Genomic DNA, 84,837 nt, shown 5'->3' with positions numbered 1-84,837 from the left:
CCCACATGCCGGCCCCCGCCGACCCCACTCCCCACCGCCGCTCCCTGACGATCGCGGCCGTGGGCCTGGCCACGGTCCTCCTCCTGGCAGCCCTGGCCGCGGTCGTCCCCCGAGGCCGCACCAGGAACTGGCGCCCCCCGAGAGCCTCCTGAGGAGACCGTCACCGCGCCCACCCGGGCCGGCCCCCGCGCGCCCGGTGCGGGGTGTGCCGCGTCGGGGTGGGCCGGGGGGCGGTTGCGCAGCCCGGCGCCTTCGGGGTGCCGTCGCGCCCACCCGTGCCGCCCCGCGGCACGACTGCCCGCGGATCGCGGCGGTGGTGCGGGAACCCCGGCCGGACATGGGCACCTCACGACCCGTCCTCCACAAGCCCCGTCTGCACCTGCAAGGTCTTGCGCCGGGCGATCCGCACCGCCCGCCCCGGAATCAGCTCCCGCCCCTTCACGCTGCCGAACAGATACCCCTCGCTCGGCGGACACGACATCAGCAACCCCGGCGTGTTCACCTCCTGCAGCCTCCGCAGCAACGACTCGTTGAGCCCGCGCCCGGCGCCCGCCGACGACCGCGCCACGATCAGGTGCAGCCCCACCTCGTGCCCCAGCGCCAGATGATCCAGCAGCGGGGCGAACGGCTGCGTCATCGGCCCGCCGCCCACCATGTCGTAGTCGTCGATCAGGATGAACAGCCGCGGCCCCTGCCACCAGTCGCACAACCGCATCCGCGACGGAGCGATGTCCTCCCCGGGAACCCGCTGCTTGACCGCCCGCGCCGCCCCGTCCACCAGGTCCCGCAGCATGTCCAGGGACACCGCGTGCCCGAGCCGGTACGCCTCGGGAACGCTCTCCACCAGCTCCCGCCGGTAGTCCACCGTCATGATCCGCGCCTCGGCCGGCGTGTACCGCTCGGTGATGCCGCGCGCGACCAGCTTCAGCAGGTTCGTCTTGCCGCTCTCCGTGTCGCCCACCACGATCAGGTGCGGGTTCTCGGTGAAGTCGTGCCACACCGGTGCCAGTTCGTTCTCGTCCAGGCCGATGGCGATCCGCAGGCCGTTCTCGCCCTCCGCCTCCGGCAGCTCCTCGACCGGCAGCTTCGCCGGCAGCATCCGCACCCGCGGCGCGGTGGGCCCCGTCCAGTTCTCGGCGATCGCGGCGACCAGCCCCGCGACCCCGTCCGCGAGGTCGTCGGCGTCCTCGACCCCGTCGACGCGTGGCAGCGCCGACAGGTAGTGCAGCTTGTCGGAGGTCAGCCCCCGCCCCGCGCTGCGCGGGATCGTCGCCGCCTTCCGGGAGTCGATCTGCGAGTCCATCGGATCGCCCATCCGCAGCTCCAGCCGGGTGCCGGTCTGGTCGCGCACCGAGGACGACAGCTCCACCCAGCGGGCGGTGGTGACGATCAGGTGGACGCCGTAGTTGAGCCCGCGGGCGGCCAGCGCGTTGAAGGTGGGGATGTGCCGGTCGAAGTCCTGGCGCACGGTAGCCCAGCCGTCGATGGCCAGGAAGACGTCCCCGTGCGGCTCGTCGGGGAACTCGCCCGCCGCGCGCCGCTTGCGGTACGTCGCCATGGAGTCGATGCCGTGCTCCAGGAAGAACCGCTCCCGCCGGGCGAGCAGGGTGGTGACCTCCGCGATCGTACGGCCCACCCGTTCGGTGTCCACCCGTGCCGCGACCCCGCTCATATGGGGCAGCTCGTCCAGCGAGGCCAGCGTGCCGCCGCCGAAGTCGAGGCAGTAGAACTGCACTTCGCGCGGGGTGTGGGTGAGGGCCAGCGCGGTGATGAGGGTCCGCAGCAGGGTGCTCTTGCCGCTCTGCGGGCCCCCGGCGATGGCCACGTGGCCGCCGGCCGCCGACAGGTCCACGGTCAGCAGGTCGCGCAGTTGGTCGAAGGGCCGGTCCACGACGCCCACCGGCACCGTGAGCCGTCCCCGCAGCGGCCAGTCCGCCGTGGTCAGGCCGTACCGCGGATCGGGTGCCAGCGGCGGCAGGATCTGGTCCAGGGTGGCCGGCCGGCCCAGCGGCGGCAGCCACACCTGGTGGGCGGGCGGTCCCGCCCCGCGCAGCCGGTCGAGCGCCACCGACAGCAGCGTCTCCCCGCCGCCGTCCCCCTCGCCCCGCGCCTCCGGCTCGTCGGGCTCGCCCGCCGGGTCCAGGTCCGGGTCCGCGGGCGCGCGCGGCACCACCCACTCCGCCGTCCACGGCACCACCTGCCGCGCCACCTGTGCCTGCACCACGGCCCGGCGCCGCTGGTACGGCCCCGAGACGTACGCGGCCCGGAACCGGGTGAGCGCGTCGACGCCGCTCTTGAGGAAGCCGGCACCCGGCTGCGCGGGCAGCTCGTAGGCGTCCGGCACACCGAGCACGCCCCGGCTCTCCATCGCGGAGAACGTCCGCAGGCCGATCCGGTACGACAGATGGCTCTCCAGCTGGTGCATGCGGCCCTCGTCCAGCCGCTGCGAGGCGAGCAGCAGGTGGACCCCGAGGCTGCGCCCGAGCCGGCCGATCATCACGAACAGCTCCATGAAGTCGCGGTGCGAGGCCAGCAGTTCGCTGAACTCGTCGACCACCACGAACAGGCTGGGCAGCGGCTGCAGCGGCGTCCCGGACTGCCGCGCCTTCTCGTACTCCAGCGCGGAGGTGTAGTTGCCGGCGGCGCGCAGCAGCTCCTGCCGCCGGATCAGCTCCCCGTGCAGGGCGTCCTGCATACGGGCGACCAGCGCCACCTCGTCGGCGAGGTTGGTGATGACCGCCGAGGTGTGCGGGAGTTCGTCGAGGCCGAGGAAGGTGGCGCCGCCCTTGAAGTCGACGAGGACGAAGTTCAGCGTCTCGGAGGAGTTCGTCAGTGCCAGCCCCAGCACCAGTGTGCGCAGCAGCTCGCTCTTGCCGGAGCCGGTGGCGCCGATGAGCATGCCGTGCGGTCCCGTACCGCCCTGCGCGGACTCCTTGATGTCCAGCTCCACGGGCCTGCCCTCACCGCTCACCGCGATCGGCACCCGCAGCCGGGCACTGCCCGTCGCCTTCTCCCACAGCGTGGCCGGGTCGTGCCGGTGCAGGTCGGGGATGTTCAGCAGCGAGGTCAGCTCGACGTCGTTGGCGAGCGGCTTGGAGTCGTCGCCGCCCACGCTCATCCGGTACGGCGCGAGCAGCCGGGCGAGCGCCAGCGCCCCCACCGTGCCCAGCCGGTCGGGCCGGCCGAGCACCGTCGACTGCTCCTTGCGGTCGCGGTCGGTGCGCACCAGCGCGACACCGCCCTCGTCCACCTCCAGGCGCAGCGTGGTCCGCCCGGGCTTCCAGGCGAGCGCCCCGGTGAGGTCGAGCACCACCGCGTTGCGGAAGCCGTGGCCGTCGAAGCGGTGCCCCGCCGGCACCGTGCAGCCGTCGATCACGACGACCGTGTACGGCTCCTCACGTCCCGGGACCGCGTCGGGGTCGGCGCCCGGCCGCTCCAGGAACTCGGCACCGAGCAGGTTCTCCAGCTCGGTGAAGGCCGAGGCGATCATGCGGGCCGGTCCGGCGCCGTCCTCCTCGTGCCGGTGCAGACTGTGCGGCAGCCACTTCGCCCACTCCCACTCCGAGCGCCGCTCGTCCGAGACGCACAGCGCGATCCACAGGTCGTCGGGGGAGTGGAACACCGCCAACTGTGCGAGCAGGGCCCGGGCCTGGGCGCGTATCCGCTCCTCGTCCCCGCGGAACAGCACCTTCGACCAGGCCCGCAGATAGATCGCGATGGGCTGGTCCCGGACGGTGGAGTAGGCCCGGGTGAAGCTGCGCAGCGCGTGTGCGCTCAGCGGCTCCAGGTCCTCGACGGGCTTGGTCGACAGCGGCGTCAGCTTCATCGCAAGACGCTGGTCGCCCACGCCCATCCGCACCTCGGCGAAGTCCTCGTCCGACGCCCGCCGCTCCCACAGCCGGGTGCTGCGCACCAGCGACGACAGCGCGTCGGGTTCCGGATGGCGCCAGGCGAGGGCGCGCTGCTGCTCGACGATGGACGTCCGCACGATGCGCCGGGTCTGCCGCAGGTACCGCAGGTAGTCGCGGCGCTCGCCCTTCATCCGCTGCTTGCGCTCGCCGTTGCGGCGCATGACCTGACCGAGCATCATGCCCGCCGACGCGATCACCATCACACCGAGCGCGATGTAGATGAATCCGCCGCTGTCCCGGCTCATCCCCGGACGCATGAACATCAGCATCATGGAGACCGACATCAGCGCCATCGGCAGATACGTCCACACCGCGGAACTGTCCGGCACGACTTCCGGAAGCGTCGGCGGCTCCTGAAGACTCAGTTCCCCCGACGGCATTTCCGGCCCTTTGCGGCGGGCCGGCCGGCGGAACAGGATCACGCTCAACGAACGTCCTCCTCAACGATTTCGGAAGGAATTCCGGAGGAACCTCGCGGGAACGTCGCGGGTTTTTCCGTAAAGAGTCAGAGTCCCGCGCGACGGCGGCGGGAGAATTTCCTGGGGGTTCCGTAACGCTGAACTCCCGGAGTGGTGTTGCGAAAAGCCCGGCGTACGGTCAAACTCGTCGGCGCATGCCCCGTCCGACTTTTCCGTCGCGTTCGGCGACCGGCCGGTGTGCCGCTGCCACCTTCCAGCCACCGCGTATCGCGTGGTCCGCCAGAAAGTGTGAACCCCGAGCCCATGACTGAGATCCAGACGGCAAGCCTGTGCCGCGTCACCGTACGTGCTCCGGCCAGGACCGTCGACCTGGCCGTGCCCTCCGACGTCCCCGTCGCCGATCTGCTGCCCACAGTGATCGGCTACGGAGGGGACGACCTGGAGGAATCCGGCCTGGAGCACGGAGGTTGGGTGCTCCAACGCCTCGGCGGTCCACCGCTCGACCCCGAGAGTACCTTGGACTCCCTCGGTCTGCGGGACGGAGAGGACCTTTACCTGCGGCCGCGCACCGAGGCGCTGCCCGAGGTGCACATCGACGACCTGGTCGACGGCATCGCCGACGGCATGGGCCGCAGGCCGCACGGCTGGAGCCCGGAGGCCGGCCGGCGCCTGCTGCGCGGACTGGCCGCGGCCACCCTCGCGCTGGGCATCGTGCTGCTGGCCATGCCGGGGACGGCGGGCTGGGTGCGGGCCGTCGCCGCCTCGGCCGCCGGACTGCTGCTGATCGCAGGGGCGGGCTCCGCCTCCCGCGCCGTCGGGGACGCCGGAGCCGGCTCGGTGCTCGGCCTGATGGCGGCCCCCTACTTCGCCCTGGCGGGCTGGCTGCTGCCCGGCGGCGACCTGGGCGGCGCCGACGGCGAAGCCGTCCTCGGCGCACGGCTGCTGGCGGCGTCCGCGGCCGGCGGCGCGGGCGCGGTGCTCGCCCTGGCGGCGGTCGGCGTGTACCCGGCGCTGTTCATCGGCGCGGCCTGCGTCGCCGCGGCGGGCGCGCTCGGCGCCGCCCTGATCACCCTGGACCTGGCACCGGAACAGGCGGCCGGCGTGGTGGCCGTCGTGGTGGTGCTCTTCGGCGGGTTCGTCCCGTCGCTGTCGTTCCGGCTGGCCGGCATGCGGATGCCGCCCCTGCCGACCAACGTCCAGCAGTTGCAGCAGGGCATCGACCCGTACTCCTCCTCGGACGTCGACGCCCGGTCGGCGCTGGCGGACGGCTGGATGACCGCCCTCTACGGCGCCATCGGCCTGGTCTGCCTGCCCTGCCTGGTGGCGCTCATGGCTTCGCCGGGCCTCGCCGAGATCCTCACCGTCGTGGCCCTCTCCCTCCTCCTGCTGCTGCACAGCCGGGGGCTGGGCAACGTCTGGCAGCGGCTGGCGCTGACCTGCGCCGGGGCCTGGGGCGTGGTCCTGCTGCTGTTCGTCTCCGCACGCTCCCTCGCCCCGGCGGACCGGCTGACCCTGACGGCCGGACTGATGGGGCTGGCCGCCGCGATCGCCATCGCCTCGTGGACCGTGCCCGGACGGCGGCTCGTCCCGTACTGGGGGCGCGCGGCCGAGCTGCTGCACTCACTCGCCGCCCTCAGCATCCTGCCGCTGACGCTCTGGTCGATGGGCGTCTACGGCTGGCTCCGCGGCATCAACGGCTGACCCGGGAGAACGGCGACATGCACAGCAAGCGCGACCAAGTACAGGCGCACCTCTTCATCATGGGCCGGCTGGCCTCGGCCATGCTGCGCTCGGAACCCGACGCCCCGGAGAGCCCGCTGGGCAGGACCAACCGCGGCGCCGCGATCGGCGTGATCATCGCCTTGCTGGTGTGCGCCGGCGCCTTCGTCTTCGGACTCCTGCGGCCCGGCGGCAACGACTCGTGGCGTTCGGGGGAGAACCTGATCGTCGACAAGCAGACCGGCGCGCGCTACCTGTACCTGGACGGACGGCTGCGCCCGGTGCGCAACTACGCGTCGGCCCGGCTGGTCACCGGCGGCGAGATCGGCGTCACCACGGTGGGCACGTCCTCGCTGGCCGGCACCCCGCACGGAACACCCGTCGGCATCCCCGACGGGCCCGAGGCGCTCCCGGGCACCGGTGACCTGGACCGCACCCCGTGGCTGGTGTGTTCCGGCATCCTGCCCCGGACGACGGGCGTCGTCACGGTGACCACGACGCTCGCCCTCGGCACCGACGCCCCGCAGGACGTGCCCGGCGGCAGGCGACTGGGCGAGGACGAGGGCATGCTGGTCACCGGCCCGGACGACGCCACGTACCTGCTGTGGCAGGGCAGCCGGCTGCGGCTGGACGAGCGGGCGAAGGCGGCCGAGGCCCTCGGGTACGGCGACGTCACCCCGCGTCCCGTCTCCGCGGCGTTCCTCGACTCCTTCCCGCTGGGACCCGACCTGGCCCCCGCCGAGGTGCCCGGGCGGGGCGAGAAGGGCCCCGAACTGGCCGGGCTGAGCACCAGGATCGGGCAGCTCTTCAAGGTCGACGTACCCGGCTCGGCCGCCCGCCACCACCTGCTCACGAAGGACGGGCTCGTGCCCCTGACGGACACGGAGGCGACCCTCCTGCTGGGCGATCCGCAGACGCGTGAGAAGGCGTACGGCGGGGGCGCCGCGACCGTGGCGACGCTCGGCGCGGACACCCTGGCCGGGCATCTCGCCCCCGACGCGCGGAGCCCGGAGCCGGCGAGGCTGCCCGCGCAGCCGCCGAAGGCGGTCACCGTCGCCACCGGCTCCGTGTCCTGCGCGGAGGTCGACTCCACGGACTCCGGTGTGCGGGTGGGCACCTCGGTGCTGCCCGAGGGCGCCCTGCCCCGGGCCGTGCAGGCGCCGGCGCCCGAGGTCGAACCGGGCTGCCTGAAGGTCGACTCCATCGCCGTACGGGCCGGAAAGGGCGCGCTGGTCAGGGCGTTGAGCGCGAGCGGCAGCGCGCTGGGCGACACCACGTACCTGGTGACGGACGAGGGCGTGAAGTACCGGCTGCTGTCCCAGGAGGCGGTGAAGGCGCTGGGCTACGAGGGAGCCGAGGCGCGGACGATGCCGTCCCCGATGCTGGCCATGCTGCCCAGCGGCCCGGACCTGACCCCCGAGGCGGCGTCCGAGGGCGAGGCACGGGTGACGCTGCGGTGCCCCGGGCGATAGCGGGCGGAAGGGGGCGACCGGGCCCCGACGGAAAGCGTCAGGAAGGGAAATTCTTGGCGTCCGCGCGGCCACTCCACGTTAAGCCGGGCACCCGGCGGCGCCCACCGGACGCCGCCGGGTGCCCGATCTGTCCGGCCGGATTCCCGCGCCGCTCACTTGAGCGGCGTGAATTCGAGAGCGTTGCTCAACTGAGCCCGTGAATACGAGGAGTTCGGGGTTCCGCGGGCAATTGCCAAACAAGTTGCGGCCTGCATAGCATCTGGCCACCCCATTGCCCCGGCGAGCCGTCCGTGATCGCAGGGACACTCTGTCTGCCCACGGAGTGACGTGGGGCCGCAGCCCGGTGAGTGTCACCGAAAAGGGAGTTCTCTCATGGCCATGCAGCAGTCCGAAGAACGCGCGACCCGCAACGGGATCATGGCGCTGGAACAGGCCTTCACCGGTGTCCAGCGCTGTCAGCAGGACGTCCAGTCCACGTCGCACACGCTCGCCTCGAATTACGGGGGCGTGGACGGCGGAAAGTACAAGAAGCTGCTGGAGCAGTGGGACGAGCACGTCGACACCATTCTGATCAACCTGGACCGGATGGTCGACGAGCTCAACGGCACCCTCACGGAGCACGGGCTGGTGCAGGGATCCACCAGCGACGCGATCGACACGGAGTACTCACGCTCCACGCAGGTGTTCGACGAGCTCAACGGCACCAACACGTCGTCGAACTGACCCCGGCGCACCCAGCAGACCTCCAAGCCCTTCCCCTCACGTCGTTCTCCCGGTGAATAGAGGACTCCGATGGACTTCTCCGACGGCTACATCTACGTCGACTACAACCATGCCGAAGGCGCGGCGGACGACATGGTCGGCCAGTCCCAGGCGATCATGAGCATTCTGGCCAACCTGGAAATGGAACTGGCCGAACTCCGCAACAGCTGGATCGGTGACGACCGGGACGTCTACAGCGAGGTCCAGGCGAAATGGGACAACGCCGTCGAGAACATCAAGAACCTGCTCGCCAACCACTCCGGTCTGCTCACCGAGATCTCCTCCAACTACCGGTACACGGAGCAGAACCTGTCGCAGCGGTGGGGCGACATCAGGATCGGCAGCCGCTGACGCCGGCCGGTGACGGAAGGATGATCACGTGGCCGTCACGGTCCTCGACAGCACGTTCCTGAAGAATTTCATCAACAACCAGATCGACGGTTTCCGTACGACGCTGGAGAACATCCTCAAGGACAGCCCGACCGCCGGACCGGCGATCTCGTTCATCGCGGACAGCATCTCGACCACGACGATCGACTCCGCGAAGCCGCTCGTCATCGGCCTCATGGCCGGCGAGAACAGCGCGGTGGGCGGGGGCGCCCTGAACAAGGTCGTCCAGCAGGGCGCGGGCGAGGTCCTGCGCATCCTGGAGGACCAGACGGTCCTCTTCGAGGACCTCGAACAGGCGTTGTGGGACACCATCGACGAGCTGGCCAAGAGCCAGGGTAAGAATCTCGAGAACATCACCGCGGACGATTTCATGGACATCTTCGAAGATGTCGACAGTGATCTCGACAATCCGGGTGGTACCGAAGAGGAAGAGTAGCGGAGTTCGGCGATGGCCAACCCCGGGGACAACAACAACGACAACTGGAAAAAAGCAGTTGACCTGCTCACCGGCTACATCCTGCCGGAGCGGAAAACGTTGTTCGACACCCTCAAGGGTAACGACGACATCCCGCTGATACACGTCCGGGTGGAAGACGAAGGCGGTCCGGAGTATTCATCGGGTTTCCTGTCCTCGGGTGGCTGGAAGACGCACAACACCGACTACACGATCCCGTACTACAGGCCGGCCGGCGACGGTACGGACGTCTCCGAGGGAAGCTACCTCTACCGGTACCGCGTGTACATCACCTTCCTCGCCTCGGGCCAGGCCCTGCCGCCGAGCGGGGACGACGTGATCCCGGGCTACACGAAGACCAGCCAGGTCCTGAAGGACAAGGGCGGCACGAACAGCGAGGGCGAGAAACTCGACTGGGACACCAACCCCCTGGTCCAGTACATCTACGGCTCCAAGGCCGCCCTCTCGCAACTGACGATGTGGCCCTACTCCACCCACGGGTTCGAGAACCGCGGGCTCCCGGTGAACGACGCCGACTACGTCGATCTGCGCACCTTCACGAACGCGGCCCAGGCGTTCGACCGGGTCGTCAAGTTCTTCGAGGACAGCGCGGTCACCGTCGGCAAGTGGGACACCGAGAACATCGGAGAGGGCAGCGACTCCTGGGACGGCACGTCGGCCGCCATCTTCAAGGAGCTCATCCACAAACTGGCCCGGAACTACGAGGGGTACGCCGACCAGCTCAACGGCAAGGGCGGCGGAGACGCCGCGGTCACCATCGACGGTGTGACGGTGACCTCCGAGCCGGCCCGCGCACTGGCCGAGGCCCAGCACGTCGTCCTCACCCAGGCACAGAACCTCTACAACGCCTGGGAGGCGTGGAAGGCCGAGAGCAACCCGCAGCGCTGGCTCTACGACATGCTGCAGGACGCCCGGCTGAAGCTCTTCGACACCCAGTTCGACAAGACGGACATCGACACGGTGTCCAGCGGCTCCGGACCGTACACCACCTGGCACAACTACGTGGTGTCGACCGCCAACTTCCGGAACGAGATCGTCATCGGGGAGAAGTCGTACGGCAAGCCGAGTGACATGACCACGTGGAAGGCGATCGCCGACGAGGCGGTGCGCCGGTGGGAGCAGTCCGTGCAGGACTGGCTCGGCACGAAGGGCGCCGAGGCCATCGTGGCGATCAACAAGGCGTTCAAAGCGGCCGAGAAGGCGTTCGACACCAGCATCACCGACAAGGACGACCGCCCCCTCTCCGAGATCTCCGCCGAGGCGGAGGCCGACGCCGAGAAGAAGAAGGCGGAGGCCGAAGCGGCGGCCGCCAAGGCGGAGGCGGAGCGGGAGAAGGCCGAGGCGAAGGCCGAGCGGGACCGCGAGAAGGCCGAAGCCGAGAAGGAGAAGGCGGAGGCCAAGGCCGAGGCGGAGCGGGAGAAGGCCGAAGCGAAGGCCGAGCGGGACCGCGAGAAGGCCGAAGCCGAAGCGGAGCAGGCCGCGGCCAAGGCGGAAGCGGACAAGGAGAAGGCGGAGGCCAAGGCCGAGCAGGAGCGCGAGAAGGCCGAGGCCAAGGCAGAGCAGGAAGCGGCCAAGGCGGAGGCCGAGAAGGAGAAGGCGGAGGCCAAGGCCGAGCAGGAGCGCGAGAAGGCCGAGGCCAAGGCCGAACAGGCTGCCGCCAAGGAAGAGGCCGCCAAGCAGCAGGCGTTGATCCTCGCGCAGAACCAGAAGGCGCAGGACGAGGCGAAGAAGGAACGGGAACGCGCCGCGGCCCAGGCCGAAGCCGACCGCGCCGAGGCCAAGGCCGAGCAGGAGGCCGCGAAGGCGGAGGCGGAGAAGGAGAAGGCCGAGGCGAAGGCGGAGCAGGAGGCCGAGAAGGCCGAGGCGAAGCGCGAGCAGGAAGCGGCCAAGGCGGAGGCGGAGAAGGAGAAGGCCGAGGCCAAGGCCGAGCAGGAGAAGGAGAAGGCGGAGGCGAAGGCCGAGCAGGAGGCCGCGAAGGCGGAGGCCGAGAAGGAGAAGGCCGCAGCCAAGGCCGAGCAGGAAGCCGCGAAGGCTGAGGCCGCCGCCGAGAAGGAAGCCGCCAAGCAGGAACAGGCCCAGGCGAGGGCCGAGGCGGAGCGCGAGCAGGAGGCGGCCAAGGCGGAGGCCGACGCCGAGAGGGAAGCCGCCAAGCGGGAACAGACTGACGCGCAGGCCAGGGCGGAGGCCCAGCAGGAGGAGGCCCGCCGCGAGGCCCTGCAGGAGAAGCAGCAGGCCAGGCTGGACGCCCAGAACGCCAAGGCCGAGGCGCAGGCCGACTACGAGCAGCAGAAGGCCGAGGCCCGCGCCGAGCGCGACGCCGCCCTCCGGGACGCCGACCGCCAGGAGGCGGCGGCCCGGCAGGAGTACGAGCAGGAGAAGGCCGAAGCCCAGGAACAGCGGGACCAGGCGCGGCAGGACGCCGAGCAGGAACGCGCCGAGGCACGCCGGGAGTACGAGCGGGAGATCGCCGCCGGCACCGACGAGGACGTGGCCCGCGAGGAGTACGACCGGCGGATCGCGGAGATCGACGCCGCCGAACGGGAGGCCGTCGAACGGGCGGACGCCGCCGAGGCCGAGGCCAGGAGCGAGTACGACCAGGCGAAGGCCGACGCCCAGGCGGAACGCGAGGAGGCGCGCACCGAGGCCGAGCAGGCGCGCAAGGACGCCAAGGCCGAGTACGACCAGCGGATGGGAGACATCCAGGCCGAGTACGACCGGATCAGCGCCGAGCAGAAGGACATCGACGAGCTGATCCGGCAGCGCATCGCCGACCTCCCCGAGCCCCCCGACCTCTCCGCCTACAACCCGGGCGGCTCCACGGGCTCCGCGGGCTCGGCGTATTCCTCCGCATTCAGCGACAACCTCTACAACCAGGACGACCTCGCCTCGGCGCTCGGGCGCCCGCAGAGCGGCGACGCCCTGGCGGGCGCCTCCGCCGGCGGCACCGGCACGGGAGCGGGCTCGCCGGGGATGTACCCGCCGATGATGCGCGGCGCGGGCGGCGAGGCCGGCGGCAACTCCGGCGAGCGCGCCAGGACCGTCATCGAGCCCGTGGTCGGCCGCTCCGGCCGGACGGCCGCCACCACGCCGACCGTCGACGACGAGGAACACCGCGTCGTCCCCAGGTCCACGCAGACCAGCAGCAGTACGCCCTTCATGCCGCCGATGGGACCCATGGGCGGGGCGGGGGCGGGGGACAGGCCGCAGACGGAGAGCGGGGACAGGGAACGGACCACGTGGCTGGCCGAGGACGAGGACGTCTGGGGCACCGACGAGGGCGGCGCGCCGCAGGCCCTGGGACGCTGAGAGGAAGGGGACCGGTATGAGCCGGCCGATGGAGGACCGGGTGGCCCAGGCGATGGCCCACCTCAAGGCGGCGGAGCAGGCCGCGGCCTCGGCACGCGCCGAACTGGACGCGGCCTCGGTCACCGCGCGTTCGACGGACCGGTCGGTCCGGGTCTCCGTCGGCGCGAAGGGCGAACTGACCAGCCTGGAGTTCCTCGACGGCAAGTACCGGACCATGGCCGCCCCCCAGCTCTCCGCGGCGGTGCTGGAGGCCGCGAACAAGGCACGGGCCGAGATGGCCCGCCGGGTCGTCGCCACGCTCGACCCGCTCACCAGGATGACCGCGCGCGGCGCCGCCCCGGAACGGATGGGCGTCGACTGGGAGTCCGTCTTCGGATCGCTGCTCCGCGAGACCTCCGTGGCGGAGGGACCCACGGCGATGAGCAGACTCCGCGACGAGATCGTCGAGGACGACGAGGAACCCGCGACCCCGCCCGGGGCGGCCCGCGGCACGGACGACGGACGACGGGAACGGCAGGAGGGCGCGTAACCATGGCCGGCAACTACTCCGCCGACATCCAGGCGATCCTGCAGGGTTCCAGGCACCTCGCCGACGCCGTGCGCTACGGCGACGAGATGCTGCCCCGGTTCGAGACCGGCAACGCCCAGTACGCGGGCTGGTGGGGCGAGGAGGGCGGCGACGACGAGTTCGCCAACGCGGTCGGCGAGCAGGTCCGGCGCGAACAGCAGCAGGTGACGGACACGGTCCTCGCCATCACCAGTGGGTTCATGGCGCTGGTCGACGCGGTCGCCGCGGAGGCCGACCACGTGCAGCGGCCGCAGACCCAGGCGGTGGAGGACATCGAGGCGCACGGCTCGGAGAGCGAGACCAGGCGCTGAATGGCCATCATGTTCCCGCCCGCCCTGCGGGAGTTCATCGAGGTCTGGGTGGGCGCGAACGTCGCCACCGGCAACGAGGACCTGGGCTTCGACAGCCGTAACCCCTACAAGCGGCTGGCCGACGACGTCAGGGACCTGTCCGACGCGATGAAGGGAGCGATCTCCACCGCCGGGAACTCGCTCCCGCCGCGGATCGCCGACGAGTTCGTCGCCGCGATGAAGCTCTTCGTCGACGACAACGGCCAGAACCACCTGCAGAAGTTCTCCGACGAACTCCGGGAGCTCGGCTCCCGGCAGATCGACCGCTCCATCAAGCTGTCCGAGGCGAAGTACCAGATCCTCCTCGAGTTCATCCTGATGAACATCGAGCTGGCCCTGATCGCCGCGCTGGCCGTCTTCACCGGCGGTACGTCCCTCACCGAGATCGCCATCCAGAAGGCGCGCACCGCGCTCACCATCCTGCTGCTCCTCCAGCGGCTGGGACACGCCATCCCCACCCCGCTGTCGGTGCTGCTGGAGGCGATCCAGGAGGCGTTCGTCTCCTTCGCCTCGCAGCTGATCTCCATGACCGCGCCGGACGACCCGGAGCGCCGACGCGACAAGTTCGACTGGACGGACATCGGCCAGTCGGCGGTCGCCGGCGCGTTCGCGGGACTCTTCGGGGGCATCTTCGGTGAGGTCGGCGGAAAGTTCATCAACAAGTACTTCAAGAACAACAACTTCTGGAAGGAAACCTCCGAGCTCCCGTTCAGCTTCATCAACGAGGGGCAGGCGGAAACCTTTGCGGAGGCGTTCACCAGCCTCATCTTCCTGGGCACGTTCACGCTCAACCCCGCCACGTTCGTCAGCGCGGGCCTCAGCGGCCTCCTCTTCGAAGCGGCCTCCAGCGGCGCGGAGTACGGCGGGAAGTGGCTGAACAACAAGTTCTTCCAGAACCTCGACTTCGGCCCCGACGACATCAACGACCTGCCGGGCGGCGGAAATCGGTACGAGAACGAAAGCACCGGCCGGTACGAGTACGAGAACCGGTACGACACCACGTACGACGACGGAAGCACGTACCAGGACCTCTACGACGACACCTACAGCGACACCTACAGCGACACCTACAGCGACACCTACAGCGCCCCGTACACGAACAGCGGCACGTACCGGAACACCTACGACGACACGTACAGCGACGACTCCGACTCCTACGTCAGCGACACCAGCGACAGCGCGTCGGTCTTCAGCGACACCAGTGACATCAGCGACATCAGCGACAACGCGTCGATCTTCAGCGACACCAGCGACGTCTCGTCCGTCTCGTCCGTCTCCTCCCTCTCGTCCCTCCCGGACCACGACACGGTTCACGGCGTCGGCACCGACGTCAACGCGTACGGACTCCCGGGGACGACGGGCGCGGCCAAGCCGTCGTCCTACACCCCTCCGTCGCACGCGTACGACGACGCCTACCGGGACTCCCTCGTGGACGACCCGGACACCGACACCGTCTTCTCCACCCTCAACCCGTCGGTGACGAGGACCCCGGGGACCGACTGGTCCGCCGACACGGACAACACCCTGCCGGTCGACAGGCCCGCCACCGTCGGCTCCGCCGCCCCGGAACCGCTCCCGACCCGGACGGGCGGCGGCAGCAGCGGCTTCACACCGGACGAGACCGAGCGACAGCGGTCGACGGACGACGGCACGACCCGGTTCACCCCCGAGGAGCGGCAACAGCAACAGCAGGACCCACAGGCGCCCCTCGCGACCCCCACCGCACCCACCCCGTCGGCCACCACGCCCCCGGGCCAGGCCTCGCCGAACGCCACCCCGGCCACCCCGCAGCCACGGCCCCAGACCGCACCGCCCGGCGACCCGGCGGTCACCGCCGAACCGCCGGCCTCGGACGCGGACGCGGACACGGCCGCCCCGGACGACGTCCGTACCCCCGCGCCCGAGGAGTCCGAGCGGTCCCAGCCGTCCTCCCCGGTGCCGAAGGCAGCCGAGACCCGGACCACGTCCGACGTCCCGCAGCCCTACCGGCCCGTGCGGACCGAGTCCGAGGAGCTGCCGGTCACCACCGGCTCCACGGCGGAGCCCGCCCCGGTCGTCTCCCGCGAGGTGCCGCCCGCCCAACCCGTCACCGTCGACGAGACGCCGCTCAGCTCCCGGGCGCCGGCCGAGGTCCCGACCGGGGAATCCTCCGATCCGGGTTCCCCGGACTCGGTCGACATGATCCTGGACTGGGAGGACGACCAGGACGCGTCCGAGGACGAGTTCGCGTCCGAGCCCGAACCGGACCCGGCCACCGAGGCGCTGTACGACCGGCTGCTGACGGACGTGTTCGGCCCCGGCATCGCGGCGAACCCCGTCCACCCCGCCCTCCGCGACACCCTCGCGCACCTCGACCAGCTCCGGCAGTCCGTTCCCGCGCTCCGCGACGGCCCGCTCGACCTGGACGCCCTGACCCGCCAGGTGCTGCTCCTGGACACCGCCCATCCGGTGACCCACGCGCAGCGCAGCGAGCTGTTCCGGGTGGCGATGGACCCGGCGGTGGAGTCGGCGGGCAGCCTGGCCGCCCTGGCCGCCTTCCACCTGGAACTCCGCGGCGTACTGTCCCCCACCCAGGCGCTGACCGCCGACGACGGCGGCGTCTGGGGCCGCAACTGGACGAACGCCACGATCCCCGACCTCGACCTCACCGAGGTGGGGAAGGTGGTCCGGCAGCCCGACGGCACCCTGGGCCGCGGCGATGTGGAGCCCGCGCCCTGGCACCGGCCCGGCGAGCCGAAGCCGTACGTCGTCATGGCGGAGGGCGACCACCGGCGGATCGTCGTACGCGGCTACGACGGCGCCCCGCGCCAGGTGCCGATCGACGTGTTCGCCGAACTGCTGGCCCGCGACCCCCGGCTGGCCGGGCTGCCCCCGGACACCACCGTGGTGCTGCTCGTCCCCGACGCCGGGGCCCGCGGCCTGGACCTGCCGCGCCAGGCGGCGGACCGGGTCGGCCGGGAGGTCTGGTCGGCCAACGGCACCGTGAAGGTGTCCCCGCAGCGCGACCCGTCGCAGCCGCACGTCGTCTCCCTGCTGTTCGGGGAGGGGCTGCCGCGCGCCGACTGGATCCGCAGCACCCCCGGCCAGGTGCTCGACCCGGCGGAGCGCGAGAACGCGCCGGAGTGGGAGCGCGAGGTGCTGTCGCACAGCGTCGTCGGCGACGGGGGCGTGACCATCGGCAGAGGCGTGTTCGAGGGTTCCGAGGCCCCGCGCCGGATCGCGGCGCTGAAGCTCGCGACGGAGTCGTCGGAGCTGTGGCACTACAACCCGGTCACCAAGGACGCGGTCAAGGACGACGAGCCGGTCCCGTTCGCCGGCAAGCCGGTGTACGTCTTCAGCGCCCACGCCCGGCCGGGCGCGACCCGGGTGCCGACCACGACGGACCCGAGGCACCACACCCACCAGCGGGAGACCGGCGGGATGCTCAGGCGGCGTCCGAGCCTGGCGCGGCTCCCCCAGGACCACGCCGTGCTGATGGAGGCGTGCTCGAGCGCCAAGCCGCCGGGTGTGGTCCGCACCCGCAGGGGCATCGACGACACCTTCGTCCCCGACCCGCTGGCGGTCGTCAGCGAGAGCCAGCACGTCGCCAACGAGACCGGCCGCACGGCGTACGGCGGCACCCACATGGTCAGCTTCGCGACGCTGCCGGACGGGACGTTCGTCCACCGCCTCTACACGGACTCGCGGGGGCGGCGCGGCCAGTGGGTGGAGCACCGGCCGGAACCCACCGGCGCCCTGCTCGACGACCGCGCCCGCGCCGCGGGCCTGCACACGGACCCCGAGCGGCCGGTCACGGACGCCACCCGCGAACGGACCCTGCGGCTGGTCCGTGCGCTGCGGCTGGCCTTCGGCGCGGCGATCGAGGACGACAGCCGGTACGGCGAACTCCTCGCCGGGATCGGTGCGCTGGAGACCATGCGGGCGGCCGACCCGGCCCTGCGCGACCTCGGCCCGTTCTCCATGGACCTGTTCGAACGCGCGGCCCACGCGAGCCGGCCGGGCGACCAGGGCCCCGACGCCTACCGCGACCTGCTCGTCCGGGCCACCGACACCCTGCGCGGGCAGCCGGGCACCGTACTCTCTGACGTCGTCGCCCTGCCCCACGTCACCGCCGCCGCACGGCGTCTCGGCGGTCTCCCGGACCAGGACCTGGACACCGAGGCCGCCCGCGTCCTGCGGCTCCCCGACGGCCCGGCGGCCGTCGGGGACGCCGAGCGGGCCCGGCTGTTCTGGGCGACGGTGAAGGCCCTGGAGTGGGAGAGCCGGGTCCCCGACCCGGACGCCCTCACCGGCAGGATCCTGCACCTGGACCGGCCCGACCCGGCCCGGCGGCCCGAGCTGCTCGACCTGGTCGCCCAGGCGGCGGCCGTCGGCGTCGACGTGGACAACCCGACCGAACTGGGCGCGTTCCACCTGGAGACCCTGGGTGCCCTCGCGCCGCAGACCCAGCTGCTCGACCTCAACGGCGTGCCGACCGGGCGACGCTGGTCCCCGTCCCCGCCGAACGCGGCCACGACCACGCTCACCGACCGTGTCGTCGTCGCCGCCCCGCAGCAGGGCGGCGGCTACCGGGCCGTGGGCCAGGAACGCCCGCCGTGGAGCGCCCCCGGCGGATCACCGGCCTACCTGGTGTGGGCGGGCGGCGGCCGGGACCACCTCCTCATGACCCTGCCCGGCGGCTTCCGCGCCCGGGTCCCCTACGACGAGGTCGCCGAGCTGCTGGCCCGCGACCCGGTGCTCAACACCCGCCCGCAGGACACCACGGACGTCGTCCTGGCCGTCCCGAAGGCGGCCCCGGCGGCCGCCACCGGACCGGCCGGCGGCGGCACCCCGGACACCGATCCGCGGGCCGTCGTCAGCGCCGGGACCGGCCGTACCGTATGGGCCTCGCAGGGCAGCGTGAGCCTGGCCCCGACCGGGCCGTCACGGCCGTACGTCCCCTCCCTGCTGCCCAGCGCGCCGGGGCGTCCCGCGGCGGCCGACTGGGCGGCCGTCCGGCCCGGCGACCTCGCCGCGCCCGGCACCGGCGACACCGGAGTGGACGACGTCACCTTCGCGGACCGCCACGGGACCGAAACCCCGCCCGAGCCGCCCGCCGCTCTCGCCGACCTCCTCGATCCCGGACCGGTCGGGGGCCTCGACACGCCGTTGCCGAACCTGGACGGCGTGCTGGACGGCTTCGACACCCCGTTGTCGGACCGCCGGGACGACGGCGTGGACGGGGACCGGGCGGAGGAGCCGACCCCGGAGGAAGCCCGGTACCGGGAACTGCTGGCGGACATCTACGGTCCCGCCGTCACGTCGAACCCCCTGTACCCGGACTTCCGCGAAGGGCTCGCGCGCCTCGACCGGCTCCGCCGGAACGACCCCCTGCTGGAGTCCGGCCCGCTCGACCTGGACGCCGTGGCCCGCCGGGTCCTGCTCCTGGACTACGCCGATCCGGTGACCGACGTGCAGCGCAGCCGGCTGCTGGGGCTGGCCACGGCACAGACGGCGCAGCCGGTGGGCAGCCTGGCCGCCCTCGCCGCGCTCCACCTCCACCGCCAGGGCGTGCTGTCACCCACCCACGCCATGACCACCGGCCTCGACGGGCGCCCCCGCGGCCGCGACTGGACCCGGGGCAGGGGCGGCACCGACGACCTGGACCTCACCCGTACGGGAAGGACCGGACCCCGCACCGACGGCACCCTGCCACGGGACGAGGTGGAGCCCGCGCCCTGGCACCGGCCCGGCGGCCCGGAACCCTACGTCGTGCGGGCGGACGGCAACCGTGACCATGTCGTCGTGCGCGGCCACGACGGCGCCCCGCGCGAGGTGCCGTACGAGGTGTTCGCCGAACTGCTCACCCTCGACGCCGAGTTGAGCGGACTCCCGGCGGACGTGCCGGTGCTGCTGCTCGTCTCCGACGCCGGCGGAGGAGGCCTGGAACTGCCGCGCCGGGCGGCGGACCGGACCGGCAGGGACGTCTGGTCGGCCAACGGGGACGTGGACGTCGCCGAAGGCCCGGACAAGAACGCCTCCCACCCGTACGTCGTGCCGCTGCGGAGCGGCCGGGGCAGTGACCGCACCGACTGGATCCGCAGCTCTCCCGGCCTGCTGCCCGACCCCGCGGAGCCCGCCCACGCCCCCTTCTGGGAACAGGACCTGCAGTCCCACACCATCGTCACCGACCAGGGGCCGATCGGCAGGGCCGTGTTCGAGGACGGCGAACGCGTGCGACTGCTGCCTGGGATCCGGCACTCGGCGACGGCGACCGAGCTCTACCACGTCAACCGGCAGGACGGGACGTGGGCCAAGGACGACCGGCCCGTCCCGTTCGCCGGCAAGCCGGTGTACGTCTTCGCCGCGCACGGCTCTCCCGGCGAGACGGCGCTGCCGACCCGGTCCAACCCCCGCCACCGGAAGCGGGAGCGGGCGACGGGCGGCATGCTCAGGCGCCGCCCGAGCCTGGCGCGGCTCCCCAAGGACCACGCCGTCGTGCTGCAGGAGTGCTTCTCCGCGACACCGCCGGGCCTCACCCGCAGGCGCAAGCTGGTCACGGACACGTTCGTCCCCGACCCGCTGTCCGACGTCAGCCAGAGCCAGCACGCGGCCAACGAGACCGGCCGGACCGTCTACGGCGCGACCCAGGAGGTCGGCTTCAGATACGGGAAGGACGGCCGGGTCGCCCACTACATCCTCACGGATTCGCGGGGCCGGCGCGGCCAGTGGGTGGAGCACCGGCCGGAACCCGCCGACGCCGCGCTCGACGACCGCGCCCGCGCGGCGGGCCTGCACACCGACCCGGTGGGGCCGGCTTCGGAGGAGGTCCGCGAGCGGACGCTGCGGCTGGTGCGCGCGCTGCGGCTGACGTTCGGGGTGGCGATCGAGGACGACGGCCACTACGGCGAACTCCTCGCGGGGATCGGTGCGCTGGAGTCCCTGCGTGCCGCCGACCCGGTGCTGCGCGACACCGTGCCGTTCTCCATGGACCTGTTCGAGCGCGCGGCCCGCGAGATCCGCGCGACGGAACACGGCGAGGTGGACGGCGAGCCGGGACCCGACGCCTACCGGGACCTGCTGGCCAGGGCCGCCGACGCCGTGCGCCTGAACCCCGGCGCCGTGCTCACCGACTTCGTGACCCTGCCGCACGTGACCACCGTGGCCGAGGGGCTGGACGGTCTCACGGACGAGGACGTGAACGCCGAGGTCGCCCACGTCCTGGGGCTGGACCCGGACCGGGCGGTCATCGGGGCGCCCGAGCGGGCCCGGTTCTTCTGGGCGACCGTGAGGACCCTGGAGTGGGAGAGCAGGACCCCCGACTCGGGCGCCCTCACCGGCAGGGTGCTGCACCTGGACCGGCCGGACCCGTCCCGGCTGTCCGACCTCCTGGACCTGGTGGCGCGCGCGGCGGCCGTCGGCGTCGACGTGGACGACCCGGTCGCGTTGGGCGCGTTCCACCTGGAGACCCTGGGCGCCCTCGCGCCGGACACCCTGCTGCTCGACGACTCGGACGCCCCGGCCGGCCGGAGCTGGGCGCAGGGTCCACCGAGTGCGGCGGTGGACGTCGGCACCGCCCTCGTCATGGCGGCGACACCGGACGGCGGCCACCGTCCGCTGCGCCGGGCGAAGATGCCGTGGACCACCGACACCACCAAGCCCGCCCCGTTCCTGGTGCGGGGCGAGGCCGGGCCGGACCACCTCACCATGGAGCTGCCCGGCGGATTCCGCGCCAAGGTCCCCTACGAGGAGATCGCCGAACTGCTCGCGGTGGACCCGGCGCTGAACGAGTTTCCGCGCACGGCCGACATCGTCCTCGCCTCCACGACCCCCACCCCGACCCCGACGGATCCGCAGGTCACCGACCGGCGAGCCCTCGTCGGCGCCGGGACCGGCCGTGGTGTGTGGACCTCACCGGGGCCCGTGGACCTGCTCGCACAGAGCGACCCGTCGCTGCCGCACGTCCTCTCCCTGCTGCCCATGGCGGACGGCCGTCGTCAGCAGGCCGACGACTGGTCGGCCGCCCGGCCGGCCTCCGCGTCCCCGGCGGACGCCCACCTGTCACCCACCACGGCCACGGCCACGACCGGGAACGAAACCGTCACTCCTCCCGGCCCGCCCCCGCCCCCGGCACCGGACCCGACGACGGCCCTCGTCACGCCGACCACCGAGCCGGACCCGACGACGGCCCTCGTCACCCTGACCACCCAGCCGAACCCGACGTCGGCCCTCGTCACCCTGATCACCGAGCCGGACCCGACGTCTCCGGACGCCCCGCGCCTCGACCCCGCCATGGCGGCCCCGCCGAGGCGCCGCACCCCGGCCCGGTTCCAGGACGGCCGGCGGATGCCCGCGTACGTCGACGACCTCCGGTCGCTGCTGCCGTCCGACCTGACCGCCGCAGAGATCGAACAACTCCTCGCCAATCCGAGCACGTTCGGTCAGAGCACGGTCCTTCTGCGCGGCACCGAACAGGCCCTGGACGCCATCGACCGCGAACTGGAGCGCAGGCCGGACGCCCGGCCCGCGGACCACACACAGCTGCTGGACGACATCCGGCAGACGCTCCGGGACAAGCCGAAGACGCTGGCGGACGGCGAGGGGCGCCCCTTCCCGTACGTCAACGCGGACGGGAAGGCGCGCGTCCTGTGGGTCAGAGCGCGTCACCACGGCAACTGGGCCCCGTTCGACGACGGCATCGGTGACTCGACGAAGATCGACAGCATGCACCGGGCGGCCGCGACCTTCGGGCTGACCAAGAACATGCAGGCCAACTCCCAGTACGGCCTCGGCGGGCCGATCGGCCCGGCGGGCGCCGCGGCGTTCGGCGGCTTCGGCCGGCTCGCCCTGCGGTTCGGCTTCATCAACAAGGTCGGCTACACCCTGACCGACCAGCGCATGAACCAGATGGAGACCCGGACACTGGACAAGTCGGGGGCGTTCCTGGACGACATCCACTACGAGATCCGCGTCACCGACCCCGCCGGACGGGTCGTCACGGGCATCGACCCCGAGCCCGGCACCGCCCCCGATCCCAAGACCGACCGGGCCGTGCCCGCCCGGTTCTCCTTCGGCGTCCGCAAGGGCCTCCTGGTCCGCCTGCCCGACAGCGTCACCAGGATCCCGGAGCCGGGCCGGATCCCCCGCTCCATCGACCTGGACCGCAACTCCCAGTACCGCTTCGTCCGTATCGAGGGGTTCGGCCCCGTCGCGGCGATCCGCGACTGGGCGGCCCGGCAGATCGGAGCCCTCCCCGGCAGCTCCGCCTACACCGAGCTGGACATCTTCTTCTCCGGCGACAGCTTCCAGCGGCACGGCGGCACGATGGCGCGCGGCCGCATCACCACCCCGCCGCTGTTCGCCGACGACAAGAAGAAGTCACCGCTGGGCGTCTTCGTCGTGGAGGAGCTGATCCCGCGGACGGCGATCCTCGTCGGCGAGACCGACCAGGCCGAGATGCGGGACATCAACACCACGACGGTCCGCAGCGAGCGCAGCCGGGCCCAGGGCAGGAGCCTGCTGCTGCAGGCCGTCGCCGGACCCGCCTTCAACTTCTACGACCCCGGCACGGCCCCCTTCGACCTGCGGCTCCAGTTCGGGCCGACCGCCCAGTACTCGTACGCGAACACCTGGTCGGTCGGACTCGGCGCGGCCGGCACCCTCAAGTCGGCCGGACAGGTGAAGGGCCCCAAGACCGCCCTCTACCTGGTCGTGAAGTCGGTGCGGGTGCGGCGGGCCGGTGACAACGCGCCGCCGACGCGCTTCCTCACCTGGAGCCTGGACCGGATGACCAGCTCCGAGGCACGGCGGCTGGCCGGATGGGACGACGGGACCACACTCGCCCTGCGCAACGGCGCCGCACCGCCGTTCGTCCCGGCCTATCTGACCGTGGACCGCCCGCGCACCCTGGGCATGCACCGGGTGAAGGAGTTCACCTTCGACGACGGTCTGCGCACCCGGGTCACCCCGGACGCGGCGGACGGCGTCGGCCGCACCCTGCTGGACGCGTTCGCCGACGGCGTCGTCGACGCCGTCTCGCATCTGAACCAGGACCTGGTGGTGCCCCTCGACCAGCTGCTGCCGCCGAACCTGCCGAAGGGCTGGCGCACCCGCTTCAACGACCTGCTCAAGCGCAAGCCCGACCAGGTGCTCCAGGCGGCCCAGAGCCTGCCCATGCCGCCCCGGTGGACCGATCCCGTCAAGTACCGGATCGCGCTCCAGAACACCCTGCAGATCCTCGGTGTGCTGTCCCAGCAGAACGTCACCGCGAACCTGGAGGCGCTCACCACGGTCGGCCTGCCGGTCAGGCTCACGGACCCCGACTCCGTCGGGACGATCTACTACACCCTCCGCGTGCACGGGTCCCTGACCGGGCGCCGCTACGAGGGCAAGGACGTCGACGAGGGAATGCGCTTCAGCGCCCAGGGCGTCGACCGGATCGACGGCCAGACGAGCGTGAAACGAGGCGTGGACCTGGGCTTCGAGGGCACGTTCTCGGGCCGTGACAACAACGTCGACGAGATGGCGGGCCTGCCCCGGAACACGCTCGGGCTGACCCTCGGCGCCCGCCAGGGCTGGCAGCGGGAGTCGGAGACCGCCTTCGGCTCGACGGTCACCAACGAGCCGATGTCGGTGACCAACCAGCCCACCCACCTGTACCGCTACGACCTCGCCCTCATCGCGAGCCTGAGCGGCTACTGGCGGCCCCGCGGCCTGATCCGCGGTCTCGGCCTCGGGCTGCCGGGACTGCTGGTGCTGGACGAGCCGGTCAACGTGCTCTTCGGCCGGACGCCGCGGGGCCACCTGCGGGGCGGTGGCCCGATGACCGGACAGGTGCTCATCGGTATCCCCGTACAGCACACGCCCGACGCGGACCCGTACGCGGACGGGGCGCTCAACCCGTACCTGTCCGACGAGCCCGCACCCACGTCCATGACCACCGAGCGGGCCCTCGCACTGGCGAAGGGCGACCTCGTCCTGCCCGCGGGACCCGGCCCGCAGCAGCCCGCCGGACGGCTCGCCGACCGCGGGACACCGCAGTTCAAGGAGTTCCGGCAGCACCCGTTCGTCATCGTGAACGTGGTGCTGTCACCCACGCTGACCGCGGAGGTGGACCGGGTCCTGCGGACGGCGTCGGGCAGCGCCTGGCAGCTGGTGAAGGAGGGCGCCCCCACCCGGGACGCCATCGTCCGCACCTTCACCCCCCAGTACCTGACGTCGAGCTTCGACCAGAGTTCGGGGCCGCTGGGCCTGGTGGGCAGCGGCCTGCTGGGCAAGGGGCCGTACGGCGAGCTGTGGGGAACCTTCCGGTACACCACGACGGTCGGGAACCTGCGCGCCCTCACCCCGCCGATGTCCATGGACACCGAGATGACGCTCGGCGGCACCCGCCAGGCGGCCGGAAAGATCAGCAACAGCACCAGCTTCGTCTTCGGCGGCCAGCTGATCTACTCCGTCGCACAGAATCCGGGACACGGGCTCATGGGCGCGTACGGAATCGTCGCCAATCCCGTGTCGAGGACCGGCACGCACAGTCTCAGCGTCGTCCGCACCGTCGTCGCGGACATGAACCGCAAGGGCTTCACCCACCAGGTGCTCGTGGCCGGCGATGTGCAGCACTGGTTCGCGCTGCTCTCCAGCCGGCTGGGCACCGGCCGCGTCGGAACGGCCGCGGCGGGCAGCGCCCTCGTGCCGCGTTCCCTCGCCGGGGCCGCGGGGACCGCGCTGACCAGCCCGGGCGGTCTGCTGGGACATCTGCCGGAGAAGAGCGCCCACCGGATGGGGCTGATCGACGACGGGCTGGGCGACGTCCCCCGCTACACCGGCCAGGTCTGGACACCGCAGCCCTGGATGCGCGGCGCCGCCTTCGGCACGTACGCGGTGAACGCGCTGGACCCCACGGACGTGCTGCTCGCGTTCGACAAGCGGATCGGGAAACTGGGACTCGACGACGAGAGCCGGGAGCGGATCCGGCAGCTGGTGACGGGCCGTGCCACCCGGGCGCTCAAGGGGGAGATGACGACCACCGGCCCGTCGACCCTGGTCAAGGCCGGCGGCTGGGGCTGGGACAGCGTCCGGATCGGCAGCCGGCGGGTGCGGGCACGCGTCGAACTGATCCCCGGGACGCCCGTGTTCGACGGACTCGACCACAGCGCCGAACTGGAGGAGAACCGGCGGGCGATCGAGACCGCCCAGCAGAGCTCCGAGTTCTCGGCCGGCGCGGACCTGGGCTTCCTGACCAGCCAGCTGGTGTACACCGGCAACCCCCAGGTCGCGGCCGCCGGACCCACGTACACCGAGGGCGGCTCGAACCGGAAGACGGTCGCGTCGAGTCACACGGTCACCACCGTCACCATCTACCGGGCGGCGTCCACCGAACCGCACGCGGAGGTCGTCACCCCGTACCGGATGCGTATCACCCTGGAGGCCGATGACACCCCCCACACCGGCGCGCCGGCCGACCCGGACCTGGAGGAGGCGGAGTCCACGGCCCTCGACCGCTTCCGGGGCCGGCTGAGCATCGTCGAGGAGGACGACGTCGGCGAGCTGCGCGAGCACGTGCCGCTCAGCCTGATGGAGCCGACGCCGTCACCGACGGGGGCGGACGGGACCGGTACCTCCGGGACCGGCCGGCTGCTGCCCGCGCCCGACCCGGCGGCCGACCCCGCCCTGGCCGGTCCGCCCCGCCCGGTGCCGCTCTCCGGGGTGGAGGAGAGACTGACGGTCCGGGACGGGGACGGTGTCACGCGGCCGTTCACCTTCCCCGAGAACGGCATGCACCCCCGCGGGATCATCGGCATCGAGAACATCCGCATGGCCGGCGACCTCCTCCTCACCAAGGCGTACGACGTCGGCTTCTCCCTCCGGGCCCTGGAGGCCGAGAACGGTCCCGACGCCTCCGCCCTCACCGACCTCCTGCGCCGGACCAGGGAGACCGGACTGACCCGCCTCGGCACCGGCTCGGCGCAGGCGTTGGAGGACGGCACCAGCTCCACGGCGGTCACGGCGTTCTTCCCGCGCACCACCGAACCGGACGGCTACCAGGTGGCGGGGCTGACCGAGAAGTCCCTCGTGGGCACCGACACCGGACGGCTGACGCTGCGCTCGGCGCCCGACTTCAGCCGCGCGCTGCTGCTGACGGTCGCCGACGGCAAGAAGCTGGAGGTGCTCAGACGGTACGGGGACAACGCCGGCACGTCGTCGTCCGTCGAGCACAGCCAGTCCTCGAGCTTCGGCGGCGCCTTCCTGTACGACTCGCCCAACAACGCGGGCCTCAACCAGATCGGCGCCTTCGGCCCCGGCCCCAACGACCTCGACGGTGACGTCATGCCGGTCGGGGACGACCACCTGACCTCCCGCAACCTCAAGCCCAAGACGGGCCGGTCCTTCCTGTTCGCCGTCCCGGCCACCTGGATCGGCGTCGGCGACGTGCACCGCAGCATCGTGGACTCCAGGCTCGCGAACCGGATCCGGGGCGGGACCTTCGCCAAGGCCCGGTCGGGTCCACAGGCGATGGAGTCCGAGGCGTACGTCGTCACCTGGATCCGGGAGGACGTCGCCCGCGAGCTGCGGATCATCACCGACGCGAACTTCCCCGAGCGCGTCGCGAAGGCGTGGGACGCGGTCGAGAGCGCGAGCAAGGCGTGGGTCGACGCGGACAAGGCCTACTGGAAGAAGCGGCGGGCCTCCGGCGGGCTGCGCGCGGACCTCGACGCCGCGCAGGCCTCCCTCGACGAGGCCGCCGGGGTCGCCCGCGCGGCGGCACGCCCGGTCGACCTCGCCCGGACGGGCGTCGAGGACGCGGACAGGGCCCTGGCCCAGGCCGAGGCCGACGCCCGCCGGGACCACGGCATCGCGGACGCGAACGTGGCCGCCGCGCGGGCCGAGGTCGACGCCTTCGCCGACGACGAGTACGGCGCCGCACCCGAGCACGACGGCTGGGCGGAGCTCCTGCGGGACGAACAGGACGCCGCTCTGGCCCGCCTGGCCGACGCGGAAGAGGCCGCCGGGAAACTGCGGAAGGCGGCCGATCTGCGGCTGGAGACCGCGCGCACCGAGAAGGCGTTGGCCGACGGGCGGCTCGACGCGGCCCTGCTGTCCGCGCGAGCTCCCGGCCGGGCCCTCGACGAGGCCACCGCCCGCCGGGACACGGCACGCGACGCCTTCGACACCCGGCGCGCCGAGCTGGACGCACTCAGGGACACGGCGGAGAAGGCCGCGGCGGAATACCACCGGGTACGGGCCGGGGCGGACCAGCTCACCCGCTGGCACCGGCTCGCGGCCACCGCGGAGGGCCGGGAGGAGCTGGACGGTCTCGCCGAGCCGCCCGCGGTGACCTATCAGGCTCCGCCCAGGGAACCCGTGGCCAAGCCCCCGGCCCCGCCCCGCTACACCAGGACCGGTACGGCACCGGACACCGTCCTCACGTCACCCACGAACGAGACGTACACGCTCCAGGACGTGCCGAGGGACGGTGACGCCTTCTTCCGCGCGCTCGCCCTCGGCCTCGAACGCGCCGCCCCGGGACTGCTGGCCGCGCAGGGCATCGACCCCGCCGATCCACGGGCGATGTCCGACCTGCGCAGGAGGATGGCCTCCTGGCTCACCGACCACGCCGACGAGGACCTGCTGGCCGCCGTCGCCCCCGACCACACCGACGCCTTCAGCGCGGAGGAGATCGCCGCGGCGGGCCTGGACCTCGGAACGGACACCCCCGCACGCCGGGAGTTCGACGGCCTCGGCGGTCTGATGCCGCACTCCGTCGACCTGACGCCCGAGGTACGGGCCGAACTGGCGATCACCCAGCTCCTCCGCCGGGGCGACGCCCCGTCCGAGGCCGGCTGGAACCACGCCGCGTCCGACCTGCTCCCCCTGCTCGCCGCACGGACCTTCGGCGTGCGCGTCACGGTGGTCGGGAGCGACGGCGCCTTCCAGGACTTCACCCCCGAGGACCCGGCGGGCGCCGGCAACCTCCAGGCACTCGTCGGCACCTCCGCCCACTCCGGCGCACACGTGGTCCTGAGCCTCGACGACCGCCACTACCAACTGGCCCTGCCGACCGCCCCGACCCTGCCGATGGGCACGCAACTCCCGGCGCCGAAGGGGACGGAGCCGCTGCCGAAGGGCGCGGAGTCGCAGCCGAAGGGCACGCAACTCCCGGCGCCGAAGGGCACGGAGCCCCAGCCGAAGGGCGCGGAGTCGCAGTCGTCGAAGGGCGCGCAACCGCAGCCGAAGGGCACGCAACTCCCGGCGCCGAAGGCGAAGACCGGGCAGCCTGAGTCCCAGCTGCCGAACGTTCCGCCCCAGGGGGGCGAGAAGAAGGGATCCGAGCCGGAGAGCGACAGCGGCCGGGCGAGGGGCCGCCGGGTGCCGGTGCCCGGCACGGGCGAGTGCCTCCTGTACTCCTTCATGGCCGGCGACCCCGTGCACATCCGCAGCCGTCTGGGCGGCCTCGCCGCCACCGACCGCGCCGCGTACGACTGGCTGGGGAACCCCGACGCGGTACGCGGCGAACTGCGCCGGCAGGCCGGGTCCGGCACCGGGGCCGGCCCTTCCCGGACCGCGCTCCGCGCCATGCGGTCCCACGTGGAGGACTACGTGGGCCGCAGCGGGGGGCGGCTGCACCCGCAGATCGTCGGCCAGTTCCGGCAGACGGTCGCCGACGAGTTCGCGACACGCGTCCGGGGAATGAACCGGGCCGGGATGCTGGCCCTCCTCGCCCACCACGGCGTCCGGCACGTCCCCGTACCCGAGGCCCTCGACCCCGCCGACCTGCTGACCCGGTACGTCGATGCCCGCATGGCGTCGCGCCCCGCCGACCCGGAGATCTCCCCGGAGAGCGCCAGGGCCGTACTGGAGGCGGAGGCCGAGGACCTGAGCCCGCGCCAGATGTTCGAGCACCTCGAGCGGCACGGCCTGCTGCCGGCGCCCGACGACCTCGACGACCGCGCACTGGCCCGCCTGCTCGGTACCGCCTACACGCAGAGCACCGCGCCGCTGGACGACACGGAACTGCTCAGGCTCATGGACGCCGTCGTCAACTGGGAACACCGCTGGGGGACACCCGAGGGAGAGATCTTCCTGCCCCTTCTCGCGCACGCGTTCGACCTGAGGGTCGACGTGGTGCAGTCGCTCCCGTCGGGTCCCCGGCGGGTCAGCGGCGCCGGGCCCGACAACGCCACGCGGCAGACGGAGGTCTACTACAACGGCGTCAACCACTACGACGGCAGCGACGCCGCGGCCCGCGACCGGTTCGGCGACTCGGTCCTCCCGAAGCGCGTCAAGGACGAGGAACGCGACCAGGACGGCGACGTACGGCTCAACCCCCTGTGGGTGCCGTTGGACGAGGTCGACCCGGACCTGCTGATCACCGGCAACCGCGACACCGTATGGCTGTACACGGTCACCGATGACGGGCGGGTGATCCTGGGCACGGAGGACCTGAGCGGGATCATCACGCCGGAGCAGTTCGACGCGCTGCTGGCGGGAATGCGGGAGAAGGACCCCGACCTGACGGCGGATTCACTGCGCAAGGCGCTGGACGGGCTGGGCCACACCGGCATCGCCGCCGGTCACGTCGCCGCCGGCGAGGAGAACGCCGGCCGGACGCTGCCGGGGCGCAGCCGGGTGTCCGGCGAGTTCCGCTGGAGCGCGGAGCTGCGTTCCTGGGTGGTGAACGACAAGTCGGGCCGCTACATGAGCGAGACGGTCCGCCCGGGTCTGGACGCGGCGGAGGCCGCCGACTGGCTGACCAACGTGGCGGCCCTGTTCAGCGCCCGGCTGGGCGTCGTGGTCCGGACCGACCAGGTGAAGACCGCCGCGACCGTCCCCCCGCCTCCGCCTCCACCGGCGCCCGCGCCCCCGCCTCCGCCGTCGGCGCCCACCGCCACCGCGGCCGACCGCGGTGCTCCGGCCCCCTCGGCCACGCCGGCCACGCCGTCCGGTGACGACACCGGCAAGCTGGACGTCGCCCGCCGGGTCGGTGCCGTGCTGCACGGCCTCGGCCACCCGGTGGTGCTGTCCGGAGCCGCCCGCGGCCGGGTGCAGTTCGGCGGGCCCCGGCCCCTGGGCACCGTGGAGTTCCAGCTGCCCGCGGCCGCCCTGCCCGCCGTCGCCGGGACACGCGCGGCGCTGGAGCGGGAGCTGCCCGGGGCGTCGGTGCGGGTCCGGTCCGGCACGGGCGGCGGCCGGGTGCTCGACCTGTCGGTGAACGGCGTCGACATCACGGTCACGGCGGTGGACCGGCCGGCCTCCGGCACGGTCACGGCCGACGGTTTCACCGTGCCCACGCCCGCGGACTCCCTGGCCGACGCCGCCCTCGCCCTGGCCACCGGGACCGACCCGGAGCTGCGCGGACGCGACCTCCTCGACCTGCTGTGGGCGCTGCACCGCACCCCCGCCGACGGCCCCCGTACGGTCACGCCGGCCCTCGCGCGCGAGGACGCCTACCGTTCCACGCGGCCCGCCGGCGCCGCCCCCTCCCTCGCCGTACGGCTCAGCGAACTGCTCGACTCCGCCGCCCGGGACCCCGACGCCCTCGCCCGCCACGAGGAGACCTGGAGCGCCCTCGGCGTCACCGACGCCGACCTGCCCGCGCTGCGCGCCGAGCTGACCGCGCTCGCCGACGGGCTGCGGATCCGCCCGGAGGTGACCGCGGACCCGGTCCGGGCGCTCGCCGCACGGCTGCCCGGCCTGTCCGCCGCCGACCGTGACGCGGCGCTGGCGGCGCTGCCGCCCGCGGACCGCGAGCGGCTCGCCGCCGATCCCGCGCTGGTGGACGCCCTGCGCGCCGGACTCGATCCGGCCGAGTTCGCCTCGGTCGCGGCGCGCCTCATGACGCAGGTGCCCGACGGGGTCGAGCAGCCCGTCTCCGCCGGTGACCGGGCCCGTGCCCAGATCGCCCGGATGCTGCGGGACCCCGACGTCGCGGCCCGGTTGCTCAAGGGCGGCTCACGGGTCGTGGTGATGCCCAGGGGCGAGGCCCTGACCTCCCTGGACGCCTTCCGCTTCCTGCGGGGCGCCGTCACCGGCGACGGCCGCCCCTGGGACGACGTCCGCGGCGTCGGCACACGCACCGCGGCCGTCACCGAGGAGAACCTGCTCGGCGAACGCACCACCGTCGGCACCGGCAAGTCCGCCTATCCCGACGGCTACTCGACCACCCTGCACGAATTCGCCCACACCATCCACCTGCACGGTCTGAACCCCATCGACCGGCAGCGCATCACCAACACCTTCCGCACCACCACCCGGGCCGGCGAGGCGGGCAACTGGCCCGACGGCCCCCTTTACAGCCACGACGCCGACGGCCGCCGCAGCGCCCCCAACTACAGCAGCCGCAACGAGCTCGAGTTCTTCGCCCAGCTCACCAACGTCTACCTCATGGCCAACGGCGGCGACGACCCCTACACCGGGCTGCCCCGCAACAACGCGGGACCGGAGTGGGTGCGCACCCGCCAGCCCGCCCTGTACCCCCTGCTGCGCCGCTTGTACGGCGAGGGCCCCCGGCCGGAGCCCCGCCACCCGCGCAGCGTCGAACCGGCCCGCCCCCGCGGGTCGCGTCCCGCGGACGTCAACCCCGTCGAGGCCACCGACATCGAGAACGAGGCGCTGGCCCGCGCCCGTGCGCTGTGGGACGTCGCCGAGGGCGCCCCGGGTGACGGCGGCGACTCCTACGTGGCCGTCCGCGCCCTGTGGGACGGCACCACCGGCGCACACACGCCGCAGCCGCACACGCCCGCGCCGTTGCCGCCGCCGCACCCCACCCCGGTGCCGGCGGTGGGGTCCGCCGCCGCACCGCCGCCCACCGACGGCGCGGTCCAGCAGCGGCTCCAGGAACTGTGGGCGCTCGTCGACGCCACCTTCGGCTCCCAGCCGCTCCCGCAGGAGCTGCGCACCGGGCTGTTCAACTCCCTGCGTGTGATCGAAGCGGCGCGCGCCGGGCACCCCCGCTTCGGCGCCGCCCTGGACCTGGACGGCATCACCCGGACGCTGTTGCACCTGGCACCGGACGAACCGGTGGACGCGGCCCGGCACTACGACGCTTTCACCCTCGCGAGCAGCGCCCACCGCCGGGGCCGTGGCGGCAGCCTGGACGCCATCGCCGCCTACGGGCTGACCCGGCAGGGCTACCCGCAGCAGTCCGTGCTCAGCGGGGACGACAACGTGCCGTACGGCAGGAACTGGGCCGGACGTCCCGGCATCCGCCTGCACATGGACGTGGTCGCCGATCCCCGGGGCGTCCACCCCTCCCCCTGGGGGCCCGCCGCCTACGCGGTGCTGGCCGAACGGAACGCCGGGGGAATGCTGCTGGCGGACGGAAGACCGGTGTCGGACGAGGAGTTCGCCGAACTGGTGCTGCACGACCCGGGGCGGCGGCCGGACGTGCCCGTGGTGGTCCTGATCGCGGACGAGGACGGCCGCAACGAGGCCCTCGCACGGGTGATCGCCGACCGCACCGGCACCCGTGCCTGGTTCACCTACGGCGACCTGCGGCTGGAAACGGCTCCGTCCGGCCGCCGGGTGCCGGTCCTGGCCGTGCCCGCCTCCGGGAGCGATCCGGCGGGGGCCTGGATCCCCGCCGATCCGGGACTGGTCCCGGACGACCCGGCGGCCACCGTCAGGGCCGCGAACGGCACCGTCTTCCCGGACGCCGACATCCACTCGTATCCGCTGGTCACGGTCGACGGGCAGACACTGACCGGGCGGGCGTTCCTCGACGCGCACGACATGGCGATGCGGGAGGAGGCCCTGCGGGTGGTGTCCGCCATCCAGCACTACACCAACGTCATGGAAGGGCTGCCCGGTGTGTACGCCGGGAAGCAGAGCGGCGCCCTGCCCCTGCCGCGCGGCCTGGCCGACTCCTACGTCGCCGTCGGCCACGGCGACAGCGGACGCACCACCGTGCCCCGCCGCAGCACCGGCGCCAACCAGGCGGTCCACCCCCGGCAGCTGGGCCGGATGCTGGCGCGGCGCAAGAGCATGCAGGCGCTGTCCCCCGACAAACCGGTGTGGCTGCTGATCTGCGAGCTGTCCATGACGCGCGCCGACCAGGACCTGCTCGCCCATCCCTCCTCCGCCCAGTACGTCGCCAACGAGACCCGCCGCACCGTCTTCACCGTGGACCGGCAGATCTCGCCGAGCGAGGCCGAGGGCGGCCTGCCGCCGCACCTGGTCGTGTACGACGACCCCGACAACCCCGTGGGCCACATCGAGGAGTTCCGTCCCGAGCCCGGAGCCGACGCCCTCGACGCGCTCGCCGACCTGGGCGGACTGCCCGACGGGCTGCCGGGGCGCACCGACCGCGCCCTGCACTGGGTACGGGCCCTGCGGCAGACCCACGGCGTGCACATCGACTCCGACCCGGCCCGCGAGGCGGAGTTCCACGAGCTGATCGAGGGCTTCGGCGCCCTCGAGAGGCTGCGGTTCCAGGCGGCCGGCAACACCGACCCCGGTCTGCTCACCTGGGGCGGGCTCCGGCACGTCGTCGGCCAGTACGCCACCCGGCAGGGCTGGGACCGGTCGCTGACCGCCGGCTCCCTGGCACACCTGCTGCACGCCGCGCACACCGGCCGGCTGCGGCCCTCCGACGCCGCGGACCCCACCGCCCCCGCCGCGCCGCCGGCCGCCACCGTCCCCCCGGCCCCGACGGACACGGTGTCACTGTCGGGCACCGACCCCGACAACGACCCCGACCCCGACCTCGATGTCGACCTCGACGACGACGAGGCCGAGAGCATGGCGGTGCCGGACGACGCCGGACCCGCCGAGCCCGCCCCGGCGCCGCCCTCCTCCCGGTCCCGGGTCGCCTTCGAGTACCGCCACCGGGACATCACCGATCCGGACCAGCGCCGCCGACTCGCCGACCTGGCCGAGCAGATCGTGCTGTCCGGCCTGCGGGACCTCAGGGCAGGTCTCCGGCTCCCCACGATCACGGTCACCGGTTACAGCAACGGCCCGCGCTTCGCGCTGTCCGGTGACGCCGTCGAGCACGCCGGGACGGTCGGCCGGCAACGGGCGGACGCCGTGCGCGACCTCCTCCTCGAAGAGATCCGGCGTCAGCTGGAGCTCAACGAACAGGCCGTGCGCGACGTCGCGGAAGTACGCGGCGGCACGGTCCGGGCCGAGGACTTCACGGTCATCACGGAGAGCGGCGGCCGGGACATCAGCGCCGTCGGCCCGATCGACGGCGCCACCGGGCGGGCGGCACGGCGACAGGCGGTCGTCACGGTCGACCGTTCCCCCCTGTCGGAGGCCGCCGACCGGCTGGCGGAACTGAGCCCGGAGGACTTCGGCCGGCCGGACTACTTCACCGGCCCGGACCGGCTCGCCGGGAACCTCCTGCACCTCGACGACAACCCCGGGGACGACCCCGACTCGGACGACGACTCGGACAGCGACTCGGACAGTGATGCGGACGGCGAGTCCACGGACTCCGCTCCCGCCCCGGTGCGCTTCGACGTCGACGACCTGTCGCACCGCGTACGCCGGCTGTACGAGCTGACGGCCGAGGCGATGGCCGCCGGCCGGGCGACCAGCACGGTGTCGCTGACCGCGTACCACCTCGGCCGGCAGGGCCTGCTGTCCGACGCCACCCGCCTGACCGCACCCGACGGCACCCCGCTGGGCCGGAACTGGACGGGCCGGCCCGCCCGGGACGTGGACGTCTCCTCGTACGACGTGGTGGACGGCGACGACCGGAGGCCCCAGCCGTCGCCGTGGACACGCCGGCCCGGCGCTCCCCTCCCGTACGTGATCGGGACGAAGGACGGCGACCACACCAAGGTCCGGCTGGTCCTGCCGGACGGCAGCAAGCGGTGGCGGCTGTCGCCGGAGGAGTTCGCCGAACTGCTGGCGCAGGACGAGGAACTGGCGGGCCGTGAGGACACCGCCGAGGTGGTGCTCGTCTCGCCGAACGCCGGCTCCATGGGACTGGACCTGCCGCGCAGGGCCGCGGCCCGGACCCGCAGGACGCTGTGGTCGCACAGCGGCGAGGCCGCCCTGAAGCCGCACCCCGACACCGGCCGGCACCGCGTCGAGGTGACCGACGACCGGTCCCTCGGCGACGAGTCGATGGGCGAGTCGGCGGGTGAGTCGATGGGTGAGCCGATGGGCGAGTGGATCGCCAGCGACCCCGACGACCTGGGTCCGGACGAGGGACGGCCGGAACCCGGGGAAGGCGTCCTGCACACGATCGACGGGAGGACCCTCCGGGACGCGGACGTCAAGTCGGTCACCCTCACCGACGAGGGCCGGCCCGTCGGCCGCGCGGTGGTCAACGACGCCGACCTGCTCCGGCGCGAGCCGTGGCTCCAGGATCTGGTCCGGTCGACGGAGTGGTCCGTCTACGACCCGGTCACCGGTGAGCCGATCGGGAATCCCCGGCCGGTGCCGTGGAAGGGCCGCAAGCCCTACTTCTTCCTGGTCCACGGCCTGCCGGGGCAGACCCTCATGGTCGAGCGCATGTTCCAGAACAACGTTCCGGTCCGGGGCACGGAAACCGGCGGCTACCTCCGGCGGCGCCCCAGCGTGAGCCGGCTGGACCAGGACACCCCCATCGTGTTCCTGTCCTGCTGGGGGAGCGGACCGGAGGGGCACACCGCCGCCGCCCTGAAGCGGAGCCGCCCGTTCGTCCCCGACCCGCTCGCCGTCTCGTCGGCGGCCCAGGACGTCTCCAACGCGACACGGCGCGACGTCTACGCCCCGGACAGGGAGCACTTGAGCCGTTACGCGAAGGGAAAGCTGTACGACCACGGCATCGGCACCACCCCGGCGAACGACCCGGTGGACATGGTGAGGCTGCGCCCCGAACCGACCCCGGACGAACTCGACGCCCTGGCCGCGCAGGCCGGTCTGGAGACCTCCCCGGACTTCACCCCGGCCATGGCCCGGGACACGGCACTGCGACTGGTCCGCGCCCTGCGGGCCACGTTCGGCGTCGACGTGGAGAAGGACAAGGACGACCCGGCCGGCACATACCGTCACCTGCTGCGCGGCATCGGCGCCCTGGAGGTCATGCGCCGCGGGGACGGGAACCTGCGGGAGTACGGGGAACTGACGCTCGACCTGCTCGACCGGGTCACCCGCGCGCACCACGGCCTGACGACCGCCCCCGGCACCCGGCCCGTGCCGCCGGACCCCGACGCCGTACGGACGATGCTCGACGCCGCGTCGGCGCGCCTGTCCACCGACCCGGAGTCCGCACTGCCCGACTTCGTCCCCCTGCCCTCCGTGGACCGGGCCCGCGAACTGATCGGCCGCCACGATCCGGACCGGTGGACCCGCCAGGTGCTGGGACTGCGCCCGTCGGCGCACGTCACCGCGACCGACCGGCAGAACGCGCTGTGGGCCACGGTCCAGGCCGTGGAGAGCGTGGAGAACCATCCCGACCCCGACGCCCTGACGACGAAGGCACTCCACCTGCCCACCGGCGCGGACCCGCGGGACGAGGCCCTGCGGACGGACCTCCTCCGGACGGCGGCCACGGCGGCGGCCCTCGGCCGCGACGCCTACGACCCCGTCGCGCTCGCCGCGTACGACCTCGAACGCAACGGCGCGCTGGACGACCGCACCCTCATCACCTCCGTGAACGGGACGAAGGCCGGCCGCAGTTGGACGGGGAGGCCCGCCCCGAGCCGCATGTGGGCGGACCGCTACGTGATCTCACCCGACGGCGGCCTGGGCAACAGCCGCGGCGCCCTGGCGCCCTGGTACCGGAAGGGCGCCCGAAAGAGCGACCACCCCGGCGGATACGTACTGGACATGAGCGGCACCACCCCGGGACAGGTCGACATGCCCTGGCCGGACGGCACCACCCGCCCGGTGCCCTACGAGGAGATCGCCGAACTGCTCTCCCACGACCCCGTCCTGGCGCAGCTGGACCGGGACGTCACGGTCGTCCCCGTCGGAGCGGGGACGGGGGACGCCGGCCTGGCCGAGGCGATCGCCGCCCGGACGGGGGCCGCCCGGACGGTGTGGCTGCCGACGCGGCCCCTCCGGCTCCTCGACCGGCGGCCGGCGGTGAACGAGAGCCTCCTCGTGCTGACCTCACCCCAGGACGACACGGGAGCCCACTGGTCGGAGACCCGTCCACCCGAACCCGAGCCCGAGCCCGCGCCCGAACCCGCGGCCCAGCCCTCCGGCCCCACCCCAGACGTCATCACGGCCGGCGACGACACCCCGCTCCAGGCGCCGCCGCCCGAGGAGGCCCGGCGCCAGTGGATCGCCGGCCGGGTGAGCGCGGAGGACCTGCCCGGCACCCCGCCGGGGTTCACCGGCGCCGAGCTCGTCACCCTGGCCGAACTGAGGGACGCGGGCATCGAGATCACCCCCGGAATGGACGTCGAGGCGCAACTCGGCGGAGGCGTACGGGGCAGCGGACTGGCACCGCTCGACCAGGTGCGGCTGCTGCTGGCCCGCCCCGGCCCGTGGCCGGACGCCCTCGACGCCGTCGCGGCCGCGGTGTCGCGCCGGATCTGGCGCTCGGCGTTCACGGCCTTCGAGACCGCGAACCCGGCCCCGAACGCCGTCCAGGCGTGGGACACCGCCCTCGGGCTGCTCCTGCCGGGCGACGCGGACTCCGTGCTCGCGGACTGGCGGTACGCCGCGGAGGCGTACCGCGACGCGGTGCGCCGGCTCGCCGAGCTGCTGGCGGCGGAAGGGACGGACCCCCGGACGGTCGCGCGCCTCGCCGCCCGGTTCCGGGAGATCCTCGGACCGGTGGACGAGTGGAGCGACGAATGACCGTCATGGGTGTCGAGGAGAGTGCGTGGGGATGAACGGGACGACCGAGCGCGGCGGGACGGCGATGCCCACGCCCCCCGACGACATCGTCGAGGCCGCACGGCTCGCGCCGGACCACTGGATCAGCATGATCGACCCCGGCTGGGACGGCGAGGGCGTGCCGCCCGACCGGGTCGTGGTCGGCCGCTGGCGCACGGGAGCGACCGGCGAGATCGAGGAGTGGGAGGACAACGAGGCGTACCGCCCCTCCCCGGAATCGCTCGGCTGGCCCGAGCCCACCGACGACGTCGACAAAGCCCTCCAGCTCGCCGTCACCGGTTACGGACCGGCCGAGGACGTCCTGCGCGCACTGGCCACCGCCGAGGTGGCGGTGCTGACCCTGCCGGACGGATCCCTGGTGACCGCCGCGGTGGAGGACGGCGGGCTCGTGGTCCCGGTCTTCACCGCCCCGCCCCACCTCGACAGCGTCGGCGGCTTCGCCTTCGAACGCGTCACCGTCCCGGCCCTCCTGGACCGCCTGCCCCCCGGCCACGCGCTCTACGTCAACCCGGCCAGCCCGGTGGGCAGCGTGCTGGAGTCCGACCAGCTCGCGGAGACGATCGCGGACGGAACACGACCGGACGGCACCCGGTCCCCTGACACCACCGGGTGACGGCCCCCAGGGCTCGGGGAACTCCGTGATCCGGCGTGGATCAAAGCCGCCGCGCTGACTTACCGGAGATGGCCCGCGTGGTGCCCGAGGGCGTCCGCGTCCCGGACCCGGACCACGTCCGTGTCCCGCGGGACGACCTCGGCTTCGTCCAGGACATCGACCCCGCCGGGGGCCGTCGAGGCGGCGTCACGGCATCTGCCGCGACTCGTGGACGAGCGCGGTGAGGAGCTGCGGAGCCCCCGCCCGCCGGCGACCGCGTGCGGACGTGCCGGTCGGAGCCCGGCCCCTCAGCACTCGATGATGTTCACCGCGAGCCCGCCCCGCGCCGTCTCCTTGTACTTGACCGACATGTCCGCGCCGGTGTCCTTCATCGTCTTGATGACCTTGTCCAGGGACACCTTGTGCGAGCCGTCGCCGCGCATCGCCATCCGGGCCGCCGTGACCGCCTTCACCGCGGCCATGCCGTTGCGCTCGATGCACGGGATCTGCACCAGGCCGCCGACGGGGTCGCAGGTCAGACCGAGGTTGTGCTCCATGCCGATCTCGGCGGCGTTCTCCACCTGCTCAGGGGAGCCGCCCAGCACCTCCGCGAGGGCGCCCGCCGCCATCGAGCAGGCGGAGCCGACCTCGCCCTGGCAGCCGACCTCGGCGCCGGAGATCGAGGCGTTCTCCTTGAAGAGCATGCCGATCGCGCCGGCGGCGAGCAGGAAGCGGACCACGCCCTCCTCGTCGGCGCCGGGCACGAAGTTCATGTAGTAGTGCAGGACGGCCGGGATGATCCCCGCCGCGCCGTTCGTCGGCGCCGTGACGACCCGGCCGCCGGCCGCGTTCTCCTCGTTCACGGCCATGGCGTAGAGGGTGATCCACTCCATGGCCAGGGCCTGCGGGTCGCCCTCGGAGCGGAGCTTGCGCGCGGTGTGCGCGGCCCGGCGGCGCACCTTCAGACCACCCGGCAGGATGCCCTCGCGGGACATGCCGCGGTCGACGCACGCCCGCATCACCCGCCAGATCTCCAGCAGGCCCGCGCGGATCTCCTCCTCGCTCCGCCAGGCGCGCTCGTTCTCCAGCATCAGGGCGGAGATGGACAGGCCGGTCTCCCGCGTCAGGCGCAGCAGCTCGTCACCCGTGCGGAAGGGGTACTTCAGGACCGTGTCGTCCAGCACGATGCGGTCCGCGCCCACCGCCTCCTCGTCGACGACGAAGCCGCCGCCGACCGAGTAGTACGTCTTGGTCAGCAGCTCCGCGCCGGAGGCGTCGTACGCCCACAGGGTCATGCCGTTGGCGTGGTACGGGAGCGCCTTGCGGCGGTGCAGCACCATGTCGTCGTCGAAGGAGAACGCGATCTCGTGCTCGCCGAGCAGCCGGATCCGACCGCCGTCCTTGATCTTCTCCACCCGCTCGTCGGCCGACTCCACGTCCACCGTGCGCGGCGAGTCGCCCTCCAGGCCGAGCAGTACCGCCTTGGGCGTGCCGTGGCCGTGGCCGGTGGCGCCCAGGGAGCCGTACAGCTCGGCCCGCACCGAGACGACGGAGTCCAGCAGGTCCTCGTTGCGCAGCCGCCGGGCGAACATCCGGGCCGCCCGCATCGGGCCGACCGTGTGCGAGCTGGACGGGCCGATGCCGATCGAGAAGAGATCGAAGACCGAGATGGCCACGGGAGGACTCCTAAGGGTTCGGCGGACGACGCTGTCCACCGGGGAAGGGTGGTTCGGGGAATCTGCGGATCGGAAGAGGAGGATCGTTTGTGCGGAGCATGGTGCGGGGCACCGCGCCCACTGACCCAGTGTGCGCGGTGCCCCTGATGTCCGTATGTATGAAAGCGTACGAAATTACTTCAGACCGGGGTACAGCGGGTGCTTCGCGGCGAGTGCCGTCACCCGGGCCCGGAGCGCCTCCACGTCGAAGGACGGCTTCAGCGCCTCGGCGATCACGTCCGCGACCTCGGCGAAGTCCTCGGCGGTGAAGCCGCGGGTGGCCAGGGCGGGCGTGCCGATGCGCAGACCCGAGGTGACCATCGGCGGACGCGGGTCGTTCGGGATCGCGTTGCGGTTGACGGTGATGCCGACCTCGTGGAGGCGGTCCTCGGCCTGCTGTCCGTCCAGCTCGGAGTCGCGCAGGTCGACCAGGACCAGGTGCACGTCCGTGCCGCCGGACAGCACGTCCACGCCCACGGCCCTGACGTCGTCCTTGACCAGGCGCTCGGCCAGGATGCGGGCGCCCTCCAGGGTACGGCACTGGCGCTCCTTGAAGTCCTCGGAGGCACACACCTTGAAGGCGACCGCCTTGGCGGCGATCACATGCTCCAGCGGGCCGCCCTGCTGACCCGGGAAGACCGCGGAGTTGATCTTCTTGGCCAGCTCGGCCGTGGAGAGGATCACACCGCCGCGCGGGCCGCCGAGAGTCTTGTGCGTGGTCGTCGTCACGACGTGGGCGTGCGGCACCGGGTTCGGGTGCAGGCCCGCGGCCACCAGACCGGCGAAGTGCGCCATGTCGACCATGAGGTACGCGCCGACCTCGTCCGCGATCCGGCGGAACGCGGCGAAGTCCAGCTGACGCGGGTACGCCGACCAGCCGGCGACGATCAGCTTCGGCTTCTTCTCCTTGGCGAGGCGCTCGACCTCGGCCATGTCGACCTGGCCGTCGTCGCCGACGTGGTAGGCGACGACGTCGTAGAGCTTGCCGGAGAAGTTGATCTTCATGCCGTGGGTCAGGTGCCCGCCGTGCGCGAGGTTCAGGCCCATGATCGTGTCGCCGGGCTTGAGCAGCGCGAACATCGCGGCGGCGTTGGCCTGCGCGCCCGAGTGCGGCTGCACGTTGGCGTGCTCGGCGCCGAAGAGCTCCTTGACCCGGTCGATGGCGATCTGCTCGATCACGTCGACGTGCTCGCAGCCGCCGTAGTAGCGGCGGCCGGGGTAGCCCTCGGCGTACTTGTTGGTGAGGACCGAGCCCTGGGCCTCCATGACCGCGACCGGGGCGAAGTTCTCCGAGGCGATCATCTCGAGGGTGGACTGCTGGCGGTGCAGCTCGGCGTCGACCGCGGCGGCCACGGCGGGGTCGAGCTCGTGCAGGGGCGTGTTCAGAACGGACATGCGGCTACGGACTCCTCAGCCGGCGATTTCGGCGTCGTACTCGGCGGCGGAGAGCAGGTCGGCCGGCTCGTCGGTGACCCGCACCTTGAACAGCCAGCCGCCCTCGAAGGGGGCGGAGTTCACCAGCGAGGGGTCGTTCACGACGTCCTCGTTCACCTCGGTGATCTCACCGCTGACCGGGGAGTACAGGTCGCTGACCGACTTGGTGGACTCCAGCTCGCCGCAGGTCTCGCCCGCGGTCACGCTGTCACCGACCTCGGGGAGCTGGACGAAGACCACGTCGCCGAGCGCGTTGGCCGCGTGCTCCGTGATGCCGACCGTCGACACGCCGTCCTCGGCGGCCGACAGCCACTCGTGCTCCTTGCTGTAACGCAGCTGCGTGGGGTTGCTCATGGCCTGGATTCTCCTGTACGGGGGGACTGCGGATGACTGAGGGGATTGCGTACGGCGCGCCGGTGAGCAGGCACGACGTGCTCACCGGTGCGCGTGGAAGCCGTCTGTGACGGTGTCACTTCCGCCGCTTGTAGAACGGCAGCGCCACGACCTCGTACGGCTCGTGGCTGCCGCGGACGTCCACGCCGACGCCCTCGGTGCCGGGCGCCGCGTACGCCGCGTCGACGTACGCCATCGCGATCGGCTTGCCCAGCGTGGGGGAGGGCGCGCCGGAGGTGACCTCGCCGATCACCTCGCCGCCGGCCACGACCGCGTACCCGGCGCGCGGGACCCGGCGGCCCTCGGCGACCAGGCCGACCAGGACGCGCGGCGGGTTCTGCTCGGCGCGGGCGGCGGCCTCGGTCAGCGCGGCGCGGCCCACGAAGTCGCCCTCCTTCTCGAACTTCACCACCCGGCCGAGACCGGCGTCGAAGGGCGTGAGGCCGGTGGTCAGCTCGTGCCCGTACAGCGGCATGCCGGCCTCCAGACGGAGCGTGTCCCGGCAGGACAGCCCGCAGGGGACCAGGCCGGCACCCTCGCCCGCCTTGGTCAGCGCCTGCCACAGCTCGACCGCGTGCTCGGGCTTCACGAACAGCTCGAAGCCGTCCTCGCCGGTGTAGCCGGTACGGGCGATGAGCGCGGGCACACCGGCGACCGTGCCGGGCAGACCGGCGTAGTACTTCAGACCGTCCAGGTCGGCGTCGGTGAGCGACGCGAGGATCCCCGGGGACTCGGGACCCTGCACGGCCAGCAGCGCGTACGCGTCGCGGTCGTCGCGGACCTCGGCGTCGAAGCCGGCCGAGCGCTCGACGAGCGCGTCGAGCACCGTCTGCGCGTTGGAGGCGTTGGCGACCACCATGTAGTGAGAAGAGCCGGCCTCGGTGTCGTCCAGCCGGTAGACGATCAGGTCGTCCAGGATGCCGCCGTCCTCGCGGCAGATCATGGTGTAGCGGGCGCGGCCGGGCTTGACGCCCCCGATGTTGCCGACCAGGGCGTGGTCGAGGAGCGCGGCGGCTCCCGGGCCGGTGACGGTGATCTCGCCCATGTGCGAGAGGTCGAACAGGCCGGCCCTCGTGCGCACGGCGTTGTGCTCGTCGCGCTCGGAGCCGTAGCGCAGGGGCATGTCCCAGCCGGCGAAGTCGGTCATCGTCGCGCCGAGCGAACGATGCAGGGCATCGAGCGCGGTCCGGCGGGGTTCGGTACTGCTCATCGGTCGGTCTCCCAAGGCATGACGGGCGAGGGCGTTTCCTCCCCATCTGTCATCGGAACCTGAGAGGTTCGCCATGACCGCCCACGCAGGGGCGTCCTGGCTTGCACCTTGGGTGGAGCCGCCGGAGCACTACTGGATGCCCTTCGGCGGCCCGCTTTTCAGATGTGCCTCGCCCGCGCGGTAACGGGGCCTGAGAGATTCAAGGGAGGGACTTGCTCCTTCGGCGCCCCGGCGGCAAACGGTGCCGGGGACTCTCCCGCGCGGATTCAAACGGCCGGTATGCAGTTGGCGCGCACATCATTGCACGCATCGTGGGGCCGCGGCAGGGGGACCCTTCACAGGGGGTGCACAGGGTGTGCGGGAACCGTCACGGAGGGCTGTGACACGCCTGTTTCGAGAAACGGACGGAAACGGCAGACTCCGGCATTACCTTCTCTTTACACTCGGCGGGGATCGGTACTCGTACCCGGCCCCAGGGGAGGACGATCACGGTGAACAGGACCACGGCGTGCGCCACCACCACGGGCGTCACGCTGCCCCAGCAGCCGGCCGCCCGGGCCCGGGGGGCCCGCGGCGCGCTGCCGGCGCCCGTCGTCCGCGATCTGCGCGCGCGGGCCGGCCGCAGCCCGCGCGCCCTGCTCTTCGGGCCCCGGGACCTCGTCGTGGTCACCGGGATGCCCGGCAGCGGCAAGTCCACGCTGATGCGGCGCACGGTGCGCGGCACCCGCGTCGACTCCCAGGACACCCGGGACCGCTGGGACCGCCGCATGCCGCGCCTGCTGCCGTACGCGGTGTACCGCCCGCTGGTCCGCCTCGCCCACTACGCCGGGCTGCGCCGCGTGCTGCGGACCGGAGGGCCGGTCGTCGTGCACGACTGCGGTACGCAGGCCTGGGTGCGCCGCTGGCTGGCCCGCGAGGCCCGCCGCCGGGGCGCGAGCCTGCACCTGCTGCTGCTCGACGTCACCCCGCAGCAGGCCCTGGCCGGCCAGCGCGAACGCGGGCGCGGCGTCTCGCGCTACGCGTTCCTGCGGCACCGCGCGGCGAGCGAGCGGCTGCTGCGCGCGGTGGAGCGGGGCGCACTGCCGGCGGGCTGCGGTTCGGCGGTCCTGATCGACCGGGACGCGGCGGACGCGCTGCACCGGGTCGGCTTCACGGGCTGACCGGATAGCCTTTCCAGCCACAGCAGTGGCTTCAGGCTTCAGGCGGTAGGCAGATGGACTTCCCGGCGGACTTCCCGGCACAGACACCCCCCCACCCGCACGGCGGATGGCCCGGCAACGAGCTGGAGGAGGTGCTCTCCGCCTCCCTGGGCGTCCCCTCGGCGGGCGGCAGGATCGTCGAGGTGCTGGGCCGCAGCTTCGTCTGGGTCCCGCTGCCGAACGGCGGCGGCCCGGACAGCGGCCCGCTGGACCTGCCCACCCTGGAGATCGACGGTCAGGCCTACGTCCCCGTCTTCAGCTCCGAGGAACAGTTCCGCCAGGTCGTCGGCCCCCACCTGTCGTACACGGTCGCGCCCGCCGTGGAGTTCGCCCGCGGCCTGCCGCCGCAGGCCGGGATCGCGGTGAACCCCGGAGGCGTGGTCGGCATCCCGCTGCCGCCGCCGGCCGTCGCCGAACTGTGCCGGGCCGGACGCACCCTGCTGGACGGCCCGGCCGCCGGCGGCCGGGTCCGGCTGTTCCAGCCCGACTGGCAGGACGACCCGCTGGACTTCCTCGCCGCCGCCTCGGCGGAGTTCGACTCTATCGGCGTGGTGACCACCGCCCGCCGCTGCCTCGCCGCGATCGAGACGGCCGACCCGGTCCTCTTCATCGGCGTGGAGCTCTCCCAGTGGGAGGGCGACGCCCGCACCCTCCCCCTGAACGCCCTGGGCCGGGCCCTCGGCCGGACCCCCGCCCCCTGGCCGGTCAACCTCATCGTCCTGGACATCGCCCAGGACCCGGTCGGTGACTGGCTCCGTACCAAGGTCCGCCCCTTCTACGAACGCCGGCAGTGACACCCAGGGGCGCGGGGCCGTGTCGCTGTGCGGCTCCGCCGCGTGGGCGCGAACGACCACGACGGACCCGCCCGCGGTGCCGCGGTCCCGGGCCCTTCCGCGCTCGCCGCGCAGCAGCCCGCCGCACGGCGTCGGCTTAAGCTAGGTTCATCCGCTGGCGAGGTTGTACGGAGGGGCGATACAAGTGAGCGCTGGCACCGCGGCGGCCGGGCAGGTCGAGCACATGCTGCGCCAGGTGACGCCCGGGCGTTACGACGCGTACGAGGCGTTGCTGCGCGCTCTCGCGACCCCCGCATCCGGCCAGGTCTGGATGCTGCTCTGGCACGGCCAGGCCGGATCCCCGGACGCCCAGTACGGAAACATGGAGGTCGACGGCCTCGGCTACGCGCCCTGCGTCACCTCCGCCCAGGAGCTGTCCGCCAGCGGCTGGAACCGGTCGTACGAGGTGGTCGACGGCCTCGAGGTGGCCCGCGCGCTCTACCCCGACCACTACGGGCTCTGGCTCAATCCGCACGCCCCCGGCGGCGGCGTCGGCATCCCCTGGCTGGACCTGCGCCGGATCGCCGGCGGCCTGGACCGCCAGCCCGCCGGACCGCTGCGGCTGTCCGAACCGGCCATCGAGATCCCGCAGTTCTACGCCCTGCTCGCGCAGAACGCCCACCGCACCCCGGCCGTCCGCTCCCTGCGCCGCGCCTGGGTGCAGCCCGCGCTGGGCGCCCCGTACCTCGCCATCGGCCTGGACGTGTACGACGCCTCCCCGCCCGCCGTGGACGCCGTACGCGCGATGATGCGGCAGTCCCTCGGCGCGGTCCCGGACGGGCTGCCCGTGTCGACCGTCGCGATGTCCGACGAGCACGACCCGGTCGCGATGTGGCTGCGCGCCAACTCCCGCCCGTTCTACGACCGCGAGGCCCACGGCGCCGTGGCGCCCCCCGCCACGGCCTACGGCTACCCGCCCGCGCACCGGGGCTGACCGGCCCGCGCACCAGGGTTGACCGGCCCGGACGCCGACGTGCTGACGGGGCGTCACCGTCCACGGAGTGGACAGGCACGCGGGCCGGAACCGGCACGTCCGCTCGGCCCGTCGCGTACCGCTGCTTTCGCGCCAGATTTTCGGCCATGCGCGCTTAGCGACAGCCTGTTGACCGCCTGTCACCTGCGGTTTCACCCGTTCTTCACGCCGTCCGGCGTCACCTGGGCAACCGCCGGAAAGGCACTTCTGTGTCCGGCGGGTTAAATCCTGACGGGGGGACGCCTGAACCGTCCCTTATGTCAACTGTTCAGATCTCAGGTAGGTATCACCGCTATCCGGACTGTTCCTGACACCCTTCGATCGTCTGTAGTGTTCGGCCGGTCAAGATGCATCCACATAGCGGACCCGGAGTGGCCCCAGTATGCGCATATTCAAGTCCCGAGCCGCTCGGGCGATCACGGCCGCGGTGGCGGTCGGTCTGATCGCCACGGGCTGCTCCAGCGAACGGGACGCTGACAACGAAAGCGGCGGCGGCAAGAAGGACACCTTCGTGTTCGCCGGCGCAGGTGACCCGGGTTCCCTGGACCCTGCCCTCGCGAGCGACGGTGAAACCTTCCGTGTGACGCGTCAGGCGTTCGAGGCCCTGCTCGAGCACGAGTCCGGCGGCACCAAGCTGGTCGGTGGCCTCGCCGAGACCTGGTCGAGCAACGACAAGGGCACGGTCTGGACCTTCAACCTCCGCAAGGGCGTGAAGTTCCACGACGGCGAGGCGTTCAACGCCGCGGCGGTCTGCGCCAACTACGACCACTGGTTCAACTGGACGGGCACCTACCAGTCCAGCGCGGTCTCCTACTACTGGCAGACCATCATGGGCGGCTTCGCGAAGAACGAGGACAAGGAGACGCCCGAGGCGAACTACAAGTCCTGCACCGCGAAGGACGAGAACACCGCCGTCATCGAGGTCAAGAAGCCCTCCGCCAACCTCCCCGGCGGCTTCTCCCTCCAGGCCCTGGCGATCCACTCGCCGAAGGCCCTCAAGGAGTACGCGAAGGAGGAGGCGACCGCCAAGGGCGACGCCATCACGTACCCCAAGTACAGCCAGGAGGCCGGCACGGTCGCCGGTACCGGCCCGTACAAGATCACGAAGTGGAACAAGGGCAACAAGGAAGTCACCCTTGAGCGCTTCGACGACTACTGGGGCGACAAGGCCAAGATCAAGAACCTGGTCTTCCGCACCATCGACACCGAAGAGGGCCGCCGCCAGGCGCTCCAGGCCGGTGACATCGACGGCTACGACCTCGTCGCCCCGGCCGACGTCAAGACCCTCGAGGACGAGGGCTACGTCGTCCCGACCCGTGGCGTCTTCAACCTCTTCTACGTGGGCATGAGCCAGGGGGCCAACAAGGCCCTCAAGAAGAAGGAAGTCCGCCAGGCGATCGCGCAGGCGATCGACAAGGAGAACCTGGTCAAGACCCAGCTGCCCGAGGGCGGCAAGGTCGCCGACCAGTTCATGCCGGACACCATCGCGGGCTACTCCAAGAACGTCAAGAAGTACCCGTACGACACCGCGGCGGCCAAGTCGCTCCTCAAGAAGGCCGGTGAGGAGAAGCTCAAGGTCGAGTTCTGCTACCCGACCGAGGTCACCCGCCCGTACATGCCTGCCCCGCAGGATCTGTTCGAGCTGATGAAGGCCGACCTGGAGAAGGCCGGCATCACCGTCACGCCGAAGGCCATGAAGTGGGCCCCGGACTACATCGACGCCACCGAGGCGGGCTCCTGCGACCTGCACATGCTCGGCTGGACCGGTGACTTCAACGACGGCTTCAACTTCATCGGCACCTGGTTCGCCGGGTACGACAAGCAGTGGGGCTTCAAGGACAAGAAGGTCTTCGACGCCGTGAACGCCGGCTCGAAGCTGGGCAAGGCCGAGGAGCGCGTCGCCGCGTACGAGAAGGCCAACGAGGCCATCATGGAGTACCTCCCGGGTGTTCCGGTCTCGTCCTCCCCGCCGGCCATCGCCTTCGCCAAGAACGTGAACCCGCCGAACGTCTCCCCGCTGACGCAGGAAGTCTTCGCCGAGACGTCCTTCAAGTAGGCGAGCAGCGGTAGGAAACCAAAACGGGGGGTCCGCCCGGTCGTCGCAACTCGGCGGCCGGGCGGGTCCATTCATGTAAGACATCACGCAAGAAAGGGGCATGCGGGGTGCTGCGTCTCGTCGTACGAAGACTGCTCCAGCTCATACCCACGCTGCTCGGCCTGTCGGTTCTGCTCTTCCTGTGGCTCGACCGTCTGCCCGGTGGACCCGCCTCAGCGATCCTGGGGGAGAAGGCCACCGAGGCCGAAGTGGCGCGCATCAACCGCGCGCTCGGGCTGGATCAGCCCGTCTACGTCCAGTACTGGCGTTTCCTGAAGCGCATCGCCGAACTCGACCTGGGCACCTCCACCCAGACCGGACAGCCGGTGTGGGACGAGTTCGTCCTGCGCTTCCCCGCGACCGTGGAGCTGTCCCTCCTCGCGATCCTCATCGCCGTGGTCGTCGGCGTCCCGCTCGGCTACTTCGCGGCCCGCAACCGCGGCGGCTGGCTCGACGTCAGCGCGGTCTCCGGATCGCTCGTCGGCATCTGTATCCCGGTCTTCTTCCTGGCTCTGATCCTCAAGGGCATCTTCGCCGTCGAACTCGGTGTCTTCCCCAGCTACGGACGCCAGGACACCGGCATCAACGCCACGGACGTGACCGGTTTCGCCGTCCTGGACGGCATCCTCACCGGGGAGTTCGACGCCTCCTGGGACGCGATCATGCACCTGATCCTGCCCTCCATCGCCCTGGCCTCCATCCCGCTCGCCGTGATCGTGCGCATGACCCGCGCCAGCGTTCTCGAAGTGCAGGACGAGGACTACGTCCGCACCGCCGAGGCCAAGGGCCTCAAGCGGAGCGTCATCCGGAGCCGGCACGTGCTGCGCAACGCGATGCTCCCCGTGGTGACCGCGGTCGGCCTGCTCACGGGCTCCCTGCTGTCCGGCGCGGTCCTGACCGAGTCCGTCTTCTCCTTCGGAGGCATCGGCTCCTTCATCCGGACCGCGATCGACGGCCGCGACTACCCCGTGCTCGTCGGTTTCATCATGTTCATCGCGCTGATATACGTCCTGATCAACTTGCTGGTGGACCTGGCGTACAGCCTCATCGACCCGAGAGTGCGGGTGCACTGACATGAGTGTCGCCACCAAGACCGACAAGATCCAGCGCCTCGCGGAACTGGCCGCGACCAAGGAGACCAGCACCGGCGCCAGCCTGTGGCGGGAGGCGTTCCGACGCCTCAAGCGCAGCAAGATGGCGATCATCGGCGCGGTCGTCATCGCCCTCTTCATCGTCCTCGCGATCGTCGGGCCCTACATCGCCCCGTTCTCCCCGACCGCCCAGACCTGGCGGAACGAGGTCTTCCCCAACCGCGGCGAGTTCGTCGGCATGCGCGGCGAGAACTGGTTCGGGCTCGACCACCTCGGCCGGGACATGTTCTCCCGCATGCTGGTCGGCGCCCGCCAGACGCTGCTCGTCGGCGTCGTCGCCACGCTGATCGGCCTGATCATCGGCTTCCTGATCGGCGGCCTCGCCGGCGCCTTCGCCACCCTCGGCGGCGACACCGGCAGGCGCATCGACTCCGTCGTCATGCGCTTCATCGACATCATGCTGGCGATGCCCTCGCTGCTGCTGGCCGTGTCCATCGCCGCGGTCATGGGTCAGTCACTGACCACCGTGATGATCGCCGTGGGTGTCGTCCAGATCCCGGTGTTCGCCCGGTTGCTGCGCGGTTCCATGCTGGCCCAGGGCAGTGCGGACTACGTGCTCGCCGCCAAGTCCCTCGGTGTGCGCAAGCGGCGCATCGTCCTCTCGCAGATCATCCCCAACTCGCTCAGCCCGGTGATCGTGCAGGCCACGCTCTCCCTGGCCACCGCGATCATCGAGGCCGCCGCCCTGTCCTACCTGGGCCTCGGCAACCCCGACCCGGCCATCCCCGAGTGGGGCGTCATGCTCACCCAGGCGCAGCGGTTCTTCGACAACGCGCCGATGATGGCGGTCTACCCCGCCGTCGGCATCATCATCACCGCCCTCGGCTTCACCCTCCTCGGCGAGGCCATGCGGGAAGCCCTCGACCCGAAGCTGAGGGGCTGAACCACCATGTCTCTGCTCAATGTCGACGAACTGACCATCACCTTCGGCGGTCGCGGCCGCAAGGAGTCCCGGGCGGTCGACGGCGTCTCCTTCGAGGTCGACCAGGGCCAGGTCGTGGGCCTGGTCGGCGAGTCCGGCTGCGGAAAGTCCGTCACCTCCCTGGCCCTGATGGGCCTGCTCCCGAGCAAGGGCGTCACCATCGGCGGCCGTGCCGAGTTCGACGGCACGGACCTGTTCACGATGAGCCCGTCCGCCCGCCGCGACCTGCGCGGCAGCGAAATGGCGATGATCTTCCAGGACCCGCTGTCCTCGCTCAACCCGGTCGTGCCGGTCGGCGTGCAGGTCACCGAGATCCTGGAGCGCCACCGCGGACTGAAGGGCGAGGCCGCCCGCAAGGAGGCCGCCCACCTGCTGGACCGGGTCGGCATCCCCGACCCGACCCGGCGCCTCAAGGAGTACCCGCACCAGCTCTCCGGCGGTATGCGCCAGCGCGCGCTGATCGCCATGGCGGTGGCCTGCGCCCCGCGCATGCTCATCGCCGACGAGCCCACCACGGCCCTCGACGTGACGATCCAGGCGCAGATCCTGGAACTGCTCAAGGAACTGGTGGACCAGGAGGGCACCGCCCTGCTGATGATCACCCACGACCTCGGCGTGGTCGCCGGCCTCTGCGACCAGGTCAACGTGCTCTACGCGGGCAAGACCGTGGAGTCCGCCGGGCGCCGCGAGCTGTTCGGCCACCCGACCCACCCCTACGCGCACGGACTGCTGGGCTCCATCCCGCGTCTGGACGCCCCCCGGGGCGAACCCCTCAAGCCCATCCGTGGCTCCATCAACGACCGCATCGCCTGGGCCGACGGCTGCGCCTTCGCGCCCCGCTGCGACCGGTACGAGATGGGCTGCCTGACCGGCACCCCGCAGCTCACCGAGCCGCGCGCGGCCGGCCACCAGGTGCGGTGCGTCAACCCCGTACTCGACGACGCGAAGGCCGAGGAGGTCACCGCATGAGCCTGCTCGAACTGGACGGCGTCAAGGTCCATTTCCCCATCAAGAAGGGCGTCTTCGTCGACCGCACGGTCGGCCACGTCTACGCCGTGGACGGGGTGTCCCTGAAGGTCGAGGCCGGCGAGACCTACGGCCTGGTCGGCGAGTCCGGCTGCGGCAAGACCACCCTCGGGCGGTCGGTGCTGCGGCTGGTGGACATCACCGAGGGGTCCGTCGTCCTCGACGGCACCGACCTGGCGAAGCTGCCCGGCGAGGAGATGCGCCGCTTCCGGCGCCGGCTCCAGATGGTCTTCCAGGACCCGCTGGGCTCGCTCAACCCCCGGCAGAACATCGAGTCGATCCTGTCCGAGGGCATGATCGCCCACGGCATCGGCAAGGACCAGGAGGAGCGCAGGGAGAAGATCAAGTCGATCCTGGACAAGGTCGGCCTGCCCTCCAACGCGCTCTCCCGCTACCCGCACGAGTTCTCCGGCGGTCAGCGCCAGCGCATCGGCATCGCCCGCGCCCTCGTCCTCGAACCCGACGTGATCATCTGCGACGAGCCGGTCTCCGCGCTCGACGTGTCGGTCCAGGCCCAGGTCATCAACCTGCTGGACGAGCTCCAGGAGGAACTCGGCCTGACCTACGTGGTGATCGCCCACGACCTCGCCGTGGTCCGGCACATCTCCGACACGATCGGCGTGATGTACCTGGGCTCGCTGGTCGAGGAGGCGCCGAGCGACGCGCTGTACGCCGAGCCGAAGCACCCGTACACCAAGGCCCTGATGTCGGCCGTGCCGGTGCCGGACCCGGAGGTGGAGGACAAGCGCGAGCGCATCCTGCTCACCGGCGACCTGCCCTCCCCGGCCAACCCGCCCAGCGGCTGCCGCTTCCACACGCGCTGCCCCTGGGCCCAGGCCGAGCGGTGCGCGACCGAGCGGCCGGAGCTGCGGGACGTCGGCGGCGGCCACCGGGTGGCCTGCCACTTCGCCGACGAGATCGCGGCCGGGACGCTGAAGCGGACCACGGGCGAGATCGTGTCGGCGACCCGCGAGGGCGTGGACGACAACCCCGCGTCCGAGGAGCCCGGCACCCCGGCGGTACCGGAGCAGCCCGGACCGCCGAAGCTGGAGACCGTCCCGGAGCAGGAGAACACGCCTGAGCCGACGGAGAAGGCGGAGGAGGCGGAGGAGGCCGAGAGCGCCGAGAAGGCCGAAAGCGCCGAGGAGGTCGCGACCGCCGACAAGGCCGAGAGCGCGGAGAAGGCCGACGAGGCCGAGGCCGCCGACAAGGCCGAAAGCGCCGAGGAGGTCGCGACCGCCGACAAGGCCGAGAGCGCCGAGAAGGCGGAGAAGGTCAAGAGCGCGGAGAAGGCCGACAAGACCGAGGCCGCCGACAAGGCCGAAAGCGCTGAGAAGGTCGAGGCCACCGACGAAGCCGAGGCCGCCGACAAGGCCGTATAGACGACGGCCGCGGTCCACTGCCGGGCCTTCGCCCGCTTCCGGGACATCGCCCGACGGAGTCATGGACAGCAAGTACACACAACCCCCCGCCTTGGTTTGCAAGGCGGGGGGTTGTCATTGGGTAAGAATGTAAGGGTGCTCCAGCAACTGTTCAGTCCGTCCGTCCTGCATACGCTCGACCTGATCGGCATCTTCGTCTTCGCGATCTCCGGCGCCCTGCTGGCCGTCCGCAAGAACTTCGACGTCTTCGGCATCGCCGTACTCGCCGAGGTCACCGCGCTCGGCGGCGGACTCTTCCGCGACCTGGTCATCGGCGCCGTGCCGCCCGCCGCCTTCACGGACCTGGGGTACTTCGTCACCCCGCTGCTCGCCACGGCCCTGGTGTTCTTCCTCCACCCGCACGTGGAGCGCATCCAGACCGGCGTCAACGTCTTCGACGCGGCCGGCCTCGGCCTGTTCTGCGTCGTCGGCACGACCAAGGCGTACGACTACGGCCTCGGCCTGACCGCCTCCGCCTGCCTGGGCCTGGCCACCGCGGTCGGCGGCGGTGTGCTGCGGGACGTGCTCGCCAACGAGGTGCCGTCGCTGCTGCGCTGGGACCGCGACCTGTACGCCGTCCCCGCCGTCGTCGGCGCCGCCCTGACCGCGTTGTGCATCCGCTACGACGTGCTGAACGCGGGTACCAGCAGCCTCGCCGTGGTCACGGCCTTCGTGCTGCGGCTGCTCGCGATGCGCTACCACTGGCGGGCTCCTCGCGCGTGGCACCGCCGTTCGACGGTCCAGGAGGAGTAGTCCCCCGGGACGCACGGACAAAGCTACCGCTTAGTATTGTCTTCTTGTACTGTTCAGCCATGCCAGAAGCAGCCTCCGTCCAGTCCACCCGGGCCACCATCGGCGCCAGTGAGTTCGACCGCGACACCGCGGTCACCCCGCGCGCGCCCGGCGTCTACGACATCGACCTCTCCGCCGGTTGGACGATCATCAACGCCGTCAACGGCGGTTATCTGCTGGCCGTCCTGGGCCGCGCGCTCGCGGACGCCCTGCCGCACTCCGACCCGTTCACCATCTCCGCGCACTACCTGACCGCCTCCCGGCCGGGACCGGCGGTCGTCCGCACCGAGACCGTGCGCACCGGACGGACCCTGTCGACCGGTCAGGCCTCCCTGTTCCAGCTCGACGAGCAGGGCCGCGAGGTGGAGCGCATCCGCGTCCTCGCCTCCTACGGCGATCTGGACTCCCTCCCCGACGACGTCCGTACGACGGCCGAGCCGCCCGCGATACCGCCGATGGAGCAGTGCTTCGGCCCGGAGGACGGCCCCACCCCGGTCGACGGCAGCTCCGCCATCACCGAGCGCCTGATGCTCAAGCTCGACCCCTCGACCCTGGGGTGGGCGCTCGGGCAGCCGTCCGGCAAGGGGGAGATGCGGGCCTGGTTCGGTCTCGCCGATGGCCGGGACCCCGACCCGTTCGCGCTGCTCCTCGCGGTGGACGCCCTGCCCCCGACCGCCTTCGAGCTGGGCCTGACCGGCTGGGTCCCGACGGTGGAGCTGACCGTCCACGTCCGCTGCCGCCCCGCCCCGGGCCCCCTGCGGGTCTCGATCACCACCCGCAACCTCGCCGGCGGCTTCCTGGAGGAGGACGCCGAGGTCTGGGACAGCACCGACCGCCTGGTGGCCCAGTCCCGCCAACTGGCCCGAGCCCGTCTCTGAGCCGGCCCGGCGAGAATCAGCCCCTCCGGCGTTTGAGGAGCGGGAGTCCGGGGGCAGCGCCCTCGGGTAGGGGGCGGGTGGGGGCGGCGGAGGCGAAAAAACCCTCACCCCTCCCCACCCGCCCCGCCGTCCAGCCAGTGCGCACGCCCGATACCGATCAGCCGCAGCCGACGCGTCGCCATCCGGAACGCCCGCTCCCGCGCCCCCGCCCCACTCCCCGGCGCCTCCAGGAACAGCGAAGCGGTGACGAGCATCTGGTCCACGTACAGCTGCGCCAGCATCATCAGGTCTTCCTCGCCCCACCCCGCGGACACCGGATCCTCCGCCAGCGCCTCCCCGACCTCCACGGCGAACAGCGCCAGCTGATCCCGTATCGCCTCCCGCACCGACCGCACCCCACCGTGCCGCTCCCGGGCGATGAACCGCACATGCGCCGGATACGCGTCGACATGACCGGCGATCAACTCGATGGCGCGCTCGATACGTTCCTCACCGTCACCGGTCGTGGACACGATCGTCCGGATCATCGGGTGCAGACTGCCCAAAGCCTCCTCGACCAGCGCCACCCCCAGATCCTCGACGGAACGGAAGTGCCGGTAGAAGGCGGTCGGCGCCACCCCCACCGCACGGGTGACCTCACGCAGCCCCAGGCTGCTCAGGCTCTGCTCCTCGAGCAGTGCCAGCGCCGCGTCGAGCAGCGCCCGCCGTGTCTTCTGTTTCTGGGCCTGCCGGACGCCGAGGGTGTGACTCATGCCATGCAGTTAACAACTGTTCTCCGGCATGGGGAAGTCATGACCCGCGCTAGGCTGGGAACTCAGTGAACAACTGTAACTACAACCGTTCACCGACCTGGGGGATCCACTCATGTTGTTCCTCGTCGCCGCGCTGATGCTGCTGGGCGTCGCCCTGGGTACCGTCGCCCACGCCCCGCTCTCCTTCTCCGTCGCCGCGGGGGTCGTCATCGCCGTATGGCTCGGCGCCTTCGCCCTGCGCGAGCGCCACGGCCGGGGCCGTGGCGGTTCGGCGCACTGACCCGCACGAGGCCGTTCGAACCCCGTCCCTCCGACCGTGGGAGCCGATCATCATGCATCTGACCGCACCGGCCGCCGGACGCACCGGTCTCCGTGACGCCGACGGCATGGCCGTCGCGTCCTTCGTCCTGGGTCTGCTGGGCCTGCTCGTCCTCAACGTCTTCCTCGGCCCGGTTGCCGTCGTGTTGGCGGCCGTGGCGCTGTGGCGGGGCACGACCCGACGTGGCCGCGCCTTCCTGGGGCTCGGACTGGGCGTCGCCGACCTCCTCGTCCTCGTCGCGTTCATGCAGGCGGACAACACGATCTCGTGGAGCTTCTGAGCGGGTGCCGCATCCTGGCCGACCGTGATCCGTGGCCGGTGCACGGGGCCCCGTAGAATCGGCCCCACCATGGCTTACCTCGACCACGCCGCGACCACCCCGATGCTTCCCGAGGCAGTCGAGGCACTCGCCGCGCACCTGGGCGTCACCGGCAACGCCTCCTCCCTCCACGCGGCCGGCCGCCGCGCCCGGCGCACCGTCGAGGAGGCCCGCGAGACCCTCGCCGAGGCCCTCGGTGCCCGGCCCAGCGAGATCGTGTTCACCTCCGGCGGGACCGAGGCCGACAACCTCGCCGTGAAGGGGCTCTACTGGTCCCGCCGCGACGCGGACCCGGCCCGCACCCGGGTCCTCGCCAGCCCCGTCGAGCACCACGCCGTCCTCGACGCCGTCCACTGGCTCGCCGAGCACGAGGGCGCCACCGTCGAGTACCTGCCGGTCGACTCCCACGGCCGGGTCCACCCGGACACCCTGCGCGAGGCCATCGCCCGCAATCCCGACGACGTCGCCCTCGCCACGGTCATGTGGGCCAACAACGAGATCGGGACGATCCTGCCGGTCCGCGAACTCGCCGAGACCGCCGCCGAGTTCGGCGTGCCGCTGCACTCCGACGCGGTCCAGGCCTTCGGGCAGGTCCCGGTGGACTTCGCCGCGTCGGGGCTCGCCGCGATGACCGTGTCCGGCCACAAGATCGGCGGTCCGTACGGCATCGGCGCGCTGCTCCTGGGCCGCGAGCACACGCCCGTGCCCGTCCTGCACGGCGGCGGCCAGGAACGCCATGTCCGCTCCGGCACCCTCGACGTCCCCGCCATCGCCTCCTTCGCGACGGCCGGGCGGCTCGCCGCCGAGCAGCAGGAATGGTTCGCCCGCGAGATCGGGAGGCTGCGCGACGACCTGGTCGCCGCGGTCCGCGAGGCCGTGCCGGACGCGATCCTGGGCGGCGACCCCGCCCTCGGGGGGCGCCTTCCGGCCAACGCGCACTTCACCTTCCCCGGCTGCGAGGGCGACTCCCTGCTGCTCCTCCTGGACGCCCAGGGCATCGAGTGCTCCACCGGTTCCGCCTGCACCGCCGGCGTCGCCCAGCCCAGCCACGTCCTCCTGGCCACCGGCACCGATCCCGACCTGGCCCGCGGCACCCTCCGCTTCTCCCTGGGGCACACCTCCACGGAGGCCGACGTGGAGGCCGTGGCCAAGGCCATCGGCCCGGCGGTGGAACGGGCCCGCGCGGCGGGACTGACCTAGACCAGTGATTCCTGACGGTGTCAGTGGTCGTATGCGATCAGGGATCGCATGACCGGCCGTCCGGTCGTGTGGCCGTGCCTGATCGCCGGGGCCGGGGCGAGGGCCCGCTTCAGATGCTACGGTCCGGCCGGCTCAGCCGGACAACGGCAGCCGTTGCGATCCGGTGCGCGACCTCGGTCGTACGCGCGGGTACCTCTGGAGGCGCAGGCCGCGGACATCCTCCCACCCTGAGACGGACGCCCGATGCCGCCTCGGGCGTGACGTGGCAGGAGCGCGGAGCCGGGAGAGTGGGAGCCGTCCGATCATCCCACCGAAAGGACCGGCATGAACCGCCGTACGAAGACTGCCGTGCTTGGTGCCACGCTCCTGCTCACCGCCGCGGCGGCGGGATCCGCCGTCGCGTCCGGTGACGACCGACGGGAAGCCGCCGCCCTCACCGGTACCGCGAAGCTGGACCGGTTGGCCGGGGGCGAGATCACGTTCTCCTTCGACGCGCATCTGGCGGCGAAGGACACCGACAATCCGCTCGAGGCGACGGGGACCTTCGAGTGGAGCCACTACACCGATGGCCACGGCGCCTGGGTGAAGGCGAAGGTCAACTGCCTTGTCACCGGTGGCAAGGTGGCCGTCGTCTCCGGCGTCATCACCGACTCGGACCTGCCCGGCGCCAAGGGGAAGCAGGTCGGCATCACCGTCCATGACCTCGGCCGCCACGACCGGCTCGGCTACAGCTGGGCCGCGACCGGCACCCCCGTGGAGACCGGCGACATGCCCAAGTGCGTGAGCTCGGCACCCTTCGAGAAGGTCGAGCAGGGTACGGGCGACTACACGGTCGTCCCCTGGCAGCCGAAGTTCTAGACGAGTCGTCCTGGACGCCGACGGTGCGTCCGGGAACCCGGACAGGGCGTCCCGGAGGGATCTGTGACGAATGACCTGGACGCCCTGCTCACCGCGCTTTGCGTGCAGAGCGACGACGGGATCCGGCACGACCACAAGAGCCGGACGGCCGGTCATGCGATCCCTGATCGCATACGACCACCGACACCGTCAGGAATCACTCGTCCGGCCCGCCGTGGCCGACGGGGAGCCGGAGGGGCCGGTGTCCGCCTGCGTCGTACGGGCCCGGCGGACCAGCTTCATGTAGCGGTCCCAGTCCCAGTGCGGGCCCGGGTCCGTGTGGTCCGTGCCCGGCACCTCGACGTGGCCGATGATGTGCTCCCGGTCGACCGGTATGTCGTAGCGGGCGCATATCCGTGCCGTCAGGCGGGCCGACGCCTCGTACATCTCGTCCGTGAAGTCCTCGGGGCGGTCCACGAAGCCCGCGTGCTCGATGCCGACACTGCGCTCGTTGTAGTCGCGGTTGCCCGCGTGGTACGCCACGTCCAGCTCGCGGATCATCTGGGTGACACGGCCGTCCTGGCCCACGATGTAGTGCGAGGCGGCCTTGTGCTCCGGGTTCTTGAACGCCTGCACCGCGCTGTCGAAGCTGCCCTGGGTGACGTGGACGATGACCATGTCGACGCCGAAGTCGTCCGGCCGGTCCGCGCGGCGCCAGTTGGCGTCCGAGGCCGCCACCCAGCGGGCGCCCGCGTAGTCGACCACGCCCTGCTCGCGCGGCTTCTCGACCCCGGGTATGCGCCACCACAGCCGCGCCAGCTCGTCGCGTGCCAGCACCGCCGTACCCGCCGCGGCCGCCACCCCGCCCACGATCAGGGCCCGCCGCCCGATGCGCCGGTCCCCGTCCTCGGATGCTCTTCTTGCCGCCATGTGATCGAGAACGCATATTCGGCGGCCCTGGTTCCCGAGCCCCGTACCCTGGAGGGGTTATGACTGACACCTCGCAGCGCTCCCGCCCCCTCCGCGTCCTGGCCGCCATGTCCGGCGGAGTCGACTCCGCCGTCGCCGCCGCCCGCGCGGTCGAAGCGGGCCACGACGTGACCGGCGTCCACCTCGCGCTCTCCGCGAACCCGCAGTCGTTCCGTACCGGCGCGCGGGGCTGCTGCACCATCGAGGACTCGCGCGACGCCCGCCGCGCCGCCGACGTCATCGGCATCCCGTTCTACGTGTGGGACCTCGCCGACCGCTTCCGCGAGGACGTCGTCGAGGACTTCGTCGCCGAGTACGAGGCCGGCCGCACCCCCAACCCCTGCCTGCGCTGCAACGAGAAGATCAAGTTCGCCGCCCTGCTGGACAAGGCGCTCGCCCTCGGCTTCGACGCGGTCTGCACCGGCCACTACGCCCAGGTGATCCTGCGCGAGGACGGTACCCGCGAACTGCACCGCGCCTCCGACATGGCCAAGGACCAGAGCTACGTCCTCGGCGTGCTCGACGACCGTCAGCTCGCCCACGCGATGTTCCCCCTCGGCGACACGGTCACCACCAAGGAGGAGATCCGCGCGGAGGCCGAGCGCAGGGGACTGGCCGTCGCCAAGAAGCCCGACTCGCACGACATCTGCTTCATCGCCGACGGCGACACCCAGGGCTTCCTCGCGAACCGCCTCGGCAGGGCCGAGGGCGACATCGTCGACGAGTCCGGCACCAAGGTCGGCAGCCACGAGGGCGCGTACGGCTTCACCATCGGCCAGCGCAAGGGCCTGCGGATCGGCACCCCCGCCCCCGACGGCAAGCCCCGCTACGTCCTCGACATCTCCCCGGTGACCAACACGGTCACCGTCGGTCCCGCGGCCGCCCTCGACGTCACCGCCCTCACCGCGGTCAAGCCCCGCTGGTGCGGCGCCGCCCCCACCGGTCCCGGCACCTACACCGCCCAGCTGCGCGCCCACGGCGGCGAGACCGAGGTGACGGCGGAACTCGTCGACGGCGACCTGCGCGTGCGCTTCACCGAGCCCGTCCGCGGCGTGGCCCCCGGCCAGGCGGTCGTCCTGTACGACGGCACCCGCGTGGTCGGCTCGGCGACGATCGCCTCGACCGTGCGGGCGACGGCCGGCGTGGCCTGAAGGCGCTCCTGAGGGTCCGGCGGGGGCTCACCGCGTGAAGAACTCCGCCAGGACCGGGGCCAGGACGTCCGGTTCGACCATATGGGTCTGGCCCTCCAGGGTGCGGTACGTGCCCCGGGGGACGGACTCCGCGATCGCCCGCGCGGCCTCGCGCATCCACGCCGGGCTCGCGTCGCCCGCGATCGACAGCACCGGCACCCGGATCGACGCCAGCAGCTCGCGCGGGACGCTCCCGTCGCCCATCACGGCGTCGTCGTACGCGAGGCTCGGCGCGATGGACTCCATGCCGGCCCACATCGGTGACTGCCGCGCACCCCGGATGACCTCCTCGCCCAGGCCGGTCAGCCGCAGGAAGAGCTCCACCGCGTCCCCGCGCCGCCCCTCGGCGAGCGCCGCCGTCAGCCGCTCGGTGTAGCGCGCCCGCTCCCCGAGGTCCTCCTCGGACATCGCGTACGGCGTCTCGTACACGGCGACGTGGTGCACCGGCAGTCCGCTCGCCGCCGCCCTGAGCGCCAGCGCGCCGCCCGAGGAGACGCCGTACAGCGCGGCCTCGCCGCCCACCGCCCCGATCAGCGCCGCCAGGTCCTCGACCTCGCGCTCCACCGCGTACGGCGCCGTGTCCCCGCTGCCGCCCCGGCCCCGGCGGTCGTACACGACCACCCGGAACCGCTCCGAGAGGGGCGCCGCCAGCGGGGCCACCGTGCCGCCCGTCGACATCGCGCCGCTGACGAGAACGATCGTGGCACCCCGCCCGGCGCTCTCGTACGCCAGGGAGGTGCCGTCACGCGAAGAGATGTTCTTGTCCATGTCACGCCAGACTGCCGCACGGGGCGGCATTCATCGGTGAGGCGGGCGGCGCGTTCGCCCATCACAACCCGTTTACGTGATCAGCCGACTTCCACCTCGTAGAAGCAGAGGTGGTCCTTGATCTGCGCGACGTCCGGCTTCGGCTCCGGGTACGCCCAGGCCAGGTCCGCCGCGTCCGGCAGCGACCAGTAGGAGGCGGTGCCCTTGAAGGGGCAGCGCGTGTGCGTCTCGGAGGGCGTCAGCAGGTCCAGCCGTACGTCCGCCGGCGGGATGTAGTACCGGTCCGGACAGCCCGTCTCCTTCAGCAGCAGTGCCCCGTCGCTCTCCGCCAGCACCTGCCCGCCGTGCACCACGCGCACGTGCCGGTCACTGGCCTCGATGGTGATGCGATGGCCTGTGGTCACGATCGTCCCTCCTCGGGTGGCCGACTCCGTGAGTACAGCGCACGCTGAAGCGGACTTCTTCCCGAGGAGGAACCGCAGGAGGACCCATGGGAGCCAAGGACACCGGCCGGAACCGCGGCACCCTCGCCCACCGGGCCCGCTACGCCCTGCGCCATCCGGGGCGCGTCCCCGCCCACGCGCGGCGCGCGCTGCGCGACACCTGGCTGCGGCTGCGCAACCGCGACCACATCGCCTACTACCGCGCGGTGATGGCCTCCGACACGGCCCGCGGCGCCGAGGCGGCGGTCGGCCACAACCCCTCGCGCGAGCAGTGGGCGCGCATCGGCCGGATGCAGTTCGACTACCTGCTGCGGCACGGCCTGGAGCCGCACCACCGGATGCTGGAGATCGGCTGCGGCAACCTCCGCGCGGGACGCCTGTTCATCGACCACCTGGAACCCGGCCACTACTACGGCATCGACATCTCGCCGCACATCCTGCTCGCCGCCCAGGACACCCTCGTGCGCGACGGACTCCAGGCCAGGATGCCGTACCTCACCCTCGCGGACGACCTCACCTTCGCCTTCCTGCCCGACGGGCACTTCGACGTCGTCCACGCGCACAGCGTCTTCTCGCACTCGCCCCGGCACGTCATCGAGGAGTGCTTCGCGCACGTCGGGAGGGTGCTGGCGCCCGGCGGGTTCTTCGACTTCACCTTCGACCGCACGGAGGGCGAGGAGCACCAGGTGCTGCACGAGGACTTCTACTACCGGACGGAGACGCTCGTGGACCTGGCCGCCGGGTACGGTCTGTCGGCCCGGTTCATGGACGACTGGGAGGAGCTGCCGCACCGGCAGTCGAAGATGCGGCTGACCGCGATGTCCGACCGGGCCCGTACTGTGGGTCCGTGAACATCTGCGTCTTTCTCTCCGCCGCCGACCTCGACGAACGCTACACACGCCCCGCGCGGGAGTTCGCGCGGCTGCTCGGCAAGGGCGGGCACACGCTGGTGTGGGGCGGTTCGGACGTCGGCCTGATGAAGGTGGTCGCCGACGGTGTGGAGGAGGCGGGCGGCCGGCTCCTCGGCGTCTCCGTGGAGTTCCTCGCGGCGAAGGCCCGGGCCGGCGTCGACGAGATGGTGATCGCGCGTGACCTCGCCGAGCGCAAGCGACTGCTGCTGGAGAAGGCCGACGCGGTGGTCATCATGGTCGGCGGCACCGGCACCCTCGACGAGGCGACCGAGATCCTGGAGCTGAAGAAGCACGGGCACACCGAGAAGCCGGTGGTGCTGCTCAACACCGAGGGCTTCTACGACGGCCTCAAGGAGCAGTTCCGCCGCATGGAGGACGAGGGCTTCCTGCCCCGCCCGCTGACCGACCTGGTGTTCTTCGCCGAGGAGCCGGTGGGCGCGCTGGCCCACCTGGAGGAGAGCCTGGGCGTGGAGTGACCGCGCGGTGATGCGAGCATGGCGGGCATGGCTACACATGTGATCACCGGAGCGGGCTCCGGCATCGGCGCGGCCGTCGCCCGCCGTCTGCACGCGCGCGGCGACGAACTCGTCCTGCACGCGCGCGACGCGGGCCGGGCGAAGGAACTGGCGGCCCGGTTCCCCGGCGCCCGCACCCTCGTCGGCGACCTGGCGGACCCGGACAAGCTCTCCTGGGCCTTCTCCCACCAGTCGCTCCCGGACCGGGTGGACTCCCTCCTGCACATCGCCGGCGTGGTCGACCTCGGCCCGGTCGGCGAGCTGACCCCGAAGACCTGGCGGCACCAGCTCAACGTCAACCTGATCGCCCCCGCCGAGCTGACCCGTCACTTCCTGCCCCAGCTCCGCGCGAGCCGGGGCCACGTGATCTTCGTCAACTCCGGCGCCGGCCTGGCCGCCCACGCCGACTGGTCCGCGTACGCCGCCTCCAAGCACGGTCTGAAGGCCCTCGCGGACTCCCTGCGCCACGAGGAGCACGCGGGCGGCGTCCGCGTCACCTCGGTCTACCCCGGCCGCACGGCCAGTCCGATGCAGGCCAAGGTCCACCAGCAGGAGGGCAAGGAGTACGACCCCGCGCGGTGGATCGACCCCGAGTCGGTCGCCACGACGATCATCACGGCCCTGGACCTGCCGAGGGACGCGGAGATCAACGACCTCACCGTACGACCGGGCCGGTGACGAACAGCCCCTCTGGGGGAGTTTGAGGAGCCGGGGGTCCGGGGGCAGCGCCCCCGGGTACGGGACGGGTAGGGGCGGCGGGGGCGGAAAACCTCCGTACGCTCTACGGGTGAGCGAAAACAGCCAGTTCAGCCTCGGCCCCGCCACCGGCATCGGCTCCATGCCGGGCGGGGACGCCCGAGAGGCCGCCAGAACAGTCACCGGCAGCTTCGAGACCTTCCCGCACCTCCCCGAGCTCCCCGCCCGCGGCCCCGGCGCGGACATGATCGGCCGCACCGCGGGCATGCTCGTGGAGCTGTACGCCCGCGTGGAGCCCAGCGGCTGGCGCATCGGCGACCGCCCGGGCCGCGACACCAAGCGCGCCCGCTCCTGGCTCGGTGAGGACCTCGACGCGCTGGAGGAGTTCACCCAGGAGTATCAGGGGCCCCTGAAGGTCCAGGCGGTCGGCCCGTGGACGCTCGCCGCCGCCCTGGAGCTGAAGAACGGAGAGGCCGCCCTCTCCGACCTCGGCGCCTGCCGCGACCTCGCCGCCTCCCTCGCCGAGGGACTGCGCCTCCACCTCGCCGAGGTGCGGCGGCGCGTACCCGGCGCACAGCTCGTCCTGCAGCTCGACGAGCCCTCCCTCACCGCCGTACTGCGCGGACAGGTGAGGAGCGCCAGCGGCTACCGCACCCACCGCGCGGTGGACCGGCAGATCGTCGAGGCCACGCTGCGGGACGTCGTCGGGGTGCACGACGACGGGCCCGTCGTGGTCCACTCGTGCGCACCGGACGTCCCGTTCGCCCTGCTGCGCCGGGCGGGCGCGGCGGCGATCTCCTTCGACTTCTCCCTCCTCACCGAGCGTGACGACGAAACGATCGGGGAAGCGGTGGAGAGCGGGACCCGGCTGTTCGCCGGCGTCGTTCCGGGCACGGACGGCCCGTTGTCGGACCCTGGCGGTAGCGTCATGGGTGTCAGGACGCTCTGGCGCAGGCTGGGGCTGCGGCCGGGACTCCTCCCGGAGGCGGTCACGCTCACTCCGGCGTGCGGACTCGCGGGGGCTTCCCCGGAGTACGCGCGCAGGGCCCTCGCCCAGTGCGTCCGGGCGGCGAGATCCCTCGCGGACAACCCAGAGTGACGGGAGGACACACGGTGGCCGGCGACAAGCAAGCGGAGACGACGAGCGTGCCCGCCGAGGCACGGGAGAAGCACGCCAGGCTCGCTGAGCAGATCGAGGAGCACCGCTTCCGGTACTACGTGAACGACGCCCCCGTCATCAGCGACGCCGACTTCGACCGGCTGCTGCGCGAACTGGAGGCGCTGGAGGAGGAGCACCCCGAGCTGCGCACCCCCGACTCGCCGACCCAGAAGGTCGCCGGGGCGTACGAGACGGAGTTCACCTCCGTCGAGCACCGCTCACGCATGCTCTCCCTCGACAACACGTTCAACGACGACGACCTCGCCGCCTGGGTGGAGCGCATCCACCGGGAACTGGGCACGCAGAAGTACCACTTCCTGTGCGAGCTGAAGGTCGACGGCCTCGCCGTCAACCTCACCTACGAGAAGGGCCGGCTCGTCCGCGCGGCGACCCGCGGCGACGGCCGCACCGGCGAGGACATCACGCCCAACGTGCGCACCATCGCCGAGATCCCGGACCGGCTGAAGGGCGACGAGGTTCCGGATCTGGTGGAGATCCGGGGCGAGGTCTACTTCCCGATGGAGAAGTTCCAGGAGCTCAACGCGCGGCTGAACGCGGCCGGCGACAAGCCCTTCGCCAACCCGCGCAACGCGGCGGCCGGTTCGCTGCGCCAGAAGGACCCCCGAGTCACCGCCTCCCGCCCGCTGCACATGGTGGTCCACGGCATCGGCGTCCTGGAGGGGTTCAAGGGCATGACCCGCCTGTCCCAGGGCTACGACCTGCTCAAGACCTGGGGTCTGCCGACCTCCGAGCACAACAAGGTGGTCGACGACCTCGCCGGCGTACGGGAGTTCATCGCCCACTACGGCGAGAACCGGCACTCCGTGGCGCACGAGATCGACGGGGTCGTCGTCAAGCTCGACGAGATCTCCCTGCAGGGCCGTCTCGGCACCACCTCGCGCGCCCCGCGCTGGGCCATCGCGTACAAGTACGCGCCCGAGGAGGTCAACACCAAGCTGGTCGACATCCGTGTGGGTGTGGGCCGTACGGGCAGGGTCACGCCGTACGCCCAGGTCGAACCGGTCACGGTGGCCGGGTCCGAGGTCGAGTTCGCCACGCTGCACAACCAGGACGTGGTCAAGGCCAAGGGTGTCCTCATCGGCGACACGGTGGTGCTGCGCAAGGCCGGTGACGTCATCCCCGAGATCCTCGGCCCGGTCGCCGACCTGCGGGACGGCAGCGAGCGCGAGTTCGTGATGCCGGCCGAGTGCCCGGAGTGCGGTACGCCGCTGAAGGCGATGAAGGAGGGCGACGTCGACCTGCGCTGCCCCAACGCCCGTACGTGTCCGGCCCAGTTGCGGGAGCGGCTGTTCTACCTCGCCGGGCGCAAGGCGCTGGACATCGAGCACTTCGGCTATGTCGCCGCGGCGGCGCTGACCAGGCCGCTGGAGCCGGAGGACCCGCCGCTGCGGGACGAGGGCGACCTGTTCGACCTCACCATCGAGCAGTTGCTGCCCATCAAGGCGTACGTCCTCGACCAGGACAGCGGGCTGCCCAAGCGGGACCCGAAGACCGGCGAGGAGAAGGTCGCCACCGTCTTCGCCAACCAGGAGGGCGAGCCGAGGAAGAACGCGGTCGCGATGCTGGCGAACATCGCGGCGGCTAAGGAGCGTCCGCTGGCGCGCGTGCTGACCAGTCTGTCGATCCGTCACGTCGGCCCGGTCGCGGCGGAGGCGCTGGCCCGTGAGTTCCGCTCCGTCGACCGCATCGAGCAGGCCACCGAGAAGGAGCTGGCGGAGACCGCGGGGGTCGGCGGCATCATCGCCGCCTCCGTGAAGGAGTGGTTCGCCGAGGACTGGCACCGGGAGATCATCCGCAAGTGGAAGGCGGCCGGTGTCCGTATGGAGGACGAGGGGGCCGGGGAGGACGAGGGGCCCCGCCCGCTGGAAGGGCTCACCGTCGTGGTGACCGGAACGCTGGAGAACTTCACCCGGGACGGCGCGAAGGAGGCGCTGCAGGGTCAGGGGGCGAAGGTGACCGGATCCGTCTCCAAGAAGACGTCGTTCGTGGTCGTGGGTGACAATCCCGGTACGAAATACGACAAGGCGATGCAACTCAAGGTGCCGGTTCTGAACGAGGACGGATTCACCGTCCTCCTCGAACAAGGCCCGGAGGCCGCGGCGGACGTCGCTCTTTCGGCCGAGGAGTAGCGGTTGAAGACCACCCGATCGGCGCATACCAGATGCATACGGGTGGCTGGGGCGCATTCGGGCAACCGTCGGCGACCGGTGCCCGTACAGGCCCTGTGCGGCCTACTGTTGAGATGTGCGCCTGCCGTGCCCAGCTGCGGTCGGGGCAACCCCGTACTCGCGAGGGGTCCGGGGTAAGGGCTTTCCACCGCGGAGCCGCTGAGGGTCGTCGGGCATCGGGCCGCGTGGCGTGGGCACCGCCGGCTGGGAGAGGGACGGGAATGGAACCGACCGAGAGCGCCGCCCCGGGCTCACGGCTGCGTCTGCGCCGCATGGCGGTCGCATGGCTGCGCGGCCGTGAGGACGGGCGGCCCGCGGGGCGACCGGGCGCAATGGGGCGCACCGGGGCGCGTACCGCGGACACGCGCGGGGCGGATGCGCGTGGGGCGGACGTGCGGGGTGCCGGGCAGTCGGTTACCGGACACGGACGCGGACACGGTCCCGGGCTGGCCGAGTTGTCCGAGTCGGACGCGGAACGGCACCCGTCCTGGCCCGCGTTGCCCACGGCGGTCGTCGCCGCCGCCGGTTTCGTGCTGGGCGTCGGCTTCCTGCGGGCGTTCACCGGAGGCCACGCGCTCTTCCCGTCCGGCACCGTCGGCTGGTCCCTGGCCGTGCTGACCGGAATCATCGTCGGTCATCTGGTGATGCTGGGCCGCTCCCGCTGGTGGGGAGGCACCGGCTCGGGCGCCGCCCTCACCCTTGCCGTGCTGCTGCTCTACGGCTGGGTCGCGGCCGGGATGATCAGCCTCACCGTCGTCGTGCTCGTCGGCGTGGCCCGGCGGGGCCGCTGGCGGCAGGGCGTGCTGCACGGCGCGGTGGACCTGCTCGGCATCGGCGCCGGGGCGCTGGTGCTGGCCGCGTTCGGCTGGGTGCCGTCCGTCGAGTCGCCGTCGACTCCGGACACCTGGACGCCGTACACCGCGCCGGGAGTGGTGCTGGTCGCCGTCACGTACCTCGTGGTCACGCGCACGCTGCTCTGGTATCTGCACACCCCGCGCGCGGGGCTGCCGACCGTGGCCCGTACCGCTCTGGCCCGGCAGGGGCTCGTCGCGGTCGCCCTGCTCGGTATAGCGCCCCTGGTGTGCGTGGTCGCGGTCGCCAAGCCGGTGCTGCTGCCGCTCTTCTCCATTCCGCTGATCGCCCTCGACTCCACCCTGTGGATAGCCCGCGCGCGGGCCGAGGAGCAGCTGCGCGATCCGCTGACCGGACTGCCCAACCGGCAGTGGCTGCTGGAACGCATCTGGACCGCGCTGGACGACGCCGAGCGGATCGGCGCCCGTGCCGCGCTCATGCTGATCGACCTGGACCGGTTCCGGTCGGTCAACGACACCCTCGGGCATCTCGCCGGTGACCGGCTGCTGCTGCAGATAGCCGACCGGCTCAGACTCGCCCTGCCGCGCGGGGCGGAGGCCGCGCGGCTCGGCGGTGACGAGTTCGCCGTCTTACTGCCCGTCGCCGACTCCACGACGTCCGCGACCCGCGTCGCCCGCGGCCTCGTCGCCGCCCTCAGCTCCCCGCTCGACCTCGACGGGCTCACCCTCGTCCTGGAGGCGAGTGCGGGAGTCGCCGTCTTTCCCGACCACGCGGACGACGCGGAGGGGCTGTTGCGGCGGGCGGACGTGGCGATGTACCAGGCCAAGCGGGACCGTACGGGGGTCGAGGCGTACGAGTCCAAGCGGGACTCCAACACTCCCGACCGGCTGGGGCTGCTGGGGGACCTGCGGCGGGCGCTGGACGCCCGGGAGGTCGAGCTGCACTACCAGCCCAAGGTCCGCTTCGACGGGCAGGTCGCGGGGCTCGAGGCGCTGGTGCGGTGGGTGCATCCGGAGCGGGGGAAGGTGCCGCCGGACGAGTTCATAGCGATCGCCGAGTCGTCCGGGCTGATGCCGCACCTCACCGAGTACGTGCTGGAGACCGCGCTGGGGCAGGTCGCCAAGTGGCGGGCCCAGGGGCTGTTCGTGCCGGTCGCGGTCAACGTCTCCCCGCGCGACGTCCACACCCCCGGCTTCGCCGGCTCCGTCGCGGCCCGGCTGGCCCGGCACGGCGTCCCGGCGGGAGCCCTCCAGCTGGAGATCACCGAGCACGTCCTCCTGGAGGACCCGCAGCGCGCCGCCGACACCCTGAACGCCCTGACCGGGCACGGCGTGAAGATGTCCCTGGACGACTTCGGTACGGGGTACTCGTCGTTGGTGCATCTGCGGCGGCTGCCGGTCAGCGAGCTGAAGATCGACCGGTCGTTCGTGGCCCGGCTGGCCGTGGACGCCGAGGACGCGGAGATCGTGCGGTGCACCGTCGATCTGGCGCATTCGCTGGGCCTGCTCGTCGTCGCGGAGGGGGTGGAGGACGACGAGACGTGGGAGCGGCTGCGCGATCTTCGCTGCGACGCGGTCCAGGGCTGGCTGGTCGCCGCGGCGATGCCGCCCGAGGAGACGACGGCCTGGCTCCTCGCCCGCGGCTCCCGTGGCTGGCAGCGGCCGGCCGCCGCGCTCCCGGCCGCGACGACCACGGCCGACGAATAGCCTGCGGCGCCGCGGGTGGGATGCCTGCGGCGCAGCGTTCGGTCCGGTGGGGGCGCGCGTAGCGCCTACGGCCGGTGGGTGGGGCGGGGCCGCGTCGGGGGTGTCCGTCCTCGGACACCGGCGCGGATCACGTTTCTTGGAGGGGCTGAGGGCGCGGACGCGCCGGCCACTGCGGGCGGCCACCCCCGCCCCGTCCCCTCCGCGCCGCCGGCGGCTGCCTGCCGCCGTCACCTTCAGGACTCGGGGCCGGTCTACCGGCGGGGGCTGACCAAGCTGCTGGACGTGATGGAGTTCCGCTCTTCCCACCAGGCCCACCGGCCGGTTGTCGAGGCCCTGGCGCTGGTGGCGCGGTACGCGAACGCGGGGAAAACACCACATACTACCCGCTGGGCGATACGGTGCCGGTCCACAAGGCGATGGGCGGGGACCGGGCGGTGGCCGTGCACCGTACCGACAAACGGGGCCGGCGACGGGTGGTGCGCATGGTCTACGCGGCCGTCGCCTTCCAGGCCCTGCGTGATCAGCTCAAGTGCAAGGAGATCCGGGTGGTCGGCGCCGACAAGTGGCGCAACCCGGACGAGGACCTGCGAGGGCGGGGAGATCGCCTCGAACCGGCGCGACGAGCAGGAGGTTTTCGTGCTGTGCCCGCGGATTCCGTAATCGGCCCTGGTGTACGTGAACGACCTCGGCGGACGCGGTGTCTTCCGTAGTGGCAGCGGTCAGAGGCTCTTCAGTGCGGCGGCGCTGGGGCTGCCGGCTTCTGCCGTGTACATCACCAAGGAGAAACCTGAGCCGGGCAGGCTGAGGGTGTGCCGGTCGATTTCCAGCTCGCCCAGTCTGGGGTGATGTAGGTTTTTTCGCACGCTGGGCATGGGGCGCACAGCGTGATTGCGCCAACTGCTCGCAAAATCCGGATCGTGGGTCGCGAACTCGTTGATCAGCTCTGCAAGCACGTTGTCCGTGGGGTACCGAACGCTGGCCGCGCGCAATTGGGCGGCCACTTGCTGAGAGAAATCGGGCTCTGAACCGGGCGCGCCGGTGCAGAGGGTGCCACGGAATCTCGTCGAGATGCGCGTGAGGTTGCGCTCGTCAGGTGTGAGACGAGAGAAGTCTGTGATCAGAGCCGCGGCTGCTGCGTTCCAGGCGACGATGTCTTGCCGGTCGTTGACGATGTAGGCAGGGATGCCGTCAAGTCTGCCGAGTAGTTGTCGGGCGTCCTCGGGTACGTGCTCCGGCGCGCCGTCGTTCTCCGCCGGCAGCACTTGTCCGGCCACACGGGCCAGATGGTCACGCTCTGCTCCAGTGAGCTGGAGAGCCGTCGCCAGCGCGGACAGCACCTGCGGTGAGGGCCTGGGCGCCCGTGCCTGTTCCAGTCGTTCGTAGTAGCTCACCGACACCTGTGCCAGGGCGGCTACCTCTTCGCGGCGCAGTCCGGGTGTGCGACGGGCGCGCCGGCTCGGTGGAAGCGTCGCTTCGGCCGGCACGTCTTCTGGCCGCAGGTCCTCGCGGCGGCGGCGGAGAAAGTCTGCGAGTTCCTGGCTGGTCACCCTTCCACCCTGTCACAGGAGGGGCAGCTGAGCCTCGCACTGTCGGTCCGGGGCTTGGCCGTCCGTTCCGCGCCCACACATCTGCTGTGCATGGTGGTCCGGCCGGTTTGTCGAATACGAGGAGAAATGGTGTCCAGCACGCCTGAGGAAATTTTTCGCCGCATGATCGACCTGATGCTGGCCAAAGACATGGACGCCGTGGCAGATCTGTGGGTGCCTGACGGAATTGCGGAATTCCCTTTCGCGGCCGGGAGTTCCCCTCGCGTTCTCCGCGGACGTGAGGAGGTGCGCGCCTATCTCGCTCACTATCCGGAGCTGATGGACATGAAGGAGGTGACCGCGCTTACCGTGCGGCCCACGGATCAAACGGACACCGTCGTGGTGGAGTGGACGGCCACCGGCCGCACCGTGGCCACCTCCCAGCCCTACCGCCTGGACTACATCGTGGTTCTCACGGTCCGTGACGGGCTGATCGCTCTGTATCGGGATTACTGGAGCCCGCTGTCGGCGGCCGCCGCTGCCGGGGGTCTCGCCGGGCTGATCGACTCGCTCGAAAGGAAGGACGCCTGATGTCCGGAGTGCTCGTGACCGGAGGGACCGGCAAGACCGGCAAGACGCTGGTGCAAGTGCTCCGCGACGCTGGTGTGCGGGCTCGGGCCGCCGGCCGGACCCCGGCCGCAGCCGATCCTGACGCGATCCGCTTCGACTGGAACGACCCGACCACGTACGGACCCGCGCTCGACGGGACGGACCGGGTCTTCCTGCTTCCTCCGGTGGAGAGTGTGGACCCGCTGCCGCTGGTCGAGCCCTTCCTGCGCCAAGCGCAGCGGGCCGGTGTCCAGCGCCTCGTGATGCTCGGCTCCGCCATTGTGCTGCCGAACGCGCCCAGCGCTGTGGAGATGGCCGCTCGGGTTCAGGCTCAGCCCGGAGGCGTCGTGCTCCGCGCGTCCGGCTTCATGCAGAACTTCCTGCGCCCGCACCCACTGGCCGAGCACCTCCATCGACACGGTGAGATCCGCACCGCAGCCGGTGACGGCAAGCTGGGGTGGGTCGATGCGCGGGACATCGCGGCCAGTGCTGCCGCGCTGCTGGCCGACCTGGGGGTGGACGCTCGAAGCGACTACCTGATCACCGGGCCGCACGGGATGAGCTATCCACAGGCCGCGCAGATCATCACCGCGCAGACCGGCAGACAGGTTCGGGTGGAGCGTATTACGGAGGAGGAACAGGCTGCCGCCTACCGTGCCTCCGGAATGCCGACGGAGTTCGCTGCCGCCCTTGCCGCCGTCGAGCGCGGAATCAAGGAGGGACGCGAGGACCAGGTCAGCACTGCGGTGCTCGAACTGACCGGCCGTCCGCCGCGCGCCTTTGCCGAATTCGTCTCCGATCACGCGTACGAGTGGACGCGGTAGTACCTGAACAGCAGCGATGTGCGGTCGAGTAGGAACCGCGCAGAGAGTGCGGTTCGGCGTCACATGACGTGACATTCCATCGGACGGGAGGCGGCCCGCCTGCGCCTGCCGCAGTGGGCGCCGGTTTTGCTGCGGCAGTGCCGGGAGAGCGGAGCGGGCACGACGATCGAACCAGTGATCGAACTCGGAAGCGGGGCGCGCACCGGCTGCCGCACGCCCGCGTCGTGCCCGTGTCCGCCCCACTCGCGTCGTACACCGTGGCGGTCGATCGGTACCTCACTGGTGCCGGGATCGCGAAGTCCTCTGCGCGGATCTACCGGATCTCGCTGACGACGTGGGGGTGGATGCTCGTCGGCGAACTCGCGCCGACCGGACCCGCCCGCCGGGGCGCGAAGCCGCCCCTCCTCCCCATCGCCGCGATCGACAACCCGGCGCTGCCGGTCGGCCCGCTCGCCTCACCCGACGACATCGATGACCTGGACGGCTGGACGCTCCACCGGCTCCGGCACAGTGCCCTGACGCACGACGCCGAGGACGGCACCTCCACCACGATGCTGCCAGCCCGCTCCCTGGAGCGATACGCCCGCCCCGGCGTCGACGCGGTCGCCCGACACGTCGCCGGACGCGCCCCCGCCGCCCGCCGCCGGACGTGACCCTCGCCGTCTGCGGCCGGTGACGGCGTGCTTACCGGCACCCGCACCCCGACGCGGAGAAACGCCGCGCGGCGTCCGACAGGGCGGGCCCACGGAAAGGGTTTCACGGGCACGGGCCCCCGCCCCATAGGATTGGCCCCAAAACACACACACTCACCCCAGAGGATCGCTGCATGCCTGGCATCACGCGCGAGGAGGTCGCCCACCTCGCCCGGCTGGCGCGTCTGGAGCTGAAGCCCGAAGAGCTCGACCACTTCGCAGGCCAGCTCGACGACATCATCGGCGCGGTCGCCCGCGTCAGCGAGGTCGCCGACCAAGACGTACCGCCGACCTCGCACCCGCTCCCGCTGACGAACGTCATGCGCGCGGACGAGGTCCGTCCCTCGCTCACCCCCGAGCAGGCGCTCTCCGGCGCCCCGGCCCAGGAGCAGCAGCGTTTCAAGGTGCCGCAGATCCTGGGGGAGGAGTAACCCGCCATGAGCGATCACATCATCAGGCTCACCGCCGCCGAGACCGCCGAGAAGATCGCCTCCGGTGAGCTCACGGCCGTAGAGGTCACCGAGGCGCACCTGGCCCGGATCGAGGCCGTCGACGAGAAGGTGCACGCCTTCCTGCACGTCGACCGTGAGGGCGCCCTGGCGCAGGCGCGCGCCGTCGACGAGAAGCGGGCCCGGGGCGAGAAGCTCGGTCCGCTGGCCGGCGTCCCGCTCGCGCTCAAGGACATCTTCACCACCGAGGGCATCCCGACCACCGTCGGTTCCAAGATCCTCGAGGGCTGGATCCCGCCGTACGACGCGACGCTCACCAAGCGGCTGAAGGCCGCCGACGTCGTCATCCTCGGCAAGACCAACATGGACGAGTTCGCCATGGGGTCCAGCACCGAGAACAGCGCCTACGGGCCGACCGGCAATCCGTGGGACCTCACCAGGATTCCGGGAGGGTCCGGCGGTGGTTCGTCCGCCGCGCTCGCCTCCTTCCAGGCGCCCCTCGCCATCGGCACCGACACCGGCGGTTCCATCCGCCAGCCGGCCGCCGTCACCGGCACCGTCGGTGTGAAGCCGACGTACGGTGCCGTGTCCCGGTACGGCATGGTCGCCTTCTCGTCCTCGCTCGACCAGGGCGGGCCCTGTGCCCGTACGGTCCTGGACGCCGCCCTGCTGCACGAGGTGATCGCCGGGCACGACCCGATGGACTCCACCTCCATCGACGCCCCGGTCCCGCCGGTCGTCGAGGCCGCCCGCAACGGCAGCGTCGCCGGCATGCGCGTCGGCGTCGTCAAGCAGTTCCGCGGCGAGGGGTACCAGGCCGGTGTCGTCCAGCGGTTCGACGAGTCCGTCGAGCTGCTGAAGGAGCTGGGCGCCGAGGTCGTCGAGCTGGACTGCCCGACCTTCGACCTGGCGCTCTCCGCGTACTACCTGATCGCGCCCTCCGAGTGCTCCTCCAACCTCGCCCGTTTCGACGGCCTGCGCTACGGCCTGCGGACCGGCGACGACGGCTCGCACTCCGCCGAGGAGGTCACCTCGCTGACCCGTGAGGCCGGCTTCGGCGACGAGGTCAAGCGCCGCATCATGCTCGGCACGTACGCGCTCAGCTCCGGCTACTACGACGCGTACTACGGCAGCGCCCAGAAGGTCCGCACCCTGATCAAGCAGGAGTTCGAGCGGGCGTTCGAGCAGGTCGACGTGATCGTCTCCCCGACGACCCCGACCACCGCCTTCCCGATCGGCGAGCGCGCCGACGACCCGATGGCGATGTACCTCGCCGACCTGTGCACCATCCCCACCAACCTGGCGGGCAACGCGGCCATGTCGCTGCCCTGCGGCCTCGCCCCCGAGGACAACCTGCCGGTGGGTCTGCAGATCATCGCCCCCGCCATGAAGGACGACCGGCTCTACAAGGTCGGCGCCGCCGTCGAGGCCGCCTTCGTGGAAAAGTGGGGCCACCCGCTGATCGAGGAGGCACCGTCGCTGTGAGCGCACTGTCCAAGGCCAAGGGCTTCAAGAAGTCCAAGTCCGGTCTGTACGTCTCCATGGCCACCTCGGCGTTCGGCGCCGTCGGTGTGTACAAGCAGATCAAGAAGGCGCGTGGCGAGAGCGACACGCTGCGGCTGCTCGACGCCGTCGTCACCGGTGCCGCGGTCGTCACCAACCTCGCCATCCTCTACCGCGAGCTGAAGCGCCTCGGCGACGACGACGTCCTGCTGGGCTGAGAGGGAAGTTTCACCGTGACCACCACGACTGACCTGGTGTCGTACGAGGACGCGCTGGCGTCGTACGACCCCGTCATGGGCCTCGAGGTCCATGTCGAACTCGGCACCCGGACCAAGATGTTCTGTGGCTGTTCGACGGCGCTGGGCGCCGACCCGAACACCCAGACCTGCCCCGTCTGCCTCGGCATGCCCGGCGCGCTCCCGGTCGTCAACGCGACCGGCGTCGAGTCGGCGATCAAGATCGGTCTCGCGCTGAACTGCGAGATCGCCGAGTGGTGCCGCTTCGCCCGGAAGAACTACTTCTATCCGGACATGCCGAAGAACTTCCAGACCTCCCAGTACGACGAGCCGATCGCCTTCGACGGCTACCTCGACGTGCAGCTGGAGGACGGCGAGACCTTCCGCGTCCTGATCGAGCGCGCCCACATGGAGGAGGACACCGGCAAGTCGACGCACGTCGGCGGTGCCACCGGCCGTATCCACGGCGCGTCCCACTCCCTGCTGGACTACAACCGCGCCGGCATCCCGCTGATCGAGATCGTCACCAAGCCGATCGAGGGAGCGGGCGAGCGTGCCCCCGAGGTCGCGCGGGCGTACGTCCGTGAGCTGCGCGAGCTCATCCGGGCGCTCGGCGTGTCCGAGGCCCGCATGGAGATGGGCCAGATGCGCTGCGACGTGAACCTGTCGCTGCGCCCCAACGGCACCGAGAAGTTCGGCACCCGCAGCGAGACCAAGAACGTGAACTCGTTGCGGTCCGTGGAGCGTGCGGCCCGGTTCGAGATCCAGCGGCACGCTGCCGTGCTGAGCGGCGGTGGGACGATCATCCAGGAGACCCGGCACTTCCACGAGGACACGGGGTCCACGACCTCGGGCCGCGTGAAGGAGGAGGCCGAGGACTACCGGTACTTCCCGGAGCCCGACCTGGTGCCGGTCGCCCCGTCCCGCGAGTGGGTCGAGGAGATCCGTGCCTCCCTGCCCGAGCTGCCGCTGGTGCGCCGCAACCGGCTCCGCGAGGAGTGGGGCATCTCCGGCACCGACATGCAGGCCATCCTCAACGCCGGTGCGCTGGACCTGATCGTCGCCACGATCGACGCCGGTGCCGACGCGGCCTCCGCCCGCAAGTGGTGGATGGGTGAGCTGGCCCGCGCCGCCAACGAGTCCGGCAAGGGGCTCGACGAGCTGGCGATCACCCCGGAGCAGGTCGCCCGGGTGGCCGAGCTGGTCGTCAAGGGCGACCTGAACGACAAGCTGGCCCGCCAGGTCATCGAGGGCGTCCTCGCCGGTGAGGGCACCCCGGACGAGGTGGTCGACAAGCGCGGTCTGAAGGTCGTCTCCGACGAGGGTGCCCTGGGCACCGCCGTCGACGAGGCCATCGCCGGCAACCCGGGCATCGCGGACAAGATCCGCGGCGGCAAGGTGGCCGCGGCCGGTGCCCTGGTCGGCGCGGTCATGAAGGCCACGCGCGGGCAGGCGGACGCGGCCCGCGTGAAGGAGCTGATCCTTCAGAAGCTGGGTGTCGACGAGGGCTGATCCCCGAAGACGGCGGGAGGGGGCGCATCGGGTTCGATGCGCCCCCTCCCTCATGAGGTCATGCCGTCACGCGGTCAGGGGCGGCGGCCCACCACGCGTGCGAAGCCCAGCGTGCGGCCCCGGTCCGTGCGCAGCATCCGCGCGCTCTCCCGGCTCATCCGCACGTGGAACTCCTCCGTGCTCTCCTCGGCGACGACGTCGCACCAGAGCAGCCACTCCCGCCAGCCGTCCTCCAGCCAGTCGGCCGTCTCGACCTCCACGGCCCCGCTGCGGGTCCAGTGGCGGCGCCACCAGGCGGGGCTGTGGAAGCACCAGAACGCGGGGTCCCAGAAGGGCTTCATGTGCTCCGGCGGTTCGGTGCCCTCGATCTCCTCGGGCATCGCGGGAACGACGACTCCGATCCGCCCGCCGGGCTTCAGCAGCCGGGTCAGCGTCGGCAGGTAGAGGTCGTCGGTGCCGAAGTACTGGTACGCGTCGATGGAGACGATCGCGTCGAAGCTCTCCTCCCCGAAGGGCAGGTCGTGTGCCTCGGCGAGGACCGGGAACACCCGGTCGGCGACGCCCGCCTCGGCGATGCGGCGCGCGTTGTCGTCCGGCTTGATCCACAGGTCGGCCGCGGTGACCTGGACGTCGTACTCCCTGGCCAGGAAGACCGACGTCATGGCGCGTCCGCAGCCCAGGTCGAGCACGCGTGCGCCGGGGCGCAGGGTGTCGAGGCCGAGGGCCGGGGCGAGCCACTCCAGCAGCCACAGCGCGTGCGGGCCCATCCCGTTCTCGATGGTCCAGCGGGCGTCGTAGGCGCTGCTGCGGGGGTACCGGGGCAGGGTGAGGAGGCTAGCGAGGTCGTCGTGCGGGGTGTGCGATGTGATGTCCGACATCGGTGAACGGGCTCCTTGGGGCCGTGAAGAGGGAAAGGGTCGCGTCGGAGATCGGGCGGACAAACATCAAAGCACCTGCTTCGGCCGGCGGCGGACTGCCGCGGAACGTCGGAGCGGCGGACGTTAGCAGCCGGACCCGCACCCCCGCATCCGGGTTTCCGGGCCGCAGGCGCTACGCTCGCGCGCCATGAGTGGACGTTCCGATTCAGAACCGCTCCCGGACGCTCACACCGAAGACGCCTCGCGGGAGGCGCGCCGGGCCCGCTGGACAGCGGCGGGCGCCGGTGCCGTACTCGCGTCGGCCGGGGCGGCCGCCGCCCTCCTCCGCCTCACCGGCCCCGCGCCGGTCCTCGTCCCGGTCGCGTACGCCTGCGGGGCCGCCGTCTGTGCCCTGGCCGCGGGGCTGGGCTCCCGGGGGCGGACCCGCAGGGCGCTGTGGCTGCTGATCGCGGGGCTCATGGTCATGGCGCTGGGGGACCAGTTCGACTGAGCGGTCAGCGGTCAGAGGCCAGCGGGCGGAGGCCAGAGGGCAGAGGCCAGCGGTCCGTGGTCAGTTGTTCAAGAAATGTGAATTAGTACACGAAGCCGACAAGTGATCACTCTTGCCTGCAACAGTGGTCAGTGCATCGCCCATGCGTTCTTTGCGGGATGTTCGGTTCGCGGTCGACTGTTCCCGGTCAAAGATCCACACCTCAGTCACTCCGGGAGCACGTTTCGTGGCAGCCCTCGCACGCTGGTGTGTCCAACGCCGTCTGATCACCGTTCTGCTCTGGCTCCTCGCCCTCGGCGGGGTCTCCGCAGGCGCCTTCGCCGCCGGCTCCGCCTACTCGAACGACTACCACGTGCCCGGCACCGAGTCCGGGCGGGCCGCCCAACTGCTGGAGGAGGGCTTCCCGGACCTCGGCGGCGACAGCGACAACGTGGTCTGGCACACCACGTCCGGCACCGTCCGGGACCCCGGCGTCGAGCAGACCATGACCCGCACCCTGGACCGGATCGGGGACCTGCCCGGCGTGACCGCCGTGAGCGGTCCGTACGACGACCAGGGCGCCGGCCGGGTCAGCGCGGACGGCCGTACCGCCTACGCCACGGTCACCTTCGACGACCAGGCCAAGGACATCGACGCGGGCGAGGCCGCCGCCGTGGTGGAGACGGCCGAGGCCGCCGAGACCGACGGACTCCGGGTCGAGCTGAGCGGCAGCGCCGTCGAGCTCGGCGAGTCCTCCGGCGGACACACCGCCGAGATCGTCGGCGTGCTGGTCGCCGCCGTCGTCCTGTTCCTCGCCTTCGGCTCGCTCGCCGCCTCGCTGCTGCCCATCGCCACCGCCCTGGTCGGCGTCGGCACCGCCTACGCCGGGATCGTGCTCCTCGGGCACGTCATGACCGTCGCCGACTTCGCCCCCATGCTCGGCATGCTCATCGGGCTCGGCGTCGGCATCGACTACGCGCTGTTCATCGTGACCCGGCACCGGCGCGGACTGAAGCGCGGCCTCACCGTCACCGAGGCCGCCACCAACGCCGTCGCCACCACCGGACGGGCGGTCGTCTTCGCGGGCGCCACCGTGTGCATCGCCCTGCTGGGCATGCTGATCCTCCGGCTGAACTTCCTCAACGGCGTCGCCATAGCGGCCTCGCTCACCGTCGTCCTGACCGTCGCCGCCTCCGTCACCCTGCTGCCCGCCCTGCTGTCGTTCATCGGCATGCGCGCGCTCAGCCGCCGCGAGCGGCGCCGGCTGGCGGAGCACGGGCCCGAGCCGGAGCTGCCGACCGGGTTCGCCGCCCGCTGGTCGGCGTTCGTGGAGCGCCACCCCAAGCTGCTCGGCGCGGTCGCCGTCGGCGTCATGGCCGTCCTCGCGCTGCCCACCCTCTCCCTCCACCTGGGCACCTCCGACCAGGGCAACGACCCCAAGGCGTCCACCACCCGCCAGGCCTACGACCTCCTCGCCGACGGCTTCGGCCCCGGTGTGAACGGCCCCCTCACCCTCGTCACCCACGTCGACGGCGCCGAGGACCGGCTCGCCCTGGACAACCTCGGCACCACCCTGCGCGCCACCGACGGTGTGGCGTCGGCGTCGCCGGTGACCTACGGGCAGGGCGGCGACACCGCCTACCTCACCGTCGTACCGGAGTCGTCCCCGCAGTCGAAGCGGACCAGCGACCTGGTCGACCGGCTGCGCGACGACGTGCTGCCGCGGGCCGAGTCGGGCACCTCGCTCGACGTGCAGGTCGGCGGCGTGACGGCCGGGTACGACGACTTCGCCGACGTCATCGTCGACAAGCTGCCCCTCTTCGTCGGTGTCGTGATCGGCCTGGGCTGTCTGCTGCTCCTGCTCGCCTTCCGTTCCATAGGCATCCCGCTCAAGGCCGCCGCGATGAACGTGGCCGCCGTCGCCGCCGCCTTCGGCGTCGTCGTCGCGATCTTCCAGTGGGGCTGGGGCAGCGAACTGCTCGGCCTCGGCAGCGCGGGCCCCATCGAGCCCTTCCTGCCCGTGATCATGGTGTCGGTCCTCTTCGGGCTCTCCATGGACTACCAGGTCTTCCTGGTCAGCCGGATGTACGAGGAGTGGCTGGAGACCGGCGACAACCGGCGCGCCGTCCGCGTCGGTCTCGCCGAGACCAGCCGGGTGATCAACTCCGCCGCCGTGATCATGATCTCGGTCTTCCTCGCCTTCGTCCTCACCGGCGACCGCGTGATCGCCATGTTCGGCATCGCGCTCGCCGCGGCCGTCGCCCTCGACGCCTTCGTCCTGCGCACCCTGCTCGTCCCCGCCCTCATGCACCTCCTCGGCGGCGCCAACTGGTGGCTGCCGCGCCGGCTGGACCGGATCCTGCCGCGGATCAGCATCGAGCCGCCCGAGGCCCGGGCCGCCCATGAGAGGCTGGCCGCCGCCACGGACGCCGAGGTGGCGGACGTGCTGGCCGAGGAGGAGCAGCAGCGGGATGTACGCGATACCACTGGGTGACGACGGAGCCGAACTGCGCCCGCTGGAGCCCTGGCACGCCGAGGAGTTCCTGGCCCATCTGGACCGGGGCCGGGAGTTCATCAACCGGTACATCCCCTTCGGCGCCAAGGCCACGGACGTGGCCGGCGCCCGGGAGGTGCTGCGGCGGTACGCCGACTGGCGCGCCGCCGACACGGCCTCGCTGCACGGGCTGTGGCTGGACGGCACGCTCGTGGGCGGGGTGCTCACCCTGAACTTCGACGCCGGGAACGGCACCTGCGAGGTGGGCTGCTGGCTGGAGCCCGCCGCCACCGGGCGCGGGCTCGTCACCCGCGCGATGCGGGTGCTCATCGACTGGGCGGTCGAGCAGCGCGGCATCCACCGGGTCGAATGGGTCGCGGCGGCCGGCAACGGGCCGAGCATCGACGTCGCCCGTCGGCTCGGCATGACCCGGGACGGCGTCCGCCGCGAGGCCCACCTCCACCACGGGGTACGCCACGACCTGGAGGTCTGGTCCGTCCTGGCCCCGGAGTGGCGCGCGCACAACGATCATTAAGCGGACTCTCAGACAGCGTCCGTACGGTGCGGGGCATGGAAACCAGGACAGTGGACGAAACCGGAGCCGACACCGAGCGCGATGAGACGGCGGTGGACGCCACTGAGTCCGCCGACATCGACATCGACATCGACGCCGACGCCGACGTCACGGAGACGGAAGCGGAACCGGAAGCGGCGCAGGACGCGCCCGAGACCGAGGACCGAGCCCCGTCCGGTGTCGGACAGGGCGCCGCCGCGGTCGTCTCGGCGGCCCTCGGCCTCGTCTCGCTCACCGGCAGCTGGCTGGGCACGGTGGCCGCCGCGCGGGAGACCCTCGTGGGTCAGCTGGAGACGGCCGCGGACGCCGGCGTCGCCACCCAGGTCAAGGAGATCTACGGGGATGCCTGGCACACCAGCGCGCTGTGGGGCGGCCTGTTCGCGCTGACCGCGCTGATCGTGGGCGTGGTGGTGCTGGCGAGGCCCGCGTTCGGGACGCCCGGCCGGACGGTACAGGCGCCCTGGATCAAGTCGGTCGCCTGGGCGGGCGTGTCGCTCGGCGTCATCGGACTGCTGCTGGCGGTCCTCAAGTACACCGACGTGCTCCTGGGCCTGCCGGCGGCCGGTTGAGTCGGGCCGTGAGGGGTCCCCGGGTGCCCGGGGACCCCTCACGCGTGTTCAGGAGGCGAGTACGGCGCGTGCCTCGGCGATGATGGCCGCCAGCTCCTCGGTCTCGGACGCGGTGAGGGGCGTCAGCGGCGGGCGGACCGGGCCGGCCTCCAGGCCCTCCAGGGTGACCCCGGCCTTCACCAGCGCCACCGCGTACCCCGGAACCCGCTTGCGCAGCCGGACCAGCGGGTGGAAGAAGGTGCGCTGCAGCGCGTCGATCCGCTTCTGGTCGCCCTCCTCCACCGCGCGGTGGAAGGCGAGGGAGACGTCGGGCGCGAAGGCGAAGGCGGCCGACGAGTACAGCTCCACGCCCAGCGCCCGGTACGCGAGCTGACTCGCCTCGGCCGTGGGCATGCCGTTGAAGAACTGGAACTCCTTGCCGGTCCCGTCGAGCGCCTCCCGCACGGCGGGGACGATCCGTGCGAGCAGGTCGAGGTCACCGGTGCCGTCCTTGAAGCCCACGCAGGTGGGAAGCTGGGCGACCGCGGCCGCCGAGCGCTCGTCGAAGCGGGCGTTCGCCCGGTTGTAGACGATCAGCGGCAGGGCGGTCTCCCCGGCCACGTCGCGGGTGTAGGCGACGAGCCCGTCCGCGGGGGCCTCGACCAGGTACGGCGGCATGAGCAGCAGACCGTCCGCACCGGCCCGATCGGCCGCCCGCGCGAGCCGGCGGGCCTGGCCGACGGCGCCGCCGGCCCCGGCGTACACCGGGACGCGTCCGTCCACCGCCTCGACGGCGGTGCGCACGACCGCGCCGTACTCCTCGTGGTCCAGGGCGTGGAACTCGCCGGTGCCGCAGGCGACGAAGACTCCGCCCGGGCCGGCGTCGACCCCGGCCGCGATGTGCCGGCGCAGGGCGTCGAGGTCGACGTCACCGGCCGCGGTGAACGGGGTGACGGGGAAGAACAGAACGCCTTCGAGCATGGGTGGTTTCCTACTCTGGGTGAGGGGCGGGAGCGGTGTGGTCAGTGGTCGGGGGAGGGGGTACCGGCGCGGACCACGTGGGTGAGCGCCTCACCCCGCTCCAGCCGGTCGATGTTCCCGGCGATCTCGGTCGCGCGAGCGGCGAAGGTGTCGGCCGTGTGGCCCGAGTGGTGCGGGGTCATCAGTACGTTCGGCAGGTCGTGGAAGGGCAGCCGGCTCGGCGCGTCGGGCGGTCCCGACCACCACACGTCCAGCGCGGCGCCCGCGATGGTGCCGGAGCGGAGCGCCTCGTGGAGCGCCTCCTCCTGGACCACCGGCCCCCGCGCCACGTTGACCAGCAGGGCCTCGGGGCCCATGGCCTTCAGTTCGGCGGGGCCGATCAGTCCGCGGGTCGCGGGGCTCAGCGGGACGGTGACCACCACGACGTCGGAGTCGGCGAGGAGTTCCGGCAACCGGTCGTCGCCGCCGATCCAGTCGGGCCGCAGGTCCGCGGGGAACGGGGCCGAGGGGTCACGTCGTACGGCGCGGACGCGCAGGCCGACCGCCTGGCACAGCCGGGCGACCTCGGTGCCGGTCTCGCCGAAGCCGACGATGCCGACCCGGCGGCCCCGCAGCGTGGTCCCGAAGGGCAGTCCGGGATCGACCGCCACGTTGCGCCACCGTCCGGCGCGCAGCGCGCGGTCGGCGCCCAGGACGTCGCGGGAGAGCATCAGTACCGACATGAGCACGTGCTCGGCGATGGAGCGGCCGTGGTGGTGGGTGGTGGCGACGGTCACCGAGGGGTGGAGCGCGTCCAGCGGGATGCCGTCGTAGCCGGCGCCGACGACATGGACGAGCCGCAGCCGCCGCGCGCGCCGGGCGTCCTCGGGGCTCAGCTTCGAGCCGACGTAGACGTCGATGTCGCCGATGGCCTCGGAGAGCTGTGCGGGGGCCAGGTCGAAGGCTTCGAGCCAGTCGTGCTCGCCCCGCGTGGACGCCTTGAGCCGGTCGTGGAAGCGGCTGAGGATGCGGTGGTTGAGCATGATGCGCATCAGCCGCTCACCACCGGGGGGTCTTGGCGGAGAAGGACGGCTCGAAGCGGCGCATGTAGCCGGTGTCGTCGCGGTCGCGCAGTCCGCAGTCGAGGTACTGCCGGTGCAGCCGGGCGAGGGCGTCCCGGTCCAGTTCCACGCCGAGTCCGGGGGCCGTCGGCACGGCGAGCCGGCCCTCGCTGAAGCGCAGCGGCGTGGGGTCGACGACGTCCTCGTCGGGCCGCTTCCAGGGCCAGTGCGTGTCACAGGCGTAGGTCAGCCGCGGTGTCGCGGCGGCCAGGTGGGTCATCGCCGCGAGGCTGATGCCGAGGTGCGAGTTGGAGTGCATCGACAGGCCGAGGCCGAAGGTCTCGCAGATCGCGGCGAGCTGTCCGCAGCGCCGCAGACCGCCCCAGAAGTGGTGGTCGGACAGGACGATGTCCACGGCTCCCTCCGCCACCGCCGGGGCGAGGTCGTCGAAGGAGACCACGCACATGTTGGTCGCCAGCGGCGTGGGTGTCTCGCGGGCCACGGCGGCCATGCCCCCGATGCCCTCGGTCGGGTCCTCCAGGTACTGCAGGACGCCGTCCAGCTCCCGGGCGACGTGCAGAGACGTTTCCGTACTCCACGCCGCGTTGGGGTCGAGGCGCAGCGGGAGCTCCGGGAACGCCCTCCGCAGCGCCCTGACCGCCGCGATCTCCTCGTCGGGCGGGAAGACACCGCCCTTGAGCTTGATCGAGGTGAAGCCGTACGCGCCGATCATGCGGCGGGCCTGTTCGACCAGTCCCGCCGGGTCGAGGGCGGGGCCCCAATCGTCGTCCTCCCGGCCCGGGTGGCCGGCCCACTTGTAGAAGAGGTACGCGCTGTAGGGCACCGAGTCGCGCACCGCTCCGCCCAGCAGATCGCTGACCGGCCGGCCCACCAGCTTGCCCTGGATGTCCAGGCAGGCGACGTCGAACGGGGACATGACCCGGTCCACGG

The 84,837-nt window shown here is 72.0% G+C and carries 56 protein-coding genes and 1 riboswitch (1 of these 57 running past the window's edge); of the genes, 42 read left to right on the top strand and 14 right to left on the bottom strand.

Annotated features, from left to right (window positions below):
- Positions 1-346: 346 nt before the first annotated feature.
- Complete coding sequence (gene eccCa / locus KUM38_RS38775) at positions 347-4,291, bottom strand: type VII secretion protein EccCa (RefSeq protein ID WP_254398431.1); 3,945 nt, start codon at positions 4,289-4,291, stop codon at positions 347-349.
- Positions 4,292-4,633: 342 nt separating this feature from the next.
- Between eccCa and eccD the strand changes: the two genes are divergently transcribed.
- The 10 genes from eccD to KUM38_RS38725 all read left to right on the top strand — a co-directional run bounded on the left by eccD (position 4,634) and on the right by KUM38_RS38725 (position 38,744).
- Positions 4,634-6,031, top strand: coding sequence for a type VII secretion integral membrane protein EccD (eccD, locus tag KUM38_RS38770; RefSeq protein WP_217136831.1), 1,398 nt, complete (start codon positions 4,634-4,636; stop codon positions 6,029-6,031).
- Between the two features lie 17 nt (positions 6,032-6,048).
- Positions 6,049-7,521: a type VII secretion protein EccB gene (eccB, locus tag KUM38_RS38765; protein ID WP_217136830.1), complete on the top strand. Its 1,473-nt coding sequence runs from the start codon at positions 6,049-6,051 to the stop codon at positions 7,519-7,521.
- Positions 7,522-7,893: 372 nt separating this feature from the next.
- Positions 7,894-8,244, top strand: coding sequence for a hypothetical protein (locus tag KUM38_RS38760; RefSeq protein WP_217136829.1), 351 nt, complete (start codon positions 7,894-7,896; stop codon positions 8,242-8,244).
- A gap of 69 nt (positions 8,245-8,313) precedes the next feature.
- Complete coding sequence (locus tag KUM38_RS38755) at positions 8,314-8,634, top strand: WXG100 family type VII secretion target (RefSeq protein ID WP_159535892.1); 321 nt, start codon at positions 8,314-8,316, stop codon at positions 8,632-8,634.
- Positions 8,635-8,662: 28 nt separating this feature from the next.
- On the top strand, positions 8,663-9,109 hold the full coding sequence (locus tag KUM38_RS38750) for a type VII secretion system-associated protein (protein WP_217136828.1): 447 nt from the start codon (positions 8,663-8,665) through the stop codon (positions 9,107-9,109).
- A 12-nt stretch (positions 9,110-9,121) separates the two neighbouring features.
- Positions 9,122-12,454: an AAWKG family protein gene (locus tag KUM38_RS38745; protein ID WP_217136827.1), complete on the top strand. Its 3,333-nt coding sequence runs from the start codon at positions 9,122-9,124 to the stop codon at positions 12,452-12,454.
- A gap of 16 nt (positions 12,455-12,470) precedes the next feature.
- Entirely contained in the window at positions 12,471-12,983 is a 513-nt protein-coding gene (locus KUM38_RS38740) for a YbaB/EbfC family nucleoid-associated protein (RefSeq protein WP_217136826.1), read from the top strand.
- 2 nt (positions 12,984-12,985) lie between these two features.
- Positions 12,986-13,333: a hypothetical protein gene (locus KUM38_RS38735; RefSeq protein WP_217136825.1), complete on the top strand. Its 348-nt coding sequence runs from the start codon at positions 12,986-12,988 to the stop codon at positions 13,331-13,333.
- A complete protein-coding gene (locus tag KUM38_RS38730) occupies positions 13,334-38,092 on the top strand; it encodes a lonely Cys domain-containing protein (protein WP_217136824.1) in 24,759 nt (8,252 codons plus the stop codon).
- Positions 38,093-38,123: 31 nt separating this feature from the next.
- Positions 38,124-38,744 (top strand): type VII secretion system-associated protein, encoded by a 621-nt coding sequence (locus KUM38_RS38725; RefSeq protein WP_217136823.1) that lies wholly within the window; start codon positions 38,124-38,126, stop codon positions 38,742-38,744.
- 287 nt (positions 38,745-39,031) lie between these two features.
- On the opposite strand, the gene KUM38_RS38720 is transcribed toward KUM38_RS38725, so the two are convergent.
- The 4 genes from KUM38_RS38720 to gcvT all read right to left on the bottom strand — a co-directional run bounded on the left by KUM38_RS38720 (position 39,032) and on the right by gcvT (position 43,475).
- The gene (locus KUM38_RS38720) at positions 39,032-40,399 is read right to left on the bottom strand and encodes an L-serine ammonia-lyase (RefSeq protein WP_217136822.1); all 1,368 of its coding nucleotides are present in this window, start codon (positions 40,397-40,399) and stop codon (positions 39,032-39,034) included.
- 174 nt (positions 40,400-40,573) lie between these two features.
- Positions 40,574-41,833 carry a serine hydroxymethyltransferase gene (glyA, locus tag KUM38_RS38715; RefSeq protein ID WP_217136821.1) on the bottom strand — a complete coding sequence of 420 codons (1,260 nt, stop codon included), beginning with the start codon at positions 41,831-41,833 and terminating at the stop codon, positions 40,574-40,576.
- Positions 41,834-41,848: 15 nt separating this feature from the next.
- Positions 41,849-42,226 carry a glycine cleavage system protein GcvH gene (gene gcvH, locus KUM38_RS38710; protein WP_217136820.1) on the bottom strand — a complete coding sequence of 126 codons (378 nt, stop codon included), beginning with the start codon at positions 42,224-42,226 and terminating at the stop codon, positions 41,849-41,851.
- A gap of 115 nt (positions 42,227-42,341) precedes the next feature.
- Positions 42,342-43,475, bottom strand: coding sequence for a glycine cleavage system aminomethyltransferase GcvT (gcvT, locus tag KUM38_RS38705; protein WP_217136819.1), 1,134 nt, complete (start codon positions 43,473-43,475; stop codon positions 42,342-42,344).
- A gap of 168 nt (positions 43,476-43,643) precedes the next feature.
- A riboswitch (glycine riboswitch) is annotated at positions 43,644-43,744 on the bottom strand.
- Positions 43,745-43,966: 222 nt separating this feature from the next.
- On the opposite strand from gcvT, the gene KUM38_RS38700 reads away from it, so the two are divergent.
- From KUM38_RS38700 to KUM38_RS38655, 10 genes are all read left to right on the top strand, one after another.
- A complete protein-coding gene (locus KUM38_RS38700) occupies positions 43,967-44,635 on the top strand; it encodes an AAA family ATPase (RefSeq protein WP_217136818.1) in 669 nt (222 codons plus the stop codon).
- Between the two features lie 53 nt (positions 44,636-44,688).
- The gene (locus tag KUM38_RS38695; protein ID WP_217136817.1) at positions 44,689-45,468 is read left to right on the top strand and encodes an enhanced serine sensitivity protein SseB; all 780 of its coding nucleotides are present in this window, start codon (positions 44,689-44,691) and stop codon (positions 45,466-45,468) included.
- A 223-nt stretch (positions 45,469-45,691) separates the two neighbouring features.
- The gene (locus KUM38_RS38690) at positions 45,692-46,441 is read left to right on the top strand and encodes an enhanced serine sensitivity protein SseB C-terminal domain-containing protein (protein ID WP_217136858.1); all 750 of its coding nucleotides are present in this window, start codon (positions 45,692-45,694) and stop codon (positions 46,439-46,441) included.
- A gap of 421 nt (positions 46,442-46,862) precedes the next feature.
- Positions 46,863-48,536, top strand: a complete 1,674-nt coding sequence (locus KUM38_RS38685; RefSeq protein WP_217136816.1) for an ABC transporter substrate-binding protein — start codon at positions 46,863-46,865, stop codon at positions 48,534-48,536.
- A gap of 107 nt (positions 48,537-48,643) precedes the next feature.
- Complete coding sequence (locus KUM38_RS38680) at positions 48,644-49,648, top strand: ABC transporter permease (RefSeq protein WP_217136815.1); 1,005 nt, start codon at positions 48,644-48,646, stop codon at positions 49,646-49,648.
- Between the two features lies 1 nt (position 49,649).
- Positions 49,650-50,609: an ABC transporter permease gene (locus KUM38_RS38675; protein WP_217136814.1), complete on the top strand. Its 960-nt coding sequence runs from the start codon at positions 49,650-49,652 to the stop codon at positions 50,607-50,609.
- A 6-nt stretch (positions 50,610-50,615) separates the two neighbouring features.
- Positions 50,616-51,617 carry an ABC transporter ATP-binding protein gene (locus tag KUM38_RS38670; protein ID WP_217136813.1) on the top strand — a complete coding sequence of 334 codons (1,002 nt, stop codon included), beginning with the start codon at positions 50,616-50,618 and terminating at the stop codon, positions 51,615-51,617.
- Entirely contained in the window at positions 51,614-53,056 is a 1,443-nt protein-coding gene (locus tag KUM38_RS38665) for an ABC transporter ATP-binding protein (protein ID WP_217136812.1), read from the top strand. Before KUM38_RS38670 ends, KUM38_RS38665 begins: the two co-directional genes overlap by 4 nt.
- A 135-nt stretch (positions 53,057-53,191) precedes the next feature.
- Positions 53,192-53,848, top strand: a complete 657-nt coding sequence (locus KUM38_RS38660) for a trimeric intracellular cation channel family protein (protein WP_217136811.1) — start codon at positions 53,192-53,194, stop codon at positions 53,846-53,848.
- A 59-nt stretch (positions 53,849-53,907) separates the two neighbouring features.
- The gene (locus tag KUM38_RS38655) at positions 53,908-54,765 is read left to right on the top strand and encodes a thioesterase family protein (protein ID WP_217136810.1); all 858 of its coding nucleotides are present in this window, start codon (positions 53,908-53,910) and stop codon (positions 54,763-54,765) included.
- 104 nt (positions 54,766-54,869) lie between these two features.
- On the opposite strand, the gene KUM38_RS38650 is transcribed toward KUM38_RS38655, so the two are convergent.
- Positions 54,870-55,517, bottom strand: coding sequence for a TetR family transcriptional regulator (locus KUM38_RS38650; protein WP_217136809.1), 648 nt, complete (start codon positions 55,515-55,517; stop codon positions 54,870-54,872).
- A gap of 112 nt (positions 55,518-55,629) precedes the next feature.
- Between KUM38_RS38650 and KUM38_RS38645 the strand changes: the two genes are divergently transcribed.
- The 4 genes from KUM38_RS38645 (at position 55,630) to KUM38_RS38630 (ending at position 58,213) form a co-directional block, all read left to right on the top strand.
- Positions 55,630-55,797, top strand: coding sequence for a hypothetical protein (locus KUM38_RS38645; protein ID WP_217136808.1), 168 nt, complete (start codon positions 55,630-55,632; stop codon positions 55,795-55,797).
- Positions 55,798-55,849: 52 nt separating this feature from the next.
- A complete protein-coding gene (locus KUM38_RS38640) occupies positions 55,850-56,116 on the top strand; it encodes a DUF4190 domain-containing protein (RefSeq protein WP_217136807.1) in 267 nt (88 codons plus the stop codon).
- A 69-nt stretch (positions 56,117-56,185) separates the two neighbouring features.
- Positions 56,186-57,355 carry a cysteine desulfurase family protein gene (locus KUM38_RS38635; RefSeq protein WP_217136806.1) on the top strand — a complete coding sequence of 390 codons (1,170 nt, stop codon included), beginning with the start codon at positions 56,186-56,188 and terminating at the stop codon, positions 57,353-57,355.
- Between the two features lie 324 nt (positions 57,356-57,679).
- On the top strand, positions 57,680-58,213 hold the full coding sequence (locus KUM38_RS38630) for a Repetin (RefSeq protein ID WP_217136805.1): 534 nt from the start codon (positions 57,680-57,682) through the stop codon (positions 58,211-58,213).
- 189 nt (positions 58,214-58,402) lie between these two features.
- On the opposite strand, the gene KUM38_RS38625 is transcribed toward KUM38_RS38630, so the two are convergent.
- The gene (locus tag KUM38_RS38625) at positions 58,403-59,122 is read right to left on the bottom strand and encodes an N-acetylmuramoyl-L-alanine amidase (protein ID WP_217136804.1); all 720 of its coding nucleotides are present in this window, start codon (positions 59,120-59,122) and stop codon (positions 58,403-58,405) included.
- Positions 59,123-59,181: 59 nt separating this feature from the next.
- Here KUM38_RS38625 and mnmA point away from each other — a divergent pair, with 59 nt between their 5' ends.
- Positions 59,182-60,312: a tRNA 2-thiouridine(34) synthase MnmA gene (mnmA, locus tag KUM38_RS38620; protein WP_217136803.1), complete on the top strand. Its 1,131-nt coding sequence runs from the start codon at positions 59,182-59,184 to the stop codon at positions 60,310-60,312.
- 27 nt (positions 60,313-60,339) lie between these two features.
- Here the strand turns inward: mnmA and KUM38_RS38615 are convergent, their stop codons facing one another.
- Both KUM38_RS38615 and KUM38_RS38610 read right to left on the bottom strand, forming a co-directional pair.
- The gene (locus KUM38_RS38615) at positions 60,340-61,119 is read right to left on the bottom strand and encodes an alpha/beta fold hydrolase (protein WP_217136802.1); all 780 of its coding nucleotides are present in this window, start codon (positions 61,117-61,119) and stop codon (positions 60,340-60,342) included.
- 80 nt (positions 61,120-61,199) lie between these two features.
- Positions 61,200-61,523: a DUF427 domain-containing protein gene (locus KUM38_RS38610; protein ID WP_217136801.1), complete on the bottom strand. Its 324-nt coding sequence runs from the start codon at positions 61,521-61,523 to the stop codon at positions 61,200-61,202.
- Between the two features lie 86 nt (positions 61,524-61,609).
- Here KUM38_RS38610 and KUM38_RS38605 point away from each other — a divergent pair, with 86 nt between their 5' ends.
- The 6 genes from KUM38_RS38605 to KUM38_RS38580 all read left to right on the top strand — a co-directional run bounded on the left by KUM38_RS38605 (position 61,610) and on the right by KUM38_RS38580 (position 69,551).
- Positions 61,610-62,413: a class I SAM-dependent methyltransferase gene (locus KUM38_RS38605; protein ID WP_217136800.1), complete on the top strand. Its 804-nt coding sequence runs from the start codon at positions 61,610-61,612 to the stop codon at positions 62,411-62,413.
- Positions 62,410-62,949: a TIGR00730 family Rossman fold protein gene (locus KUM38_RS38600; RefSeq protein ID WP_217136799.1), complete on the top strand. Its 540-nt coding sequence runs from the start codon at positions 62,410-62,412 to the stop codon at positions 62,947-62,949. Before KUM38_RS38605 ends, KUM38_RS38600 begins: the two co-directional genes overlap by 4 nt.
- Positions 62,950-62,967: 18 nt before the next feature.
- A complete protein-coding gene (locus KUM38_RS38595) occupies positions 62,968-63,666 on the top strand; it encodes an SDR family oxidoreductase (RefSeq protein ID WP_217136798.1) in 699 nt (232 codons plus the stop codon).
- Between the two features lie 109 nt (positions 63,667-63,775).
- Complete coding sequence (locus KUM38_RS38590; RefSeq protein ID WP_217136797.1) at positions 63,776-64,783, top strand: methionine synthase; 1,008 nt, start codon at positions 63,776-63,778, stop codon at positions 64,781-64,783.
- Between the two features lie 14 nt (positions 64,784-64,797).
- Entirely contained in the window at positions 64,798-66,993 is a 2,196-nt protein-coding gene (gene ligA / locus KUM38_RS38585; RefSeq protein WP_217136796.1) for an NAD-dependent DNA ligase LigA, read from the top strand.
- Positions 66,994-67,253: 260 nt separating this feature from the next.
- Positions 67,254-69,551 carry a bifunctional diguanylate cyclase/phosphodiesterase gene (locus tag KUM38_RS38580; protein ID WP_217136795.1) on the top strand — a complete coding sequence of 766 codons (2,298 nt, stop codon included), beginning with the start codon at positions 67,254-67,256 and terminating at the stop codon, positions 69,549-69,551.
- Positions 69,552-70,270: 719 nt separating this feature from the next.
- Here KUM38_RS38580 and KUM38_RS38575 read toward each other — a convergent pair.
- Positions 70,271-71,098: a helix-turn-helix transcriptional regulator gene (locus KUM38_RS38575; protein ID WP_217136794.1), complete on the bottom strand. Its 828-nt coding sequence runs from the start codon at positions 71,096-71,098 to the stop codon at positions 70,271-70,273.
- A gap of 126 nt (positions 71,099-71,224) precedes the next feature.
- Here KUM38_RS38575 and KUM38_RS38570 point away from each other — a divergent pair, with 126 nt between their 5' ends.
- The 7 genes from KUM38_RS38570 to gatB all read left to right on the top strand — a co-directional run bounded on the left by KUM38_RS38570 (position 71,225) and on the right by gatB (position 76,902).
- A complete protein-coding gene (locus KUM38_RS38570) occupies positions 71,225-71,668 on the top strand; it encodes a nuclear transport factor 2 family protein (RefSeq protein WP_217136793.1) in 444 nt (147 codons plus the stop codon).
- Positions 71,668-72,510 carry an NAD(P)H-binding protein gene (locus tag KUM38_RS38565; protein WP_217136792.1) on the top strand — a complete coding sequence of 281 codons (843 nt, stop codon included), beginning with the start codon at positions 71,668-71,670 and terminating at the stop codon, positions 72,508-72,510. Before KUM38_RS38570 ends, KUM38_RS38565 begins: the two co-directional genes overlap by 1 nt.
- 230 nt (positions 72,511-72,740) lie before the next feature.
- A complete protein-coding gene (locus KUM38_RS38560) occupies positions 72,741-73,163 on the top strand; it encodes a hypothetical protein (RefSeq protein ID WP_308409149.1) in 423 nt (140 codons plus the stop codon).
- A gap of 173 nt (positions 73,164-73,336) precedes the next feature.
- Positions 73,337-73,633 carry an Asp-tRNA(Asn)/Glu-tRNA(Gln) amidotransferase subunit GatC gene (gatC, locus tag KUM38_RS38555; protein WP_006130840.1) on the top strand — a complete coding sequence of 99 codons (297 nt, stop codon included), beginning with the start codon at positions 73,337-73,339 and terminating at the stop codon, positions 73,631-73,633.
- Between the two features lie 6 nt (positions 73,634-73,639).
- On the top strand, positions 73,640-75,136 hold the full coding sequence (gene gatA, locus KUM38_RS38550; protein ID WP_217136790.1) for an Asp-tRNA(Asn)/Glu-tRNA(Gln) amidotransferase subunit GatA: 1,497 nt from the start codon (positions 73,640-73,642) through the stop codon (positions 75,134-75,136).
- Complete coding sequence (locus KUM38_RS38545; protein ID WP_030188427.1) at positions 75,133-75,372, top strand: hypothetical protein; 240 nt, start codon at positions 75,133-75,135, stop codon at positions 75,370-75,372. The genes gatA and KUM38_RS38545 overlap by 4 nt, the downstream gene beginning before the upstream one ends.
- 15 nt (positions 75,373-75,387) lie before the next feature.
- Positions 75,388-76,902: an Asp-tRNA(Asn)/Glu-tRNA(Gln) amidotransferase subunit GatB gene (gatB, locus tag KUM38_RS38540; protein ID WP_217136789.1), complete on the top strand. Its 1,515-nt coding sequence runs from the start codon at positions 75,388-75,390 to the stop codon at positions 76,900-76,902.
- A gap of 74 nt (positions 76,903-76,976) precedes the next feature.
- Here gatB and KUM38_RS38535 read toward each other — a convergent pair whose 3' ends face one another.
- Entirely contained in the window at positions 76,977-77,780 is an 804-nt protein-coding gene (locus tag KUM38_RS38535; protein ID WP_217136788.1) for a cyclopropane-fatty-acyl-phospholipid synthase family protein, read from the bottom strand.
- A gap of 187 nt (positions 77,781-77,967) precedes the next feature.
- Between KUM38_RS38535 and KUM38_RS38530 the strand changes: the two genes are divergently transcribed.
- The 4 genes from KUM38_RS38530 to KUM38_RS38515 all read left to right on the top strand — a co-directional run bounded on the left by KUM38_RS38530 (position 77,968) and on the right by KUM38_RS38515 (position 81,886).
- Positions 77,968-78,270 carry a hypothetical protein gene (locus tag KUM38_RS38530; RefSeq protein WP_217136787.1) on the top strand — a complete coding sequence of 101 codons (303 nt, stop codon included), beginning with the start codon at positions 77,968-77,970 and terminating at the stop codon, positions 78,268-78,270.
- 226 nt (positions 78,271-78,496) lie between these two features.
- Positions 78,497-80,743, top strand: a complete 2,247-nt coding sequence (locus KUM38_RS38525; protein WP_217136786.1) for an MMPL family transporter — start codon at positions 78,497-78,499, stop codon at positions 80,741-80,743.
- Positions 80,721-81,278 (top strand): GNAT family N-acetyltransferase, encoded by a 558-nt coding sequence (locus KUM38_RS38520; RefSeq protein WP_217136785.1) that lies wholly within the window; start codon positions 80,721-80,723, stop codon positions 81,276-81,278. Before KUM38_RS38525 ends, KUM38_RS38520 begins: the two co-directional genes overlap by 23 nt.
- A gap of 35 nt (positions 81,279-81,313) precedes the next feature.
- A complete protein-coding gene (locus KUM38_RS38515; protein WP_217136784.1) occupies positions 81,314-81,886 on the top strand; it encodes a hypothetical protein in 573 nt (190 codons plus the stop codon).
- 48 nt (positions 81,887-81,934) lie between these two features.
- Here the strand turns inward: KUM38_RS38515 and KUM38_RS38510 are convergent, their stop codons facing one another.
- The 3 genes in view from KUM38_RS38510 to KUM38_RS38500 are tightly spaced (at most 41 nt apart) and all read right to left on the bottom strand, a layout consistent with a single transcriptional unit that may run on beyond the window.
- Complete coding sequence (locus KUM38_RS38510; protein WP_217136783.1) at positions 81,935-82,846, bottom strand: 5-dehydro-4-deoxyglucarate dehydratase; 912 nt, start codon at positions 82,844-82,846, stop codon at positions 81,935-81,937.
- A gap of 41 nt (positions 82,847-82,887) precedes the next feature.
- Positions 82,888-83,877: a 2-hydroxyacid dehydrogenase gene (locus KUM38_RS38505; protein WP_217136782.1), complete on the bottom strand. Its 990-nt coding sequence runs from the start codon at positions 83,875-83,877 to the stop codon at positions 82,888-82,890.
- A gap of 7 nt (positions 83,878-83,884) precedes the next feature.
- A protein-coding gene (locus KUM38_RS38500; protein ID WP_254398307.1) for a glucarate dehydratase family protein crosses the window boundary here: on the bottom strand, positions 83,885-84,837 show its 3' portion. 322 nt of this gene lie beyond the right edge of the window; 953 of the gene's 1,275 nt are visible here — the last part of the coding sequence; the start codon falls outside the window, past its right edge; it ends in the stop codon at positions 83,885-83,887.

Origin of the sequence: Streptomyces sp. AC558_RSS880, assembly GCF_019049255.1 — a bacterium.
In the GTDB taxonomy this organism is placed as follows: domain Bacteria; phylum Actinomycetota; class Actinomycetes; order Streptomycetales; family Streptomycetaceae; genus Streptomyces.
Note: the sequence above shows the minus strand (reverse complement) of the source record. Positions and strands in the feature narration are given on the sequence as shown.

What these genes read in the sequence shown, in the direction of transcription:
- gcvT (WP_217136819.1), bottom strand. Translation starts at nt 43,475, where the DNA reads ATGAGCAGTACCGAACCCCGCCGGACCGCGCTCGATGCCCTGCATCGT.
- KUM38_RS38730 (WP_217136824.1), top strand. Translation starts at nt 13,334, where the DNA reads ATGGCCATCATGTTCCCGCCCGCCCTGCGGGAGTTCATCGAGGTCTGG.
- KUM38_RS38615 (WP_217136802.1), bottom strand. Translation starts at nt 61,119, where the DNA reads ATGGACAAGAACATCTCTTCGCGTGACGGCACCTCCCTGGCGTACGAG.
- KUM38_RS38520 (WP_217136785.1), top strand. Translation starts at nt 80,721, where the DNA reads ATGTACGCGATACCACTGGGTGACGACGGAGCCGAACTGCGCCCGCTG.
- KUM38_RS38740 (WP_217136826.1), top strand. Translation starts at nt 12,471, where the DNA reads ATGAGCCGGCCGATGGAGGACCGGGTGGCCCAGGCGATGGCCCACCTC.
- KUM38_RS38685 (WP_217136816.1), top strand. Translation starts at nt 46,863, where the DNA reads ATGCGCATATTCAAGTCCCGAGCCGCTCGGGCGATCACGGCCGCGGTG.
- KUM38_RS38735 (WP_217136825.1), top strand. Translation starts at nt 12,986, where the DNA reads ATGGCCGGCAACTACTCCGCCGACATCCAGGCGATCCTGCAGGGTTCC.
- KUM38_RS38645 (WP_217136808.1), top strand. Translation starts at nt 55,630, where the DNA reads ATGTTGTTCCTCGTCGCCGCGCTGATGCTGCTGGGCGTCGCCCTGGGT.
- KUM38_RS38510 (WP_217136783.1), bottom strand. Translation starts at nt 82,846, where the DNA reads ATGCTCGAAGGCGTTCTGTTCTTCCCCGTCACCCCGTTCACCGCGGCC.
- KUM38_RS38655 (WP_217136810.1), top strand. Translation starts at nt 53,908, where the DNA reads ATGCCAGAAGCAGCCTCCGTCCAGTCCACCCGGGCCACCATCGGCGCC.
- KUM38_RS38690 (WP_217136858.1), top strand. Translation starts at nt 45,692, where the DNA reads ATGCTGCGCCAGGTGACGCCCGGGCGTTACGACGCGTACGAGGCGTTG.
- KUM38_RS38515 (WP_217136784.1), top strand. Translation starts at nt 81,314, where the DNA reads ATGGAAACCAGGACAGTGGACGAAACCGGAGCCGACACCGAGCGCGAT.
- glyA (WP_217136821.1), bottom strand. Translation starts at nt 41,833, where the DNA reads ATGTCCGTTCTGAACACGCCCCTGCACGAGCTCGACCCCGCCGTGGCC.
- gcvH (WP_217136820.1), bottom strand. Translation starts at nt 42,226, where the DNA reads ATGAGCAACCCCACGCAGCTGCGTTACAGCAAGGAGCACGAGTGGCTG.
- KUM38_RS38530 (WP_217136787.1), top strand. Translation starts at nt 77,968, where the DNA reads ATGAGTGGACGTTCCGATTCAGAACCGCTCCCGGACGCTCACACCGAA.
- KUM38_RS38535 (WP_217136788.1), bottom strand. Translation starts at nt 77,780, where the DNA reads ATGTCGGACATCACATCGCACACCCCGCACGACGACCTCGCTAGCCTC.
- KUM38_RS38565 (WP_217136792.1), top strand. Translation starts at nt 71,668, where the DNA reads ATGTCCGGAGTGCTCGTGACCGGAGGGACCGGCAAGACCGGCAAGACG.
- KUM38_RS38650 (WP_217136809.1), bottom strand. Translation starts at nt 55,517, where the DNA reads ATGAGTCACACCCTCGGCGTCCGGCAGGCCCAGAAACAGAAGACACGG.
- KUM38_RS38570 (WP_217136793.1), top strand. Translation starts at nt 71,225, where the DNA reads ATGGTGTCCAGCACGCCTGAGGAAATTTTTCGCCGCATGATCGACCTG.
- KUM38_RS38755 (WP_159535892.1), top strand. Translation starts at nt 8,314, where the DNA reads ATGGACTTCTCCGACGGCTACATCTACGTCGACTACAACCATGCCGAA.
- KUM38_RS38630 (WP_217136805.1), top strand. Translation starts at nt 57,680, where the DNA reads ATGAACCGCCGTACGAAGACTGCCGTGCTTGGTGCCACGCTCCTGCTC.
- KUM38_RS38640 (WP_217136807.1), top strand. Translation starts at nt 55,850, where the DNA reads ATGCATCTGACCGCACCGGCCGCCGGACGCACCGGTCTCCGTGACGCC.
- KUM38_RS38695 (WP_217136817.1), top strand. Translation starts at nt 44,689, where the DNA reads ATGGACTTCCCGGCGGACTTCCCGGCACAGACACCCCCCCACCCGCAC.
- KUM38_RS38505 (WP_217136782.1), bottom strand. Translation starts at nt 83,877, where the DNA reads ATGCGCATCATGCTCAACCACCGCATCCTCAGCCGCTTCCACGACCGG.
- eccCa (WP_254398431.1), bottom strand. Translation starts at nt 4,291, where the DNA reads ATGCCGTCGGGGGAACTGAGTCTTCAGGAGCCGCCGACGCTTCCGGAA.
- eccB (WP_217136830.1), top strand. Translation starts at nt 6,049, where the DNA reads ATGCACAGCAAGCGCGACCAAGTACAGGCGCACCTCTTCATCATGGGC.
- KUM38_RS38670 (WP_217136813.1), top strand. Translation starts at nt 50,616, where the DNA reads ATGTCTCTGCTCAATGTCGACGAACTGACCATCACCTTCGGCGGTCGC.
- gatC (WP_006130840.1), top strand. Translation starts at nt 73,337, where the DNA reads ATGCCTGGCATCACGCGCGAGGAGGTCGCCCACCTCGCCCGGCTGGCG.
- gatA (WP_217136790.1), top strand. Translation starts at nt 73,640, where the DNA reads ATGAGCGATCACATCATCAGGCTCACCGCCGCCGAGACCGCCGAGAAG.
- KUM38_RS38580 (WP_217136795.1), top strand. Translation starts at nt 67,254, where the DNA reads ATGGAACCGACCGAGAGCGCCGCCCCGGGCTCACGGCTGCGTCTGCGC.
- KUM38_RS38665 (WP_217136812.1), top strand. Translation starts at nt 51,614, where the DNA reads ATGAGCCTGCTCGAACTGGACGGCGTCAAGGTCCATTTCCCCATCAAG.
- KUM38_RS38725 (WP_217136823.1), top strand. Translation starts at nt 38,124, where the DNA reads ATGAACGGGACGACCGAGCGCGGCGGGACGGCGATGCCCACGCCCCCC.
- KUM38_RS38595 (WP_217136798.1), top strand. Translation starts at nt 62,968, where the DNA reads ATGGCGGGCATGGCTACACATGTGATCACCGGAGCGGGCTCCGGCATC.
- KUM38_RS38605 (WP_217136800.1), top strand. Translation starts at nt 61,610, where the DNA reads ATGGGAGCCAAGGACACCGGCCGGAACCGCGGCACCCTCGCCCACCGG.
- KUM38_RS38625 (WP_217136804.1), bottom strand. Translation starts at nt 59,122, where the DNA reads ATGGCGGCAAGAAGAGCATCCGAGGACGGGGACCGGCGCATCGGGCGG.
- KUM38_RS38745 (WP_217136827.1), top strand. Translation starts at nt 9,122, where the DNA reads ATGGCCAACCCCGGGGACAACAACAACGACAACTGGAAAAAAGCAGTT.
- mnmA (WP_217136803.1), top strand. Translation starts at nt 59,182, where the DNA reads ATGACTGACACCTCGCAGCGCTCCCGCCCCCTCCGCGTCCTGGCCGCC.
- KUM38_RS38675 (WP_217136814.1), top strand. Translation starts at nt 49,650, where the DNA reads ATGAGTGTCGCCACCAAGACCGACAAGATCCAGCGCCTCGCGGAACTG.
- KUM38_RS38760 (WP_217136829.1), top strand. Translation starts at nt 7,894, where the DNA reads ATGGCCATGCAGCAGTCCGAAGAACGCGCGACCCGCAACGGGATCATG.
- eccD (WP_217136831.1), top strand. Translation starts at nt 4,634, where the DNA reads ATGACTGAGATCCAGACGGCAAGCCTGTGCCGCGTCACCGTACGTGCT.
- KUM38_RS38635 (WP_217136806.1), top strand. Translation starts at nt 56,186, where the DNA reads ATGGCTTACCTCGACCACGCCGCGACCACCCCGATGCTTCCCGAGGCA.